We start from the raw sequence: 112022 nt of genomic DNA on the forward strand, positions 1-112022 counted from the left end.
CAATAAAACCCGGAATAGCGCACGCTCGCGCCCCCAAGACGGGTTAGTACCCGGTCAGCAGACGCCGCACCCGGCTCAGGGATTGCGGGCCGGCGGTACTGCGGATCCGCGAGGGATCGGCGGGGCGCCGCCCCCACAACAGCAGCACCCGGGCCGCCGCATCGGTTTCCAGCGTGGCGGGTCCGTCCGGCGCGACGAGCGCGATAGTGACCGACCCCGCCTCGGCAGTCACGGCGATGTCATCGGCGCCGGGAACCCGCAGCCTCGCCTCGATGCGTTCGCCGGGATCGATCAGCTGAGCGCCCTTGGCCAGCAACGGTTTTCCCACGGCGACCACGCTGTGTGTCGTCATCCACGGTTGGGCCAGTTGGGTTTGCGCTGCGGCATCGTCGCCGGTGATGTCCCAGCTGTGGAGGACGAGCTCTTCGCGCATGTGCTCGGCGAACCAGGGAACTTTCATCGTCCGGCCGGTCCAGGCGACATCGGTATCGGCGGGTATGTCGTCGGCGGCGTGTGCGACCTCGTTCAGCGTTGCCATTCGTGCCTGCAGCGCCTCCCACAGCTCGGTGTCGTTCAGTGCGCGCAGCGGTCCCTCGCGTTCCTCGAAGCTGCGCGTCTCGACGGGTGTGCCCTTGAGATGCCCGGTGAGCACCCGGGCGAGTTCCTCGGCGTTGCCGGCTTGATGGACGACGATGTCGCGCACGGTCCACGCCTCACACCAGGTTCCGGCGTCGGGGCGGCGCCGCTGGACAGCGTCGAGAAAGGGTTGCCACTCGGGGAATCGGTCGGCGTCGATTTTTGAATGCACGGTGCGGATCTCCCCTCCGGACGGTTCATCACGGCGCGAGCGTGCGTGTTCCCGGTCCTCAGCCCGGCGCGTCGGCCGGGAACACGCACGCTCGCGCAGAAACAGGGAGGTACGTGGTGGTGCGCTGGCATGCGGGGCGGCCAATGCCCTCGGCGATCGCCACCAGCTCGGACACGGTTTTCGCCGACCCGTATTCCGAGCCGGCCATCCGCGAGATGGTCTCCTCCATCAGCGTGCCGCCCAGGTCGTTGGCGCCGCCGTTGAGCATGACCTGCGTGCGCTCCACACCAAGCTTCACCCAGCTGGTCTGGATATGAGAAATACGTTCGTGCAGCATGATTCGGGCCAGCGCATGCACAGCGCGGTTGTCCCGATGGCTGGGCCCGGGCCGCGCCGCGCCGGCCAGATACAGCGGCGAGCTTTGATGCACGAACGGAAGCGGCACGAATTCGGTGAAACCGCCGGTGCGATCTTGGATGCCGCGCAACACGTTCAGGTGGGCAACCCAGTGTCGCGGATTGTCGACGTGGCCGTACATCATCGTCGACGACGACCGCAGCCCCACCTGGTGGGCGGTCGTCACGATGTCGATCCACTCCGACGTCGGCAGCTTCCCTTTGGTGAGCACCCAGCGCACGTCGTCGTCGAGAATCTCGGCGGCAGTTCCCGGAATGGTGTCCAGGCCGGCCTCCCGCAGACTGATCAGCCACTCCCGGATCGAAAGCCCGCTCTTGGTCACCCCGTTGGCGATCTCCATCGGCGAAAACGCATGCACGTGCATCGACGGCACCCGGGCCTTGACCGCCCGCACCAGGTCGGCGTAGCCGGTGACCGGCAGTTCAGGGTCGATACCGCCCTGCATGCACACTTCGGTCGCGCCCGCGACATGGGCCTCCCACGCCCGGTCGGCGACCTCCGCCGTCGACAGCGAATAGGCATCGGCGTCGCCCTTGCGTTGGGCGAACGCGCAGAACCGGCACCCGGTGTAGCAGATGTTGGTGAAGTTGATGTTGCGGTTCACCACAAACGTCACGTTGTCGCCGACGGCATCACGGCGCAGCGAATCCGCCAGTGCGGCAACAGCGTCCAACGCAGGACCATCGGCGTTCGCCAACGCCAGATACTCGTCGTCGGAGCAGCCGGCGGGGTCGCGTTCGGCAGCGCGCAGCGCGGCCAGTACGTCGGTGTCGATGCGCTCAGGTGCGCGCGCAGCCAGCTCTTCGACATGCGCACGGATTGCATCCCAATCCCCGAACGCGCTGTCGAGGTCACTGCGGGCCTCGGTGCTGCGGCCCTCGCTGTCGATCGCCGCGTTCAAATCCACCCGGCCCGACGATCCCACGTCGTCGGGCTCTTGCCACGGCATACCGGCCGGCTTGAGGTCGCGGGCCAGGCCGGTCTCTGAATCGGCAAGCGCCGCAACGTGATCACGGACACGCGGATCGATCCACGCCGCACCGGCCTGCACATATTTGGGCTGCGCGGTCAGCCGCTCCACCAGGTCATAACCGGCTTCGGCGGTGACGGCTGCGAGCTCGTCCAGAGCGGGCCAGGGCCGCTCCGGGTTGACGTGGTCGGGAGTCAGCGGGGAGACACCGCCCCAGTCGTCGACGCCCGCGGCGAGCAGGGCCAGGCATTCGGCCCGCGACACCAAGTTCGGCGGCGCCTGGATTCGCATTCCCGGTCCGAGTACCAGTCGCGCGACCGCCACGGTGGCCAAAAAGTCGTCGATGCCCGCGTCTGGCGCCAACGCCATTGCGGTGTGTTCCTTGGCCCGGAAGTTCTGCACGATCACTTCTTGGATATGGCCGAACTCCTTGTGCGACTTGCGGATCGCGTGCAGGGTGTCGGCGCGCTCATGCAGCGTCTCGCCAATGCCCACCAGCAGACCTGTGGTGAACGGAATCGACAGCCGGCCGGCGTCGGTCAGCGTGCGCAACCGAACCGCCGGGTCTTTGTCCGGGCTGCCGTAATGGGCCAGCCCGCGGGTTTCGAACAGCCGGCGCGACGTCGTCTCCAGCATCATGCCCATCGACGGCGCCACCGGCTTCAGCCGGGACAGCTCCGACCAGCTCATGACGCCGGGGTTCAAGTGCGGCAGCAGCCCGGTTTCCTCCAATACCCGGATCGCCATCGCCCGCACGTAGGACAGCGTGCTGTCATACCCGCGTTCGTCAAGCCACTGGCGTGCCTCCGGCCAGCGCTGCTCAGGCCGGTCGCCAAGGGTGAATAGTGCTTCTTTGCAACCCAGTTCGCCCCCGCGACGGGCGATGTCGAGTATCTCGTCCGGTTCCAGATACATCCCGGCGCCGTGAGCGCGCAGCTTGCCCGGCACGGTCACGAATGTGCAGTAATGACAGGTGTCGCGGCACAGATGTGTGACCGGGATGAACACCTTGCGCGAGTAGCTGACTGGCAGCCGGCCGTGCGCACCGCGTCGCCCAGCCGATTGCAGGCCCGCGTCGCGTACCCGCGCCGCGCTGCGGCACAGTTCAGTCAGATCTTCACCCCGCGCGGTCATCGCGATGGCCGCCTCGTCGATGTTCAGTGCCACCCCGTCGCGGGCTCGCCGCAATACCCGCCGCAGCGCAGACGTGCTGGGTTTCGGCGGCACTGCGGGGTTGGGCAGCACGGTCGGCTCATCGCCGGAGATCAGCGGCACGGTGGTGTAACTTCCGTCCGGCCGGATTTCATCCGCGCCCAGCAATCCGAAATCCCATACGCGCAACAGTAGCGGCAGCCGGTGGCGCTAAGGCTGGTCCCCTGAGCGACGGGTTCGCTGTCGCCAGAGCACCCAGCCCGGCGGCAGCACACCCAGCACAATCAGCAGCAGCGGGCGCACGAACCTCCCGGTGCAGGTATCCAGGATGCAATCGTCACCGGGGCCGCCCAACGACATCGCCGCGACCGTCAACAACCACATCCACAGCGGCAGCGCCGCGACCTGCGCCGACTGTGTCCATCGCCGCGCCGCCCAGACCAGAGCCGCGTTGACCAGCCCACTGATCAACGCACTGATGGGAAAGGGAATGGAACCGATATAGGCGGGTAGCAGCAGCGCGCCAACAATTGCGGAGAGGATGCCGTCGACGGCCAGCAGCGTCAGGACGACGATCCGAATAGCGGGATCCGTCGCGCCGGTATTCTCAGCCGAACCGGCGCTCGGCTTGGTAGCGATCAGGTGGGAACGCTGTCCAGCTGAGCAACCAGGGAACCGATCACCCACTGGAAGCTGTCGAGCCGGTCCTGCCAGTGCTGCTGGTTGTAGTCCAGGTCGGGATCCATATCAGTTCCTTCCGCGGCGTCCTCGCCGGAAAGCCTACCGCGTGGCCGCGTCGTTCACTGAAAGTCCGGCCAGCAGGTCGGTTTCCCAGCCGCGCTGATCGCGGTCTCCCGCGGCGCCGTCGGCGAGAACATAGTGCTCCTGCCCCAAAATGGGCAGGGCCAGGTTGTTCGACAGCGCGCACGCCCGTCCGGTGGGTCCGACGATGACCTGGGTGGCGTGCGCGGCCAGCGCCGCTCGCTTGGCGGGCAGTGCGGCATGGGCGTCGACGACGGCGTCAATCTGGTCATCGGAGTAGACGAGCGCGTCGAACTCACCGCTATCCGTCGGCACTGCCCATTCGGGTCGCAAATCGTCGGGTTCGAGTCCGCTGAGTCCCGCCGCGATGGCGCTTTTGGCCATGACCGTCCAGTACACCTTCGGAACCGTCCACGGGGTGCCGGCATAGTCCGCGGTTGCTGCCGCCCGCACTGCCGCCGTGGTGACGACATGGACGTTCACGTGGTCAGGGTGCCCGTAGCCGCCGTTGGGGTCGTAGGTCACCACGACGTGTGGGCGTAACTGGCGAATCAGTGCGACCAGCGCGCCGACCGACTCGCGTTCGTCGGCGTCGATGAATCGTTGCCAATGCCGCGGCGCCGTCCCGGCCATGCCCGAGTCACGCCAGCGTCCCGCGCCGCCGAGAAAGATCGGCGCACCGACGCCCAGGGCATGCAGCGCCGCGGTGAGTTCGCCGATGCGGTAGCCACCGAGTTGGTCGGCGTGGTCGACGGCGAGGTGCGCCCAGCGCTCACCAATGACCTCGCCCTCCTCGCCGAGCGTGCACGTGACGACATGGACCTGAGCCCCTCGAGCGGCGTAGTGCGCGATGGTGGCACCGGTGGTGAGGCTTTCGTCGTCGGGGTGCGCATGCACGAACAGCAGCCGCGGCGTCTCCTGCATGAACGCACGATACCCACGGTGCGCTGCATCGTGAATATTTAGTAGACGCTACCGTTGCGCCAGCCGAGGCGGGTCCCCGCTGGGATAGCGGAAATGGTTGGGCCGCATGGACAGCCGCACCAACTGATGCCGCTGAGAAACGCTGGTGACTACTATCAGATGATGATTCAGCAGAGCACCGCAGTCCGCAGCCGACGGCGTGGGCGAGAACTCGAGCACGCGTTGTACGACGCGGCGTTGGCCGAGCTGGCGGCCGTGGGCTACGGCGGGCTGACGATGGAAGGGATCGCCGCGCGGGCCCGGACCGGTAAGGCCGCTCTGTATCGACGCTGGTCCAGCAAGCATGACCTGGTGCAGGCCGCCATGCAGTACGCGTTGCCGCCGCTGGCGGAGCCGCGCCCGGACCGGTCGGCACGCGAGAATCTGCTGGCGGTCTTCACCGCGCACTGCGATGTGCTGGCGGGCAAGACGGCGTTTCCCAGCTTGGCCATCATCGGCCAGCTCATTCACGAACCTGAACTGCGCGCCATCTTCGCCGACGCGGTGGTGGCTCCCCGGCTGCGGATCATCGAATCGATTCTGCGGACCGGCGAACGTAACGGCGACGTTGATTCAGACGCGCTCACGCCGCTGACTGCACGAGTCGGACCGGCGTTGATCAATCAGCATCTGCTGCTCACCGGAGCTCCGCCGAACAAGCGCCAACTCATGCGCATTGTCGACACGGTGATCCCGGTGCGCAGCGAATAGCTCTGCGGCGCAGCGCAAACGCCGGCCCTACCGAGCTGTTTTGACCCACTCCCCCGCGTCGCCGACGATCCCGACCGGCACCGAGCCGGAAAGGCTCACGTTTTGTACGCTGGGTCCGGCTGCGACGATCGTGGTGTCCTGAAGGATCGGCAGCACGGCGGACATGTTCCACAGCCGCGGCTCGACCGCATTGATCACGTCGTTGATGCTCTTGGTGCCGTTGAGCGCGGCGTCGATATTGGACTGGATGCTGCGGTCGCAGACTCCGGTGATGTTCGACGGCGCCTGCACCAGCGCGCCCGGCTCCGGCGCCCGGCTCGATCCCGGCGTCGGTGTCTCCGGAGCCGCCTTGGATGTCGGGGACTCGTCAGCGTTGGACGTCGGCGCCGCCGCGGTCGACACTGCCGTCGCCTCCAGAGCGGGGCAGCCGTACCGCGAGGCCAGCAGCGTCGCCAAATTCCCGCCGGCCTGGCGCCACCCGACGATGGCGTCCACCCGGTTGTCGACCAACGCCTCGCGGTAGAGCGCCACCGGATCCAGCCCCAGGACCGTCGCGGCGATACCGACGTTGCGCAACTGGTCGGCAGCGGTGTTGGCAACGGCCACCGACGTCGGGTCGTTGGCGGCCACCCCGATAACCAATGACAGCTGCTTGCCGTCCTTACTGACCCGGCCGCGGGTGACTTCGGGCGGCCCGGCGCCCAGCGGTGTGGTCGGCGAATCCGCGTCCGGTGGCGGCACGGACGCGGATGTGTCGCTTTCGATCTGGTACCCGGAGCTCTGCAGCAGCCCCAACGCCGCAGCATTGCTCATCGCTGGCGGCGCCGTCGGCACGTAGCCGGGGTCGCTGGGCGAGCGGATCTGCGCCTGATCCAGAGTGACGGTGTTGTCGCTGCCGGCTCCCACCGCGGCCAGCAGATCGACGTCGAGCAGCCCCAGAATCGCCTTGCGCACTTGGGAATCGGCCAGCTTGGGTACGTTGGCGCGCAACGTGAGCTGCATGACGCGCGGTGTCACGATCCGGGCGGTCCGCACATCCGGGATCGCTGAGAGTTGCGCAAAAGCCGCCGAGCCGCCGTGTACCTGAGCCACCTGGGTGTCGCCGTTGCGGATCGAGTCGGCCAATGCCGCGGGCGCACCGGCCCGCCGGAACAGGATCAGGTCCGGTTTGGCCGGTGGCCCCCAATAGCGGTCGTTGCGGGCGAGCAGGATCTCGTCGCGCTGCGGGTCGATGGTTTCCACCCGGAACTGTCCGCCGGTAACCGGTAGCGCGCGCACCAGGCCGGCCGGAAAGCCGCCCGGCACATCTTTGACGATGTGGGCCGGCAGGATGTTGCTGAACAACTCCCGCCACCCCGGATAGGGCTGCGCGAACGTGACGACGGCCTGCTTGCCGCCGTAGATCGACTGCACGCCGGTGATCAGATCGTAGCCGGCCGGATCCACCACACCGGGCTGGCCGACCATCTGCCGCCACAGGTACCAGAAGTCGTCGGCGGCAATCGGCGCGTTATCGGTCCACTGTGCCTCCGGCCGGATCTTGTAGGTGACGGTGAACGGGTCTTCGCTGGTCACCTCGGCTGACACCAGCAGCGTCGGATCCATCTCCCAGCGCGACCCGGTGGGAGTGTTGGGGTCGGGCACCGGACGAAACGCGCTGGGCAGCACCAGTGCGCTGATCGCGGCGTTGACCGCCGACAGATCCGACAGCAGATGCGGGTTGAACCCCGCGCCGATCGAGTCGATACCCATGATGATCTGCGTGACGCGCGGTGGCGGGGGCAGTGCGCTCTTCGACGTCTCGGTGCTCTGCGGCGCCGGCGGCGGGCTGACGGTGCAGCTGGCCACCACCACGACCAGCGCGGCGATCGCCAGGCGGGCGCGGCGGGCTGGTCTCGGCACGCCCAACAGGGTATCGGGGGTTGCTAGCGGCGCCACTATTGCGCCGAGCGTGTAACCACGGCGAGACTTTTCGCCGCTAGGCCCGGGCCTTGGCCCGCGCGCGGCTGCGGGCCCGGGTGGTGGCGTCGAGTTCCACCTTGCGCACCCGCAACACCTCCGGCGTCACCTCGACGCACTCGTCGGTCGCACAGAACTCCATGGCCTGCTCGAGATCGAGTTCGATCGGCTTGGCCAGCGTCTCGATCACGTCGGCAGTCGACGAACGCATATTGGTGAGCTTCTTCTCCCGGGTGACGTTGATGTCGAGGTCCTCGGCGCGCGGGTTGATGCCGACAACCATGCCCTCGTAGGTGTCTTGTCCGGGTTCGACGAAGAACTGCCCGCGATCGGCCAGCTGAATCAACGCGAACGGGGTGATCGCGCCGGACCGGTCGGATACCAGCGAGCCGGTGTGCCGGGACCGGATCTCACCGGCCCACGGCTTGTAGCCCTCGAACACCGCGTTGCCGATGCCGGTGCCACGGGTCTCGGTCAGGAAGTCGGTACGCCACCCGATCAGCCCTCGGCTGGGGACCACGAAATCCATTCGCACCCAACCGGTGGCGTGGTTGGCCATCTCGACCATCCGCCCCTTGCGGGCCGCCATCAACTGGGTGATCGCACCGACATACTCCTCGGGGCAATCGATGGTGAGCGCCTCGAACGGCTCGTGCAGTTTGCCGTCGACGGTTTTGGTCACCACCTGCGGCTTGCCGACGGTCAGCTCGAAACCCTCCCGGCGCATCTGCTCGACCAGCACCGCCAGCGCCAACTCGCCGCGGCCCTGGACTTCCCAGGCATCGGGCCGGCCGATGTCGAGCACCCGGATCGACACATTGCCGACCAACTCGGTGTCCAGCCGCGATTTGACCATCCGCGCGGTCAGTTTGTGTCCGGCCACCTTGCCCGCCAACGGCGAGGTGTTGGTGCCGACGGTCACCGAGATCGCCGGCTCGTCGACGGTAATCCGCGGCAGCGCAACAGGATTCGCGGGGTCGGCAAGGGTGTCGCCGATCATGATCTCCGGGATGCCGGCAACCGCGACGATATCGCCCGCGATGGCCTCCTCGGTCGGTGACCGCTCGACGCCCTCGGTGGCCAGCAGCTCGGTGATCTTCGCGGACGCGACGACGGGCTCACCGTCGACCTCGCGCAGCCACGCCACCTGCTGACCCTTGCGCAACCGGCCGTTGTAGATCCGGATCAGCGCGAGCCGGCCCAGGAACGCCGAGGCGTCCAGGTTGGTGACCAGCGCCTGCAGCGGCGCATCCGGGTTGCCGGTCGGCGGTGGAATGTGTTGCAGCAGAACGTCGAACAACGGGTCGAGGTTGTCGCCGTCGGGCACCTGGCCGTCATCGGGTTGGGCCGTGCTGGCCACCCCGGCGCGCCCGGACGCGTACAGCGTGGGCAGCCCCAGTGCTTCTTCGGCGGCCTTGGCGGCTTCGTCGTCCAGATCGGCTGCGACGTCGAGCAGCAGGTCGTGGCTGGCGTCGACGACCTCGGCGATGCGCGCGTCGGGCCGGTCGGTTTTGTTGACGACGAGGATCACCGGCAGATGCGCGGCCAGCGCCTTGCGCAGCACGAAGCGGGTCTGCGGCAGCGGCCCCTCCGACGCGTCGACCAGCAACAGCACCCCGTCGACCATCGACAGCCCCCGTTCGACCTCGCCGCCGAAGTCGGCATGGCCCGGCGTGTCGATGACGTTGATCACGGTGACGCTGCCGTCGCTGTGATGGCGGTGCACGGCGGTGTTCTTGGCCAGAATCGTGATGCCCTTTTCCCGCTCCAGATCGCCGGTGTCCAGGACTCGCTCGGTGGCCTCACCGCGCTCGTGCAGCGCTCCGGACTGCCGCAGCATCGCGTCGACCAGCGTGGTTTTGCCGTGGTCGACGTGGGCGACGATGGCGACGTTACGGAACTGCACCGGGTGATTCTGGCAGTGTGGAGGCCAGTTCGCGAAACTCGCCCACTGTGACTCAGCAGGACCGCCGCCCACTGTGAAGCTCAGCAAGCTCGCCGATGCCAAGCCGAAGAAGAAGTGTTGCCGCAGCTCGCCGCGGTGTCAACGGTGTCCGGTGGTGATTCAGGCGGTGCGCAAGGCGCATCAGGACGGAACTCGGGGCAAGAAGCTGCAGAAGGTCTACCGGCGCGCCCGTCGGCGCGAGTGAGAACCGCCACACTTCGGCGTTATCGCCCCAGCGATGCGATGCTGAGCCGTTCCAGCTCTTCGAGATGTATCGCGGTCAGCGCTTCCAGCCGACCGGAGCCTTCGGCAGTGAGCTGTAGTCGGATCACCCGGTGATCGTCACTGTCGCGGACGCGCCGGACCAACCCCGCGGCCTCGGCTCGCTGGGTCAGTTCGCCGGCGCTGTGGTGGCGCAGCAGCAGGTAATCCGCGACCTGGCCGATCGTGGGTCCACGCCGGTCGGCGTGTCCGCGGGTCGCCAGCAGTAACTGGTGCTGCATGGGTGTCAGACCGGCGGCCCGGGCCTGCTCGGCGCTCCACCGCTCGAAGCGGCGCAAATCGGTCCGCAGCCGCAACAACCGCGCGTAGACGTCATCGGGCAGACCCATGTCTGCCACGATATGACGATCGCCGGCCTACCAGCCGCGGCGACGGGGCGCCGACCCCACCAGTTGGTTCTTGTCGCCGGTTTCGCGGCTGCGGACCGCGTCGCGGCTGCGGTAGACCACGTAGGGCCGGAACAAATATCCGATGGGCGCGCTGAATGCGTGCACCAACCGGGTGAATGGCCACAAGCAGAACAGCACCATCCCGATGGCTGCGTGCAATTGGTAGTCCAGCGGCGCGCCGACCATATTTTGTCCGCCCGGCCGGAAAATGAAGATGCCGCGGAACCACACGCCGACGGTATTGCGGTAGTGGTACACGTGGGCGTGGCCTTCGATCCCGGTGCCCTGCAAGGTGCAGTACAAGCCGACGACGAGCGCCAGCATCAGCACCACATACATCACTGTGTCGCTGCGGGCGGTGGCCATCCGCACCGGCCCGCGGGTCGCGCGGCGGTAGATGAGCAACCCGATCCCGGCCAGTGTCGAAAGACCGGCGATGAGCCCGAACACGACCGCCTGGACGTGGTAGGTCTCCTCGCCGACTCCCAACCATTTGGTGGCCGTCGGTGGGACGACCAAACCGATGACGTGCCCGGCGAAAACCGTCAGGATGCCGAAATGAAAGATCGGGCTGGCGATCTGCAGCAGCCGCGACTCGTAGAGCTGCGACGAGCGGGACGTCCAGCCGAACTTGTCGTAGCGGTAACGCCACCAGGTGCCGACGATCAGGATCGCCAATGTGACGTACGGCGAGATGTCCCAGAAAATTGCGGCGCGGTCCAACTCAGCCGCCTCCTTCACGTCGCGGTGGCACGGTCAATGTGAATGGTTGCAGTCCAACCGATTCCGCGGGCGGCCCCGCTTCGGCCAGTCGGTGAGCCCGCTGCACTTCCTGGTCGGTCACCGGCGGCAGCGTTTCACACACCGCGGCCACGGCGTGCGCGTAGGGCGACTGCGCGCGGGTCAACGCACCCAGCAGCACGTCGATCGGTATCCGGTGCTCGATCAGCAGCCGGCGGCCCACTTCAGGGTCGACGGTGGCGGCGAACTCGAGCACGACCGGCAAGTGGTCGGGGGCCTCGCTGCGCGGCGGCTCCACCCCCGACTCCCGGTAGGCGCTGGCGAATGCCAGCATTTCGCGGCCGCGGTTGCGGGTGTCTCCGGCGGTCCAGTACGTCAGGTACATCGTCGAGCGGCGGCGCATATCGAAGGTTTCGACGTACTCGGTGGCTGCGGCCAGTGGATCGGTGGCTCGCGACGCCGCGACGGTGCGCCCCAGGAGCTGCGCCGCGGTCCCGTCGACATGGGCCAGCAGTGCCTCAGCGGTGTCGAGGCGCTCGTCGCGCTGTTCATCGGGATAGGCCAGCAGCAGCGAGGCCGCCTGCCAGACCAATCGATCGGCCAGAGCCGGACCCCGTGATCTGGTCAGCAGTTTCATTGCTTCTGCTCTTCCGGGAACATCCCGGACGGCACGTCTCCGCCATCCCAGTCCAACAGATTCATTCGCGGGGCGCGGTTGCCGTTGCCGTCGGACGTCTGCTTTTGCATCGCGTGAAAGGATTCCACCGCCACCGGCACCGGGCCCTCGGTGGGGTTGGCGAACGGACCCGACTCGTACATGCCCGGGCCGCCGTCGCTCGACAGTGAGCACTCCATGTCGGCGGCCGCCGCCGGGATCTCACCGGTGTAGGCAGTCGGGATCACATAACGCTCTTCGTATTTCGCGATGGCCAGCAGCCGGTACATCTCGTAGATCTGTTCCTCGCTCAAGCCGACCGCCGCCGGGATGTGCGGCTGGGTCTCACGCCCGAGATTGATGTCGCGCATGTAGGAGCGCATCGCGGCCAGCCGCTGCAGCACCTCGTCGACGACTTGGGTGTCACCGGCGGTGAACAGCTCGGCCAGGTACTGAATCGGGATGCGCAACGCTTCGATAGCGCCGAACAGGTTGCCGACGTCTTCGCCGTCGTGCCCGTCGCGGCTGACGGCGTCGACCACCGGAGACAGCGGCGGGATGTACCAAACCATCGGCATGGTGCGGTATTCCGGATGCAGCGGCAGCGCCACCTTGTACGTGTTGATCAGCGCGTAGATCGGCGACCGCTGGGCGGCCTCGATCCACTCGTCGGATATGCCTTCGCTGCGCGCAGCGGTGATCACCTCGGGATCGTTGGGGTCCAGCAGGATTCGCCGCTGCGCCTCATAGAGGTCGGTATCCCGCTCCACCGACGCCGCCTCCAGCACCCGGTCAGCGTCGTAGAGCACCAGCCCCAGATAGCGCAGCCGCCCCACGCAGGTCTCTGAGCAGATCGTCGGCAACCCGACTTCGATGCGCGGATAGCAGAACGTGCACTTTTCGGCCTTGCCGGTCTGGTGGTTGAAATACACCTTCTTGTAAGGGCATCCCGACACGCACATCCGCCAGCCACGGCAGCGGTCCTGGTCGACCAGCACAATGCCATCCTCGCTGCGCTTGTACATCGCGCCCGATGGGCAGGATGCCACGCACGACGGGTTGAGGCAGTGCTCGCAGATCCGCGGCAGGTAGAACATGAATGTTTCTTCGAGCTTGAGCTTGATCTCGTCGCTGACCTTCTTTAGCACCGGGTCATCGCGCAGCGTTTCCGTTGAGCCGGCGAGGTTGTCGTCCCAGTTGACTCCCCACTCGATCTTCATCGGCTTGCCGCTGATCTGGCTGCGCGGTTGCGCAACCGGGAACGTGTCGCCCAGCGGTGCCGATGTCAGGTTCTCGTAGTCGTAGGTCCACGGCTCGTAGTAGTCGCCGATGCCGGGCAGTTTCGGGTTGGCAAAAATCCGCAACAGTTTGTGAAGGCGGCCGCCATCGCGCAACCGCAGCCGGCCCTTCTTGTCGCGTATCCAGCCGCCGCGCCAGCGGTCCTGATCCTCATAAGTGCGGGGGTAGCCCACGCCCGGGCGGGTTTCGACGTTGTTGAACCAGACGTATTCGGTGCCGGAGCGGTTCGTCCAGGCCTGCTTGCAGGTCACCGAACAGGTGTGGCAGCCAATGCATTTGTCGAGGTTCATCACCATCGCCATCTGCGCCATTACCTTCACTGGTACTTCACCTCCTGGCTGCGGCGGCGCACCACGGTCACCTCGTCGCGCTGGTTGCCGGTCGGGCCCAGGTAGTTGAACGCGAACGCATGCTGGCCGTACCCGCCGGCCAGATGACTCGCCTTGATCCGCACCCGGGTCAGCGCGTTGTGGTTACCACCACGCTTGCCGGTGGTCTCGGTGCGCGGAACGTCGACGGTGCGTTCCTGCACGTGATAGACGAACACCACGCCGTCAGGCATTCGGTGCGACACGATCGCGCGGCACACGAAGACACCGTTGGCATTGACCGCCTCGACCCAATCATTGTCACGCACACTGATTTTGGCTGCGTCGGCTGGACTCATCCACATGGTGGGGCCACCGCGCGACAGCGACAGCATGTACAGGTTGTCCTGGTAGGTGGAGTGGAATGACCACTTGGAGTGCGGGGTCAGATACCGCACCGTCAGGCCGATTCCATCACCTGTCGGGCCGAGCTCGGGGGCGTCGAACAGCCGCGCCATGTCCAGCGGCGGGCGGTAGACCGGCAAATGCTCCCCCAACTCCTCAATCCAGTCGTGCGCGAGATAGAAGTGCATCCGCCCGGTCAGCGTGTGGAACGGCTTGAGGTGTTCGATGTTGATCGTGAAGGGTGCGTAGCGGCGGCCACCGGTCTCGCTTCCGGACCACTCCGGGCTGGTGATCACCGGGACGGGACGGGCCTGGGTGTCGGCGTAGGTGATACGGCGCTCTTCGCTGCCCTCGGCCAAGTGGGCCAACTGCTGGCCGGTGCGCTTCTCCAGTTCCCGGAAGCCCTCGACGGCGAGCCGGCCGTTGGACGTTCCGGACAGCGCGAGTATCACGTCGACCATCCGATCGGCCTTGGTGATAGCCGGACGGCCTGCTCCCGCACCGGAATTCATCACCCCGAACTTGGCGGCCAGTTGCCTGACCTCCTCGAAGGGATGCACGGTGTAGCCCTTCACCGTCAAGCCGAACTTGTCGACCAGCGGGCCCAGCGTCATCCACTTGTCGTAGATCGCGGTGTAGTCGCGCTCCACCACGGTGAGCTTGCCCATGGTCTTGCCCGGCACTGGCGTCTCACCGGTTTGCAGCCAATCACGTTCGGTGCCATCGGGATAGGCCATCGCGTCCGGGGTGTCATGCTGCAGTGCGGTGAGCACCACGTCACTGCGGGTACCCAGATGCCGCTTGGCCAGCGTGCTGAAGGTGCGAGCGATAGCACCGAAAGCGTCGTAGTCACTGCGGGTTTCCCACGGTGGGTCGACCGCGGCGCTGAATGCGTGCACGTAGGGGTGCATGTCGGTGCTGGATATGTCGGCCTTCTCGTACCACGTGGCCGCCGGCAGCACCACGTCGGAGACCAGCGTTGTCGACGTCATCCGGAAGTCGATCGACATCATCAGGTCGAGCTTGCCCTCGGGGATGTCGTCGCTGGGCGGATCGGCCTGGACGTTGGAGTCGGTACCCAGCAGGTGGCGCAGGAAGTACTCGCCGCCTTTGCCCGACGAACCGATCAGGTTAGCCCGCCACACGGTAAGCACCCGTGGCCAGTTCACCGGATTGTCCGGGTCGGTGACCGAGAGCTTCAGCTTTCGCGCGGCCAGTTGCTCGGCCACGTATTCGCCGGGATCTTGGTCGGCTGCGCGCGCTTCGTCGGCGACGTCGAGGCTGGAGCGGTCGAACTGCGGGTAGAACGGGCTCCAGCCCATCGCCGTCGCCGAGCTCAGCACGTCCATCGTGTGCTTGTCGGCGAACCTGCCCCGGCCCACCGGGCTGGACAGTTTGTCGGCGCCGTAATGGTCGTAGCGCCATTGGTCGGTGTGGGCATACCAGTACGAGGCGCCGGGCACCTGTCGCGGTGGGCGCGACCAGTCGGTGGCCATCGCCATCGTCTGCCAGCCGGTGAGCGGACGCACCTTCTCCTGGCCGACGTAGTGTGCCCATCCGCCGCCGTTGCGGCCCATCGACCCGGTCAGCATCAGCAGCGCCAGCACCGCGCGGTAGATGGCGTCACTGTGGAACCAGTGACAGATGCCGCCGCCCATGATGATCATCGACCGCCCGCCGGATTCCTCTGCGCTGCAGGCGAATTCACGGGCGACCCGAACAGCCTGCGCGGCCGACACTCCGGTGATCGGCTCCTGCCAGGCCGGTGTGTTCTGGATTGTGGCGTCGTCGTAGCCGGTCGGCCATTCGCCGGGCAGCCCGGGCCGTGCCACCGCGTAGTGGGCCAGCATCAGGTCGAAGACCGTGCACACCAGGTGGTTTCCCACCCGTCGCACCGGCACGCCGCGCGCCACCATCTCACCGTGGCCGTCGTTGGTGTCGAAACTGGGCAGTGACACCAGCGCGCTGGTGCGATCACCGTTCAGTGCGTGCGGACGATCCACGCTCAGGGCCGGCACCACGTCACCGAGGTCGAGATTCCACTTGCCGACGCCCTCTTCGCCATAGCGGAAACCCAGCGACCCGTGCGGCACGACGACGGTGTCGGTGACCTCGTCGAGCAAAACCGGTTTGAATGTTGAGTTTTCGCCGTGCTGGCCGATGTCCGCGGCCGTCAGGTTCTTGCCCGGCACCAGCGTGTCACCGCGCTCTTCCAGCTTGATCAGGAACGGCAAGTCGGTGTAGCGGCGCGAATAGTCGATGAAGAACGGAACCTGTTTTTGCACATAGCATTCCGACAGGATCACGTGGCCCATCGCCATCGCCAGCGCCGCGTCGGTACCAGCAGCGCAGGGCATCCACTCGTCGGCGAACTTGGTGTTGTCGGCGTAGTCCGGGCTGACGGTTACCACCTTCTGCCCTCGGTAGCGGGCCTCGGCCATCCAGTGCGCATCCGGGGTGCGGGTGATCGGGACGTTGGAGCCCCACATCATCAGGTAGGCGGCATCCCACCAGTCCCCGGATTCCGGCACGTCGGTCTGGTCGCCGAACACCTGCGGCGACGCCACCGGAAGGTCGGCGTACCAGTCGTAAAACGATGTCATCACGCCACCGAGCAGCTCGACGAACCGCGACCCCGCGGCGAACGACACCATCGACATCGCCGGGATCGGGGAGAACCCGGCGACCCGGTCGGGACCGTATTCCTTGATGGTGTGGACGTGGGCCGCGGCGATCATCTCGGTGGCTTCAGCCCAGCTGACCCGCACCAACCCGCCCTTGCCGCGGGCCTGCTGGTAGCGGCGACGGCGCTCGGGATCGGCCTGGATGTCGGCCCAGGCAAGTACCGGGTCGCCGAGCCGGGCCTTGGCCTCCCGGAACATCTCGACCAGCACAGCGCGCGCGTACGGGTAGCGCACCCGGGTCGGGGAATAGCTGTACCAGGAGAACGAGGCGCCGCGGGGGCAGCCTCGGGGCTCATACTCCGGCCGATCAGGCCCCACCGACGGGTAGTCCGTCTGCTGCGTTTCCCAGGTGATGATGCCGTCTTTGACGTAGATCTTCCACGAGCACGACCCGGTGCAGTTGACCCCGTGCGTCGAACGCACCACCTTGTCGTGGCTCCACCGATCGCGGTAAAACACGTCGGCTTCCCGGCCGCCTCGCCGGGTGACCGTGCGCAGGTCCGCGGAGAAGTCGCCCGGAGTGAAGAAGCGACCGCTGCGCTCCAACAACTCCTCGATCCGACCTCCGACTCGCGGCGTCACAGTCAACGAAGCCCTCCTCATCAGTGCCGTATGCCTGCAGCCTCAGCGCCGCGCATTTGGGATTGGCCAGCGCCCCGACGGCGATCTCGCCGACCCGTTTGACCAGCCCCGACGAGGCCATCACCATCGGCGGCCCACGCGCTGGTCAGCAACCGCTCACAAGCATAAGTGCTCGCGAGCACGCCGAGCACGCCGACAACCGGCGGGCTGTTGATAGGCGATGCTGCGCGGCCAGCCTGGTGCGCACCGTTGTCGACCGAAACCGCCGTATCCACGGGTTACACGAAACCATTCAGGCTGGCAGCAGCATGGCAGGCGAACGTTAATATTCCGTTTACCTTTGTAAAAACCCGATTACGACGCGTTCCTTCGACAGTTCTGTGGCTTTCCTGGCAAACCGCTGTGCGCGTTTCGGGCAGCTCTTTGCCGAGCTGAGCCAGACCCCTTCAGTGCGCGTCGAGCACCCGAATCAGCGCGGGTAACCATTGCCGGTCGGCGGGGACCCAGTCGATGTCGTGCAGTTCGGCTGCGGTCACCCAACGCAGCGCGCGATGGTCGTGCGGATGGGGTTCGCCGCGCAGCAGAGCTACCCGATAGGCCCGCAGCGTCGTCGTGGCGTTCAGGGCGATGTCGGCGCCCAGGCGTTCGCCGACCGCGACGGCGTCGGCCTCAACACCCAATTCTTCGGCCAATTCCCGGGCCAGCGCGTCGGGCTCGGTTTCCCCGTCTGTCACCTTGCCGCCGGGCAATTCCCACCGCCCGGCCAGTTCCGGCGGCCGGCAGCGCTGGGCCACCAGCAGCGCCGCATCCGAGATGACGGCCCCGGCGACCACGATCTGGTTCGGCATCGCGAGTGACGGTATACCGTCGGAAGTATGGCTGTGTTAACCGATGAACAAGTCGACGCCGCGCTGCCCGAACTCAACGGCTGGCAGCGTTCCGACGGTGCCCTGCGGCGGTCGGTCAAGTTTCCGGCGTTTCTCGCCGGTATCGACGCCGTACGCCGGGTCGCCGAGCACGCCGAGTCCAAGGATCACCATCCGGATATCGATATCCGTTGGCGTACAGTGACTTTCGCGTTGGTGACGCATTCCGAGGGCGGGATTACCGAGAACGACATCGCGATGGCCCGCGACATCAACGGAATTCTGGGGAGCTGACAGTTCGCCCGGTCGCGGCGATCCAGGCCAGCGTTGCCAGCGTGGCGACGATGTAGACCAGCCCGGCCCAGGCCAGATACCAGGGCCGGTCGCTTTGCCAGATCGTCGGCTGGGCGAAGCTCAGCAGCCAGGGCACGCCGATGAGGGTCAGCACCAGCCAGCCCCACCCGAGGATTCCTGCGCCGCGTTGGCGGGACAGTGGCCCGTGGATCAGCCAAATCATCAACGGCACCAGCCACACCCAGTGATGGGTCCAGGAAATCGGTGAAAGCAGCAACCCGAACAACTCGACGACCAGCAGCCGACCGAGCCGGTCGTCGTTCAGCGATCGCCAGGCCAGGATGGCCAGCACCGCGGTGACCGCAAGCCCGGCCAACACCAGCGGGCCGTAGCCGGCGTCGTGGCCGACGAGGCGTGAGATGGCCCCGCGCCACGATTGGTTGAATGACGTCGCGACCGGACCGACCCGCCTGGTGTCGCGCAGCAGCACGGTGAAGTAGTAGCGGGTTTGGTCGCCGACGACCAGCCACGACACCGCGACGGTGGCCAAAAACACGACCGCGGAGAACACCGCGGCGCCCCACCGCCGGACTCCGAGGAAGTACAGACCGGTGATCGCCGGGGTCAGCTTCACCCCCGCCGCCACACCCACCAGCAGGCCCGACAGCCACCACCGGGTGGTGTAAACCGCGAACAGGCCGGCCAGCACCAACAGCACATTGACCTGTCCGTAGTCGAAGGTGCTGCGCAACGGTTCGATCCAGATGGCGACGGCGGTCCAGCACATCGCGACACGATGCCCTGCACCGGCTGCCACGCCGAGCAGTCGTTGGCTGATCCGTACCACTCCGTAGAGCGCGGCCATAGTGCCGACCTGCCAGCAGAAGGCCACCAGTCCGAACGGCAGCAGGTGCAGCGGATAGAAGACGACCGCCGCGAATGGTGGGTAGGTGAACGGCAGCGGGAAATCCGGTGTCTGGTCGGCGTAGACGTAGCTGTACAGCGTGCCGGGGTGGTCGATGGCGGCTGCGCCGCCGATGTAGACGTGCAGGTCGACGAAGTTGGCACCGTTGGGCACCAAGTAGGTCCAGGCCAGCCGCGCGGCGACGCTCAAGAACAACAGCGCCGGCGCGGCAGCATTCAACGAGATCGCGCGCCGGCGGATGATCGGTGCCGCCGGGGCGGCCGGGGTCGTGTCTATTCGCCCGACTCTAGCGATGGCGCTATCGATCAGGCAGCGCCGTCTGGCCGGATAACCGCAACCACTCGGGTGCGTAACGATCGAATAAATGCCACACGTGTCACTTGAGTCACTTTGGCATCACGCGAACGATCGGGTCGACCAGTCGTCGAAACCAGGGAGAACCATGACCATTTGGACGTTGTTACGCGCGACCGCCGTCCTCGCCGGCGGGTCAGCGGCGTTGCTGGCCGGCGGTGTCGCCCACGCCGACCCGGCGCTGCCAGTGCCGGCTCCCAACATTGGGGAACAGCTCGTCAACACGGCAAGCCACGCACCACAGATGCTGCAAAGCCTCGCGACGGCTCTCGGGGCCACCCCGCCCGCGCCGTCCACCCCGCCGCCGCTGGCCGGCGCCACGATCAGGGCCCCGCAGCAGCCCGGCGGCGCACCCAATGCGGCGTCGACCGTCCCTGGCGCGAGTTCGCTTCTGCCCGGCGCAACCACGGGCGCCCCGGCGACCGCTCCGACCACGCCAGGGGTATCCACCGGTATCCCGGGGCTTACGCCGGCGGCACCCGCGGCCCCGGCCAACCCTGCGCAGCTGATGCCGACGGCGCAGCTGGATATGCCGCAGGTGCCGTTCCTTCCGGTGCCGCTGCCGCAGCAAGTGTCGCTACCCGGTGACCTGGCGTCGTTGGCTCCGGGTGGCCTGCCGGTTCCGCACGGCGTGCAACCGGGCACGCCCGCGGTCGCCGCTCCGGCGCCCACCGCGCCGAGCAACCCGCTGCTGATACCGCTCTCCGCACTGCCCTGACACGCATGGTTAGCCGGCCAACCCGGGTTGGCCGGCTAACTCACAACCGAGGATCGGGAGAACACCGTGGTACGCACTTCGAATCTGACCATTGGTTTGGCCGCTGCGGCCATCGCCTCAACCACTGCATTCGGGCTCTGCCCGAACGCCGCTGCGGACCCGGCGCCGGCGCCACCGGCGCCGTCTCAGCAGTTGCCCGGCCTGCCGGCACTCGACCAGTTGAGCCCGATCATCCAGCAGGCTGCCGGTGACCCGCAGCAGGCGTCGCAGCTGCTGATGGCTGCCGCGTCGGCATTTTCGCGCAATCCCTCGGTGCCGGCCGAATCGAAAAACGTTGCATCGTCGGTGAATCAGTTCGTGCAGGACCCAACGGCCCACATCCCGGCGGTCGGTGTGGAACCGGGTTTCCAAGCACATCTGCCCACCGGTATCGACCCTGCGCATGCGGCCGGCCCGGGCCCCGTTGCCGCGCCGGCACCGGCGCCGGCTATCGCGCCCGTCGCCGCACCGGTGCCCGCTCCGGCACCGCCCGCCGGCGCATCAGCGCCAGCGGCAGGGGCGCCGGCGGCTGCCGACACGGCGGCACCGGCCGCCGCCCCGGCGTACAACCCCGACGCTCCGCCCACGCAGGACTTCATGTATCCCTCGATCGGCACCAACTGCCTGGCCGACGGCGGCAATGCCATCGCGACCGCGCTGTCGGTCGCGGGGCCGGCCAAGATCCCGACACCGGGCCCCCGGCCCGGCCAGACCGCCTACGTGTTCACCGCGGTTGGCACACCTGGACCCGGCGAGGTGCAGAAGCTGCCGTTGAATGTCACCTGGGTCAACCTGACCACCGGCAAGTCGGGCAGTGCCACGCTCAAGCCGCAAGCAGACATCAACGCTGATGGACCGACGACGTTGACCGCGATCGCCGATACCGGGTCGGGCAGCATCATGTCGACGATCTTCGGACAGGTCACCACCAAGGACAAGCAGTGCCAGTTCATGCCCACCATCGGTTCGACGGTGGTGCCGTAACCCGGCTCAGATCTCGCGCGAGCGGGCGCAGTTGTACGGTTGACGCGGCGTGTCGCTGTACAGACACGCACGTTCGCGCCAGAGTTCAGCCGTCAGTAGGCCATAAACAGGATCGCATCGCGGTCATACTCGAGGCCGGGATGAACGCTGGCAAGGTGCGCCTGAGTCAGTTCGACCAGTTCGTCTTCGTCCTTGCCAACGATGGCCTCTCCGCACGGACACGTCAGATGTGTCTTCACGTTGCCGCCTTTCCCTTCATCCGCTTCTTGTAGGACCGCACCTGGTCGAGCGACCGGGCGTCGACGATGTCGGCAACCGACATGTGAGTACCGGCCTTGCCGTACTCTCCGGCCGCCGCCCGCCAGCCGGTCGGGGTGACGCCGTATTGCTTGCCGAGCAGCGCCAGAAAGATTCGTGCCTTCTGCTCGCCGAAACCGGGTAGGCCCTTGAGCCGCCGCAGCAACTCCGCCCCGTCCGGTTCGCCGGCCGTCCACAACGCGGTGGCGTCACCTTGGTAGCGATCCACGACGAGCTGCGCCAGGGCCTGGATCCGCTTAGCCATCGATCCTGGAAAGCGGTGTATCGCAGGTCTTTCCGAGCACAAGGCGGCGAACTTGTCCGGGTCGTAATCGGCGATCTCGGAGGCGTCGAAACCGCCGATCCGGTCGGCGATCTTCTTCGGGCCCGCGAACGCGGTTTCCATCGGCACTTGCTGGTCGAGCAGCATGCCGACGAGCAGAGCGAACGGGTTGGCCGCCAGCAGCGCGTCGGCGGCCGGGTCTTGGGCAAGCTGCAGGTTGGGCACTTGCACAGTGTAGAAGGAGGGTTCACCAGCACCGCCCCCAACAGGGTGTCGCGCTTGGCGACGAACATGCCGTGAAGGTGCTCGGCCACCCGACGAGGACTGTCGTAGGGCAGCGGCATACTCGGTTGTCGGGAGATGGTTTCGGGAGTGACGACGAAGGAGTGCCGCACGCATGCAGCTACCGAACATCCTCGTCAGTGCCGCGTTGACGGTGGCTACACCTGCTGTCGGCTTGGCGGGGGCCGCGCCGGCTTCCGCGGCACCGGGGTATGGCTCCGACTGCATTCTGCCGTCTGTCTCAGAGTGCCGACTGGTGCCGGATGGCGATGGACCGCACATGGTGCAGGTCTGGTGCCCTGACACGGGCAGCTATATCAGCGTGTTCGCGCCGTGCCCTGGCCGCTACAGCGGGCCCTACAGCTAGGTTCTCTTGATTCGACGTCACGAGCGGTTCAGTGGCCGTGTCGGTGGGTTGTGCGAACGTGTAGAAGACAACGGAGTATGTACCGCTAGGGGCTGGCCTCCAGCGGCGCATCGACCGCCGGGTCTGGGTGCGCTGCGCGTTGGGCATTCGCAGGGTTCAAAGCCGGCCCGGTAGCACCGCGCAAAAGCCTTGTGGTGCAGTAACTATCCGCTCTTGCGACGGAATTCGCGGCGGTTCTCCACCGGACCGTGTGTTCGCGACTGTTTGGCGCCGCTGTCCTTGTGCGCCGCTCCACCGGCTGACTGAGCCTTCTTGCGGTCCAGAGCTTCGCGGAACCTGCGCTTGGTTTCGTCCTCCGAGGTGGAATCCGGTTCGGAGTTGGATGCTGCCATAACGGCAGCCTAGCGCGGCGACGATGCGGGCGGGTACCGCCCGACAAGCAGGCGCAACGAACCTGCGCGGCTACCGCATTCCGGGCGGCATGCCGTACACGTGGACGATCGGGATGGTCAGCACCACGCGCCGATCGGTGACCATCGCCTGGCGGTACTCTTCCCAGTCCGGGTGTTCGCCGGCGATGTTGCGGTACAAGGCGATCAACTCAGCCACGGTGTCGTCGTCGGGGGCGCCCGCCGGGGGCGTCAATTCCGCGGTGCCCTCGGCCACCGCATACGACCAGCCGTCGTCGGAGCTGACCAGAAGCGAAGCCCGCGGGTCACGCCGCAGGTTACGCGTTTTTGCCCGTGGCTCGGTGATCGACACCTGAATGGCGTTGCGGCGGGCGTCGAAGTAGTACTGCACGTTGGACAGCTGTGGACGCCCGTCGCGCTTGATGGTGGCCAGCACGCCGAGGGAGTTGTCGGCGATCACCGCCAGCAACTTGTCGTCGAACACTTGGCGTCCCATGCGGGAAGCTTACTCGGTTACCATCACGAGATGATGGCCGTCCATCCTTGGGATCGCGGACTTTTCGAGGCGCCCGGATGACCACATATGCGGCTTTCCTGCGCGGCGTGAACGTCGGTGGCGTCAACCTGAAAATGGCCGAGGTGGCCACTGCGCTGACCGACGCCGGATTGCACAATGTGCGCACCATCCTGGCCAGCGGCAACGTGCTGTTGGAGTCACCCGCCGGCGCCGACAAGGTTCGTGCGACGGCCGAGCGCGCGCTACGAAAGAGATTCGGGTACGACGCCTGGGTGCTGCTCTACGATCTCGACACCGTGCGCGACATCGTCGAGACTTATCCGTTCGAGCCCGAAGTGGAGGGATACCACTCCTACGTCACCTTCGTCACCGACGCCGCGGTGCTCGACGAACTCAGCGCGCTGGAACCCGGGCCCGACGACAAAGTCGCTCGCGGCGACGGCGTCGTCTATTGGCAGGTGCCCAAGGGCGAAACTCTGGGCAGCACCATCGGCAAGACGATGGGCAAGAAGCGCTACAAACCGTCGACCACCACCCGCAACCTGCGCACCCTGGGCAGAGTATTGCGTTGAGCAGCGGCCGGTAGGGTTTCTCCGATGAGTCCCGACCGAGAAACGGCCACCCTCACCGGGGTTTCCGAGACGGCCCTGCTGACGTTGCGGGCCCGCGCCCGGGAGGCCAGCCGCCCTGACGCGGTCATCGACGACCCGTTGGCGATCAATCTCGTTGACTCGATCGATTTCGACTTCGCGAAGTTCGGCGCGACTCGCCAGGACATGGCGCTGCGGGCGCTGGCGTTCGACATCCAGACCCGTCATTACCTGGCGCGCCACCCGTCGGCGACAGTGGTGGCGTTGGCCGAGGGGTTGCAGACCAGTTTCTGGCGTCTCGACGCCTCTCTGCCTAACGGTCAATTCCATTGGCTGACAGTCGATCTCCCGCCGGTCGTCGATCTTCGCGAACGATTGCTGCCGGAATCACCGCGGGTGTCGGTGTGCGCGCAGTCCGCACTGGATTACAGCTGGACCGAACGCGTCGACCCCTCGCATGGAGTGTTCGTCACCGCCGAGGGCCTGTTGATGTATCTGCAACCGCAGGAGGCGCTCGGACTGATCGCCGAGTGCGCCAAGCGGTTTCCTGGCGGGCAGATGCTTTTCGATTTGCCTCCAGCCTCGCTGGCCCGGTATACCCGTGGCGGGCATCGGATCTCACGCCGCTACAAGTTCCCGCCGATGCCGTTCACCATGTCGGTGGCCGAAGCTGCGGATCTGGTGAACACAGTGCCGGGTGTCCGCGCCGTTCGCGACGTAGCGCTGCCACCGGGCCGCGGCCGGCTGCTCAACTTTCTGCTGGCGGCCACCCACCGGTTCCGCGCGCTGGACTCGCTGCGTCCGACGTTGACGCTGCTGGAATTCGGCTAATCACCGAAGGCGTCGTCGAGATAGCGCAACGCCTCCGCCTTGCCGAGTCCCAGCGCGCGAGCCACGTCGGCGTATGCCCCGGCCGCGTCCGCCATCGCGCGGTCCGACGGGTCGGCCCGGGCGACGAATGTGCCGAAGCGGCCCCGCGTTTCGACGACACCGGCCGCCTCTAACTCCCGGTATGCGCGGGCAACGGTATTGACCGCCATGCCGAGCTCACCCGCCAGTTCCCGGACAGTGGGCAGCCGGGCTCCGGGCGCGAGCGTGCCGGCGCGAATCGCGTCGATGATCTGCGTCCTGAGTTGGTCGAACAGCGGGCGACCCGCTTGGTCCTCGATACACAGCCACGCCCCCAGTTGCACATGCCCAGTATCGCGCAGTCCAGCTACATTAGTAGTGTGCGAGTAACGGTGCTCAGTGGCGCGGGTATCTCCGCCGAGAGCGGCGTGCCGACGTTTCGCGACGACAAGAACGGGTTGTGGGCAAAGTTCGACCCCTATGAGCTGTCCAGCACGCATGGGTGGCTGCAGAACCCCGAACGGGTCTGGGGTTGGTATTTGTGGCGGCACTACCTGGTGAGTCGCGTCGAGCCCAACGACGGCCATCGCGCAGTCGCGGCCTGGCAGGACCACGCCGAGGTCACCGTCGTCACCCAGAACGTCGACGATCTGCATGAGCGCGCCGGTAGCGCCCCGGTGCATCACCTCCATGGCAGCCTGTTCGAATTCCGTTGTGCCGCTTGCGAACATCCGTTTGTCGGTGAACTGCCAGAAATGACCGAACCAGCGCTGGAAGTCGAGCCGCCGATCTGCGCCTGCGGCGGACTGATCCGGCCCGACATCGTCTGGTTCGGGGAACCGCTCCCCGAGAAGACGTGGCAAAGCGCGGTCGAGGCCACCGCGGCGGCAGATGTGCTGGTTGTCGTCGGGACCTCGAGCGTGGTCTACCCGGCTGCCGGCCTGCCCGATTTGGCGTTGGCCCGCGGCGCGATCGTCATCGAGGTAAACCCGGAGCCCACACCGCTATCGGCCAGCGCCACGCTCACCGTCCGGGAAAGCGCCAGCAAGGCTCTCCCGTCACTGCTGCACCAACTGCCCGCCCTGCTCAACTAGCCGGCGGCTGCGGAATCGCGGCAGTCAGGAACGACGTGCGCGGCCCAACGCGAACTCCGAGACCGGTAACGGCACCCACACCGGCATCGTCGACTCCCGTCGAGCGTCCTCGACTTCGAAACCGGCGCCGACGATCGCTCGCTCAGTGTCCCGATGCGTGTGGCAGTTACCCAGCAGCCGCGGCCAGATCGTCGCGTCCGCCAGGCGCTGCAGCCGGCCCCGGAACCCGCCGCTGGCCACATGCTCGAGATACCGCAACTGACCGCCCGGCCGAAGCCGCGAATGCAGTTGGCGGAGCACGTCATCGGGGTCACCCACCGAGCACAGCACCAGCGAGCACACCACCGCGTCAAACGGCTCATCGCTGGCGAAGTCCTCGACAGCGTCGTCAGTTACCCGGACCGGAACGGGGGCCTCCGCTGCGGCGACGCGGGCACGCTCCGACAGCCGCGGCTCCGGCTCCACCGCCACCACCTGGTCCACGGAGTTCGGGTAGAAGGCGAAGTTGGTGCCGACACCGGCTCCGACTTCCAGGACCCGGCCGGATAGCCCGGACAAATTCTCCCGGCGCAGCGCACGGATCTGCTCGGTTTCGTGTGCTGCGATAGTGGGCCAGATCCGAGCGAAGAACGGGTTGTCGACCGTGGATGCCGGTGTCATACGTGCGAACCTTCCGACGATTGATGCAATACCAACCATTCCATCGTCTGTTCGGGCGTGGCGTCCGGCCCGACCAGTCCCGCCACGATATGCCCGAACGACACCGTGCACAGCATCCGGTCGACGAATGCTTCCACATCGCCAAAGGGCAGGTGTGGCTTGGCGATCAGCAGCGCCGCCACCCCGTGTGCGGCGCTCCAAAGCTGCAAGGCAACCGTATTCGGATCACCGGGCGGGTAGCTGCCCTCGTGCATGAGTGCCTGCACTGTGTCGCACAGGTGCTTGAACGCTGAGCTGGCCAAGGCGGCGTCAACGTCGCTGTCCGAGCGCCATTGCCCCATAGTGGCGATCCGGTACAACTCGGGGGTCTGCGTCGCGAACCGCACGTAAGCCAGGCCCTGGGCCCGCAGCACCTTCGCCGTGGACGGTTGACCGACCGCCGCCCGCTGCATCTCCTGGTCAAGCTTCTCTAGATAGCGTGCGCAGACCGCATCCAGCAACGCATCTTTGTCCTCGAAATGCAGATAGATCGACGGCGGCGTCACACCGACGCGCTGGGCTACCGAGCGGATCGACACCTCCTTGGCGTGCCCGACCTCCAGCAGCAGTTCGGTGGCGGCGTCCAGGATCTCGTCGCGGAGCAGGTCGCCCGACCCACGCGGGGCCCGCCGGCGCCGGAAATCACCCATCGGAACGCAAACCACCGTCCATGACCGATCCGGCGGGCTGCCCCACGTCGTTGCGGCGCACGAGCGGTTGAGCCGGCACGACGCTGTCGCGGCGGTGCCGCCCTGGCCGGTGAGCCGCGGCTGCGGGCTTGGCAGTACCGCTCTCACTGATCCCGAACCGTTCGTGCATCCAGGCCAGCGGTTTGGGCGCCCACCAATTCCACCGACCCAGCACGTGCATGAAGGCCGGAACCAGCACCATGCGCACCAGAGTCGCGTCCACCAGCACGGCAAGGGTCAGGCCGACACCGAACATCCGCATGAACGACACCTGCGCCGCGATCAGGGCAGCGAACGATATCGACATCACCAGCGCAGCGGCCGTGATGACCCGGCCGGTGCGGGCCAGTCCGAGCGCCACGCTCTCGTCGTTGGCGGCGCGGGCCGCCGCTGCGGCCGGACGTGCCAGCCGGGCAACCGGGGACTGCAACCAGTACTCGCGGATTCGGGAGACCAAGAACACTTCGTAATCCATCGACAACCCGAACGCAATGCAGAACAGCAACACCGGCATGTTGGCCTCCAGCGTTCCGCTGGGTGTGGTCCCCAGCGCGCCGAGATGTCCGTCCTGGAAGATCCACACCAGCGCGCCGAACGCCGCGGTCAGCGACAACACATTGAGCACCAGTGCTTTGAGTGGCAACACCACGCTGCCGGTAAGCAAAAACAACAACGCAAAGGTGATCGCGGCGATCAGCCCGAGCACCAGCGGCAGCCGGGTCATGATCGCGTTCACGCTGTCGCGGTTGATCTGCGCCAGCCCCGCCATGTCGGTGGCGCGGCCGGCCGGGCCGGGCACGGCTTTCAACCGGTCCAGCTGGGTGGCGGAGACCTGGGAGAACAGCGGCGCGCTGCTGGCGACGGTCAGAAAAGCGCTGCCGTCGGCCATACCGGTGGGCGCGGCCGGCGGCCCCGCCCGGCTGCCCGCGACGAACGTCCCGGTGGGGGCGGTCACCGCAGCGACGTCGGGCACCCGCGACAGGTCGGCGGCGTAGCGCTCGAGGTCGCTTTGGCTCACGCCACGGATGTCGGGCACGACGACGGGCACCGCCGTCGTCGAATTCTCGGTGAAATTGTTGCGCAGCTGGTCGCCAACCTGATGTGGCGATGCCGACTGCGGCAGCACCCGGTCGTCGGGAAACCCCCACTTCACTCCGAGGAACGGGGCCCCGAGCACCAGCAGCAACGCGATGACGGCCGATCCGATCGGCACCGCGCGGCGCATCACAAATTTCGTCGAGCGATACCAGAACAACTGCTCCACAGGTCTGTCCGCGAGGTCTGAGCCGTGCCGTAGCCAGGGCAACAGCACACGCACCAGTCGGCGCACGTCCAGCGAGTCCAGCCGCGGGCCCAGCAGAACGATGGCGGCCGGAGTCACCACCACGGCCGCGACCGCCACGAACGCCACGGTGGCCACGCCGGCGTAGGCGAACGACTTCAAGAAGTACATCGGGAACAGCACCATGACCGCCATCGACAAGGCGACCGTCGTCGCGGAGAACAGCACTGTGCGTCCGGCGGTAGCCATAGTCCGAATCAGCGCCTCTTCTCGAGGTGTGCCCTCGGCCAGTTCCTCGCGGTAGCGGCTGATGATCAACAGCGTGTAGTCGATGGCCAACGCGAGTCCCATTGCGGTGCTCAGGTTGAGCGCGAAGATCGACACGTCGGTGCTGAAGCTGATGAACCGCAACACCGACATGGAGCCCACGATGGCCAGCCCGCCCAGCATCAGCGGCAATGCCGCCGCCAGCAGTCCGCCGAACACCCAAATCAGCACGAAAAAGCTCAACGGGATCGCGATCGACTCCATCAGCAGCAGGTCACGCTCATTCTGATGAGTGATCTGGGCGTACACCATCGCCACCCCGCCGGCTTCGACGCTGACGTCGCCGCGATCGTGGACCACCTCATCCGAGAGCGTCCTGGCGTACTTCTGCGCATTGTTCTCGCCGCCCTTGAGGTTGGCCACGATCAATCCGGACTTACCGTCCTTGCTGACCAGGTCGGCGGCAGCCTGCGGTGAGGTCCAGGCCGAGGTCACGTTGAAGACCATCGGCGACTGCCGCACGTGCTCGACGATGTCGGTGCCCACTTGGCGGGCTTGCTCGCTGGCAGCACCCCCCGGCGCTGTTACCACGATCAGCATCTTCTGATCGCTCTCGCCGAATTTGTCGGTCAGCAGCCGAGTTGCTCGCGCCGACTCCGACGTCGGATCCTGAAAGCCGCCCGCGGACAGACTCTTGGGCACTGGGATGCCGAAGACCACGGCTCCCACCAGGACGAGCAGCGCTACCGCCAGAATCTTGCCCGGGGCGACCAGCGCCAGTCGAGCGATTCTCTGCAGCATGCGCGTCCTTCCGCCGCCATACCAGCGGTAACTTATCAGCGGTAAGTTACGCGCAGTTCAAGGCCGTGGCCTCGATGTCCTAGCAGTTAGGACGTGTGGGTATCCGGGATGGTTCACCGCAACGCCGGCCGTCAAAACATGCGTTCCCGAAGCGTATGGCTTTAGACATCTGACAAATAGCCGGTTCCAACAACCCGGACTCTTTGTCTCACCCTTCGTACCTGCGGCAGAGCGAACCTACCCAGCGGTAAGAATTGCCATCATTTTCCGAATCGTGACTCAACGATTCCTTAATGGTGACCCATACGCTCATGAACATGTGGATCGACGACTCGAGTGCCGACGTCATCAAGGCCGACTTCGAGGCTCTCTACCACGGCGACATGCTGGTAGAGGGCGAGACCTCGGAGCAGTTCGACGACTGGCACCCGCTACCTACCGCGAGCTGACTGTCGCGAACGGCGTGGCCCGCGTGGCCGCCCCGCTGATGAGGTGAGTTTGCCCTCGATGTTGGTCCCGTTTTTGTTCTGATTCCCTGCTGACGGTCCTGAAATCGTCGTCAGGCCGAAATCTTCTCGTCTTCGCCGCTGCGGACCATGTCACCCAGCCGGTCGGTGATCAGTTCTTCGGCCTCGGTGACGATCCGCGACACCAGCTCTTCGACTGACGGAATGTCGTTGATCAGCCCCATCGCGGTGCCCACCGACCAGATGCCGGCCTCCACGTCGCCGTCGTCGAACACCTTGCGGCCGCGCGCTCCGGCCACCAATTCCTGCACATCGGGGAATTGGCCGCCGTTGTCCAGGATTTCGACGACCTCACGCGAGACGGTGTTGGACGCCACCCGCGCGGTGTTGCGCAGCGGACGGAAGATCAACTCGGTGCCCCGCTCGTCGCCGGCGACGATGGCTTCCTTGACGTTCTGATGGATGCACGACTCGACCGTGCACATGAATCGCGAACCCATGTTGATACCGTCGGCGCCCAACGCCAGCGCGGCGACCAGACCGCGCGCGTCGGCAAACCCGCCGGAAGCGATCATCGGGATGTCGATCTTGGCTGCGGCCGCCGGGATCAGCACCAGGCCCGGGATGTCGTCCTCGCCGGGATGGCCGGCGCACTCGAACCCGTCGATGCTGATGCCGTCGACCCCCAGGCTCTGCGCCTTGACCGCGTGGCGTACCGACGTGCACTTGTGCAGCACCTTGATTCCGTTGTCGTGGAACATCGGCAGATGCGGCGCCGGGTTGGAGCCGGCGGTTTCGACGATCTTGATGCCGGCGTCGACGATGACTTGGCGGTATTCGTCGTAGGGCGGCGGGTTGATTGTCGGCAGGATTGTCAGGTTGACCCCGAATGGCTTGTCAGTGAGGTCTCGCGTCTTGGCGATTTCGTTGGCCAAATCGGCCGGGGTGGGCTGGGTCAGCGCGGTCAAGAAACCCAGCGCGCCGGAGTTGGCGACCGCTGCCACCAGCTCGGCACGACCCACCCACTGCATGCCGCCCTGCACAATCGGGTGCTCGACCCCGAACGTCTCGGTGAACTTCGTCGTCAGCATCGGCTTTCTGTTCTCCTACCTGGGCGCCATCCGGATCGCGCCGTCCAGCCGGATGACTTCGCCGTTGAGCATCGGGTTTTCGACGATATGCACGGCCAGCGCCCCGTACTCGTCGGGCTTGCCCAGCCGGCTCGGGTGCGGCACCTGCTGGCCCAGCGACTCCTTGGCCGGCTCGGGCAGACCGGCCAGCAGCGGGGTATCGAACAGCCCCGGCGCGATCGTCACCACCCGGATGCCCTTGCCGGCCAGGTCGCGGGCAATCGGCAGGGTCATGCCGACCACGCCGCCCTTGGATGCCGAGTACGCGGCCTGACCGATCTGGCCGTCGAAGGCCGCGACCGAGGCGGTGTTGATGATGACGCCGCGTTCTTCGCCGATCAGGTCGGTCTTGGCGATCCGCTCAGCACCCAGCCGCAACACGTTGAATGTCCCGATCAAGTTGATGTCGACCACTTTGCGGAACGCCGCCAGCGGGAAGACACCGTCCTTGCCCAGCACCCGGATGGCGTTGCCGGTGCCGGCGCAGTTGACCACGATCCGCAGTGGGCCCAGGGTCTCCGCGAGATCGAGCGCGGAGGTGACGGCGTCTTCGTCGGTGACATCGGCCGGGGCGAACCGGGCCCGGTCGCCGAGCTCGCGAACCACCTCTTCGCCTTTGAGGTCGAGCACCACCACCTGCGCGCCCGCGTCAAGCAGCCGCTGGGTGGTGGCCAGGCCCAGGCCCGACGCACCGCCGGTGACAAGGGCTGCGGCGTCTTTGATCTCCACGCGAACATCCTTTCCGGCCGACCGCGGGGCGCCGACCTACTGGTTGGTTGGGAACTATACCCAGTCGTCGAGGACGGCTTCAGCGTTGCCTCCGGGCTGTACCGGCGGGCGCGGCACGTCCGGAACACTGCGGGAGAACCGTGGCGCCGGCAACGGCTGCAGCCCGCCGTCGGCCTGATAGAAGGTGTTGCGCTCGGTGACGTGCGGCTCGATTTCCACCTCGCCGAAGGCCAGTACCGGCGTCACACAGGCATCGGAATCGGCGAACACCCCGGCCCAGTGATCGCGGTCTTTGGCGGCGAACGCCTCGGTGAGCCGGGCCCGTAGTTCCGGCCAGCGCTTGACGTCGTTTTGCCCCGGCAAGTCCGCGGTGTCCAGCCCGAGACCGGCCAGCAGCGCCGCGTAAAACTGCGGCTCGATGGCGCCTACCGCGACATAGCGGCCGTCGGAGCACTCGTAGGTGTCGTAGTAGGGCGCGCCGCCGTCGAGCATGTTGGTGCCGCGCTCGTCGGACCAGACGCCCGACGCCCGCATCCCCCACATCATCTGCACCAACACCGACGACCCGTCGATCATGGCGGCGTCGACGACTTGGCCCTTGCCCGAGGCCTGCCGCTCCCACAGCGCTGACAGGATGCCGACCAACAAGAACATCGACCCGCCGCCGAAGTCGCCGACCAGGTTCAGCGGCGGCACCGGCCGCTCGCCCGCTCGGCCGATGGCGTGCAGGACGCCGTTGAGCGAGATGTAGTTGATGTCGTGACCGGCTTGCTGGCTCCGGGGACCGGCCTGGCCCCAGCCGGTCATCCGGGCATACACCAGGCGCTCGTTGACCTTCGCGCAGTCCTGCGGGCCCAAGCCGAGCCGCTCGGTGACGCCGGGGCGGTAGCCTTCGATCAGCACGTCGGCCTTGGCGGCCAGCTTCAGCACCAGGTCGCGTCCCTCGTCGGATTTGAGGTCGGCGGTCACCAGCCGTCGGTTGCGCAGCGTGGACTGCGGAGTCCCCGCGCCGGGTGAGCCCGGCCGTTCGATGCGCACCACGTCGGCGCCGAGGTCGCCGAGGATCATCGCGGCATGCGGGCCCGGCCCGATTCCTGCCAGTTCGACCACCCGCAGCCCTGTCAGCGGTCCCGCCATCTACCGACCTCCTTGTCGAGAGCAACCGGCTTGTCGCCACCAAACAACCCGCCCTCGCATCTTCGCAGCCGCGCCGGACTGCCATGCAGCCCGGTCACTTAAGGTGATCCGCATGACCGCCATTGACTCCGGGATCGACGTCCTCACGCCCGTTGAGGGCTTGTCCGTCGCGCTGGCCGACGGTGTGCTGTCGGTGACGATCGATCGGCCGGACAGTCTCAATTCGCTGACGACCCCGGTGTTGGCCGGTATCGCTGAGGCGATGGAGCGCGCGGCTGCCGATCCGCGGGTCAAGCTGGTGCGGCTGGGCGGTGCCGGGCGGGGCTTCAGCTCCGGCGCCGGGATGAGCGCCGACGACGTCACCGGCCGAGGCCCGGCGACTGACATCATCGTGGAAGCCAACCGCGCAGTGCAGGCGATCACTGCGGTGCCGCGACCGGTCGTCGCCGTTGTGCAGGGACCGTGCGCCGGTGTCGGTGTATCACTGGCCTTGGCCTGTGACCTCGTATTGGCTTCGGACGCAGCATTTTTCATGCTCGCGTTCACCAAGGTGGGCTTGATGCCCGACGGCGGCGCGTCGGCGTTGGTCGCCGCCGCGATCGGCCGCGCCCGGGCCATGAGAATGGCGTTGTTGGCCGAACGCCTACCCGCCGCCGATGCACTGGCCAGTGGCCTGATCAGCGCGGTGTATCCCGCGGCCGACTTCGAAGCGGAGGTCGACAAGGTGGTGTCCGGGCTGCTATCCGGCCCGGCAGTGGCCTTCGCCAAGACCAAGGAGGCCATTAACGCAGCCACGCTCACCGAGTTGGAGCCGGCGCTGCACCGCGAGCTGCAGGGCCAGGCGATGTTGCTGAAATCCCACGATTTCATCGAGGGCGCAACGGCTTTCCAGCAGCGCCGCACCCCGAACTTCACCGATCGCTGAGTCGGCGCGGGTGGCCGACGGCTAGAACCCGAACAACGGCGGCAGCGCGAGTATGACGACCAGGCTCCACACGAAGTGGGTCAGTATCGGCGCCAGCACACCGCCGGTCGCGCGGCGCTCCAACGCACACACCGCGCCGAGGATGATCGCCGCGAATCCCAGCATCAGATTCTGGCTGGCCAATGTGGCGACGACGTAGATGACCGTCGAGATGACCACCGGGTGGTGTCGGCCCAAAGCGGTGTACAGCGCCCCGCGGTAGAACAATTCCTCGGCGATAGCACCGAGCAGCGCGATGGCCAAAGTCAGCCGCCACGAGCCCTGGTCGGCGAATTGGAAGACCCGGGAGATCAGATCCGAAACGGCCGGAATCTGTTTGGCGATAACCCCGCCGAGCACGAACACGCCGCCGAGCACCAAGCCGGTGGTGCTGCCGGTGATCACCGGACGCTGGTTGCGGCCGCGCCAGCAGATGCCGCCCAGATGGAGCGGTCCGGAGGCAAGCGCACCGACCAGCCACACCGCGCTCAACGCCAGCGTCAGCCAGTAGAAGCTCGCTTCGCCGGGACGCCGGGTCATGGAGAGTCCCAGCACCACCGCGCCGAGTACCAGCACGATTGCGACCACGATGCGCCGCCTGCGCACCACCGACGGCGGCTCATGGTGCGGCACCGCGACATTGGTGATCGCGCGGCGGATCTCCTGCAGCGCGCTGGTGTGCGGGCGAGTACTGAGGTCGGTCATGCAGGGTGCCCCTTCGGGGTCAGAGTGATCAGGATGTCGAGGCCGGTTCGCAACGCACCGGCGATCGGGCCGGGGACCGCATTCACCAGCCCAAGACCAGACCGCGCTATCGGCGGTGTCACAGCTTTGGCGAGCCGCCGGATGCGCAACGTGTCACCGCCGGCCCACACCGGATCGCTGTCGGCGAGGTGATGCGGGTCGGCCAGCGTGTTGACCGGGCGCGGTCGGCGGTTGGACAACGCTCGGGTGACGGCTTCGTCGACGCCGATCAGTCCGCCGGGCGGATCGGGCACCAGATCCCGCAGGCCGGCGCCAGAGGCGCGCATCGGGTGATCCAGCGATTCGACCAGGTCAGCAGCCAACCCGTCGGGCACGGGCAATGCGATCGCCGTGAGGCGCGACGCCACTGCGGTGTCTACACCGCGCACCGGCAGGCCGGTGTGCCATTTGCCGGAAATGCGTGCATAGGTTTTCAGCAGTTCCCGGTACGACGTGGTGTCGGGGCCGGCGATGTCGTAGGCGCCCGCGGGTACTCGTTCCGGGTCAGCGGCGGCGACGAGGTAATGCAGCACGTCCCGGATGGAGATCGGGTCCACTGGGTTGTCCATCCAGGGCGGTATCGGCATGAGCGGAAACCGGTCGCCGACATAGCGCAGCATCTCGAACGATGTCGAACCGGCGCCCATGATCAGCGCCGCTCCCAGCCACACCACTTCCGGCCCGCCCGCGGTGGTGAGTGCTGCGGCCACCTCGGCTCTGCTGGTCAAGTGCTCGGACAAATTGTCGTCATCGGGTACGAAGCCGCCCAGGTAGACGATGCGCTGCACCCCAGCGTCCTTGGCGGCGGCCGCGACGTTGGCAGCCGCGCTCTGGTCCGCGTCGCGGAAGCCGGGTTGACCGATGGCGTGCACCAGGTAATAGATGACGTCGATTGGGCCGGCGACGGCCAGCGCCGCGCGCGTCGAGGCGGGCTCGGAGGCATCCAGAGCAACCGCTGTGACGTCGTCGACCCAGCCGAACTGGCCCAGGCGCGCCGGGTCGCGGGTCGCGGCGAATACGTGGTGGCCGTCCGCAAGCAGCGCGGTAACCAGGCGCGATCCGATGTAGCCCGTGGCGCCGGTCACAAGAATCCGCACAACCCCCAACCTAGCGATGATGGCGGCGCCGGTGGGGTGGAAACGTGTGCCGAGTAGTCCGCCGGTGGCTGCCGCAATATTTTCGCGCCGCGGCGCCCTGCAGGTGCCGCAAATCCGGTGCAGGCAGTTGTGTAATGCAGTAAATGGCCGCGTCGACTTGATTTGCGCAGGCTGTTGTGTCATCGGATGCAACCGAGTTCCGGTGCGGGACAACGACTTGACCCTCGTCGCAACGGTGCATGCGCGTGGACGAAAACTCGCTCCGGTCGATTAGACGGTGCTGCCCCATTACACACGTGTGCAATTTTTTGGCTGAACTGACAATGCGCCAGTAACGTAATGCCTACATGGATAATGACAGGATGCGCCCCGAGACCTCTGGGCTGCGCGTACCGACGGCCAGCACGTCGGCAGCCCCATCTCTCGCGGCAGTGGCAATCCAATTTCCGCCGCACTTCAACAGTCAGGACGACATATCCTCCGCGGTGACCGGCTTCGGCGGTGCTGAGTTCGCCCGGTTCACCGCCAGCAGCGGGGTCGCGTCGCGCCACCACGCGCTGCCACTGTCGCGCTACGCCGAACTGAGCGGCTTCACCGAGGCCAACGACGCCTTTCTCGAGGTCGCCCTGGATCTCGGTGAGCAGGCGCTGCTGTCGGCGTTCGACGCCGCCAAAGTCAAACCTTCCGAGGTCGATATCGTCTTGTCGACAACGGTGACCGGACTTGCGGTGCCCACCCTCGAGGCGCGATTGGCCACCCGGGTCGGCCTTCGCCCTGACGTCAAACGGCTGCCACTGTTCGGGTTGGGTTGTGTGGCCGGTGCCGCCGGGATCGCCCGGCTCTCCGACTACCTACGCGCCTATCCCGATCAGGTGGCGGCCCTGCTGGCCGTCGAACTCTGCTCGCTGACCATCCAGCGAGATGACCATTCGATGGCCAATCTGGTCGCCTCCAGCCTCTTTGGCGACGCCGCAGGCGTCGTCATCGCCAAAGGGCCCGATCGGCCGGCTGCTGGGCCGCGGGTACTGGCCACCCGCAGCCGCATCTACCCCGACACCGAAGACGTGATGGGCTGGAACATCGGCACCGAGGGGTTCAAGATCGTTTTGTCCGTCGAGGTCGCCACCGTCGCGGAGAAGTACCTGGGTGAAGACGTCCGCCAGTTCCTCAGCGACAACGGGCTGACCACCTCCGACATCTCGACCTGGGTTTGTCACCCCGGCGGTCCGCGGGTGATCGATGCCGTCGAAAACGTCCTGGACCTACCCGCCGACGCCCTCGATCACACCCGGAATTCGTTGCGCACCAACGGTAATCTCTCTTCGGTATCTGTGCTCGACGTGCTTCGGGCCAACATGGCTGATCCGCCGCCGCCGGGATCGCTGGGGCTGATGATTGCCATGGGCCCGGCCTTCTGCTCTGAACTCGTGCTGCTCGGCTGGTAGATCGTGTACTACCTGCTGATCCTGGCGATCGGCATCGAGCGCCTGGTCGAGTTGGTCATCTCCAAGCGCAACGCGCGATGGGCTTTTGCCAACGGCGGTAAAGAGTTCGGCCGCAGGCACTATCCGGTAATGGTCACCGTCCATGCCGCGCTCCTGCTCGGCTGTGTTCTCGAGGTGTGGGCACTGCATCGGCCGTTCCTCGGCTGGCTCGGCTGGCCGATGCTGGCGCTAGTGGCAGCCAGCCAGGTCTTGCGCTGGTGGTGTGTGGCAACGCTGGGCCGTCGCTGGAACACCTTGGTCATCATCGTGCCGCACGCGCCGTTGGTGCGACGAGGGCCCTACCGATGGCTGCATCATCCGAACTATCTGGCTGTGGTCGCCGAGGGCGTAGCGCTGCCGTTGGTGCATTCGGCGTGGCTAACCGCGACCGCATTCACCGCCGCGAATGCTCTGCTGCTGAGTGTGCGAATCCGGGTGGAGAACCAGGCGCTGGGTTACGCATCGTGACGCGCGCCGGCGACGATGCAGAGCGCAGCGATGAGAAGGAGCGGCGCACATGACATACGACGCTGACGTGCTAATTGTCGGCGGCGGTCCGGCGGGTCTCACTACGGCGTTACATGCTCGCAGACAAGGACTTTCGGTGGTGGTGGCTGAGCCACGAGCGGACCCGATAGACAAGGCCTGCGGTGAGGGTTTGATGCCCGGCGGTCTGGCCGAACTCACATCACTTGGCGTAGATCCCGCGGGGCTGCCGTTCCGCGGCATCGCGTATGTGAGCGAACACCGGCGGGCCGAGGCACGCTTTCGCGACCGTCCCGGCCGGGGCGTGCGACGCACCACCCTACATTCGGCGTTAATGGCCCGCGCCAAAGAGCAAGATACCGAATGGATTTCGACCCGGGTCGACAGCGTCGAGCAGGACGCCACGGGCGTGATCGCAGCCGGAGTGCGCGCAAAGTGGTTGGTGGCAGCCGACGGCCTGCATTCAGCCGTGCGCCGCGCCGTCGGGATCACGGCGGTTGCCGGTCGGCCGCGACGGTACGGCGTGCGCCGGCACTACGCGGTGCCAGCATGGTCGGAATTCGTCGAGGTGTACTGGTCGCGGTGGGGCGAGGCGTACGTGACGCCGGTCGAGCCGGATCTGGTCGGTGTCGCGATCCTGTGCAATCGCCAACCGGAGCTGGAGTGGTTCCCCCGGCTGGCAGGCCGACTACGCGGCGCCCAGCCCGGACGAGCCCGCGGCTGTGGTCCGCTGCGCCAGGTGGTCTCCCGACGGGTCGCCGGCCGGGTGTTATTGGTAGGCGACGCAGCCGGTTACGAGGACGCCCTGACCGGTGAAGGCATCAGCCTGGCGGTGAAGCAGGCCGCCGCAGCGGTCAGCGCGATCGTCGACGAGACTCCGTCGTCGTATGAACAGGCGTGGCGGCGCATCACCCGCGACTACCGCCTGCTCACCCGCACACTGATATTGAGCACCGTCCCGCGCCCGGCCCGGCGTGCCATCGTCCCGGCTGCCAAAGCCCTGCCCGGCGTTTTCCGGCGGGCGGTGAACACGCTGGCGCAGTAGCCGTCGCGCGGTCCGTTAACGAGCCTTCCAGACCGGTGGGCGCTTCTGGGCGAATGCCAGCGGCCCTTCTTTGGCGTCTTCGGATTTCAGCAGCGTGCCGAATTCACGGGTGGTTCGGGCCCAGGCCGGTTCCTCCCCGGGTATGACACTGTCGTCGGCGCCATAGGCGATCCGCTTGCTGGCCTGCACCGACAGCGGTGCGTTGACGGTAACCCGCTGAGCCAACGCCAGCGCGGCCTCCAGCACGGTGCCGTTCGGCACAACCTGGTTGATCAGGCCCCACTTGGCGGCCTCGGCCGCAGTGATCGGCTCACCGGTCAGCAGCATCTCGAGGCCGACTTTGCGGGGCAGCTGGTCGACGATCCGGAACACCCCGCCGGCCCCGGCGATCAGACCCACCTTCACCTCGGGCAGCCCGAACTGCGCGCGCTCCTCGGCGACCACCAAGTCGCTGGCCAGCGCCAGCTCGGTGCCACCCCCAAGTGCGGTGCCGTTGACCGCGGCGATCGTGGGCTTGTCGATGAAGTGGTGCACGTAGCCGGCGAATCCCCACTCGGCATGGTCGGGGTGGTACAGGTTCTCCCGGCGCGAGATCGCCTTGAGATCGGCTCCGGCGCAAAACGATTTGTCACCGGCGCCGGTGATGACGACCGCCCGCACCTCTGCATCGTTTTGGGCCTGCTCGAGCGCGTCACCGACAGCAGTACTCACCGCCCCGTTAACGCAGTTGCGGGCCTCAGGCCGGTTGATCGTGATGACTAATACATTGCCGCGGCGCTCGGACAGCGCAGCCGCATCCGTCACAGCAATTCCAGAATAGTGGCGTTAGCCTGTCCGCCGCCCTCGCACATCGTCTGGAGTCCGTAGCGAATTCCGTTGTCCCGCATGTGGTACAGCAGCGTCGTCATCAGCCGCGCCCCGGATCCGCCGAGCGGATGGCCGAGTGCGATCGCCCCGCCCTTGGGATTGAGCTTCTTCTCGTCTGCGCCGATGTCTTTCAGCCAAGCCAACGGCACCGGCGCGAACGCCTCGTTGACCTCGTAAGCACCGATCTCGTCCAGGCTCAGCCCGGAGCGCTTCAGCGCTTTCTGGGTCGCCGGGATCGGCCCGGTCAGCATGATCACCGGGTTGGAGCCGGCCAGCGTCGCGGTGTGCACCTTGGCGATCGGCTTGAGCCCCAACGACTTCGCCTTCTCCGCCGACATGAACAGCAGCGCAGCCGAACCGTCGGAGATCTGGCTGGAGTTACCGGCGTGGATCACGCCGTCCTCTTTGAAGGCCGGCTTGAGCTGGGCCATCTTCTCCATCGGTGTGCCCCGGCGGATGCCTTCGTCTTTGAGAATCGTGTTGCCGTCCTGGTCCTTGATGGCAACGATCTCATCGTCGAACGCCCCGGAATCTTGTGCCGCAGCGGCCTTTTCGTGGGAGTCGAGGGAGAACTGGTCGAGCGTGGTGCGGTCGAATCCCCACTGCTCGGCGATCATCTCGGCGCCGATGCCCTGGTTCGGAACCGCGCCGTCGTAGCGGTCCAGGAAGCCCTGCGGGAACGGCCTGCCACCGCCGGCGAGCGACGAGCCCATCGGCACCCGCGACATCGACTCCACACCGCCGGCCACGACGACGTCGTAGTGACCGGCGACCACACCCGCGGCGGCGAAGTGCACCGACTGCTGGCTGGACCCACACTGACGATCGACGGTGACACCCGGCACGCTCTCGGGCCAGCCGGCCGTCAGCAACGCGGTGCGACCGATGTCGAGGGCCTGCTCACCGGCCTGCATGACACATCCCCAGATCACGTCGTCGACGAGCTCGGGGTCGACGCCGGCCTTGCCGACGAGCCCGTTGAGGACCTGGGCGGACAGGTCGGCGGGATGCACCCCGGACAGACCACCGTTGCGTTTGCCGATCGGTGAGCGCACCGCTTCGACGATGACGGCTTCAGCCATGACGTTCTCCTTTGACTCGTGTGCCTCGATTCTTGACCACGGCGCTAGGCGGGTCGGGAGCGGGGTTGCCAGGTAGCGTCGGCGGCATGGCACGCATCGTCGTCATCGGCGGCCACGGCAAGGTCGCCATGCATCTGGCCCGAATCCTGACCGAGCGCGGCGACGCCGTGACGTCGGTTTTCCGCAATCCCGACCACGCCGAGGAAATTGCCCTTACCGGGGCCACACCCGTCGTCGCCGACATCGAGCAACTCGACACCGACGCCCTGGCCGACCTGGTGGCCGGACATGACGCGGTGGTCTTCTCCGCCGGCGCCGGCGGCGGCAATCCGGCCCGCACCTACGCCGTCGACCGCGACGCCGCCGTCCGGGTCATCGACGCCGCCGCCAAGGCCGGAGTTCGGCGCTTCGTGATGGTCTCGTATTTCGGGGCCGGACCCGACCACGGTGTGCCGCAAGACGATCCGTTCTTTCCCTATGCCGAGGCCAAGGCCGCCGCCGACGCCCATCTGCGCAGCAGTGACCTCGACTGGACCATATTGGGACCCGGTCGGCTCACGCTCGATCCCGCGACCGGGCACATCGCCGTCGGTGCCGCACCGCATGGCCGGGAAGTCACCCGCGAAGACGTCGCGCTGGTGGCGGCGGCCGTGCTGCACGACGACGCGACGATCGGGCGGACCATCGAGTTCAACAACGGCGACGTGCCCATCGTCGAAGCGCTGGCCGCCGACGCGGCGATCGCATGCGCGGCGAAGCCGGGCGCCGGGGGCACCCCCAGCCGCGAAACGGCGAGGGGGACGGGTCGCCGCCATCGCACCTAGTAGTCTCGATTACGCAACTGGTCTGCCGTCGCCGCAAGGTGTCGGCATCGAGCGAGGCATGTTGGCTATGCGTCGCGAGAGGGAACTCGGTGAGAATCCGGGACTGTCCCGCAGCGGTATGCAGGAACGACCGCCGTCTAGAAGCACTGGTCAACGACCGGGAAGCGACGGCCATTAGGAGCACCACATGGTGCATGCCTGCGAGTCCGAAGACCTGCCAGCTGTGCCGGACGCGCCGCGTCCGGCGGTTCACCGCCTCGTGGGATGGGCGTTGGCCGCACCGGTTGCCGTGCCCACCGGGCGCAGTGCACCCGATCGGCTGTGCGTCCGCTGGCGGTGACCACCACGTCGAGTGAAGGACGAACACGTGACCGCTCAGCCGTTTACCGCCACCATCACCGGCTCCCCGCGCATCGGTCCGCGCCGCGAACTCAAACGCGCAACCGAAGGCTACTGGGCCGGCCGGACCAGTCGATCTGAGCTGGAGTCCGTCGCCGCCACCCTGCGCCGCGACACCTGGGCGGAATTGGCGGCGGCCGGGCTGGACTCCGTGCCGGTGAACACGTTCTCCTACTACGACCAGATGCTCGACACCTCGGTACTGCTCGGCGCGCTGCCGGCCAGGGTCGCGAAGGTGGCCGACGAGCTGGACCGTTACTTTGCGGCGGCCCGCGGCAACGACGACGTCGCGCCGCTGGAGATGACCAAGTGGTTCGACACCAACTACCACTACCTGGTTCCCGAGATTGCGCCCGGCACCCGCTTCGAGCTGCATCCCGACAAGGTGCTTGCCGAGCTGAAAGAGGCCCGCGACCAAGGGATTCCCGCCCGACCGGTAGTCATCGGCCCGATCACCTTCCTGCTGCTGAGCAAGCCGGTGGATGGTGCCGGTGCACCGATCGAACGCCTCGACGAACTGATCCCGGTGTACACCGAGTTGCTGTCGCTGCTGGCCGACAATGGCGCGCAGTGGGTGCAGTTGGACGAGCCGGCGCTGGTGACCGATGTCGCCGCCGACGCGGCCGCGCTGGCCGAACGCGTCTACACCGCGTTGGGCTCGGTGGGCAGGCGGCCCGCGATCCATGTCGCCACCTACTTCGGCGATCCCGGCGCCGCGCTGCCTGCACTGGCTCGCACGCCGGTCGAGGCGATCGGCGTGGACCTGGTCCGCGGCGCCAACGCGGAGCTGGCATCGATTCCCGAGCTGGCCGGCAAGACGCTGGTCGCCGGTATCGTCAACGGCCGCAACATCTGGCGCACCGACCTGGAGTCCGCGCTGAGCCGGCTGGCGACGCTGCTGGGGTCGGCGCAGGCAGTTGCGGTGTCGACGTCGTGCTCGACCCTGCATGTCCCCTACTCCCTGGCTTTGGAAGAGGGCGCCACCGATCTGGACGACAACCTGCGCAGCTGGCTGGCGTTCGGCGCCGAGAAGGTGCACGAGGTCGTCACGCTCGCGCGTGCGCTGCGCGAGGGCCGCGACGCGGTGGCCGACGAGATCGCGGCCTCCAATGCCGCAGTGGCGTCGCGCCGTTCGGATCCGCGGCTACACAACGGCCAGATCCGCGCCCGCATCGATTCGATCGTCGCATCGGGTAACCAACGCGGACCCGCGGCCGATCGCCGCAGCAGCCAACAGGAACGGCTCCAGCTGCCGCTGTTGCCGACGACGACGATCGGCTCCTACCCGCAGACCTCGGCGATCCGCAAGGCCCGGGCGGCGTTGCGGACCGGCGAGATCGACCAGAGCGAGTACGTCGCGCGGATGAAGTCCGAGATCGCCGACGTCATTGCCCTGCAGGAGCAACTCGGACTCGACGTGCTGGTGCACGGCGAGCCGGAACGCAACGACATGGTGCAGTACTTCGCCGAACAACTCGACGGATTCTTCGCCACCCAGAACGGCTGGGTGCAGTCCTACGGCAGCCGCTGCGTGCGCCCGCCGATCCTCTACGGTGACGTGGCGCGGCCGCGTCCGATGACCGTCGACTGGATCACCTACGCGCAGTCGCTGACCGAGAAGCCGGTCAAGGGCATGCTGACCGGCCCGGTGACGGTCCTGGCGTGGTCGTTCGTCCGCGACGACCAGCCGCTGGCCGACACCGCCAAACAGGTTGCGCTGGCGATCCGTGACGAGACGGTGGATCTGCAGTCGGCGGGCATCGGGGTCATCCAGGTCGACGAGCCCGCGCTGCGGGAGTTGTTGCCGCTGCGGCGTGTCGATCAGGACGCGTACCTGCAGTGGGCGGTCGGCGCGTTCCGGTTGGCGACGTCCGGCGTCGCCGACTCGACGCAGATCCACACCCATCTGTGCTATTCGGAGTTCGGTGAAGTGATCGGGGCGATCGCCGACCTCGACGCCGATGTGACGTCCATCGAGGCGGCCCGCTCGCACATGGAGGTGCTCGACGACCTCAACGCGGTCGGCTTTGCCAACAGCGTCGGCCCGGGCGTCTACGACATCCACTCGCCGCGGGTGCCGGCCGAGTCGGAGATCGCGACTTCACTGCAAGCAGCACTGAAAGCCGTTCCCGCGGAGCGGCTGTGGGTCAATCCCGACTGCGGACTGAAGACGCGCAGTATCGACGAGGTGAAGGCGTCGCTGCAGCACATGGTGAGCGCGGCGACGAAGGTGCGCGAAGGCTAATCGGGCGCCGCTGCCCGGCTTTCATACACCTGCACCGGGATGTCGTCATCCCACGGCTGGCGGGTCACCATATCGGCGACGCACACGTAGCCGCGCTCGAACTCGCCGGTGGCGGCGTCGACCAGCCGATACCGCTGGGTCTGGCGGTGGATCGGCTGGGCGTCGAGCATCACGATGCGCAGCTCGCCGGGTTCGAAGTGGCAACGCTTGTGCAGCGCGGCAACCAGCTGCTCGTTGCTGAAGTGCCCGTCGCCGAAATTCCAGCCGATGGCGGTGCTGGTGATCCGCTCACCGTCGGTGAGGACGTAGTCGTCCTCGTTCTGGCCGGCCATGGCGCGGTGCGCCAACGTGAACAAGGCCCGGCCGTGGGTGTTGAACGCGCGGAACGCATATCCCATGTACATCGGGATCTGGGCGGCTTCCTTGCTCCCGTAGAACTTCTCCAGTTGAGCGGCGGGCATGCTGGCGATCGCCACAATGCCCTTGCCGATCTTCTCGTCAGCGGAGGGCTTGACGCACCACAGCGTGGTATCCCAGTTACCCGCGTAGTAGCGCATGCCCGGCAGGAAGGACACCTTGCGCGGAAACAGGTTTCCGAGCACCACCGTCCCCGCGACGACGGCGAACAGCAGTATCGGCAACGGCGACGTCAAGTCACCGAGCCCGACGGAGGGGTGGCCGACGAACAGCGCCAGCACGCAAAACATCATGAAGACGTTCCACTCCAACGGCACGCCCATCGGAATCGCCGACAGGATGCCCCAGTGGAAGCACAGCATGACGAACGCGGCGATTGCCGTGAGCCAGCCGCCATGGCTGAAGAACAGCACCAGCGGCACCAGTCCCTCGATCACCGTGGAAAAATGCGCGAGCCAGCGTGACCGCCGGCCCGGGCGCAAATCGTCCGGGAAGTGTTCGAAGAACTTCCGTTTCATCGACCGGGAGCGAAACAGCGGGTTGTTGCTCATCATCGTCGAGATGACGAACGGGAAGTGTTTGTTGAGTTTCGACGTCGCGGCACCCAGCCAGATGACGAGGCACACCAGTTTGGCGCCCAGGATCATGTCCACGCCGTAGCCGGTGAACAGGAAGGCGACGGTGAACGAGGCATACACCTCGCCGCGGGCGGCCAGGAAGATGACTTTGTCGCGCAGGCCGAGCACTGCCAGCACGCCCAGCACCGCCCAGATCTGCCAGGCCGGTAGCACCCCGACCGTCGTCCCCAGCGCCGGGGCGGGGCCGGTGCCGTCGGAGAACAGTGCGATGACCAGCAGCACCAGCAAGGCGCCGTAGAGCAGCGCGTCGAACGGGGTGCGCCCGTCACCTTTGGTCAGCGGTATTCGATCCGGCCACGGCGGTAGCCGGATCGTGCCGGGCCGCAGCCAGTACAGGATCGAGCCCATCGGTGGAAAGAACCGGTTGTTCAGCGGCCCGAACCCGCAGCCCAGGCCGACCACCTCGAACAGCATGGTGTACAGCACGACCTTCTCGAACACGATCGGCTCGGCATACCAGTGCGCGACGTTGGTGAACCCGTCGATGCCCGTGGTGGTCAACGCGATCAGCCAGGCCGCCAGGATGTAGAGGCCGATCTTGACGACGTAGAACAGGTGCAACAGGGCCGGGGTACCGAAGCCAACCTCAGCCCAGTGGCGAGCCATCGGGATGATCTTCTCAGCGCGGGTGCCCTTGCTCCACTCCTCGAAGTCGATTTGGGGGGTGTCCTGTTTGAGAAATCCCATGGCGCCTAAGACTAGAACGTGTTCTAGGCCGATGGGTCCGGTTCTTGACTACTACTGTGCGTAGTAGTAGAACGGAGAGTGAGCAGGTCGACGAACGGTGATCGTGATGGTCGAACAGATCCAGCAGCAACGGGACGGCGCGGTTCGGTACCTGCCTTGCGCCGCACTCGCATTCGCGCTCGGCTTTTCGATACACGGCGTCGACCATCTGCTTCGCGGCATGTCCGCTTCACCCCCGTTCATCATGGCCGCCGGCATGGTGCAGGGGTTGTTCGTCGTGCTGGCAATCGCGATGGTGGCGATGAATCGCCCTCGTGCACCGCTGGCGGCGATCGCCGTCGGATTCGGAAGCGCAGTGGGGTTTACCTATGCGCATTTGTTGCCGACCTTGCTGCCGGGTTATCAGGACAGCTTCGTCTCGGCGCCGCACCTCAACGTAACGTGGTTTTCGTGGTTCAGTGCTCTGGCCGAAATCGGCACGGGCATCGTCTTCGGGATCGTCGGCGTGCGGGAGGTGAACAATGCCAGGGACCCTCTTCTTCGACGGTAAATGCGGAATGTGCACCAGGGCGGTGGATTCGATCCTGAAGCTCAATCGAACCGGAGGCCTGCGGACCGAACCACTGCAGGGCTCGGGTGTCGCTGAGCGGCTGGGCATTCCGCCGTCGCAGCTGCTGGATTCGGCCCGGTGGCAAGGCGAGTCGGGAACGATTTACTCCGGCGCGGAGGCGATGAACGCGGCGGTGTCGACGGGGCTTGGCAGCAGGCTGCCGCTACTGCTCTACCGCCTGCCCGGTATTCGCCACCTCGAAGACGCGATCTACCAGTGGGTCGTTGCGCACCGCTACCGATTTCCCGGCACAACACCGTATTGCGAATCACATCCCGCCAGTTGTTGATGCGCTTAGCGCAGGACGACCAGCAGATCTCCGCCTTCGACTTGGGTGGGGGCCGATACGACGATACGGTCGACGGTTCCGGCCTCGGGTGCCGTGATGGCGGCCTCCATTTTCATGGCTTCGATGGTGGCGATGGTCTGCCCGGACTCGACCCTTGCGCCCGCAGTCACGATTACCGTGACGACCCCGGCGAAGGGCGCGGCAACGTGCTTGGGGTTGCCGCGATCGGCTTTCTCTGCCACCGCCACGTCAGCGGCAATGCTGCGGTCACGCACCAGTACGGGCCGCAGTTGTCCATTGAGGATGCACATCACCGTGCGCATGCCACGCTCGTCGGGGTCCGAGATCGCTTCCAAGCCGATGAGCAACTCGACGCCCTTTTCCAATCGCACCCGGTGTTCGTCACCGTATCGCAGACCGTAGAAGAACTGGTTGGCGCTCAATCGTGACGTGTCGCCGAATTCCTCGCGGTGAGCGAGAAATTCGCGGGTGGGTCCGGGAAACAGCAGCCTGTTCAGGGTTGCCTGGCGCGCGGCGCCCGGCAGCAACAGTCCGGCTGCGTCGTCGGCGGTCAGCTCTTTCTCGTCTGTTTTGGCTCGGCGACCTTCAAGAGCCTTGCTGCGCAACGGTTCCGGCCAGCCGGCTGCGGGCTCACCGAGTTCGCCGCGTAAGAACCCGATCACCGAATCGGGGACATCATGGCGTGCCGGAGTATCGGCAAAATCGTCGGCCGTGACACCGGCGCCCACCAATGCCAACGCCAGGTCGCCGACCACCTTGCTCGACGGCGTGACCTTGACCAGTCTGCCCAATAGCCGATCCGCCGCGGCATAGTTGGCCTCGATCTCCTCGAACCGGTCGCCCAGCCCCAGTGCGATCGCCTGCTGGCGCAGGTTCGATAATTGCCCGCCGGGGATCTCGTGGGTGTAGACACGTCCGGTGGGGGCGGCCAGACCCGATTCAAACGGGCGGTACACCTTGCGCAGGGCCTCCCAGTACGGCTCCAGATCGCAGACGGCCGGCAAGGACAAGCCGGTGTCGTAGTCGGTGTGCGCCGCCGCGGCCACGATCGAACTCAATGCGGGCTGGCTGGTGGTCCCGGCCAAAGGTGCAGCAGCACCGTCGACCGCGTCGGCGCCGGCGTGCCAGGCCGCCACGTAGGTGGCCAGCTGACCGCCTGGGGTGTCGTGCGTGTGCACGTGCACGGGCAGGTCGAAGCGCGACTTCAGCGCGGACACCAGGGTGGCCGCGGCGGGGGCCCGCAGCAGGCCGGCCATGTCCTTGATCGCCAGCACATGCGCGCCCGCCTCGACAATCTGCTCGGCCAGTTTCAGGTAATAGTCCAGCGTGTAAAGGTTCTCGGCCGGATCGCTGAGGTCAGCGGTGTAGGACAACGCGACCTCTGCAACGGCCGATCCGGTCTCGCGGACAGCGTCGATAGCGGGACGCATCGAGTCGACATTGTTCAGCGCGTCGAAGATCCGGAAGATGTCGACACCGGTAGCCGCCGCCTCCTCCACAAACGCCGCCGTCACACGCGCCGGGTAGGGCGTATATCCCACCGTGTTGCGTCCCCGCAGCAACATTTGCAGACAGATGTTGGGCAGGGCTTCACGCAGCGCTGCCAGCCGCTCCCACGGGTCTTCCTTCAAGAACCGCAGCGCGACATCGTAAGTCGCCCCGCCCCAGCACTCGACCGACAACAGCTGCGGCATCGAGCGCGCGATATAGGGCGCTACCTTCAACAGGCCGGTCGTACGGACCCGGGTGGCCAGCAACGACTGGTGCGCGTCACGGAAGGTGGTGTCGGTGACCCCGATGGCGCGCGACTGGCGCAGCCATTCCGCGAATCGTTCCGGTCCGATGTCGTCCAGACGCTGCTTGGATCCCGACGGCGGGGTCACCGAGATATCGGTGTCGGGCAGCTTGTCGTGCGGGTAGACCGCCGACGGCCGCTCGCCGTGCGGCCGGTTGACCGTCACGTCGGCCAGGTAGTTGAGGATCCTGGTGCCGCGGTCGGCCGAAGTGCGCGAAGTCAGCAGCTGTGCTCGTTCGTCGATGAATGATGTGGTGATGTCACCGGCCTGGAAGTCCGGGTCGTCCAGAACGGCTTGCAGGAACGGGATGTTCGTCGAAACTCCGCGGATGCGGAACTCGGCCACCGCCCGGCGCGCGCGGTCAACGGCGGTGTCGAAGTCGCGGCCCCGGCAGGTGAGCTTGATCAGCATCGAGTCGAAGTGCGCGCTGATCTCCGCGCCCAGCGACGTACCGCCATCCAGCCGGATCCCGGCACCGCCCGGAGTGCGATATGTCGTGATGCGGCCGGTGTCCGGACGGAAATTGTTCGCCGGGTCTTCGGTGGTGATCCGGCACTGTAGAGCGGCGCCGTGGGGCGTGATCGAATGCTGTTCTAGCCCAAGCTCTGCCAAAGTCCGCCCAGCGGCGATCTGCAGCTGGGCGGACACCAGGTCGACGTCGGTGATCTCTTCGGTGACGGTGTGCTCCACCTGGATGCGTGGGTTCATCTCGATGAACACATGGCGCCCATTGCGGTCGAGCAGAAATTCCACAGTGCCGGCGCAGCTATAGCCGATCTGCTCGGCGAAATTGACTGCGTCAGCGCAGATCCGGTCGCGCACCGCGGGTTCCAAGTTCGGTGCGGGCGCAAGCTCGACTACTTTTTGATGCCGCCGCTGCAGACTGCAATCCCGCTCATACAGGTGAACGACGTTGCCGTGGTTGTCGGCCAGGATCTGCACTTCGATGTGGCGCGGATGCACCACCGCCTGCTCGAGGAACACAGTGGCGTCGCCGAACGCCGACTCGGCCTCCCTGCTGGCGGCTTGGATTGCCTCCGGCAGCGCGACGGCTTCGAGGACGCGGCGCATCCCGCGGCCGCCGCCGCCGGCGACGGCCTTGACGAACAGCGGAAACTGGATCGTCTCGGCGGCAGCCATCAGTTCGTCCACCGATACCGAGGGTTTCGAGGATGCCAGGACCGGTAGCCCGGCGGTGCGCGCCGCCGCGATCGCACGTGACTTGTTTCCGGTGAGTTCCAGGACCCCGGCGCTCGGCCCGATGAAGGTGATACCGGCTGACGCACAGGCGACCGCTAGTTCCGGATTCTCCGACAGGAAGCCGTAACCGGGATAAATCGCGTCCGCTCCGCACTCCACGGCGGTTGCCACGATCTCGTCGACCGACAAATACGCCCGAACGGGATGGCCGCGCTGCCCGATTTGGTAGGACTCGTCAGCCTTCAACCGGTGCACGGAGTTACGGTCTTCGTACGGATAGACCGCGACGGTCGCCACGCCCAATTCGTAGGCCGCGCGAAACGCGCGGATCGCGATCTCCCCGCGATTGGCGACGAGAACCTTGGCGAACACAGCTTTAGGACAGGCTGCGCTGCGGCAAGCCCGAGTATTGCGACAGCGGCCGGATGAGCGCGTTAGCACCGGCCTGCTCGATGATATGGGCGGTCCAACCGGTGATGCGGCTCATCACGAACAACGGGGTGAAGCTGGGGATGTCGAATCCCATGAGGTAGTAGGCGGGGCCGGTCGGAAAGTCGAGATTGGGCTTGATCCCAGTCGCCTGGAACATCTCGGTTTCCAGAATGGAGTAGATATCCAGCCAGCGCCGGCCGTCGCGCACGGCCGCGACACGGGCCAATGCCTCTTTCATCGTCGGCACCCGCGAGTCCCCGTTTTTGTAGACGCGGTGCCCGAAGCCCATGACTTTGTCTTTGCGCGACAGCTTGCCCTTAATCCACTCCGAAGCCTTTGCAGGATCACCGATCTCAATCATGTCGTGCATCACCGCCTCGTTGGCGCCGCCGTGCAGCGGACCCTTGAGGGCGCCGATCGCCGCAGTGACCGCGCTGTAGATGTCTGACTGGGTGGAAGTCACCACCCGCGCGGCGAACGTTGATGCGTTGAAGCTGTGCTCGGCGTAAAGAATCATCGATTGCTCGAACGCGGACACGACGACCGGTTCGGGAACCTCACCGAAGCACATGTTCAAGAAATTCTCGGCGTAGCCGAGGTGACTGTGGGGTGCGATCGGGTCCAGGCCGCGGCGGCGCCGCATGTCGGCGGCGACGATGGTGGGTAGCACGGCGAACATCCGCAGCGACTTGGCGAAGTTCGCCGATTCGGCGCTGTCATCCTCTTGCGGGTCCTCTGCACCCAAGTAGCTGATCGCCGTGCGCACCACGTCCATCGGGTGGCAGGTGTCGGGCAGCTTGGTCAGCAGCGAGAGCATGGAGCGGTCCAGCCGCCGACTGGCACGCTCACGCTGGTTGAACAACGTCAGCTGAGCATCCGTCGGCAGTTCGCCATGCCACAGCAGGTAGGCCACTTGCTCGAAACTGCAGTGGCTGGCCAGATCCTGGACCGGGTAGCCGCGGTAGGTCAGCGAGTTGGTCTCCGGCACCACCTTGGAGATCGCCGTGGTGTCCACGACGACACCGGCCAGGCCCTTGTGAATCTTCGGCTCGGCGGGGGCAACTGAGGTCATTGATCCGCTCCTTTCACGGCGAAGTTGAAGATGTCGTCGTCGAACTGGTTGTAGTCGGTGTAACGCAGTAAGTCGTAAAGCCTGCTGCGGTGCTGCATGTGGTCCAGCAGGCCGGCTTGCGTTCCCCTGGAGTCGATTTCACGGAGACCAGCTTCAACAGCGAACATCGCCAGCCGCAGCGTCGTGACCGGATAGATCACGACGTTGTAGCCGATGTCGGAAAGCTGCCGCACGCTCAGCAGCTCCGACTTGCCGAACTCCGTCATATTGGCCAGCAGCGGCGTGTCCACCGCGGCGCGAAAGCGTTCGAAGTCCGCGGCGCCGGCCAGCGCCTCGGTGAAGATCAGATCGGCGCCGGCGTCGGCATAGGCGCGAGCACGGTCGATCGCGGCGGCCACACCCTCGATACCCGCGGCGTCGGTGCGGGCGCAGATGACGAAGTTCGGGTCACGCCGTGCCGTCACCGCCGCGCGGATCCGCTTGACCATCTCGGCAGTCGGCACAACAGCTTTGCCGTCGAGGTGGCCGCACCGTTTGGGATTGACCTGATCCTCGAGATGGCACCCGGCCAAACCGGCGTCCTCCAGGACGGTGACGGTGCGCGCTGCGTTCATCGGCTCACCGAAACCGGTGTCGGCGTCGATCAGGGTCGGCAGATCCGTGACCGCCGCGATCTGGGCGCCGCGTGCGGTGACTTCGGTCAACGTGGTCAACCCGATGTCGGGCAACCCGAGATCAGCCGAGAGCACCGCGCCGGAAACATAGACGCCCTCGAAGCCGATCTCGGCGACGAGCTTGGCGACCAGCGGCGAAAACGCACCTGGGAAGCGTTGCAGCTGCCCAGATTTGAGCCCGGCGCGCAGCGCTGCGCGTTTGTCGGCGGCACTCGACGCCGCCCCCAGCAGGCCGGTCATCGAAAGATCCCGGACGGGATAGTCGGCGCCTTGTCCAGCACTTCGGGCAGCACCCGCACGTTCAGCGCGCCCAGCTCACCGCCCTTCAGGTCAGCGACATTCTCCACGGCGTTCAGGAATCGTTGCCGCTCAGCGGCTTCCACCACCCCATCGGCAAGCTTGGCGAACTTGCCCACGTACTGTTCGCGCCCGAACGGCCGCGCGCCCAACGGATGCGCATCGGCGACCGCCAGCTCGTCGCTGATCACCTCGCCACTTTTCAGCGTGACTTCCGCTCGTGCCCCGAAGGCCTTCTCGGCAGGGTCGGTCGAGTGATAGCGGCGTGTCCACTCGGGATCTTCGACAGTGGAGATTTTGCGCCACAACTCGATGGTGTCCGGCCGGTGAGCACGCTCGGGCGCATAGGACTGTTCGTGGTCCCAGCTGCCGTCTTGCAACGCGACCGCGAAGATGTACGGCAGCGAGTGATCAAGGGTTTCCCGCGAGGCGTCCGGGTCGAACTTCTGCGGGTCGCCGGAGCCGGTGCCGATCACGACGTGGGTGTGGTGGCTGGTGTGCAGCACGACCGATGCCACCTGGCTAAGATCACCGATGCGGTCGCGCAGCCGCCGGGCCAGGTCGATCGGCGCCTGGCTCTGATACTCGGCGGAGTGCTCCTTGGTGTAGCTGTCCAGAATCGCCCGCTTGGGTTCGCTGGCGGCCGGCAGCGGCACCTCGTAGACGTGCTCCGGCCCGGACAGCAACCACGCGATGACGCCGTCCTCGCCCTCCCAGATCGGGGCCGGCGACCCCTCACCGCGCATCGCCCGGTCGACCGCCTCGATCGCCACCTTGGCGGCGTGCGCCGGCGCGAATGCCTTCCAGCTGGAGATCGATCCCTTGCGGGATTGGCGGGTCGCCGTGGTCAGGTGCAGCGCCTGCCCGATCGCTTGGTAGATGGTGTCGACGTCGAGCCGCAGCATGGTGCCCAGCCCGGCGGCCACCGACGGGCCCAGGTGCGCGACGTGGTCGATCTTGTGCTCGTGCAGGCAGATTCCGCGGACCAAATCGATCTGGATCTCGTAGGCGGTGGCCAGGCCGCGAATCAGGTCTGCACCGTGCACGCCGAGTTGTTGCGCCACCGCCATTAGCGGCGGGATGTTGTCGCCGGGATGCGAGTATTCGGCGGCCAGAAAGGTGTCGTGGAAATCGAGTTCGCGCACCGCGACACCATTGGCCCAGGCCGCCCACTCCGCCGAATAGCTGCCGTCGACCCCGAACACGGTGGCACCCGGTCGGGCCCGGTGCACAATGGCCTGCTGGCGAGCTGTGGTGACCGGTCGCCGCAGCACCGACGCGGCGCTGACCGCCGCGTTGTCGATCATCCGGTTGATCACCATCGCCGCGGTCTCGGCAGGCACCGGCACCGGATCGGCGGCGATCTTTGCGATTGTGTAGGCGAGGTGCTCGGTACGCGGAAAATCGTCAGCGCTGCGGTGGGTCCGAACTGGGTAGTTCAACATAATTCGCAGCCTACGCACAGATTGCAGCGGGAGAAAGAACCTGTAAATGCGTAATTCTGCGTCCTTATTCTGACTATTTTGCGAAGGTTGCGGATATCGACCGTAGTAGAGTGTCGGCGGTGACGAAGATGTTCTCGGGCGCCCGGTTGCGGCGGTTGCGCGAAGAACGAGGGCTCACGCAAGCGGCGTTGGCCCGCGCCCTGGATTTGTCCACCAGCTATGTCAACCAGCTGGAAAATGACCAGCGACCGATCACCGTGCCGGTGCTGCTCGCGCTCACCGAGCGTTTCGATCTGCCGGCGAACTACTTCTCCTCCGAGTCCGACGCGCGGCTGGTTGCCGACCTGTCGGAGGTCTTCACCGCGACGGCCGCCGAGAACGTCAGCCGCGCCCAGGTCGAGGAACTGGTCTCGCGAATGCCCGAAGTCGGCCGCAGTCTGGTGGCCGTGCACCGCCGTTTGCGCGACGCCACCGATGAAGTGGAGGCCTATCGCTCGCGGGCGATCACCGAGACGTCGCTGCCGCCCGAGCAGCCGATGCCGTTCGAGGAAGTGCGTGATTTCTTCTACGACCGCAACAATTACATCGGTGATCTCGACGTCGCGGCCGAGCAGATGTTTGCCGACAACCAGATGCGCGTCGGTGAGCTGGACATTCAGCTGCCGAAGCTGATGGCCGAAAAGTTTGGCATCACGGTCGTCGTCGATGCTGATCTGCCCGAAACCACCAAGCGCTCCTTCGATCCGACCACCCGGGTGCTTCGGGTCGCCCAGTGGCTGATGCCGGGCCAGCGGGCCTTCCAAATCGCCACCCAGCTGGCACTGGTCAGCCAGTCGGAGCTGATCTCGAGCATCCTGGCCACCGATGACCAGCTCAGCGTCGAGGCGCGCGGCGTCGCCCGGATAGGACTGGCCAATTACTTCGCGGGCGCGCTTCTACTGCCGTATCGCGAATTTCAACGGGCGGCCGACGAACTGCGTTATGACATCGACTTGCTGGGCCGCCGCTTCGAGGTGGGCTTCGAGACCGTCTGCCATCGACTCTCGACGTTGCAGCGCCCGGCATCGCGCGGGGTACCGTTCATCTTCGTGCGCACCGACAAGGCCGGTAACATCTCGAAACGCCAGTCGGCCACCGCTTTTCACTTCAGCCGAGTCGGCGGCAGCTGCCCGCTGTGGGTGGTGCACGACGCGTTTGCCCAGCCGGGCCGGATCGTCACCCAAGTGGCGCAGATGCCCGATGGCCGCTCGTATTTCTGGATCGCCAAGACCACCGCCCCGGAAGGCCGCGGTTATCTCGGCCAGCACACCAGCTTCGCGATCGGTTTGGGCTGCGATCTGGGCCATGCCGACAAGCTGGTCTACTCCACCGGCGTCGCTCTCGACGACCCGGGCACCGCGGTGCCCATCGGGGCAGGCTGCAAGATCTGCAATCGCACCGCATGCGCGCAGCGCGCGTTTCCCTATCTCGGTAGCCACGTCGCGGTCGACGAGAACACCGGCAGCAGCCTGCCGTATTCGCCGACTGTGTGAACCCGACCCGTGTAGCTTGCTGCTGGTGCTGGATGTCGACTATTGCGTCGCAGGTGCCGGATTCGCCGGTTTGACGGCCGCGCTGCGGCTGACACAGGCCGGCCGCACGGTGGCAGTGCTGGAGGCTCGCGACCGGGTCGGCGGACGCACCTACACCGATAATCTTCCGGACGGGTCATGGATCGATCACGGCGGCGCCTGGATCGGCCCCGGGCAAGCCCGAATCTATGCGCTGCTGCACGAGTTCGGCGTCCCGGAATACAAACAGTACGTCGACGGCGAGTCGATGATGATCATCGACGGCAAGCAACATCGCTATGCCGGCACGATCCCTTGGACGGTGAGCCCGTGGGCCACCACCAATCTCGGCGTCGGGTTGCTCAAAGTACGCCAGATGTGCAGATCGATTCCGCTGCAAGCTCCCTGGGAAGCCAGGAAGGCCGCCGAGTGGGATCAGATCAGTCTGGCCGCATGGCTCGACAAGAACCTGTGGTCGGCGCAGGCCCGCGACATGCTGGACATGGCGCTGGCCGGCCCCTACACCTCGGCCGCATCGGAGGTGTCGCTGCTGTGGATGCTGTACCAGATGGCCTCGGGCGGCGGGCCGGACTTTGTCGTCTCCAACAAGAATGGCTCCCAGGATGCCCGACCAGTCGGTGGGATGGGCGCCGTCTACCGCCCAATGGCCGCCGAACTCGGCGATGCGCTGCGCTGCTCGCAGCCGGTACGGCAGATCACGCAGGACGCCGACGGGGTGACCGTCAAATCCGATGACCTGAGCATCCGCGCGCGGCGGGTGATCGTGACCGTTCCGCTGGCCATCGCAAGCCAGATCGTCTACGAGCCGATGCTGCCGATGGAACGATCCTTTCTGCACCAGCGGATGCCCGGCGGCGCAATCGTCAAGATCTCGGTCAGCTACGACGAGCCGTTTTGGCGCGCCGAGGGCCTCACCGGCCAATCCGCCGCGCCGGGCTCGCTGGCCACGTTGACCATCGACGCCTGCACCGATACCGGGACGCCAGGGGTTATGTGCATCATCACCGAGGGCCGTGCCGCGCGTCAGCTGACCCGGCTCGACGAGGCGGCGCGCAAAACGGCGGTCGTGCGTGAGCTCGTCGACCGCTTCGGCCCCAAGGCCGGCTCACCCGTCGGCTACCACGAACAGAACTGGACCCTCGAGCGCTATTCCGGCGGCGGCATGATCAGCCACGCACCTACCGGCGTGTTGACCGAATTCGGTCCCGCGCTGCGCGAGCCCTGCGGCCGCATCCATTGGGCCGGCACCGAGAGCTCCGCCGTCATGTGCGGGTGGGTTGACGGGGCGGTTCGTTCCGGTGAGCGCGCCGCGAGCGAAGTGCTGGCACTCGAGGCGACGGCCGCTACTGCTCCTGCTTGACCGGCGGCCGGTAAAAGATCACCAGCTGGCCGATGGCTCCGCCCAGTCCCAGCAGCACCGCGATCAGCAAGCCGGTCCAGCCGCCGAAATAGTTCCCGAGGAGCAGCCAATCCAGGCTGTAGTGGCCGGGCCCCACGGTGGCCACCGTGACGGCCCCGACCGCCAGCACCATGACGTACTCCCAGCCTTCGTTGATGATGAAGAAGCCGTGCGGCCGGTGTACGGTCCAGGCGGCGACAAACATCAGCGCCACGAAGCCGGCGGCCGGGATGGGGGTGAGCAACCCGGCGGCCAGCCCCAGGCCGGCGGCCATCTCGGTGCTGGCCGCGACCAGCGCCTGGAATCTGCCGGCCTTCATGCCGATGCTCGAGAACCAACGCGCGGTTCCCGGGATGCGGCCGCCGCCGAAGAACTTGTTGTAACCATGGGCGGCCAGCGTGAGCCCCAGCACCAGCCGCAGAATCAGTAAACCGACATCATAGGCAGTCATAGACGCCAACCTAGATCATCGGGTAGGCAGAAGTATCCTGCCACCCGCCAACAACGCAAAGGAGCTCACATCAAGATCGCGATCATTGGCGCCGGCAACGTCGGGCGCGCCCTGGGTACGGCGTGGCGGAACCGCGGCCACGACGTCACATTCGGAGTGCGCGATCCCGACGATCCCAAGTACGAGTCGCTCGGCGCGGTCGCGGCCAACGAATCCGCTGCAGCCGCAGCCGATGTCGTAGTGCTGTGCACGCCATGGCAGGGCACTCAGCTGGCCGTCCAGAGCTGCGGCGACTTGGCCGGCAAGGTCCTCATTGATTGCACCAATCCGCTCAGCCCTGACTTCACCGCGCTCGAGGTCGGCCTGACCAGCTCCGGCGCCGAGCAGGTCGCATTCTGGGCGCCCGGCGCTCGGGTCTGCAAAGCGATGAATCAGATCGGCGCGGCACTGATGGACGGGCCGCAACTTTCCGGTCAACCGGTGATGTTCATTTGCGGCGACGAGGACCAGGCCAAGTCGATGGCCGCCGGGCTGGTCGTCGAGCTGGGCTTTGAGGCCGTGGACGCCGGAGACTTGCGGGTGGCGCGGCTGCTGGAGCCCTACGCGCTGCTGTGGATTCACTTGGCGCTGCGCCGGGGATTCGGCGCGAACTTCGGCTTCGGTCTGTTACGCGGCCAGTCCTGACGATGTCAGGCGAAGCGGTACTGCCCCTCGACGGCGACGGGAATCACCCGCCCGAACTCTTGGGCCACAAGGGGTTCGGCATCAACACCATGCGCCGACACGGCCTCCCGGTGCCGCCGGCGTTCTGCATTACCACCGAGGTGGGCGCCCGGTACCTGGCGGCGCCCGAGTCGACGATGGCCGCGATGTGGGACGACGTGCTCGCGGCGCTGCGCGAGCTGGAGGCCGCAACCTCGCGCACCTTCGGGCGGGGACCGCGTCCGCTGCTGGTCAGCGTGCGTTCCGGTGCGGCTCTGTCGATGCCGGGAATGATGGACACGGTGCTGGATGTGGGCATGTGCGACGCCACCGAAGAGGCGCTCGCCAAGTGGGGTGGAGCGGCGTTCGCCCGCGATACGCGGCTCCGGTTCACCCGCTGGTATCAGCGCATCGTCGCCGATGCGGTGCCCGAAGACCCGTACTCGCAGTTGCGTGCGGCGGTCGAGGCGGTGTTTGCGTCGTGGAACTCACCGCGCGCCGCGGCCTACCGTGCTCACCACGGCTTGGACAACCGGGGCGGCACCGCGGCGGTTGTGCAGGCGATGGTGTTCGGCAACATCGACACTAATTCTGGTGCCGGCGTGATGTTTTCGCGCAACCCGATGACTGGTGCCGACGAGGAGTTCGGTGAGTGGCTGGTCGGCGGCCAAGGCGACGATGTGGTGTCAGGCACCGTCGACGTCCAACCGATCACCGAACTGCGCGAGCAGCAACCGGACATCTACGCCGAGTTGACCGCTGCTGCCGGCACGCTGGAGCGGCTCACTGCCGACGTCCAGGAGATCGAATTCACCGTCGAGAGCGGCCAACTGTGGCTGCTGCAGACCCGGGCCGCGAAGCGATCGGCGCAGGCCGCCGTGCGACTGGCATTGTATTTGCGGGCTGACGGCCTGATCGACGACGCCGAGACCTTACGCCGCGTCACCCCGGCCCACGTCGAGGCACTGCTGCGACCGGCACTGCAGCCCGAAACCCGCTTGGCTGCACCGCTTTTAGCCAGGGGCTTGCCAGCCTGCCCGGGAGTGGCAGCCGGTCGGGCCTATACGGACGTCGACGAGGCGATAGATGCCGCCGAGCGAGGCGAAGACGTCATCCTGGTGCGCAGCCACACCAGCCCCGATGATGTGCACGGCATCCTGGTCGCTCGCGGGGTCGTCACCGAAACCGGCGGGGCCACCAGCCACGCAGCAGTGGTCAGCCGTGAACTCGGTCGGGTCGCCGTGGTCGGCTGTGGCGACGGAATCTCCGAATCGTTGGCGGGCAAATTGATCACCGTCGACGGCACTGAGGGCGAAGTGCGCGACGGCACCCTCGAACTCGCGGCCTGGTCGGAGAACGACACGCCGGAACTGCGCGAGTTGTCCGAGATCGCACGGCGTTTCAGTGCGCTGCATGCCTGGGGCGAGAGCTCACTGATCGCGATGCTGACGGCGCTGCAACGCAGCGACGGTGATCAGACATGATCGAATTGGCTGTGCTGCAAGCGGTTCGCCTGAAAGGCCGGATAGGCCCCGCCGACCTGGCCGCGACATTGAGTGCAGATCCAGCCGATCTCGCCGATACCGTCGAGCGGCTGACCCAATCCGGCCTGCTGATCGCCGGGACGACCGTGCGGATCAGTACCGACGGACGCGCCCGGCTTAGCGAACTGTTGGCCGAGGAGCGTGCCGGTATCGATGCTGCCGCGCTGGCTGCTGCCTACGATGACTTCCGCACGGTCAATGCCGAATTCAAGGCGCTGGTCACCGATTGGCAAGTCAGAGACGGAGAGCCCAATACTCACGACGATGCCGCCTATGACGCGGCGATCGTGGCCCGTCTGGAACGTGTACATCAACAGGTGCTGCCGGTCATTGCCGCGGCCGGCGCGCAGCTACCGCGGCTGAGCCGCTATTCGACCAAACTGCAATCGGCACTGGACAAGGTTCAGGCCGGGGAGAACATCTGGCTTTCTCGACCGCTCATCGACTCCTACCACACCGTGTGGTTCGAGCTGCACGAGGAGCTGATCGTCGCTGCCGGCCTGACCCGCGATGAGGAAGCCAAATCCGGTGAGGCCCAGTGAGTTACAACGCGGCATCCAATCGCTGCAGATAGGCATCGATGTCGTCGAGCGCCGATTCTGCCGCATGGACGCTGATCGCGATGGTGTCGCCGATACCGTGCACGCCGTGGGTGAGACCCATCGCCGGTGACAGCGCCGGATATCCGGCAGTCAACAACACGGGTGCACCTCCCAAGCGCAAGTCAGCAGCTCCACGGTAGACGCTGGACACCACGGTATTGCCGGATACTTCGGTGGGCCGCGCATCGGCGTCGAACTGGGCTACGCCCCAACGCAACAGCGGTGCCGGAACCGCCGCGAATGCTCGGTCGGCGGCGTGCGCCGCCGGGTGCTCGGCACGACGGCGCGCATCGGCCAACTCGGCAATGATCCGCTCTGCTCGAGCCGCGCGGGGCAGTCCCGGGTGCAGCCCGACCGCGACGTTTCGGAAATGGTTATGTGCGTGCCGGGCACCGGGTTTGGCCATCGGCACCTCGGCACCCAACGCGTCGGCTGCCGCGCCCAGATGTTCGGAAAGCGCAGCGGACACCGCGGCCAACACCGCGACGGTGACCGTGGGGCCGGGCAATTGGGAACGGTCGCGCAGCAGTGTTCGTACCGTGCGGGATCCCGTCGGGCGGGCGTTGGTGCTCAGCACCGGCCGAGATCCGACAGGCGGCTCAAAAAGTCCGGCCTGCCTGTCCTGGGTCAGCTTGCGGTGGGCACGGGCCGCCACCAGGGCACGCCACGGCAGGAAAGCCGGCGAGGGCGCGGCGACGTCGGGCACGGCGGCGTCGCGACCGAACAGCCAGCCAGCCAGCGCCGCGGTGCGGGCACCGTCGGCCAGCGCATGCGCGACCTGCAGGACCGCGACGGCGCCCGGGCCGGTGCCGCCCGGGATGTCGTGCACCGGTGTGAAGAGGTGTAGCCGCCAGGGTGTTCGGCGAGCATCCAGCTGGTCGTCGGCGAGCTGCACCACCGCGCCCAGACAGCCGCGCCAGCTGTTGTCGTGCAATTCGTGGCAGAGCGTGTGGGCTGGCTCGACGGCCATCGACACCCATCGCGGGTAGGTGAGCGCGGATCCGTCCTCGACGCGCATCGACAGCGCCGGACAGGCCTGGGCGCGACGGCGCAGTTCGTCGGCGAGGCGCTCGACATCAGCGGGTTGGCCGTCGAATGCGTAGAGCAGAAACTGGTCGTTGGGAATCTTGGCCGACATCCAGTAGAACTGCGCGTCGACTGCCGCCATCCGGGTCGACATGGCCATAACACTAGGGCTGTGTGGTTTATCCACAGTTCGCGCCTTGTCCACAGGCCGGGCTTTTGGTGCTCACGGCGCGTCGTACCCCGCCGATATCCTTTCGAACATGCGTTCTAGCAGTCGGGAAGAGATCGTCGAGATCGTCGATGCGCTCAAGACCGACATGAAGCGCGTCTTGGACCTGTCGTTCGAGGTGTTGACCACCCCTGAGCGCCTGGCGATGCTGGAGTGCTGCGAAACGCTGCGCCGCCAGCTGCCTGCCGTCGAGCACCCGCTGATCAACCAGCTCGCCGAGCAGGCCACCGACACCGAGCTGGGCGGCACGCTCTCGTTTGCGTTGGCAGAGCGGTTGCGGATCACCCGCGCCGACGCCGCCCGGCGCATCGGGGAGGCCGCCGACCTCGGGGCGCGCCGGGCGATGAGCGGCGAGCCGCTCGAGCCGCTGTTGGGCGCCACGGCTGCCGCGCAACGCGCCGGGACCATCGGGCCCGGCCACGTGAGCGTGATCCGCAATTTCTATCACCGGCTGCCCGACGCCGTCGACATCGACACCGCCGCGCACGCCGAAGCCCAACTGGCCCGCGACGGCGGCCAGTTTCGCCCCGACCAACTGGCCAAGCTGGCCGACCGACTCACCGACTGTCTCAACCCCGACGGTGATTTCACCGACAACGATCGCGCCCGGCGGCGCAGCCTGATCCTGGGCAAACAAGACCTCGACGGCATGTCAAAGATCAGCGGGCTGCTGACGCCCGAAGCCCGCGCCACCCTCGACGCCGTGCTGGCCAAGCTGGCCGCCCCGGGCATGTGCAACCCCGAGGATCCCGCCCCCGCCGTCGACGAAAAGCCCTCCGAGCAAGCGCTACAGCATGACAGCCGCTCGCTTGCCCAGCGAAACCATGACGGCCTCAACGCCGCGCTTCGCGCCCTGCTCGCCTCCGGAAAGTTAGGTCAGCACAACGGCCTACCGGCCACCATCATCGTCTCCACCACCCTGGCCGAACTCGAAGCCGGCACCGGCAAAGCCCTGACCGGCGGCGGCACCCTGCTACCCATGACCGATGTGATCCGGCTGGCCTCCCACGCCCATCATTACCTGTCGATTTTCGACAACGGCAAAGCCATCGGGCTCTACCACACCAAGCGGCTGGCCTGCCCCGGGCAGCGAATCGTGCTCTACGCCAAAGACCGCGGCTGTACGTTCCCCAACTGCGATGTGCCCGGCTACCTCACCGAGGTCCATCACGTCACCGACTACGCCCAATGCCGCGAAACCGACATCGACGATCTCACCCTGGGCTGCGGGCCGCACCACAAACTGGTCACCTCCGGCGGCTGGAAAACCCGCAAGCTCAACAATGGCGACACCCAATGGATCCCACCCCCACACCTCGACCACGGCCAACCAAGAACCAACAACTACCACCACCCCGAACGCCTGCTCCGAGCAGACGACGACGAGGTGCCCTAGCCGGAGCCGATGAAGGCCAGCACCAAATCGGCAACGTCCTCGGGCTGTTCGAGCTGTAGGAAATGCCCGGCGTGTTCGACGATCGCCACATCGCTGCCCGCGGGAAGCACCTTTTCCGTCCACTGCGCGAAAGTCGGTGCGAAACAACCGTCGTCGTGGCCGTGCAGGTAGAGGCTTGGCAGTTTCGGTGCCGACGTCCAATGCCGGTGCAATTCGGCATACCGCGCCGGTGGCCGCGTGTTGCGGATCGTCGCCCGGTACGGCCCCAATGCGGCACGCCAGCTCTCCGGTGTCCCGATCGCGGCGTCGACGTGGCGCAGATCCTCCTCGGCGTCATAACCCGGTGACCACCGTCGCCACAGCCGTGGCACTATCCAGGAAGCGGAACGTTCAGGCAGCCAAGGTGTTTGGAAGTACATGATGTACCAACTGCGCAGCAGCTGGGCCGGAAGCTCGCGGACGACCCGCAGCTGCTCGACCACACCCGGCTGGCGGAAGCCCGCCGACGGCGGCACGGACATGATCACCGCCCTGGCGAACGGGCTGTCCGGCATCGCGGCCAAGCCAGTCGCGGCGATCGCGCCCCAGTCGTGGCCGATCACCACGTCGCGGTCGGTGCCGCCGATCGCAGTCCGCACCTGCAGTGCATCATGCATCAGCGCGCCGATGTGATAACTGCCGTCGGCCGGTATCGACGACGGCGCATAGCCACGCATGAAGGGCGCCACCACCCGCCAACCCGAGTCGGCCAAATGCGGAGCGAATTTGCGCCAGCCGTAGGCAGTATCGGGAAAACCGTGAAGGCACAGTGCAATCGGGCCGTCGGGCGGTCCCCAGGTCAGCGCTTTCAGCTCGACCTCAGGGGCGTGCGTGTCGATCCAGCGCGGTCCAGTCATCACCGATCCTTCTCGTGTCGACTGCGGCTCATGCGGCGGTTCCCGCCTGACGAGTATCGCTCACACCCCCGCGGTATGCCGATCAGGTCGCATCAGATGGTGTCCCACCCAGCGATCAGCCAGCGCTCGCCGACTTTGTCCAGGGTGGCGCGGATACCCGTCGCGGCCTCGGACGGCGGCGAGCTGCCGACAGTGACGGTCTGGTCGACGAACACCAAAACCACCGCATGGTTGTCGGTCGCCGATACCGATGCCGCAGCGGGCACACTGGCAGTCGCCGACACTCGTTGTTCTTTCGCGTTGGGGACAAGCGCCTCCCGCGTCACCTGCAGGTAGGTCTCGCGAAAGGGGCCGGTTAGGCGACTCCGCGCGGCGTCCACGTCCTTCTCGACGGTGTCGGGCTGAAACGACAGCAGGGCGACCGCAGATTCCTTTGCGGCCCGGACTGATTGGATGCGAGCGAGGTCGGTATCGCGGGCCGACGAGTCCTGCCATTTCAGCAACGCCCCCGCTACTGCGAGCAGCAATGCCAAACCCGGAAGGACGCCGTAAACCAGTACATGCGCTTTGGTGCTGATCGCGGACTGCCGGCCGCCGGTCTGACCGGATTCCGGTCGGGTCATGATACGAATGCGACGTTGGACAGCTTGGCCTCGTCGCCCTTCTTCTGCACGGTGATCCGCAGCCGCCAGAGCTGTGCCTCGTGCTGGCTGCCGCCCGGAGTCGTCGACCTCACTTCCACCGCCACCAGCACCTGACCCGCGTCGCCGGTCTGCGACTCCAGGCCGGCTTCGGCCACGGTGCCCGCCAATGTCGCCCGGTTTTGCTTGACGAAGTCGAGGAATGGCCGCCACCGCTGCGGGAAGTTGGCGTAGAAGCTGCCCGTCGCTGATCCCAGGATCCGCTGCGTCTCGGCGTCGGCATGCTCGTAGTCGAGCGTGGTGAGGTTGACCGCGCCCCGCCGTGCCGCTTGTACGAACAGGTCGCGGTGTACTTCGGCTTCGTGCGACTCGTAAGCACGGAACCCCAGCCAACCCACCAGCGCCGCCAACACCGCCACCCCGGTCAGCCCGGCGACTAGCGCTGTCCGCTGAACCGCGATCGGACTCGTCATCGGCGGCGCTTGCTCGGCACCTGATTCTTCGTCGGGCTTCTCGTCAGAGGTGGCAGCATCCTCGGCCATGTTTGCTCCTGTACGGCACGTCGGGCCAGGCCATACTGTCCAACCTACGTGCCGGCGTCGAGGCGATCACGTCGAGCAGTGCCGCCGCTCAGGCCTGTGCGACAGCCTTTTCCACGTCGGCAACGACGATTTTGCGCATGCCGAGCATCGCCTTGGTGGCCGCGGCCGCACGCAGGGGGTCGGGATCACCGATCAACTCCGGGAGCCGCCGGGGGACGATCTGCCAACTCAGCCCGTAGCGGTCCTTGAGCCAGCCGCACTGCGACTCTTCTCCGCCATCGGTCAGCCGACCCCAGTAGTAGTCGACCTCCTCCTGGCCGCTGCATTCGACGGTGAACGACACCGCTTCGGTGAACCGAAAATGCGGACCGCCATTGATGGCGATGAAGCGGGTGCCATCCAGCACGAAGATGCCTGTCATCACCGCGCCCGGCTCGCCGGGCCCGGCATCGGTATAGCGGCTGAGCTCCTCGATGTGCGAGTTCGGAAAGATCGAGGTGTAGAACTCGGCGGCCTCCTCGAGGTCGTTGTCGAACCACAGCGACGGCGTGATCGCCGGCATGGTGCCTCCTATCGTCGATTTCCTCCTGTCTGACCCGGGCGACGACCGAAACTCATCGGGCAATCCGGCCTGGGTAACGTCAGCACGGTGAGCAGCACACCGCGCACTGTCAAGTACTCCGGCGTCGACGGCATCACCCTGGTGGCCGACGAGTGGAACCGCGACGCGCCAACCGACCGGCCGACGATTCTGATGCTGCACGGCGGCGGCCAGAATCGGTTTTCCTGGAAGGGCACCGGTCAAGTCCTCGCCGACGAGGGATTTCACGTCGTCGCGATCGATAGCCGCGGGCACGGCGACAGCGACCGGTCTCCCGACGCCGACTACGACGTCGACACCTTGACAGCGGACGTCATGCAGGTCCTCGATGCCATTGGCCGTCCGGTGGCGCTGATCGGCGCGAGCATGGGCGGGTTGACCGGCATCCTGGTCGCGGATCAAGCCGGAGCTGACCGGGTAACGGGGTTGGTGCTGGTCGACGTCGTGCCGCGGTTCGAGAAGAACGGCAGCGCACGCATCCGAGACTTCATGTTCAGCGGTCTCGATGGGTTCGGCTCACTCGAAGAGGCCGCGGACGCCGTTGCCGCGTATCTGCCGCATCGGACCAAGCCGCGCAGTCCGGAGGGCTTGAAGAAGAACCTGCGGCTGCGTGATGGCCGCTGGTACTGGCATTGGGATCCGGCGTTCATGACCAAGCCCGGCGACGATCCGCAATTGCGCACCGAGAAGTTCGAGCACGCCGCCGCATCCTTGACGATTCCGGTGTTGTTGATCCGCGGAAAATTGTCCGATGTGGTCAGTCCGGAAGGGGTGCAGCACTTCCTGGCGACAGTGCCCAGCGCGGAGTTCGTCGAACTGACCGGAGCCGGCCATACCGCAGCCGGCGACGACAACGACGCCTTCAGCGACGTCGTGGTGCAGTTCGCCAAACGCTAGGTGCCGGACTTCTCGTCGTGCCCGCCGAACTGCTTGCGCATCGCCGACAGCGCCTTATCGGCGAACTCGTCGAGGCGGCGGGAAGCGAAGCGGGAATACAGCGCTGAGGTCAGCACCGGCGCGGGAACCCCTTCGTCGATCGCCGCGATGGAGGTCCAACGGCCCTCCCCGGAGTCGGAGACGTGACCAGTGAACTCTTTCAGGTCGGGAGCCTCGTGCAGCGCAATCGCGGTCAAATCCAGCAGCCATGATTCGATCACGCTGCCGCGTCGCCAGAGTTCGGTGACCTCGGGGATGTCGATGTCATATTGGTAGAACTCGGGATTGGTCAGCGGTGCGGTCTCTGCGTCGCCCTCGCCCTTTTTCATCCGAGTACCGATGTCGGCGTTGCGCAGGATGTTCAGCCCTTCGGCCAGCGAGGCCATCATCCCGTACTCGATGCCGTTGTGCACCATCTTGACGAAGTGCCCCGCGCCCGAAGGCCCGCAGTGCAAATAGCCCTTCTCTGACTGAGCGACCTCGCCGTCACGACCCGGCGTGCGCGGTGCCGCTTCCACCCCGGGCGCCACCGCGGCGAAGATCGGCTCGGCGTGAGCGACCGCGTCGGCGTCACCGCCGATCATCAGACAGTAGCCTCGTTCCCGACCCCACACGCCACCGCTCGTGCCGCAGTCCAGCAGGCGTATGCCTTTCTCGGACAAGGCTTTTGCGTGCCGCATGTCGTCGCGGTAATAGGAGTTGCCGCCGTCGATGACGATGTCGCCCTCGGCGAGGGTATTGGCCAGCTCGATGATCACCCCGGTGGTGATGTCGCCGGCCGGCACCATCACCCAGACCACGCGCGGCGCCGCGAGCTTCTCGGCCAGCTCGGACAACGACGACACCCCGGTGGTGTTGTCTTCGCCGGCCATCGCTTTGACCGCATCGGGGTTGTGGTCATAGACCACGCATTCATGTCCGTCTTTGACCAGGCGGCGGACGATATTGGCGCCCATTCGGCCCAGGCCGATCATCCCTAGCTGCATTTTCGTCCGTTCTCCTTACTTCGACGCCTGGTTGGTGGCCGGCATCCACGGTTCTTCCCAACCGTGGTGGCCGCGCAGCAGCGACCGCGCGGCTTCGGGGCCCCACGAGCCGGGCTCGTAGGGGTGAACTTCGCCCGGAGTGTCGAGCAGCGGCTGCACAATCCGCCACGTTTCCTCGATGCTGTCTTCGCGGGCGAACAGCTGGCGGTCGCCGGTCAGCCCGGCATGCAGCAGGCGCTCATAGGGCCGTATCGGTTCGCCCAGGTCCGCCGCGAAGGATGAGTCCAGGTGGACGTCGCGCCACGAGTCGCCGTCCAGCGCCACCAACTGCAGGCGCAATCCCGGATCGGGGTCGACCCGCAACACGATCTGGTTGCGTTCGGCGCGTTCGCGTTTGGGCAGAAACGCCAATGCAGGAACGCGGCGGGTGAACAACCGAACTTCGGTCACCTTCTCCGGCAGCGCCTTACCTGCTCGCAGGAAAATCGGCACGCCGGACCAGCGCCAGTTGTCGATCTCGGTGCGCAGCGCGACGAAGGTCTCGGTCTGCGAGCCGTCGGCCACCCCGTCGATGTCGGTGTAGCCCGCATACTGACCGCGCACGTAATGCGCAGGATCCAGGGCGGGCATCGCGCGGAAAACCTCGTAGCGTTTGTCGTTGAGGTCGTCGGCGCTCGGGCCGACCGGCGGCTCCATCGCCACCAGCGCCAGCACTTGCAGCAGATGGTTTTGCACGACGTCGCGCAGCGTCCCGACCGCGTCGTAGAACTTGCCCCGGTCCTCGACGCCGAAATTCTCGGCCATCGTGATGTGGATTTCGGAGATACTGCGACGGTCCCACAGCTCGGCCAGCGTGGTGTTGGCGAACCGCAAATATTCCAGCTCGACGACCGGTTGTTTGCCTAAGAAGTGGTCTACCCGCAGGATCTGCTCTTCGTCGAGTACCGCGCGCAATTGCGCGTTGAGTTCCTGTGCTGACTTCAAGTCGTGGCCGAACGGCTTTTCCACCGCGACGCGCGATCGCTCCAGCAGCCCGACCTTTCCCAGATTTTCGACGATCGGCGCGAACAGCGACGGCGGCATTTCCAGGTAGTAGAGGCAGGTGCGGTCAGTGCCGATTTGCTCGGCCAGCTCCTTGTACAGCCCCGCGTCGGTGACGTCGCCGTGCAGGTAGGACAACCGGTCGGCCAGCCGGTCGAACACCGCGTCATCCAGTTTCTCGCCGGTCTCGCCGATGGCCTTGCGGGCCCGCTTGACCAACTCGTCTTTTGCGATGTCGTCGCTGGCCACGCCCAAGACCGGACACTGCAGCAACTCGCGGCGTTCCAGACGGTACAGGGCTCGGAAGGTCATCTTGCGGGCCAGATCGCCGGTGATGCCGAAGATCACCAGCAGATCAGAGGGATTTCCACCGCATTCGGCCAATCCGGGACCTCCACCCACAATCGATTAGTCAGCACTGCGTTTTGATACTTGTGTCTTGCCCCCGGCAGCCAACTTCAACCCTAGACATTGCGGATGCGCCCCGACAACCCACGGACCTAGTCGGGAATCACGTCGGCAGTTGCACTTTCGTGGCCTCCTGTCCACAGCGAAGCTCGATAGGTAAAGATGCCTGTCATGATCGCGATCTACGTCCTGGCTGGAGTCGCGGTGCTGGAAGCCGCGGCGCTGGCCGTCTTGGGAGTGCTATATACCCGCAGCCGACGCGAAGTCGACGAACTCCAGCAGCGACTCGACAGCCGTAATTGGCTGCTATCGGGCGGCCGTGAGGCGGTCAAGACGGTGTGGCAAACGGCGAACCTCGTTCGCAAAGAGGGGTTCGGGGCTGCGGTACGCAGCTCGATCGAAGACCTCGCCGATTGGGCGGAGGTGGAGCGCCCCGACCTGGCCCGGATCACTCCGGACGGCCGCGTGGTCATTTTGTTTTCCGATATCGAGGAGTCCACCGCGCTCAACGAGCGGATCGGCGACCGCGCCTGGGTCAAGTTGATCGGTGCCCACGACAAGCTCGTCCGGCGACTGGTCAAGAGCCACTCAGGACACGTGGTGAAGAGTCAGGGCGATGGGTTCATGATCGCGTTCGCGCGTGCCGAAGATGCAGTGCGATGCGGTCTGGATGTCCAACACGAATTGCGCAGGGACGCTAAGCACAACCGGCGCAACGGTATTCGAGTCCGGATCGGCATCCACATGGGTCGCTCGGTGCGTCGCGGCGACGACCTGTTCGGCCGCAACGTCGCGATGGCGGCTCGAGTCGCCGGGCAGGCCGCCGGGGGTGAAATCCTGGTCAGCGACGCAGTACACGACGCCCTGCACGAGTGCGACGACATCGCGTTCGACGACGGCCGTGACGTTGAATTGAAGGGTTTCAGCGGATCCCAGCGGCTCTACGCGGTCAGTCGCTAGCGCTGGTCCGACTCGGCCAGGCGTTGATGCAGGCGGGCCCGGACCTCGTCGGGTGTGTAGGCCTTTCGCCGGCGCTGGTCGCGGGCGACCAGCACTCCCCCGGCCGCGACGCCGACGAGACCGGCCAGCCCAAGCCACTTCCATACGTTGCGCATGGGACAAGTCTGCATAAGCTGCGGGGGTGGATGCGAGCCGCGCGGCGACGAGGCGCTCGGCGCTTTGAGCGGGGAGGAGCCGCGCAATGGGACCGGTGACGTTAGATCGCGCGCTAAACGAGACCCGCACCGGCGACATCTGGCTGTTTCGCGGTAGTTCGAGGCCGGACCGGGCCATCCAAACGTTGTCGAACAGCCCGGTGAACCACGTCGGCATGACGGTGGCGATCGACGATCTCCCGCCGCTGATCTGGCACGCCGAACTCGGCGACAAGCTGACCGACGTCTGGGCCGGCGCCAACCACCGCGGCGTGCAACTCCACGACGCGCGGCAGGCCGTCGAGCGCTGGGTGCAGCACTACCACCAGCGCTGCTGGCTACGTCAGCTGACGCCGTATGCCAACCGCGAGCAGGAGGACCGGATGCTGCGGGTCATCGCCCGGTTGGACGGTACCCCGTTTCCCACCGTCGCACGATTGACCGGTCGCTGGTTTCGCGGCCGGATCCCGACTGCTTATGACTGGGTACGTGGAATCCCCTTGGTGGACAAGAAGGTTCGTGAATCCACCCGACGACGCAAGGCGCAGCGGAGCGAGGTCGGCCTGGAGACCGCCTACTGCGCGGAGACGGTGGCCATCACCTACGAGGAGATGGGGTTGTTGGACACCGAGAAGGATGCCAACTGGTTTGACCCCGGCTCATTTTGGAGCGGTGACACGCTGCCGCTGGCACCGGGATATCGGTTGAGCGACGAAATCGCTGTCGTGGCCGACTAATCCGGGCGCGGTAACCGATGTGGCTACGCAATTTCCAAGCTGGTCTGCACCGGAGTTGCGTTGCGGGTCAGGTCGAGCACCGGGCAGTGCGCATCGACGGCGTCTTGCAGTTGCCGGTAGCGCTCCGGGGTTTCCGGCCCCGTCACCGTCACGACCACTCGCACGGCGCTGAAGCCCGCCCGCACGGCGTCGTCGAACCCGAAGAAGCCCCGCACGTCCAAGTCACCCTCAGCCCGAACGGAGACGTCGTCGACCGCAATGCCGAGCTTCTCGGCCCAGAACCGCCACGTCACGATCTGGCATGACAGCAGCGACGCAAGGTAGTACTCGACGGGATTCGGTGCCGCGCCCTCCCCGCCCAGCGCCGGGGGTTCGTCGACCTCGACGCGGTACTTGCCCAAGGTGACGGTGCTGGCGACCGCATCATGGGGCTGCGCCGAGGCCTCGAACACCACGTGGGCAGCGGCCTCGTCGGCCGCTATCGCGTCACCGGTGGCGGCGATCAGGCCACCGAGATGGTTGGTTGAGGTCGTCACGGCGCACGCTCCTTCAGTCGGCTCGAGACTAATCAGCGTTCGCCTGCCGGCAAGGTTGTTTCTCGGCGCGGTGCCGCTGAACTGGGCGTTCCGGTTCGGTCACGATGAGCCGAACCCGCAGACTCACGTGCCATCTCCACCAGCCAGATGATGGTGCCGATGGCGGGGAAGACGGCGCCCAGGATGCACACCGCTCCCCAGCCGTAGCTGCCGTAGACAATGGCAGAGAGCATGCTGCCCAGCGAGCCGGCGGCGAAGTAGCTGGTCATGTAGGCGGTATTGAGCCGACTGCGGGCCTCCGGGCGCAGCGGATAGAACACGCTTTGGTTGGTGATGTGCGTGCCCTGGATGCCCAGATCCAGCAGTGCCACTCCAAGCGCCAACGCCACCACCTGGGTCTGCCCAATCCACAGCAGCACAAAGCTCAGCGCGGTCAGCACGACGAATGCGCCGGTCTGCGCGCGGGCGTAACCGCGGTCGGCCAATCCGCCGGCGAACTTCGCTGCCAGCGCACCTGCGACGCCGAACAGCGTGAACAGCCCGATCTGACCGTCGGACCAGTGATAGATGCCGCCGGCGAGCAGGAAGCCGACGCTGGTCCAGAACACGCCGAAGCAGGCGTAGGTCAACATGCCGTACCACATGCGCAGCCGCAGGACCGGCTCCTCACGCACGATCTGCACGACCGAGGCCAGCAATCGCCGGTAGCTCATCCGGACCTCGGGTGCCCGCACCGGTAACGAGCGCACCAACACGCAGCTGACCAGCATCAGTGCCGCGGCGACGACGAACACTGCGCGCCAGCCGGCGATGGCGGCGATCAGGCCGGCCACGACGCGGGAAAGCAGGATGCCCAGCAGCAGGCCGGTCATCACGCTGCCGATAACGCGCCCGCGCTCCTCTTCGTAGGCGAGCGATGCGGCGAACGGCACCAGCACCTGCCCGACCACCGAGCCGATGCCCACCAAGATCGCCCCGGCCGCCAGCACCGGCCAACTCGGCGAGACAGCCATGCCCAGCAGACACGCACAGGTCGCAATCAGCATGCCGGTGAGCAGCTTTCGTCGCTCGGTCAGATCGCCCAGCGGCACCAGCAGCGCGAGGCCTATCGCGTAGCCGATTTGGCTGGCCGTGACAATAAGGCCGACGCTGGTGGTCGAGGCGTGAAAGTAGTCGGCGATGGTGCCGACCAACGGCTGAGCGTAATAGCTGTTGGCCACCACCAGGCCAGAAGTGAGCGCCATGACGAACACCAGCCGACGGTCCATCCGCGGCTGGGCTGACTCGGTGTGGCTCATAGCCCCATGGTGCCCACCGGGCTGCCAGATGTAAAACAACTAGGTTTTATCAGATTAAGAACTAGCATCGATATATGGAGCTCAGGCAGCTGCGCCACTTTGTGGCGGTGGCCGAAGCCGGGCAGTTCACCCAGGCGGCGGCCGAGCTGGGCATCTCCCAGTCAGGGCTGAGCGCGTCGATACGCGCGCTCGAGAACGTCCTGCATACGCCGTTGTTCGAACGCAGCACCCGCTCGGTGGTGCTCACGACCGCGGGTCGGGCGTTGTCGGAGCACGCTCAGCACATCCTGCGTGAGGTGCAAGCTGCCGAACAGGCGATCACTGCGGTCCGCGACGCCGGGGCCGGGCAGTTGGCACTCGGTGTGGTGCAAACGTTCACCGCCGTCGACCTGCCCGCGCGCATCGCCGCCCTACACGCGCGGCATCCCGGCGTGGAAATTGTGCTGCGTGAGGCGCCGACGGTCGACTTGCTGGCGGCCGTCGAGGACGGCGAGTTGGACTTGGCTTTTGTCGCGCTTGACGCCACCCCGCTGCCGGAGCGCCTTGTTGCGCTACGGGATTACCCCGAGATGCTGGTGCTGGTGGTCGGGCCGGAGCATCGGTTGGCGGAGCGCGACGCGGTGCGACTGGTCGACGTGGCCGGGCAGCCGTTCGTCGACTTTCAAGCCGGCCTGGGACTGCAAACGGTCGTCGAGGCGCTCTTTCGTACCGCCGGTGTTGAGCGACGGATTGCCTTCCGCACCAGCCAAATGGAGCAGGCGCTGAGTTTGGTCCGCCACGAGCTCGGGATTGCAGTGGTGCCCGAGCCGGTCGCGCGCCGCAGCGGACTGCCCATTGTTCGGCTGCACCGGGTCGGCGGCGACACCCATCCGCCGGCCCGAAGTCTTGCGCTTGTCGGTCGGACACGGGTGCCGACCAACCCTGCCGCCCGTGTCTTCCTCGAACAGCTGTCGTAATCGATTGTCGCTGAGGCTCGTTGATATCGGGCAGCCATGTGGCGGACAACGGGAGCTAATTGATGAAGAACGCTTTAAGCATCACCCGACGTCGATCCAAACAGTCAGTGCGACGGTCAGCACGGCGACAACCGAGAGCAGAACCGTGTCTGTCGTGCGCAGGCGTGGCGCGTCGGATGCGCACATGCGTAATTCGCGGGCGATCAGGAAAAGCGGAAACATCACACTTACGGCAATGAAGAACGATCCAACAACGTAAAGCCAGACGAATCGCACGCCGTGCTTCCTGGCTTCGATCACCATCAAGATGACGGCGCTCAAGGCCAACATCAAAGCGTCGGCGGCGATGTCTCGCGAGGCCGCAGTCACTTGGGTGTCGCGCCAGAAATTGACCAAGAAGTCCGTCGGGCTGTGTACGTACGCGGTCGCCTGACTCCAAGTCGCGATGAGCGCGGCGACTGCAACAGCGCCGTAGACGACGCACAGAACTTTGCGGGAGGTGGGGACCGATGATGCTTGCTCGGCTGTTGTCATGCGCTCAAGCTAGGACGAACTGAACTGCCGATGGTGCAAAACGGCAACTTCACTACCAGCCCGCGGCAGCGCTTCTGAATGGTTCCCCCGCAACCGCCGTTGAGATTGCGTCCAGGGCTGTTGGTTCGCGAATATCACGACCCTGTACGCAATTTCGACGGAGAGCCGGGACATGCGGGCTGTTCAATGGCGCTGGACCGCGAACCTCGATCGGTCCTTCGCGGAACGTCCCTCAGCGTGGAGGCAAGGAATCGAACATGCATTTAAAATCCTTTGGTGGACAGCCATACTGGGTAGGGTCCGGGACGCCCGCGCATCCTGTTCCGTCTGTTGTTGGGAATTGTCCCTGCGGGCATTGTTGGGGTTCTTCTCCGCTCGCGATCGGGGTAGTGAGCAGACCAACCGCTACTATGCCTGCCGCCGCGGCGAGGATCGCCGGGATCTTGGTACCTATGGCAATTGTTTTCCGGGTCATCGCTGCCCCCCTTCGGTGCCGGAACCCGTTGTCCCGGATCCACGGACCATAACCACATATTCGCCGTCAAGATTATGTTTTGACAACGATTTAGGGTCAGCGGTCAGATTGGCCGTCCTCGATATCGCCGTCCGCAGCCACAGCAGGCGGTTTCGGGTTCCACGTGCGCGACGCGACCGCTCGACCTGCGGATGGACCCCGCCCAAGGTCGCTAAAAACATTGCCAGCGGCTCAAAACATTTCAATCGGAAGTCGACGACGTACGTTGGCATCCGAAGCCTGAGCCGGCTTTGGCGCCCCGAGACGGCAGTGATCGTCTCGCCTGCAAGGTGACACCGAGCACCGTGTGTGCCAAATCTGGCCGACTCTTGACGAAGCCACGAAGCGTACGGTAAAACGACCAAACTTGGCGGGGAGTAGGAACTTTCGGTATCCACGCCAGTTCCCAATGAATGCCGTTTCTCGGGTCGTCGAAGAACACCGCGTAATAGCCGGGCCAGTACTGCGGGTACTCCTGCGGCTGGTCGGTGACGGGAATATGACGCTTGACCAAGAAGTCGCGATGAAAGCGGTCAACCTCTTTTCGGTTGCGAGCCCACAGGGCGATGTGGTTGATGCCGACCGCCTGGTCACTGTGCGTCAACTTCTCCCCGGTACGGGCCGGCTGAATACCAATGTAGCTGTGCGGGTTGACATATCGCGTCATGTAATACGTCGACTGGTACTCCATGTTCAGCGACGAAAAGCTGCTGTATCCGAGCCAGCCGAACATGGTGTCGTAGAACGCGATGGACTCGTCGTAGTCCAACACCGCGAATTCAACGTGACTAACGCCGCGCCACCGCATTGCCCCTCCTCAGAAGTTACTCGTACTTCGCACCGGGTGACCCCGGATCTAGTCATAGATGATTGCCAGCCCACGCCGGCGAAGGTCGGTTAAGAGATCGCACATGGATTGAAGCTGGTCGGGTGAATGACCCACCCAGTCGGTGAGCTCACCAATTATTCGGACGGGGTCGCGGGTGCGGAAGGAGCGAGTCGGGTTTCCAGGATGCCGTTTGTCCGTCACGTTCGGGTCGTCTTCCAGTGTCCCGGTTGGTTCCACAACGTATATGCGACAACGGCCGTCGCCGACAGCCAGTTCTGCTCCCCACACTGCCGCGTCTAGCGTTTGGGTCACATAGACGTGGTTTGAGAGGCGCCCGGTCTCGTAGTTCGACTGACGTCGGGGCACCAGAAGATCACCCACCGAGAGGTCGGCTTTGGTCCCGTGCAGCAGTGCACCCGACTCGTGCATTTCAAAGGGTTTCGGCGTGCTCGGCACCGCAATCCTCCGTCCGTGCGCTTCATGGTCCGAAGATTCTGCAGCACGTCAGGGGCCTTGCCGCAAGCCCCCCTCCCTGTCATATGGTGAGAAGGGGAGGACGCAGACCGATCTCGCCGGCAGTCAAACTCCGAACTTGGCGCGTGCCTCTTCGGTGACCGGGGTAAACAGGTTGACGAGGTTTCCATCTGGATCCCGAAACAACAGCGCACGATTGCCCCAGGGCATGGTTGTCGGTGCTGTCACGACCTCGTCGACGCGCCCGCGCAACCGCTCGTACTCGGCGTCCACGTCCTCGACAATGAACTCCAGGATCGCGCTGCGGTTGGCCGCCGGCTCGGCGGATCCTTCGCCAAACAGTGGGACCGTCTTGTCACTGCCGATGGCCAGCGTGCCGATCGGCGTCGAAATCTCGGCGAACAACTCGTTTCCCCATACCGCCGAGACGCCAGTGACCATCTCATAGAAATCGACCAGACGAGTGACGTCGGCGGTGATGATCCGGGTCGAAATGAACTTCATGCAGCCCTCCCTGTGAGTCGTTGCGCGCCGGCGGCGTGCAGTGCCTGACGGACGGCATGTTAAGCATCGCCTCCGACAACCAAGCGGCAGCGATGGTCAGGATCACCGACGACGGTCAGCGTCCGGCTTACGCGTTGAACCGGATCAACGACTACGTGGCGGTCCGTTCGTCGGGCGAAGACGGGAAGCTTTCAAGCCGCCGGGTTTCAGCCACCGCGCGCCGAACTTCTGCATTCTCCCGACTGGCAGCGGCTTGCTTTCGCTCCGCCCGTTCGTCGATCCGTTGTAGTCGCTCGCTCTCACGCTGCGCGGTCGCGCCCTCACGTTCGTCCGCACGCAGTTCTCGGTCGTCCGCTGTCTGCTCGCGATCACTTGCGATTCGGTCCCGCTCATCGGCGATGCGATCTCGTTCGTCAGCGACGCGCTCGCGCCGCATGAGCTCACGCTCACGCCGCGCAAGGGCCTCCTCGCGGTTATCCAACTCAGCGGTGCGCCGATCGAGTTCACCCTGAGTATCGACACGGTCCTCAGCGACCACGACTTACTTTAACGCCGCAGCGATCGTCGTCGCACTAGCGGGCAGCGGCCCCGCCTCTGGAGGTTGTTTGCCAACGAAACGAAACTCCACCAGGTTGCACTTCATTCAGTGTTCCCGGAATCTCCCAGGCTGTTCGAGCGCGGCCGATAGCGCCTTCGTGTCCGGCAGAATGATCTCTTCGACCACCTTTCCCCACGCGACCCGCCCAAAGTAGGCGCCGCGGTAGACGAGCCGACCGTCACGCTCGGTGTGGTAGCGGGTCGCGATGCGGGTCGACCACGGCCCGCCCTCGACGAGCGTTTCCTCAACGATGAAGCGGAGGTTCGGCACACGTCACCGAGGAACTCGACGAGCAGTGTTTCTACGGTCGCGGCTTGGTCCACCATCACCATGTGGTTCGCATCGTCGACAACCTCGATCCGTGCATTCGGTAGCGACTCGCGCAACATGCCTGTGGCCTGCGGGCCGTTGAGCGCCGACTCGTCTCTGCCGATGACAGCCAGTACAGGAATCGCCATGAGTCGATCTAGATCGAAATCGCTTCGAAGTGGCCAAGGCCGAGGCTGAGGGTTCCTGAAAGACATCTTGAAATTCATTGTTCCACAGACGAATTGACGCATAGACGGCATCCAGGGCTGTTGGCGCAGCAGTTTGCGGTTGTGAGGCACCACCATTGTGTCGAGCACTCGCCAGACGTGCCCCTCCTTGAGCGGCAAAACCAGCGACGCGAGGCCCCGGACCATGAAGCTCGGGCTCATTCCGCCCGCGATGCCAACTGGACACAACAGCGCCAAGCGCTCCACCTTTTCGGGGAAGACAGTCGCGTAGTGAGCGGATATCCACGTGCCACGCGAAGCGGCCACAAACGCCGACCGCTGAATATCTAGAGCGCGCAGCGTTTCATCAAGCCAAGTCACGATGTCAGCGATGGTCTTGGTCGGCTTCGCAGCGATGCTCTTGCCGGCTTCGTCGATAGCATCGATCATGGTGACGCTATGGCTAGCAGTAAGAGTGCCAAGGAGCGGCACCCAAGACGTCGAGCTGATCGACGACCCGTGGAGGGCCACAAGCGACGACTTCGACCGATCGCCCGCGTGAAGCACATGGGTGCTGCCAAAAGATGTCTCGACGTCCGATTCCGTGACTTGGACAGAGCTGGCCGAAAGCGCAGCGTCGTACAGCCGGAGATACCCGGCACGCGCGTCCTCAGAACGGAACTTCGAGAGTCTGGCCATTTCTCACCTGCCTACTACGCGTTACTGCTTACTCCTACACGTTGAACCGGAACTCCACGACATCGCCGTCGGCCATCACGTAGTCCTTGCCCTCCATGCGGACCTTGCCGGCGGCCTTGGCCGCGGCCATCGACCCGGCGCCGGTCAAGTCGTCGTAGGACACGATTTCGGCCTTGATGAAACCTTTTTCAAAGTCGGTGTGGATCACCCCGGCGGCCTTCGGCGCGGTGTCGCCCTGGTGAATGACCCAGGCCCGGGCTTCCTTTGGCCCGGCCGTCAGGAAGGTCTGCAGCTTCAGCGTGTGAAAGCCGGCGCGGGCCAACGCATCCAAGCCCCGCTCGTGCTGCCCGATGGACTCCAACAGCTCGGTGGCCGACTCGTCATCGAGCTCGGCCAATTCCGCTTCGATCTTGGCGTCCAGGAAAACCGCGTCGGCGGGCGCGACGAGCTCGCGCAGCGCGGCGACGCGGGCGGCGTCGGTCAACACCGCCTCGTCGGCGTTGAAGACATACAGGAACGGTTTAGTGGTCAACAGGTTCAGCTCTCGCAGCACCACAGTGTCCAGCCCGGCGGCGAACAGGGTCGTTCCGCTGTCGAGCACCTGTTGGGCAGCTACGGCAGCCTCGTGAACGGGTTTGCGGTCCTTGTTGTTACGGGCTTCCTTCTCCAGCCTCGGCACCGCACGCTCGAGCGTTTGCATGTCGGCCAGGATCAACTCGGTCTCGATGACCTCGATGTCGGATTTGGGGTCAACCTGTCCGGCAACGTGAGCCACGTCGTCATCGGAGAACACCCGCACCACTTGGCAAATCGCGTCGCACTCGCGAATGTTGGCCAGGAACTTGTTGCCAAGCCCGGCCCCTTCCGACGCGCCGGCGACTAGGCCGGCGATGTCGACGAAGGTCACCGGCGCCGGCACGATCCGCTCGGAATCGAACATCGCGGCCAGCTTGGCCAACCGTGGATCGGGCAGCGGCACCACGCCCTCATTGGGTTCGATCGTCGCGAACGGGTAGTTGGCAGCCACCACGTCGTTCTTGGTCAACGCGTTGAACAGCGTCGACTTGCCGACATTCGGCAAACCCACAATTCCCAGGCTCAAGCTCACAGGGAGCCAAGTGTAGGGGCGATCGCAAGCGCGGCGGAGCCGGGCGCAGCGGGTCGGCCCAGTTAACCCCGGCGATCGCAACCGCGGCGGAGCCGGGCGCAGCGGGTCGCCCCGCACAAACCAGGGCAGGTCCTTACGGGCCTTTCTGCGCTGAGCCGGTACGGTCGACATGTGTCAGCACAGCGGGCGAGGTCGGCAGTGACGGCAGGTCATCGCTCGATCCACCCCAATTTTCCTGGTGTGCCGTGGTGGGCAGCGATCGTCATCGCAGCGACCGCGACCGCCGTCGGGTTCGCTTTCGACGCCGGCTCGGGCAACAAAGAGTTGACCGACGTTTTCTCCGCGCTCTACGTGCTGGGCTGCGTGGCTGCGGTGTTGGCGGTGCGGCAGTCAGCTGTATTCACCGCAGCCATCCAACCTCCGCTGATCCTGTTCTGCGCGGTTCCCGGCGCCTACTGGCTGTTCCACGGCGCCAGATTCACCGGGCTGAAGGACCTGCTGATCAACTGCGGCTATCCGCTGATCGAGCGCTTCCCGCTGATGCTGTTCACCTCGGCCGGGGTGCTACTGATCGGCATGATCCGCTGGTATCTGGGAATGGCGGTACGAACGACCGCGAACACCGAACCGGAAACCGAGGACACCGGCGGGGGTCTCAGCGCCCTCATCGCGAAGCTCGCCGCGATGATCGGTGGCGACGCAGCCGCACCTGAACACAGCAGGAAACCCGCCAAAGCGCCAGCCCGCGCGCGGCGCACCGACACGGCGGCCCGCCGCACCAAATCAGCCCAAGCCACCGGAGCCCGGACCGCCAAGCGTCCCGCCCCGACCCGGTCGCGGCATATTCGGCCGCCGCTGGAGGAGCCGCTCGACCCCGCGATCGAACGCACCCGGCGCCGACGCCCGGCCCGTAGCCGCGACGTCGACGCACCAGAACCGCCCCGCCGCGGCCGAGTGCCGCGCGATCCCGACTTGCGCGGCCGACCGCCGCGGGAGATCCGGCGCGACCCGCATCTGCGTCGCGGCAGGCCGGCGGCCCGCAGCAGCCGCTTCGACCCCTACGAGTCCACTGAGGGTTACGAACCCGTCAATCCTGTTGAACCGCGTCGCCGCTCCGCACCCAGCGGCGCGACCGCGACGCATCACCCCATTTCACAGGTGCGCTACCGGCGCTCAGCCGGGACCGACGACTCACGCAAACCGCGCAAGTCCAAGGCGGACTCCTGGGAATACGACGTCTGACTGACCCCCACGAGCAGGATCAGGAACGGCTGGGGCGGATCTCTCGCGGTAGCGCGAACACCAGCGTCTCATTGGCAGTCGTCACCGGCTGCACCACGTCGTAGCCGGACTCGGCCAGTCGCTCCAGCACGCCGCGCACCAGCACCTCCGGCACCGACGCTCCGGAGGTCACACCAACCGTGGTGACGTCGTCCAGCCAGCCTGGGTCGATGTCGTCGGCGCAGTCCACCAGGTGCGCGGCCCGCGACCCGGCACCCAGGGCCACCTCGACCAGTCGCACCGAGTTCGACGAATTGGCCGACCCGACCACGATGACCAGCTCACACTCGGGCGCCATTGCCTTGACCGCGACCTGCCGGTTCTGGGTGGCGTAGCAGATGTCGTCGCTGGGCGGATCGGCCAACTTCGGGAAGCGCTCGCGCAGCCGCTGCACGGTCTGCATGGTCTCGTCGACGCTCAACGTGGTTTGGGACAGCCAGATGACTTTGTTCTCATCACGGACCGTGACCTGCTCGACGGCGTCGGGCCCGTCGACCAGCTGCACGTGGTCGGGGGCTTCACCGGCGGTGCCGATGACTTCCTCATGGCCCTGATGACCAATCAGCAGGATGTCGTAGTCGTCGCGGGCGAAACGCTTGGCTTCGTTGTGCACCTTGGCGACCAGCGGGCAGGTGGCGTCGATGACCTGCAGATCCCGCTCGGCGGCCGAGGTGTGGACACTCGGCGCGACGCCGTGCGCGGAGAACACCACGATCGCGCCTTCGGGCACCTCGTCGGTTTCGTCGACGAAGATCGCCCCGGCTTTGGCCAGCGTGTCCACCACATGCCGGTTGTGCACGATCTCGTGGCGGACATAGACCGGCGGACCGTGCTTCTCCAACGCGCGTTCGACCGTCTCAACGGCGCGGTCCACGCCGGCGCAGTATCCGCGAGGCTCGGCCAGCAACACCCGCTTACCGGCCGCGGGGTCGACCACCGTGCTGGACGCACCGGGAATCCCCATGTTGACGGTAGGAGACATGACAACCAGGGTACGGTCCGGCGACCCGGCTACGCCATTTCCCGGCCAGCTTGGAGTTGACCGGCCGGGTAAGGCAGTCTTGGACCCATGGCTACTGCACCGTATGGGGTTCGGCTGCTGGTCGGTGCGGCGACCCTCGCCGTCGAGGAGACGATGAAGCTGCCGAAAACCATCCTGATGTACCCGATGACCCTGGCCAGCCAGGCTGCGCACGTCGTGATGCGATTCCAGCAGAACATGGCCGAACTGGTGATCAAGGGCGACGCCACGCTCGATAGTTTCTTCCCGCCGAAGGACGAACAGCCTGAATGGGCAACCTTCGACGAGGACGTGGACGACGGCGAGCTGGATGCCGGGCCCGAGCCGGTCGACGCCGAACGCCGCGCCGAAGGACGGTTCGCCCTGTACTCGGCGTCGGATGGCGGTGCACCGACCGATCCCCCGACCACGCCCATGCCCACCAAACGTGCCAAGAAGCCGGCCACGTCTACGGTGTCGGCACCGGCCGTGGCCGACGAGCTCGATTACGAAACGCTGACTCTGGCTCAGCTGCGTGCCCGGCTGAACACGCTGGACGTCGACGAGCTCGAGGCGTTGCTGGCCTACGAAGAGGCCACCAGGGCGCGGGCGCCGTTCCAGACGCTGCTGGCTAACAGGATCACCCGCGCGACCGCCAAGTGACCGAAGCCGCGCAGCCGAACTCGGCCGAGAACCCGTTCCCGGTTCGCGCGGTGGCCATCCGGGTGGCGAGCTGGATCGACAAGCTGGGCACCGTGTGGGTGGAGGGCCAACTGACCCAGATCAAGGTGCGCCCAGACGCCAAGACGGTGTTCATGGTGTTGCGCGATCCCGCCGCCGACATGTCGCTGACCGTGACCGCTCCGCGCGATTTGGTGCTGAGCGCACCGGTCAAATTGGCCGAAGGCACCCAGGTGGTGGTGTGCGGCAAGCCCAACTTCTATACCGGGCGTGGCACGTTCTCGTTGCGGCTCAGCGAAATTCGCGCCGTGGGCATCGGCGAGTTGCTGGCCCGCATCGAGCGGCTGCGCCGGCTGCTGGACGCCGAGGGGTTGTTCGACCCGCGGCTCAAACGGCCGATCCCGTTCCTGCCGTGCACAATTGGGCTAATCACCGGCCGGGCCAGCGCCGCGGAGCATGATGTGACGTCGGTGGCCGCTGCGCGCTGGCCCGCGGTGCGCTTCGCGGTCCGAAATACCGCCGTGCAGGGGCCGAATGCCGTCTCGCAGATCGTCGAGGCGTTGTCTGGGCTGGACGCCGACCCAGACGTCGACGTGATCGTGTTGGCCCGCGGCGGCGGCAGTGTCGAGGATCTGCTGCCGTTTTCCGACGAGACGTTGTGCCGCGCGATTGCAGCATGCCGCACACCGGTGGTCAGCGCGGTCGGCCACGAGCCGGACAACCCGCTGTGCGATCTGGTCGCCGACCTGCGCGCGGCCACACCCACCGACGCGGCGAAGAAAATCGTGCCGGACACCGCCGCCGAGCAGCGTCTGGTCGACGATTTGCGCCGGCGCAGTGCGCAGGCGCTGCGCAATTGGGTATCCCGGGAGGAACGGGCGCTGGCCCAGTTGCGTAGTCGTCCGGTGCTGGCCGAGCCGCTGGCCGCGCTGCGGGTGCGTGCCGACGAAATCCATCGTGCGCGGTCCGCGGGTCGCCGGGACATCACCCGGCTGGTCGCCGCCGAGACCGATCGGGTCGGCCATCTGTCCGCCCGGCTGGCCACCCTGGGACCGGCGGCGACGCTGGCCCGCGGCTATGCGGTGGTGCAGACGGTTCCGGCCTCGGGACCGGCGGCGGTGTTGCGCTCGGTCGACGATGCCCCTCCCGGCACCAAGCTGCGGGTACGAGTCGGCGATGGCGCAGTGGGGGCAGTCAGCGAAGGATCTACGGATGGCGAGTGACGAAGCTAAGCCCATTAGTCACCTCGGCTATGAAGAATGCCGCGACGAACTGGTCGAAGTCGTGCGAACTTTGGAGCAGGGCGGCTTGGACCTCGATGCGTCGCTGAGGCTATGGGAAAGAGGCGAACAGCTCGCTAAACGATGCGAAGAACACTTAGCTGGAGCTCGCAAACGCATCGAGGATGCACTGGCTGCCGACAATTCCGAAGCCGCCGACGAGTAGTTGAAACCAAAACCAGTTTCACACGTTCCGCTCGGAATTGGAACACGTTTCAGTTATCCTCGTCGGATGGGTGATGCATCGTTGACGACTGAACTCGGCCGCGTCCTGGTCACCGGCGGCTCCGGCTTCGTGGGCGCCAACCTGGTGACCACACTGCTAGAGCGCGGACACGAGGTGCGCTCCTTCGACCGGGCACCGTCGCCGCTGCCGGAACACCCCAAGCTGGAAGTCGTCGAGGGCGATATCTGCGATCCCGACACTGTCGCCATGGCGGTGGCCGGAATCGACACGATCATCCACACCGCGGCCATCATCGATCTGATGGGCGGCGCATCGGTGACCGATGAGTACCGCAAGCGCAGCTTCGCGGTCAATGTCGGCGGCACCGAGAACCTCGTGCGTGCCGGGCAGGCCGCCGGCGTGAAACGCTTTGTCTACACCGCCTCCAACAGTGTGGTGATGGGCGGCCAGCGCATCGCCAACGGCGACGAAACACTTCCCTACACCGACCGGTTCAACGACCTCTACACCGAAACCAAAGTCGCCGCCGAGAAATACGTCTTGTCCCAGAACGGTGTCGGCGACATGCTCACCTGTTCGATCCGTCCCAGCGGCATCTGGGGCCGCGGGGACCAGACTATGTTCCGCAAGATGTTCGAGAGTGTTGTCGCCGGCCACGTCAAGGTACTCATCGGCAGCAAGAACGCCAAACTGGACAACTCGTACGTACACAACCTGATTCACGGCTTCATCCTGGCCGCAGAGCACTTGGTGCCCGGCGGCACCGCACCGGGCCAGGCATACTTCGTCAACGACGCCGAGCCGATCAATATGTTCGAATTCGCCCGGCCGGTGATTGAAGCCTGCGGGCAGCGCTGGCCCCGGCTGCGGGTGAACGGTCCGCTGGTCCGCTGGGTGATGACGATCTGGCAGCCGCTACACTTCCGGTTTGGGCTTCCCAAGCCACTGCTGGAACCCCTTGCGGTGGAACGACTTTACCTCGACAACTACTTCTCCATCGCCAAGGCAGAGCGCGACTTGGGCTACCGGCCACTGTTCACCACCGAGCAGGCCATGGCCGACTGTCAGTCCTATTACTGTGAATTGTTCGAGCAGATCAAGGCCACCACTACGCCGCGTCCGGCGGCGGTCGTCGCGGCGGCGCCACCCGAATAGCAGCTGCAACTGCGATCACATTTCGCGTCGGCGTGTAGCGTAATGCGCCATGGCGGAGACTGTGCTGGTCACCGGAGCGTTCGGACTGGTCGGCTCGGCGACGGTACGACGGTTGCGTGCCGACGGCCACCGGGTGGTTGCCACCGACCTCGACGTGCCGGCCAACCGCAAGGCAGCGGCCAAGCTGCCGGGCGCCGTCGAGGTGCGCTGGGCCGATCTGACCGATGCCGACACGGTCGACACGTTGCTGCGGGCGGTACGTCCAACGGCCATCATCCATCTGGCGGCGGTCATTCCGCCGCTGTGCTACGCCCGCCCGGCGCTGGCGCACAAGGTCAATGTCGACGCCACCGGCCTAGTCCTCAACTCCGCCAAGGCATTACCGGAGCCGCCGCGATTCATCCTGGCGTCGAGTATCGGCGCCTACGGGTCCCGCAACCCGCATCGCAGTACCGACTTGCTCACCGCGGAGACCCCGCTGCGCCCGTCCGACAATTACGGCGCACACAAGGTGGAATCGGAGCACCTGGTGCGCGACTCCGGGCTGGAGGCAGTTGTCCTCCGACTCGGCGGCGTGCTGACCGCAGAGCCGCAACTCGATGTGGACCTCGACACGTTGTATTTCGCGGCATCGCTGCCCGTTGACGGGCGAGTCCAGACCGTCGACGTGCGCGACGTCGCCCGCGCATTCGCCGCGGCCACCACGGCCCCCGTTGCCGGTAAAACGCTGCTGATCGGCGGCGACAGTTCACACCGGCAGCTGCAGGGTGATATCGCCGCGGCCACGGCAGCCGCGATGGGATTGGTCGGTGGGATACCTGCGGGTCGGGTGGGCGACCCCGACATCGACGACGGCTGGTACCACACCGACTGGATGGACACCACCGAAGCGCAGGAACTGCTTGATTTCCAACGGGTTTCGTGGCCACAGCTGCTGGCCGAGACTGCCGATCGGGTGGGTTGGCGGCGCTACCCGGCCCGGCTGGTCGCCCCGCTGGCGCATTGGTTCCTCAACCGTCGTTCGCCTTACTTTCGCTATCCGGGTCGCTACGCCGACCCGTGGGCCGTGATCGACGCCAAGTGGGGTAATTCCCGACCCGACAGGAGCACCGCATGAGCACGCGCACCGCGGTCGTCGTCGGCGGAGCCTCCGGCATCGGACGAGCTGTCGCCCATGCGCTGGCCGCTGATGACTGCCACGTTACGGTCGCCGACCGCAACACCGACGGCGCCCAGGCAGTGGCCGCCGAACTCCGCGGTTCGCATGACGCCGCGACCGTCGAAGTCACCGACGAAGAGTCAGTCCAAGAGTTATTCGCAGAGTCGGGTCCGCTCGACGTCGTCGTCAACACCGCGGGATTCAGCGGCGTCGGGCTGATCACCGATCTGGCGGTCGAGGAATTCCGATCGGTTGTCGACGTCTGCCTCACGGGCGCCTTCCTGGTGATCAAGCATGCCGCGCCGCAGCTACGCGACGGTGGCGCACTGGTGTCGTTGAGTTCGCTCAATGCCCGCCAGCCGGCGGCGGCGATGAGCGCCTACTGCGCGGCCAAAGCCGGGCTGTCGATGCTGACCCAGGTCGCCGCACTGGAATTGGCGCCGCGCCGGATCCGGGTCAACGCCGTCGCACCCGGTTTCGTGCACACACCGCTGACCGAGCCGGCCACGCTCATTCCCGGGGTGCTCGACGACTATCTGGAAAACACCCCGCTCGGCCGGGCCGGCACGCCCGAGGACGTCGCCGACGCAGTGGTGTTTGCGACCAAGGCCTCGTGGTTGACCGGCGAAGTGCTCGACCTCAACGGCGGCGCGCACCTGAAGCGATACCCCGACGTATACGGGCATGTGATGAGACTGGCGGGTGGGCAATGATTTTCACCGGAAAGCAGGCGATTGTCACCGGCGGCGGCTCGGGAATCGGCGCCGCGCTGTGCCGGGCGCTGGTAACTGCCGGCGCCGACGTCGTGTGCACCGACGTCGACGGCGCCGCCGCGGCGCGGACGGCCGATGCCATCACCGGTCCCGGCACCGCGCGCTCGGCCGTCCTCGACGTCACCGACGCTGGCGCAGTGCAAGCCTTAGTCGACCAGGTCGTGGACCGGACTGGCCGGCTGGATTTGATGTTCAACAACGCCGGGATCGCCTGGGGCGGCGACACCGAACTGCTGACGTTGGACCAGTGGAACGCGATCATCGACGTCAACATCCGCGGCGTCGTGCACGGCGTGGCCGCCGCTTATCCGGTGATGCTGCGGCAGGGGCATGGCCACATCGTCAACACCGCGTCGATGGCCGGACTCGCCGCGGCCGGGCAGATCACCAGCTACGTGATGACCAAGCACGCGGTGGTCGGGCTGTCGCTGGCGCTGCGGTCCGAGGCGGTTTCGCGCGGGGTGGGCGTACTCGCGATCTGCCCGGCCGCCGTCGAGACGCCGATTCTGGACAAGGGTGCGGTCGGTGGCTTTGTCGGCCGCGACTACTACCTTCGCGGCCAGGGCATGAAGACCGCCTACGACCCCGACCGGCTCGCCCGTGACACGCTCAAAGCGATCCAGCGCAACAAGGCGTTATTGGTGGTGCCCAAACGCGCACACGCCTCCTGGCTGTTCGCTCGGCTGGCACCCGGGCTGCTGCAACGATTTTCGGTCGGATTCATCAGCCAGCAGCGCGCGCGACAATCCGCTCGATCGACTGCTGCACGATGAACACCGAATTCACCCGCACCCAGAAGCGGGCGCTGGCGGTGTTCACGCTCATTGCCCTGCTGTTCGCGGCGTACTTCCTGCGCAGCTACTTCGTGCTCATCGTGGTAGCCGCCGTCGGAGCGTATTTGTTCACACCACTTTTCACCTGGTTCGACCGGCGGCTGCCGACCGGACTGGCGGCGACCTGCACGCTGCTGGCGGCGCTGGTCGCCGTCATCGTGCCGATCGGGCTGCTGGTGCTGCTGGCGATCGTGCAGATCTCTCGGATGGTCACCCACGTCGCCGAATGGGTCGAGCGGACCGATCTCAGCCAGCTCGGCGACAAGGGTTTACGTCTGGCGAATGACCTGCTCGCGCGGGTGCCGTTCGTGCACACCACGATTACCGGCGAGTCGCTGCGGAAGACGATGGTGACGGTTGCGCAGAAGGCCGGCGAATGGTTTCTGCACGTATTGCAGGACACCGCCGGAAGCGTCTTCGGCGCCGTCACGTCGGCCATCATCTTTCTGTATGTGTTCGTCGCGATGCTGACGCACCGCGAGAAACTGTTGACGCTGATCCGCCAGCTCAATCCGCTGGGGGAAGAGGTCACCGACCTGTACCTGCGCAAGATGGGCTCGATGGTGCGCGGTACGGTCAGCGGCCAGTTCGTCATCGCGCTGTGCCAGGGTGTAGCCGGAGCTGCGTCGATCTACATCGCCGGATTTCACCATGGCTTCTTCATCTTTGCGATTCTGCTCACCGCGTTGTCCATCATCCCGTTGGGCGGTGGAATTGTCACAATCCCGTTCGGGATCGGGATGATCTTCTTCGGCAACATCTTTGGCGGCGTGTTCGTGGTGCTCTGGCATCTGATCGTGGTCACCAACCTGGACAACTTTTTGCGTCCGGTTCTGGTGCCGCGGGATGCTCGGCTCAATTCCGCGCTGATGCTGCTGTCGGTGTTCGCGGGTATCGCGATGTTCGGGCCGTGGGGCATTGTCATCGGACCGGTGCTGATGATCGTGGTCGTCACCACGATCGAGGTCTATCTCGCGGTGTACAAGGGCGTCGAGCTCGAAAATGGCGAGGACGCCGAGGAATCGGCTAAGCCAGCCGAGCAGTGAGAAACTCGACCACTCGCTTGCGGGCCTCGTAGGCCGGGTGGCCGTCGACCTCACGCACCTCGTCGGTCAGCACCGAGTGCGCCATCTTGGTGAAGCCGTGCTCGTTGCCTGCACCGGAAGGGATTTCGATCACCTCGAACGCGTCGCCGAGCCGCTTCTTGAGCGTCGCGAAGCGGTCGCCGGGTGACATCTTGTCCTCGCTGAAGCGCAGCCCCATCGCGCACAGCCCCTCATTGGCGGCGCGGTCGGCGACCACGTCCAGCTCGATGCGGGAAACACCCGGGTCGCGGCGCTGCGCCGGCGTCAACGGCAACGGCAACGACGGCTGGCTGAGCACCGGTGCCAGCACACTGTCGTCGACGGCGGCGGCCAGAGCGAAACCGCCGGTGAAGCACTGGCCGATCACCCCGACGCCCTTGCCGGGTGTCGACGCGTTGAGGTCGCGGGCCAGCGCACGCAAAAACGAGGCCACCGGCCGCTGCTTATCGGTCGCGAATGCCGCGAATTCCCTTGCCACACAGGCACGCGCCAGCGTCGACACCATGCCCAGGACATCGTCGCGGGGGGCTCCGGGCGTGCCGAACAGTGACGGCATCGCAACCGTGAACCCGTTGTCCACCAGGTGATTCCCCAAGGCCAGCACGCCGGGATGGATGCCGGGTATCTCGGGGATCAGCACCACGCCGGGCCCCTCGCCCTTGCGGTAGACGTCGTGGGTGTAGCCGCCACCGGTGAACGGTGACACCGACCAGCCGGTCAGATCGGCTTCGGGTGCGCTCATAGACGGTCCCTTCTAGCGCGGCAGCGGTGGTTGTGACTGGGTGGCCGCCGCCAGCGTACGGAATTGGTCGACGTTTCCCGCACCCGTGACCGCAATCTGTGCGGCACCGACCGAACTGTCCAGCCGGGTGGTCCACACGTCCTCGGTTGTCCCGTCACCCTGGTAGACGATCCAGCCGGTGCCGCCGACGTCGACGATGCCGGTGGGGTACATGGACGGGTGGATCGAACCGACCAGCTTGTCCTCGTCGGCGTTGCTCTGCGTCAGCCTCAAGTACATGCCGGTCGGGCTGATGTATCCCACCGTGGACGTCACCGCCCGCATCGTCTGACCGGTCGCCGGGTCGATCCGGCCGTCCGGGATGTCGCCGCGACTTCCGGAGTTGGGTTGCCAGCCTTGCGGCAGCCGGGGCAGCCGGACCGGGAATCCCAGCATCTGGGCATCTGCGTGCAGCGCGGCCGCCGCGTCGTAGGACGGCACCTGTCCCCGGTTGTTCGTGCCGGGCGCGAAGGTGCACATTCCGACCAGGCCGGCCAGCACGATGCACGCGACCACCAGCGGGACCAGCGACCAGAAGATGTCCCGGCCGTCCTGCAGCAACCGTGGCTTGGCCGGTTTGGCCGTCGGCTGCGGCTGAGTCGTCACAACACAAGTATCCCAGCTCCAGACCGCCGACCTGCTTCTGGGACAATCGGCGCCATGACTGACCCCGGCGCCCCAGGCCAGCCTTCACGCCGCGAAGCTCCCGATCGCAACCTGGCCATGGAGTTGGTCCGGGTCACCGAGGCCGGCGCGATGGCCGCCGGCCGCTGGGTGGGCCGCGGCGACAAGGAGGGTGGCGACGGCGCGGCCGTCGACGCCATGCGCGAGCTGGTCAACTCGGTGTCGATGCGCGGTGTGGTCGTCATCGGCGAGGGCGAGAAGGACCACGCGCCGATGCTCTACAACGGCGAGGAAGTCGGCAACGGCGACGGCCCGGACTGCGACTTCGCCGTCGACCCCATTGACGGCACCACCTTGATGAGCAAAGGCATGACCAACGCCATCTCGGTGCTGGCGGTGGCCGAACGCGGCGCGATGTTCGACCCGTCGGCGGTGTACTACATGAACAAGATCGCCACGGGTCCCGACGCCGCCCACGTGTTGGACATCACCGCGCCGATCGCCGACAACATCCGTGCGGTCGCCAAGGTCAAGGGCCTGTCGGTGCGGGATATGACGGTGTGCATCCTGGATCGGCCCCGGCACGCGCAGTTGATCGACGACGTGCGCGCCACTGGGGCGCGGATCCGGCTGATCACCGACGGCGACGTCGCCGGCGCGATCTCGGCATGCCGACCCGAATCCGGCACCGACATGCTGGCCGGGATCGGCGGGACCCCGGAGGGCATCATCACCGCCGCGGCGCTCCGGTGCATGGGCGGCGAGATCCAGGCCCAGCTCGCACCGACCGACGACGCCGAACGGCAGAAGGCGATCGACGCCGGCTACGACCTCGACCGAGTGCTGACCACCGAGGACCTGGTGTCGGGCGACAACGTGTTCTTCTGCGCCACCGGCGTCACCGACGGCGATCTACTCAAGGGGGTGCGCTACTACCCCGGCGGCTGCACCACCCAGTCGATCGTGATGCGCTCCAAGTCGGGCACGGTGCGGCTGATCGAGGCCTACCACCGGCTCTCGAAACTCAACGAATACTCCGCGATCGACTTCACCGGCGACTCCACCGCTCAATATCCCCTGCCGTAACCGACAACCTTAGCGAGGATCACCCCCTATGGCCGATAGCGCCGAATACCGCATTGAACACGACACCATGGGCGAGGTCCGGGTGCCGGCAAAAGCGTTGTGGCGTGCCCAGACTCAGCGCGCGGTAGAGAATTTCCCGATCTCCGGACGCGGCCTGGAGCGCACCCAGATCCGGGCGTTGGGTCTACTCAAGGGCGCGTGCGCGCAAGTCAACAAGGACCTCGGGTTGCTGGCGCCGGAGAAGGCCGACGCGATCATCGCCGCCGCCAACGAGATCGCCGACGGCCAGCACGACGACCAATTCCCCATCGACGTGTTCCAGACCGGGTCGGGCACCAGTTCCAACATGAACACCAACGAGGTGATCGCATCGATCGCGGCGGCCAATGGTGTCACGGTGCACCCCAACGACGACGTCAACATGTCCCAGTCGTCCAATGACACCTTCCCGACCGCCACCCACATCGCGGCCACCGAAGCCGCGGTGCGCCACCTGATTCCGGCGCTGCAGGTGCTGCATGACGCGCTGTCCGCCAAGGCCCGCGAATGGCGCACGGTGGTGAAGTCGGGTCGCACCCATTTGATGGATGCGGTGCCGGTGACCCTGGGCCAGGAGTTCTCCGGATATGCCCGCCAGATCGAGGCCGGTATCGAACGCGTGCAGGGGTGCCTGCCGAGGCTGGGTGAGCTGGCGATCGGGGGCACCGCGGTGGGCACCGGCCTCAACGCGCCCGACGGCTTCGGCGTCAAGGTGGTCGAGGTGCTGGTCGACCGCACCGGACTGGCTGAATTGCGTTCGGCGTCCAACTCTTTCGAAGCCCAAGCGGCCCGTGACGGGCTGGTCGAAGCGTCCGGTGCGCTGCGCACCATCGCCGTGTCGCTGACCAAGATTGCCAACGACATTCGCTGGATGGGGTCGGGGCCGCTGACCGGGTTGGGGGAAATTCAGCTGCCCGATTTGCAGCCGGGCAGCTCGATCATGCCCGGTAAAGTGAATCCGGTTCTGCCGGAAGCTGTTACGCAGGTTGCCGCCCAGGTGATCGGCAACGACGCGGCGATCGCCTGGGGCGGGGCCAACGGCGCGTTCGAGCTCAACGTCTACATCCCGATGATGGCGCGCAACATGCTGGAGTCGTTCAAGCTGCTGACCAATGTGTCGCGGCTGTTCGCCGAGCGGTGCATCACCGGGCTGGCGGCCAATGTCGAGCGGCTGCGCGAGTTGGCCGAGTCGTCGCCGTCGATCGTGACGCCGCTGAACTCGGCGATCGGCTACGAGGAGGCCGCCGCGGTGGCCAAAGAAGCGCTCAAGGAGCGCAAGACGATCCGCCAGGCCGTCATCGACCGCGGGCTGATCGGCGACAAGCTTTCCGAAGAAGAGCTCGACCGCCGGCTCGACGTGCTGGCGATGTCCAGGGTGGCCGACGAGTCGCGATGATCAACGACGAGCTTCGGCGGCGCCGGCTGGCGACCATCGAAGAGCACATGGACACCGAGGTGACCAAGGAGTTCGACCGCACCCTGGCAACGTTCAACGGGCACCCGCGCTACGAGATCATGGCCACCGGCCAGGTTTTCGACGGTGACGACGAAGTGATGGGGTACTACCGGACCACACGGACCGCGTTCCCCGACCAACGCCACGACAACGTCCGATACCACGTCGCCGACGACGCGGTCATCACCGAATTCGACCTGCTGGGCACCAATCTCGGCGAGTTTTACGGCCTGCCGCCGACCGGCAAGGCGTTTCGGGTTCCGATTATCGCGGTGTTCTTCTTTGACGGCGATCGAATCACCAACGAGCGCATCTACTTCGACTCGGCCAGTCTGCTCAGCCAAATCGGACGCAGTGAACTGCTGACGCTCGCTGCTGGCGGCGAGTTGCCGGTCCCGGGCAGATAGTCCTCAGCTGCCGTTGTTCGGCCCGCCCGAATTGGCGCCGGGGAGGTCGGTGATCGGGAAGTTGGGCATCGGCGCCGGCGACGGCGTATTGGGCAGCGACGGAATCTCGGCGGCCGGGATGTCGTGCAGATCGTTGGCGGGCGGGCCGTTCTCCCGGCTGCCGTAGACACTGCCCGGCGCGCGCGGTCCCAGCAGCTGACTGACCGTCACCAGGTGGTAGCCGTTGGCCTTGAGCACCGGAATGAACTGGTAGACCAGGTCGACAGTGGATGAGTAGGTGTCGTGGAACAACACCACCGAGCCCGGCTTGATCTGCGTCATCAACACCGCGCGAGTGGCCGCAGTGTCGGAGTCGTTGATCCAGTCATACGGGATGACATCCCAGAGAATGGCGGCCTGACCGAGTTTGGCGGCGTCCTGGTTCACCGCCGCGTTGGTCAGCCCGCCGGGGGGCCGCCACAGCGTCGGCGTCACGCCGGTGGCCGCGCGGATCGCGTCGTTGGCCTTCGACAGCTGGCCCGGGACATCGGCAGGCGGGATCGTCGTCATGTTGGGGTGTTCCCAAGTGTGGCTGCCGATCTCCATACCCGCCTCGGCGATACGTTTGGCGCCGGTCGGGTTGGCCGCGACCTTGTTGCCGATCAGGAAGAACGTGGCCTCGGCGTTGTTCTCCTGCAGGATTCCCAACAGCCGATCGGTAAACGGGCTGGGCCCGTCGTCGAATGTCAGCGCCACACACTTGAGTTGCGTGCAGTCCACGTTATCGGCGTCGGCCCGTTGTACATGGCCCGTACACGCCCCGATCACCAGCACACCGGTGGCCGCGACGACCCCGAGAACCGTACGCCAGTACCGCCAGGCCGGGCTGTCGCAAAGTCTGGGCACGCTGGCAGCCTACCGTCAGCGCGCCGCTGATCATCTCCGCGTCGATTCAGCCGGCATGATCTTTGGACTGCCGTTGAGATAAGCAACGAGGCCCGATGGCCGGTAGGTCGGCATCCGCTTGTATCGCTCAACTGCGGCGGAAGCGGCGTACTCGTGCCGCTCATCAGTGATGCCGAGCTGTCGAACGAACGGCCGGATCAGGCGGTAGAAGCCGTTGAGCGAATTGTGTGGTTGAGCCAATGGGTCCGGCTCTACAGTTGTCAGGGAGCAAAGGATTTCGTCGTTGCCGGACATCAGGGCAGCACCGGAGGCTTGCTGGAACGCCTTGGACTCGAAGGACAAACCCCACTCATGCGCGCGTTCCACCATCCACAAAAGCGGTATATCGCTCAACTCATGTTCCTGGTAGCCGCCGCCCACGTCGCAGTGGACGCCAACGAACCACACCTGCTCAATTCGTTGATCTTGAGGAGCGTCGGGCTGCGGTTTCCATAGCGTGGGCCGAAATGGGCGTCTTTTCTCGTCGATGGCGAGCGCCTGGAAGGCCGCCTGGACAGTTGTGCTCAAGCTCGTGTCGTGAAATTCCCAGCGCCGGTTGAACCAACGTAACCCGTCGATCGGAATGCCCAGGGCACCGACGGTGTCCCAAACACCGATGAAGCGGATCCCGGTTTCGTGCGAGTAGGAGCGTCTGAACAGGGTCGCTTCGACGTTGCGTGGGTGGGTTGTACTGCTTCGACTGCGGTATAGCTCGTACGCCTCGTCCACCCGGTCAATATGCTCGCGGCGCAGGATTCCTGAGTTTCTGACGAAGCCGGCGGTGCTGCGGGCAGTGAAGGCGCCGCGGCTGAAGCCGAAGAAGAACAGCTCATCCCCGGGGTCGAAATTCTGCACCAGGAAGCGATAGGTCTCGCGAACATCGCGCGACAGCCCGAAGCCGAACGCACCTCCGCTGATGCGCTCCCAGCGGTTAGTTCCGACCCCACGGTGGTAGAAGGTTCGTTGCTCGCGCCCATCGCGACCCTTCGGAGAAACTGCCAGCGCGACTTTGCTGACGTTCGTCGGCGTGGGACTGCCGCTGCTCCGCTGATCCGGGGTATTCCACGTGCCATCGCAGCACACGATCAAACGCTTCGGCATCCGCGCTCCTTCGACGGTCCGCGTCCATCGGTCATAGAGAGCAGCGCTCAAACACGCTCGAAATTACGGCAGCGGCCCCTGGCTGATCTCCTCCAGCATCTCGGTGACCAGCGCGGCGATCGGCGACCGTTCGCTGCGCAAAAGCGTGATATGCGCGAACAGCGGATGTCCTTTGAGCTTCTCGATCACGGCTGCGACGCCGTCGTGGCGGCCCACTCGCAGGTTGTCGCGCTGAGCTACGTCATGGGTCAGAACGACTCGCGACCCTGCGCCCAGCCGGGACAGCACCGTCAGCAGCACGTTGCGTTCCAGCGATTGCGCCTCGTCGACGATCACGAACGAGTCGTGCAGCGAGCGGCCCCGGATGTGGGTCAGCGGCAGCACCTCGAGCATGCCCCGGGATAGCACCTCCTCGAGCACCGCTGGGCTGGCCAGACCCTCGAGGGTGTCGAAGACCGCCTGCGCCCACGGGCCCATCTTGTCGCTCTCGCTGCCAGGCAGGTAGCCCAGCTCCTGGCCGCCAACCGCGTAGAGCGGGCGAAAGACCACCACTTTGCGGTGAGTTCGCCGTTCCAGCACCGCTTCCAGACCCGCACACAGCGCCAACGCCGACTTACCGGTGCCGGCTTTGCCGCCCAGCGACACAATGCCCACCGACTCGTCGAGCAGTAGATCCAGTGCCACTCGCTGCTCGGCGGAGCGACCGCGCAGCCCGAACACCTCGCGGTCACCGCGTACCAGTTGGACCTGCTTGTGCACGTTGACTCGCCCGAGCGCATGCGAACTGCCGCCCAGCAAGCGAATCCCGGTGTGGCACGGCAGGTCTCGAGCAGCCGCCAGATCGATTTCACCGTCGGCGAAGAGAGCATCGATGTCCTCGGCCGCGGCTTCGACCTCTGCCATCCCGGTCCATCCGGACGTGACGACGTCCTGAGCGTGATATTCGTCGGCGGCCAAGCCGACGGCACCGGCTTTGACCCGCAGCGGAATGTCCTTGCTCACCAACGTGACCCGCTTGCCTTCGGCGGCAAGGTTGGCCGCACAACTGAGGATCCGCGAGTCATTGCTGTCGGTGCGGAAACCCACCGGCAACACCGCCGGATCGGTGTGGTTGAGCTCGACGTGCACCGTACCGCCTTGCGCGCCAACGGCAATGGGCTGATCAAGCCGTCCGTGCTCGAGTCGAAGGTCGTCGAACAAGCGCAGCGCCTGACGGGCGAACCAACCGAGCTCGTGGTGATGGCGTTTGGCTTCCAGTTCGCTGATCACGACCAGCGGCACCACCACGTGGTGTTCGGCGAACCGGGTACACGCCCACGGGTCGGACAACAGCACCGAAGTGTCCAGCACAAACGTCCGGGGATCAGTCACGGAGCGCTCCTTGCGCGAACCGCGCGGCCCCCGCGCGGATATGTCGGCGGGGCTGCGGCACCAGGACCGGGGGCGGTCGTGGCGATCGCCAGCGCGGCGGAGCCGGGCGCAGCGGGTCGCCACCATGAGGTCTTGCCGATGTCGTGACAAGAGGTGCCGTCGGGACAGCAGAGCACGTCGCTAGCCATCGAATGCGACGCTACTCCGGTCGGCACATACCCGCCGTGCAGGCGCGCCGTGCTTACTAGGCGATGAACTGCTGCAGCTCAGGCTGGTCCGCCAGCCCCCACGCCGCGATGCGGTCGGAAATCACCTGCTGCAGTTGCGAGTCGCCGAAAATCCCGGCGTCGGCCATGCTCTGCACCTTGTCCTGGTAGGCATCGATGTCGCCGCCGACGACGCCGAGCTCGGCTGCGCGAGCGGCGATCGCGGCCAGCGTCTCGTCGCGGGTGTACTCCAGGCAGTGCGCCACGATGTTTGCGAAGAACTCCTCATGGCGCTCTTCGTCTTTGGCGATCCGGGTGATCAGCCCGGCCAGCACGGGCTCTTCGATCTGCGCCGCCAGGTTACGGCAGAACACCGCGTGGGCACGCTCGTGCAGCGCCATGAACACCAGGGTCTCGACCTGACTTAAGCGATCGGCACGGTAGCCCTTCATCACGTGCTCCACCCGGACCTGCTCGTTGGCGGTCGGGTCCACTTCTCGGGTCACCACCAAGTACTCACGCAACGCGATGGCGTGCAGATGCTCCTCGGCGGTCCACCGACCCAGCCACTGGCCCCACATGTCCTCGAGGATGAAGTGCTCGACGAACTCGCGGTGGTAACCCGCGAGGTTGTCCTTGGTGACGAGCAGGATCTCGCAGGCGTCGGTGATCAGCCGCGGCAGCGACGCCTGCGACGGGTCCCAGTCACGTCCACCGAGAAAGGCGAAGTTCTCGCCCTGCTCGAACGGCACGTAGTCGTGCGCGAACCAAATGTCCTCGGTGGTCAGATGGCGGTCCAGGTTTGCCTCGACCACCGGCTCGAGTTCAAGCGTCAGCGCATTAGCTACAGGTCTCTGTGCCATAAAGTAACTGTAACTCAGGTTTACATGTTTCGTGAAATCAACCGGGACGTGTCGTCAGGAGCCGATCAGCTTCGCGTCCTCGAGCCCGTCATAGAGCGGAAATGCCCTGGCCAGCCGGGTCACGCGGTCCCGCAGCGCCGGTAGGTCGGCCGCCTCGCCGTCGGCCAGCGCGGTGCCGATGATGTCGGCGACCTCGCTGAACTCGGCGTCGCCGAAGCCGCGGGTGGCCAGTGCCGGCGTACCGATCCGCAGCCCGGAAGTCACCATCGGCGGTCGGGGGTCGTTCGGCACCGCGTTCCGATTGACGGTGATGCCAACCTGGTGCAGCAGATCCTCGGCCATCTGCCCATCCAGCGGAGAGTTCCGCAGGTCGACGAGCACCAGGTGGACACCGGTGCCGCCACTGACCACCGACACCCCGGCCTTGGCGACGTCAGCCGCCAGCAACCGCTCGGCGAGAATGCGCGCCCCAGTCAGCGTGCGTTGCTGGCGCTCGGCGAACTCCGGTGAGCCGGCGATCTTGAGGGCCACCGCCTTGGCCGCGATCACGTGCATCAGCGGCCCGCCCTGCTGCCCGGGGAACACCGCGGAGTTGACCGCTTTGGCATATTCCTGTTTACCGACGATCAGCCCCGACCGCGGCCCGCCCAGTGTCTTGTGCACGGTGGTGGACACCAGCTGGGCATGCGGCACCGGTGACGGGTGCAGGCCGGCAGCGACCAGGCCGGCGAAGTGGGCCATGTCCACCCACAGCGTGGCGTCGACCTCGTCGGCGATCGAGCGGAACGCCGCGAAATCGAGGATTCGTGGATAGGCCGACCAGCCGGCGATGATCACCTTCGGACGGAACTCGCGAGCCTTGGCCCGTACGGCGTCCATGTCGATCACATGCGTCGCGGGGTCGACACCGTAGAAGCCGACGTCGTAGAGCTTGCCGGAGAAGTTCAGCCGCATGCCGTGAGTCAAATGGCCACCGTTGGCCAGATCCAGGCCCAGCAGCCGCTCCCCCGGTGTCATCAACGCGTGCAGCACCGCGGCGTTGGCCTGGGCGCCCGAATGCGGCTGCACATTGGCGAATTCGGCATCGAACAGCGATTTGGCGCGATCACGGGCGATGTTCTCCACCGCGTCGACGTGTTCACATCCACCGTAGTAGCGCCGGCCGGGCAATCCCTCGGCATATTTGTTGGTTAGCACGCTGCCCTGGGCCTGCAGCACCGAGCGCGGGACGAAGTTCTCCGAGGCGATCATCTCCAACGTGTCACGCTGACGGCCGAGCTCTTTGCCCAGCAGGTCGGCGACATCGGGGTCGACCTCGGTGAGCGGGGCAGACATAACGGACGTAGCGGTGTCGGGTGCAGCAGTCACGTCGGCCAGTCTGGCATGTAGGGCCTATACGGTCAGCCCCGGATAGAGCGGGTTGGCGGCCAGCAGTTCGGCCGCGGCGGCGTGCACCCGGTCGGCGGTGCCGTCGGCCAAGGTGTATTTGGCTTTCGATGTGCCCTGCGGTGCGGTGTTAGCCAGCACGTCGACCACGAGTTCGGCCACCCGGTCGAAATCGTCGGCGCCGAACCCGCGGGTGGTCAGCGCCGGGGTGCCAAATCGGATACCGCTGGTGTACCAGGCGCCGTTGGGATCGGCGGGGATGGAATTGCGGTTGGTGACGACCCCGGAATCCAGTAGCGCGGATTCGGCCTGCCGCCCGGTCAGCCCGAACGACGTGACGTCCAGCAGCAAGATGTGGTTGTCAGTGCCACCGGTGACCAGCCGCGCGTCCCGTTTGAGGAACCCGTCGGCCAGCGCCTGCGCATTGTCGGCGACCTGCTGGGCATAGGACTGGAACTCGGGCCGGCGAGCCTCGGCCAGAGCGACCGCCTTGGCGGCCATGACGTGTGCCAGCGGCCCGCCCAGCACCATCGGGCAGCCTTTGTCGATGGCGTCGGCGTACTCCGGCTGGGCCAGGATCAACCCGCCGCGCGGTCCACGCAGCGACTTGTGCGTGGTGGTGGTGGTGACGTGGGCGTGCGGAACCGGATCCTCGTCGCCGGTGAACACCTTGCCGGCCACCAGCCCGGCGAAGTGCGCCATGTCCACCATCAGGGTGGCGCCCACCTCGTCGGCGATCTGGCGCAACGTGGCGAAGTTGATCCGCCGCGGATAGGCCGAGTATCCGGCGACTAGGACCAGCGGCTTGAATTCCCGCGCCGCCGCGGCGACCGCGTCGTAATCCAGCAGCCCGGTTTCGGGGTCGGTGCCATAGCTGCGCTGGTGGAACATCTTGCCGGAGATGTTGGGCCGAAACCCGTGGGTCAGGTGCCCGCCGGCATCCAGCGACATGCCCAGCAGCCGCTGGTTGCCGAGCTTGTGCCGCAGCGCTTCCCAGTCCTGCTCGGACAGGTCGTTGACGTGTTTGGCGCCGGCCTCGGCCAGCGACGGGGACTCGACCCGCGCGGCCAGGATGGCCCAGTAGGCAACGAGATTGGCGTCGATACCCGAATGCGGCTGCACGTAGGCGTAGGGCGCATCGAACAGCTCGCGGGCATGCTCGGCGGCGACGGTCTCGACGGTGTCCACGTTCTGGCAGCCGGCGTAGAAGCGGTGACCGATGGTGCCCTCGGCGTATTTGTCCGACAACCAACTACCCATCGTGAGCAGCACCGCCGGTGACGCGTAGTTTTCGCTGGCGATCAGCTTGAGCGAATCACGTTGGTCGGCAAGCTCTTTGCGTGTTGCAGCGGCGATGCGGGGTTCGACGGCGTCGACGACCTGCAGCGCTGCCCGGTAAGCGGCGCTGACGGTGTCCGCGTATTCGGCGTCCATAGGCTCAGCCTAAGCGCAGGGCCGACGGGATCAGCGGCTCGTCGAGCAGCCTGCCGAATCGTTCGATGAGACTGACACCGGCCGGCCGGTCATCTAGCCAGCCGCGCAGCAAGCGATATCCCTCGACGTAGGTGCTGGTGTAGGCGCGCCACAACGGCGAGGACAGGAAGCGCAGCATCTGCCGGGCGCGGGTGTCGTTGACCAGCAGCCAGCGCCGCAGGAAGTCGGTCACCTCGTCGACGTCGCAGTGTTCGTCGTGCAGCATCAATGCCGCGTCCTGGCGGACACCGGCCAGCGCCGCCGAGGCCTCCGACACCGCCTCGGCCCGGTCGCCGTCGAAACGCAGCCCCAGGTCGGCGTAGATCTCGGTGGCCCAGCTGCCCCAGCCGGCACCGACCGCGACGTGCAGGGCCAGATCGGCCAGGCCTTCGGCGATCAGGCACTGGGGGGTGTTGACCAAAAAGATGGTCTGCTCGGCCTGGCCCAGCCGGTTGACCAGCCCGGCTTCTTTGCGGCAGTGCTCGGTGTGGTGCCCCGGGTAGGACTCGTGGGCGACCAGCCGCGGCAGGTTGGACATCAGTTGTTTGAGGTCGGCGTTGACGGCCACCGTCGAGCGGTAGTCGCCCAGGTAGTAGTTGAAGCCCGACCACGGCTTGTCGGTGACCACCTGATAGTCGACGGTTTCGGTGTCGGGCAGCGGATACTCGCTGCGCACCCGGTCGCGCAGTGCGCTGGAGAACGCGTCGATGCACTCGGCCAGCCGCTGCGGCGGGATCTCTTCGGCGCTGCGATGGGCGGCCATCCGGTCGGCCAGCGGGCCGCTGCCGCCCAGCACCTCGTCGAGCCGAGCGTGGGCCTGCCGGTAGCTGTCGGGGTCTCCCTTGTCGATGTCGACGTCGAAGTAGTCGCGCACCTCCTGCACGAAGCCGACATCCGCTCCGGCGAATTTCCGCCCGGCACAGGCCAGCGCACGCAGGTGAGCGCCGAGGTAGTCGGCGCGGGCCTGGTCAAATCCGTTGCGGCGCGGAATGTCTGGCAGAAGTGCGCTCAGCCGTTCGGCTTGCCGGACGAGGTCGGCCGGGTCCGGCGCCGGTTCGTTGGCCACCTCCCGGCGCAGCGTGGGATCGCCGGTGAACGCGTCGACGTAGCCGGTCTCGACCCGGTCGAAGCGCAAACCCAGCAGCAAGTACTCACGGATCAGCGTGGCGGGCTCCATACCGGTTAACGCTATCCGCGTCGCCCCTGCAAGACTGACGCTATGCCGCGGCTGAGCGAGCCGAGCCCCTATGTGGAGTTCGACCGACGTCAGTGGCGTGCGTTGCGCATGTCCACGCCGTTGCCGCTGACCGAAGAAGAAGTGGTCGCGCTGCGTGGTCTGGGCGAGCAGGTTGACCTGCTGGAAGTCGAAGAGGTCTACCTACCGCTGGCCCGGCTGTTGCACCTGCAGGTCGCCGCCCGTCAACGGCTGTTCGCCGCGACCGCCGAATTCCTCGGCGAGCCGCAGCAAAACCCGGACCGACCGGTGCCCTTCATCATCGGGGTGGCCGGCAGCGTGGCGGTCGGCAAGTCGACCACCGCCCGTTTGCTACAGGCGCTGTTGGCCCGGTGGGACCACCACCCGCGGGTCGACCTGGTCACCACCGACGGCTTCCTCTATCCCAACGCCGAGCTGGAGCGGCGGAACCTCATGCACCGCAAGGGTTTCCCGGAAAGCTACGACAGGCGTGCGCTGATGCGTTTCGTCACCTCGGTGAAGTCCGGTTCGGAGTACGCCTGCGCGCCGGTCTATTCACACCTGCACTACGACATCGTGCGCGGCGCCAAACACGTGGTGCGCCACCCCGACATCCTGATCCTCGAGGGCCTCAACGTGCTGCAGACCGGGCCGACGTTGATGGTGTCGGACCTGTTCGACTTCTCGCTGTATGTCGACGCACGGATCGAGGACATCGAGCAGTGGTACGTGTCGCGGTTCTTGGCGATGCGCTCCACGGCCTTCGCCAACCCGGCCTCGCACTTCCACCACTACGCCGGGTTGAACGACCCGCAGGCCGTCGTCGCCGCCCGCGACATCTGGCGCTCCATCAACCGGCCCAACCTGGTCGAAAACATCCTGCCCACCCGGCCACGGGCCACCCTGGTGCTGCGCAAAGACGCCGACCACTCCATCAACCGGCTGCGTCTGCGCAAGCTGTAACCCCTTGAGCGCCGAACGTCGACTTGTCGGGCGAAAATCCCGGATTTTCCACCACAACTCGACGCTCGGCGCGGGGTCAGACATGAGCCGGTGCAGGGCCGCGCACCGTAAACCTCGAACGGCGGCGCCCCGCACCGACACCGGAGGGAGTCACGCCGACAGTCGGCGTACTCCGAGGTATTGCAGGTAGCCGAAGAACGCGGTGTACACCCCGCTGGCCAACGTTGCGGCAACACCGGTTGCAGTCAACGGCAGCCAGTCGGCCGCCACGACAGCAACCGTCGCCACGGTGAACACGATGTTGGCGATCGCGACGCCAATGCCGGCCCGGCGCAGGTTTGGCAATGCGGCCACGCTGAACACCACGAGCCCGTAGAGCACGAAGAATGCGCCCAGCGCGTACTCCTGCACGGAGCTCAGTCCGGTCAGCGACGAGATCGGGTCGGCGGCAACAGCGACGGCCAGGCCCGCCAACCCGGTCAAGGTGGCGTCGGCGCGCATGGCGAACCGCAACAGCGAGTCGGTCGAGTCGGCCAAGGGGCGGGTAGGTAATCCGGTAACGGCGGTCATGTCAAAACTCCTTGGGGTGGTGGGTCGAACACCTCTGAGCGTGCCGTTCGGCGACTGCCAGATCGACGCGAGACACTGCCAAGTGATGCCATGCGCAGGTCAACCGGCTTTCGACGGGCGACCGCCCTAGCTCGAAACAGGCACCCGCCCGCGCAAGTCGGCGGCGATCAGCCGGGCTGCTGCGTTTTGCCAGTTGTGCAGCGACCGCTGCGGCACGTCGGTGACCAACCACTGCCAGGCTTGCCGGGCCGTCGGATCCAGTCCGGCGGCCGTGGCGTTCTGCGCGTAGGCGCGCACGCCGACGACATACGGGAAATACAGCGCGTTGTAGTAGCGCCACTGCTCGGTGGTGCCGAAGTCGCCGCCATCACGCGGCTTGAGCTGCGCGATGCGATCGGCAAGCAGCGCCTTGAGCTCGATGGCGCGCTCCAGCGGCTGGTCGGGGGCGCCGCGGGCAGTCAATCGCTCGTCGATGAGCGGCAACGTGGTCAGCGGGCTGGCGACCAACTTGGACAGGTCGCCGTAGTGCCCCAGCGCGCGGCGGGTGAGCCGGGCGAAGCTGTCGTCGTCGACACCGTCGAGCGGGTGACCCGAGCGCAGCGGCAGCGCAGATTCGGTGCGCCGCAGCGTGGCCCGATCGGCACGCAGCGCCGGTGACCGCCAGAACGCCATCCAGTCCAACGCGCCGGCCCACGGGTCGGCCAGCACCTGGACCACGATCGCAATCGCCACGCTGGTGAACAGCAGCACGGTCAGCGCCGTCTGCGCGACGGTCTCCTGCCGCGTCACCGCGATGCCGACCAGCGCTTGGCCGCCGAACAGCAGCGCCACCACCACGCTGCCGGCAAACGAGCGCAGCATGTCGGCCCGTAGCGCCTGTCCCTCGTCGAAGGCGTCCCACAGCGCCACCGCCACACCGAGCGCCAGCACGTCGCAGCCCGTCGACGCAAGGGCCAGCCAGCTGGGCAACAAGCCGAGCGGAATGATCAGGATGGCGTTGCTCAGCGCGAAGAACAGCGTCGCGACGACGACCAGCCCGGCGACCGGGACCGGTTGCGCGGGCCGGACCAACGCCTTGGCCATTGCGCCGAGGGTGGATAGCGAGATCACCGCGAACATCAGCCAGTGACCGGTCCGCAGCGGCCCGTCGACGCTGCCGGCCATCGTCGCGCCGACCAGCACGGCGGCCGCGACCCCGCCGACCAGGAGCAGCTCGCGGGCGCGGCTGGACCAGCGGTCGCACGGTCGCGCCAATTCCAGCAGCACCGCGAACCAGGCCACGCCCGGCACCGCGACGAGATAGATCTCGACACGGCTGAGCAGTTCGCTGTGCGCGACGAGCCGGACGGCATCCAGTGCCACCACCGCCGCGAAACCGCACAGCCCGATCGCCGCCAGCACCAGCACCGGCTTACGTGGGTCACGGGCCAGCAGATACAGACCCAGCCACCAGCTCAGCGTGAACACCACCGCCGACAGCGCAGCCATGGATCAAGTGTGGCACGCCGAACCCGGTCGGCGATGGGCCCGTCCGCAATTAGGCGAGGGTGCGTAAACCCGGTGATTTTCCGCATTTGAACCTGGGACACATTGCTCGCGCGCAAGGGGGGGCAGGCAGTTACGTTCCGTAGCGGCGGTGGCGCTGGCTGTAGTCGCGCAGCGCGCGCAGAAAGTCGACTCGACGGAACGCTGGCCAGTGCGCCTCGGTGAACCACATCTCCGAGTAGGCGCTCTGCCAGAGCAGGAAGCCCGACAGCCGCTGCTCCCCCGATGTCCGGATGACCAGATCGGGGTCGGGCTGCCCGGAGGTGTACAGGTTTTCCGAGATCGCGTCGACGGTGACCGCCTCGACGAGTTCCTCGGCACTGGCTCCGTTGGCGAGTTCCTTGTTCAACAGGCCACGCACCGCGTCGGCGATCTCCTGGCGGCCGCCATAACCGACCGCCACGTTGACATGAAAGCCGCCGTTCTTCTCGCGGGTGGACTCGACGGCCTCGCGCAGCCGCCGCGCGGGCTCTTCGCCGACCAGCTCCAAATCTCCGACCGTGCGCACACTCCAGTGGTTCACCGGCGCACAGAGCTCCTCGACCACGTCGGTGATGATCTCGATGAGCGCGGCCAGTTCGTCGGGATCGCGTTGCAGGTTTTCGGTGGACAGCAGATAGACGGTGGCCATTTCGATGCCGGCTTCTTGGCACCAGCGCAACATCTCGGCGATCTTGATCGCGCCCATCCGGTAGCCGAAGCTGACGTCGTCGTAGCCCGCGCTGCGCGCCCAGCGCCGGTTCCCGTCACACAGCACCGCGATGTGGCGGGGCAGCGCGGACCGGGAAGCAGCCAGGCCCTGCCGCAGCCGCAATTCATAGATGCGATACAGCGGTTCCTTGAGCCGTGGCGGGATGATGTCCACGAAGAACCAGATTACTGTGAGGGGCAATGGTTACCGGCAATCCCGCAGAGTCCCGGAAGGGCACATCGAGCCAGACCGACGCCGCTTCGCGATCTGATCAGTCTGGACCGATGGCTGCTGTCCAGGAAGTGGCCGACGACATTGTCGAGGGGGCCACCCAAGTCCTGATCAAGCCCCGGATGCGCGGCTGGATCCACTTCCACTCCGCCTGGTTGGCGCTCATCTGCGGCGCAGCGCTGGTATCGGTGTCATGGGCGGCCGAATCGCGCCGCGCCGGCCACGCGACCCTGATCTACGCCGCGGCCACGGTGGCGATGTTCGCCGTCAGCGCCACCTATCACCGGGTCCAGTGGAAATCGGTGATAGCCCGCAAGCGAATGAAGCGGCTGGACCACTCGATGATTTTCGTGTTCATCGCCGGCAGCTACACGCCGTTCGCACGGCTGGCTATGCCGCATGACACCGGCCTGCTGGTGCTGTGGATCGTGTGGGGCGGTGCAGTGGCGGGGATCTTGTTGAAGATGTGCTGGCCTACGGCGCCACGCTGGGTCGGTGTACCGCTTTACCTGTTGCTGGGGTGGGTGGCGGTGTGGTTCGCCCCGACGATCGTGCACACCGCCGGGGTTGCCGCGATGGTGTTGCTGGCGGTCGGCGGCGTGCTATACAGCGTCGGCGGTGTGCTGTATGGACTGCGCTGGCCCGACCCGTGGCCGGCCACGTTCGGCTACCACGAGTTCTTCCACGGCCTGACTGCGCTGGCCGCGATCTGCCACTACATCGCCATGTGGTTTGCGGTGTTTTACGTCGGCCACCCGCTATAACTGCGTGACGTTCTCCGGCGACCAGTAGGCCTTCATCGCGGCCACCTTGCCGTCGTCGCCGAACACCATCACGTCGATCGGCTCGATCACCATCCGGCTGTCGCCGTACGTCACTGTCAGCCTGAAATGGAAGGCCGCCTCGTTACCGGCGACCCGCAGCGTCACCAGCTCGCAGTCCCGTTCACCGGACTCCAGAGCCGCGTAGAAGCCGCGGATGGCCTGCCGACCGATGTGTACCTCGCCGCCGACCGGATCCTCGACAGTGGCGTCGTCGGCGTAGAGCTCGACGATGTCGTCGGCGCTGCCCTTGGCGACCAGGCTGATGTAGCGGTTGACGGTGTCGGCGATGGTTTGGGCACTCCGCATGTCAGGCACGCTACCGCGCGGGCGATTGCCCGCCTCTCCCCCTCGCCGCTTCGCGGCTGGGCGGTACCCCCGCCTCGGGCCGTTTTCACGGCCCGCATCGTCACCGGGCGAGTGCGGCAGCCAAGTCCGCGGTAGTGGTGACCGGCATGTCGCACACCCGCCCACGGCACACGTAGGCGGCGTCGGCGCCGGCGACCCGATCGCGTCCGGCCAGTAGTTCCGAGGAGTCGACCGCCCCGCCAACCACGATGGCCCCGCCCGGCGCGAGGCTGCGCGCATCCGCCAGCAACGACGATCCCGGCGTGTCAGTGGCCACCGCGATCTGCAGCGGCCCACGGACCGCGGCTTCGGCGACCGCCAGCCAATGGCCGGCTGAACGCGGCGCCCCGGCCAGTAACGGTGAATGCGCCAACAGCGCATCGGCCGCCGCCTCTCGGTAGCGATCCGCGTGATCAGCGCCCACCAGGTGCGCGGCGGTCAGCAGCGCCTCGGCGATCGTCGAGGCACCGGACGGCGTCGCCCCGTCAACCGGATCGGCGGGCCGGTACATCAGTTGCTCGGCGTCGTCGGCGGTGTCGAACCAGCGGCCCGGGCGGTCCGGGTCGGCGAAGCGCGCCAACGCGATATCGAGCAGCTCGGTGGCAGTAGCCAGCCAGGCGTTCTCGGCGGTCAGCTGGTAGAGCGCCAACAACCCGGTGGCCAGCATCGCGTGGTCTTCCAGGATGGCCGCGGTGTCGCCGACTTCTCCGCCCAGACTGGCGCGACGCAGCCGACCGTCGACCATGTGCAGGTCCACCAGTGCCGCCGCGCAGCGTCGCGCAGCAGACAGCAATTCCGAATCATTCAGGGCCACACTGGCTTCCGCTAACGCGGTGATTGCCAACCCGTTCCAGGCGGTGACGATTTTGTCGTCGCGGTCGGGCTGCGCCCGGGTTAACCGCGCGGCCAGCAGTACGGTGCGGACCCGATCGAAGCGATCCACGTCGTCGGGGTCGCTGCGCAACTGCAGCACCAACGTGCCCTCCTCAAACGTTCCGGTGTCCGTGACGCCGAATAGTGAAGCGGCCCAATCACCGTCGTCGTCGCCCAACACTTCACGCAATTGGACCGGCGTCCACACGTAAGTCGAGCCTTCCCGACCCGCGGCGTCGGCGTCCAGCGACGAGGTGAACATGTCGCCGGCACCCAGGTCGTCGATGATGAACCGTGCGGTCTGACCGGCGACGCGGCGCGCCAACGGGTCTCCGGTGCGACGGGCCAGGTGCGCATAAGCTCGCAGCAGCAGCGCGTTGTCATAGAGCATTTTCTCGAAATGCGGTACTACCCAAGCATCGTCGACGCTGTAACGGGCGAATCCGCCGGCCAGCTGGTCATAGATTCCGCCACGGGCCATCGCGGTGGCCGCGCGCTCCACGACGCCGAGCGCCTCAGCCGAGCCGGTGCGCTCGTGGTCCCGCAGCAGCGCCTCCAGCAGGGCCGACGGCGGGAACTTCGGCGCCCGACCGAATCCGCCACGCACTGGGTCCTCCTCGCTCAGCACGGCGGCTACGGCCTGATCGCAGAGCGATGGTTTGACGTCCGGCCCTCCTCCCGGCATCCCAGCGGCCATCGATCGCAGCTCGCCGGCGATGTGGTCGGACGCCTGCTCGACTTCGTCACGGCGTGTCCGCCAGGTGTTGACGACAGCGGAAAGTAGTTCCAGGAACGCTGGTTTCGGATAGTAGGTGCCGCAGAAGAATGGCCGGCCGTCCGGCGTGAGGAAGCATGTCATCGGCCAGCCACCGTGCCCGGTGAGCGCGACGGTGGCATTCATGTAGACGGCGTCGATGTCGGGCCGTTCCTCGCGGTCCACCTTCACGCACACGAATCCCGCGTTCATGACCGCGGCAACCTCGTCGTCCTCGAAGGACTCGTGGGCCATGACATGGCACCAGTGGCAGGCGGCGTAGCCGACCGACAGCAGGATCGGCACGTCGCGTTCGGCGGCCTCGGCCAGCGCCTGCGGCGTCCACTGCTGCCAGTGCACCGGGTTGTCGGCATGCTGGCGCAGATATGGGCTGGCGGCCCCGGCGAGGGCGTTGCTATTCGTCGGGTTCACGCCGCGATCCGTTGCGATCCGCCGGCTGATCGACGCCGACTGTGCCTTCGTCGGCGGCCTGGTCCGGCTCCGGGTGCTGGGGGTCGAAAGACTCGGGGACCTTCTTCAGCTGCCGGTTCATCGAGCGCACCAGCAGAAAGGTCCCGATCAGCAGCAGCACGATCACGAGCAGACCGAACGGGCTGGCCTTGCCGAAATCCGGTCCGGTGTTACGGGGAGCGTCGTCAGCCAAGAACGTCACCACATCGAAAAGCTCTATCACTGGTCGGTCTCGATTCCTGCGAACAGATCGGTCTCGGGAAGGCGCACCGGCACCCGCGAGCGGGCCAACTCGAATTCTTCGGTCGGCCAGAGCCGCTGCTGCCATTCGATCGGCGCGGCGAAGAAATCGCCTTGGGGATCGATCTGGGTGGCGTGGGCGCGCAGGGCGTCGTCACGCTGGCTGAAATACGCCGAGCACTCAACTCGGGTCGTCACCCGGTCGGCGAAGATGTCGTGCTTGGGGTCCCAGTGCGCCAGCCATTTTCCGAACGGGCCCTGCTGGTCGTGGTTGGCGAACTCGTCCTGCAGCAACTGCATCCGCTCGCGCAGGAAGCCGTGGTTGTAATAAAGCTTGGGCACCGTCCACACGTCGCCGGCCGCCGGGAAGCGGCGGTAATCGCCGGCTGCTTCGAACGCCGCCAGCGAAACCTGGTGACAGCGGATGTGGTCGGGGTGCGGGTAGCCGCCGTTTTCGTCGTAGGTCGTCATGACATGCGGCCGAAACTCGCGCACCACCCGCACCAGCGCCTCGGTGCACGCCTCCAGCGGTGCCAGCGCGAAGCAATCCTGCGGTAGTGGGGGCGGTGGGTCGCCCTTGGGCAGGCCGGAGTCGATGAAGCCGAGCCAGGTGTGCTCGACACCGAGAATTTCGGCGGCCTTGGCCATCTCGTCGCGGCGGATGTCGGCGATACGTCCGTGCACTTCCGGCAGGTCCATGGCGGGGTTGAGGATGTCGCCGCGCTCGCCGCCGGTCAACGTCACCACCAGCACGCGATGCCCCTCGTCGGCGTAGCGGGCAAGGGTGGCGGCGCCCTTACTGGACTCGTCGTCCGGGTGGGCGTGCACCGCCATCAACCGCAGTTCGCTCACGTGCTCCCTGTCCGTGCGTTGTTGGGCCGATACCCTAATAGTTCCATCCTGGCGGTCCGGGCCCGAAACCGACTGAAGAGATGCGCACAACAATGAGCCAACCTCCGCTGGTGCCTCCGGAGAGCCGCTACGGGCGTGCCTCGCTATCGGCCGCTTCGCGGCGTCGCGTCGTGATCGCGCTGGGGCTGCTGGTGGTGGCCGCGGGCATCATCGTCGCGGTCGTCGCCTACCAGCGGCTGGGCACCGGTGACGTGAAGGGCACGCTGGCCGGCTACCGGCTGGTCGACGACGAGACGGTGTCGGTGACGATCAGCGTGACGCGGTCGGATCCGTCGCGTCCGGTCGACTGCATCGTGCGGGTCCGCGCCAAAGACGGCAGCGAGACGGGCCGGCGCGAAGTCCTGATCCCGCCGTCGCAGGAGGCGACGGTGCAGGTGACGACGATCGTGAAGTCCAGCAAGCCGCCCGTGATGGGCGACGTCTACGGGTGCGGCACCAACGTGCCCGACTACCTGCGCAGTTCCTGATCGCACGGCCACCCGGACGGATGCCGAACTGCGAAAATGTGTCCGGCGGGAGGCTGCGCGGTGCTACCATGTTTTGGTGCACGGTTCCTGCTGGAACCGTGTATTGCTGCATTAGTGGGTATACGCAGCTATCAAGCCGTAGTACACGCGGGGGAACCGCAGGTGCGCAGGCACGCGATTATCGCGCAACCGACACCACAAGGAGCACGACGAGATGACGGACACCCAGGTGACCTGGTTGACCCAAGAGTCACACGACCGACTCAAGGCCGAACTCGACCAGTTGATCGCAAACCGTCCGGTCATCGCCGCGGAAATCAACGACCGCCGCGAGGAGGGCGACCTGCGGGAAAACGGTGGCTATCACGCAGCGCGCGAGGAACAGGGCCAACAGGAGGCCCGGATCCGGCAGCTGCAGGATCTGCTGAACAACGCCAAGGTCGGCGAAGCCCCCACGCAGTCGGGTGTCGCGCTGCCCGGTTCGGTGGTGACGGTCTACTACGGCGACGACAAGTCGGAGACGGAGACGTTTCTGATCGCCACCCGGGGTGAGGGCGTCAACGACGGCGACCTGGAGGTGTACTCGCCGAACTCACCGCTGGGCGGCGCGCTGATCGACGCCAAGGAAGGCGAGAGCCGCAGCTACACCGTGCCCAACGGCAACACGGTCAAAGTGACGCTGGTCAGCGCCAAGCCGTATCACTCCTAGGCACCGCACCGGTGGGGGGATAAGGCCCGCTCAAGCCTCTGATGGCGCGGATCGCCGAAGATCTACTTCTGTTGCTGCTCGACAATGCGTCGGCGCAGCCTGGGCTGGATCGAGCTTGCCGCGAACGCGTGCTGACCGCGGCGACGCTGCTGGATTTGGCGCATGCCTGCCGTATTCGTCCGGCAGTCGACAGCGAGCCGGTCGAAGCGGGACGACTGGTCGTGTTGAGCGGACCCGATCCTGCTGATCCGGTGCTGGCGCCCGCATTGCAGCTGCTGGGGCGTCGGCCGATGAGTCCGGCCGCCGCGATCACCAAGCTGCGTCGCGTTACCCCCGGTGCATTACTGACACAGCTCGAATACCTCGGTCAGATCCGCCAGGTTCGGCTGCAGGGCAATGGATTCAAGCGCTCCTACGCGTGGCCGTTGACCGACCGGACCCGGGTGTCACAGGCCCGTGCAGCGCTGATCGGCGCACTGTTCGACGACGACAACCCGGACCCGGCGACGGCGACGATCATCTCGCTGCTGCACACGGTCGACGGCCTGGGTGCGGTGTTCAGCCTCAACGACCGTGGTTGGGAATGGGTGCGCAGCCGAGCCGGTGACATCGCCAGCGGCGGGTGGGTCGGCGAGTCGGAGCCCGAACTCGCCGAGGTCAATCTGGCGGTGACGACGGCGGCGATCCGCCACGCATTGCAGTAGCGTCTGGCCCGGTTGCAGGCGCAGCTACTCGGCCAGCGCCTGCTCAAGGTCGGCCAGCAGGTCGGCGACGTC

Annotated in this window: 113 protein-coding genes, 1 pseudogene and 1 riboswitch (1 of these 115 running past the window's edge); of the genes and pseudogenes, 45 read left to right on the plus strand and 69 right to left on the minus strand. The window is 66.2% G+C overall.

Annotated elements, in window-relative coordinates; all coding sequences use genetic code 11:
• Positions 1–43: 43 nt before the first annotated feature.
• The 4 genes from AC5Y5W_RS02640 to mshB form a co-directional block, all read right to left on the minus strand.
• Complete coding sequence (locus AC5Y5W_RS02640; protein WP_500010757.1) at positions 44–808, minus strand: maleylpyruvate isomerase N-terminal domain-containing protein; 765 nt, start codon at positions 806–808, stop codon at positions 44–46.
• 58 nt (positions 809–866) lie between these two features.
• The gene (locus tag AC5Y5W_RS02645) at positions 867–3470 is read right to left on the minus strand and encodes a bifunctional FO biosynthesis protein CofGH (protein ID WP_500010770.1); all 2604 of its coding nucleotides are present in this window, start codon (positions 3468–3470) and stop codon (positions 867–869) included.
• A gap of 87 nt (positions 3471–3557) precedes the next feature.
• Entirely contained in the window at positions 3558–4034 is a 477-nt protein-coding gene (locus tag AC5Y5W_RS02650; RefSeq protein ID WP_500010756.1) for a hypothetical protein, read from the minus strand.
• Positions 4035–4127: 93 nt separating this feature from the next.
• The gene (gene mshB, locus AC5Y5W_RS02655; RefSeq protein ID WP_500010755.1) at positions 4128–5033 is read right to left on the minus strand and encodes an N-acetyl-1-D-myo-inositol-2-amino-2-deoxy-alpha-D-glucopyranoside deacetylase; all 906 of its coding nucleotides are present in this window, start codon (positions 5031–5033) and stop codon (positions 4128–4130) included.
• 159 nt (positions 5034–5192) lie between these two features.
• On the opposite strand from mshB, the gene AC5Y5W_RS02660 reads away from it, so the two are divergent.
• Positions 5193–5783, plus strand: coding sequence for a TetR/AcrR family transcriptional regulator (locus AC5Y5W_RS02660; RefSeq protein ID WP_500010754.1), 591 nt, complete (start codon positions 5193–5195; stop codon positions 5781–5783).
• Between the two features lie 27 nt (positions 5784–5810).
• Here the strand turns inward: AC5Y5W_RS02660 and AC5Y5W_RS02665 are convergent, their stop codons facing one another.
• Together AC5Y5W_RS02665 and typA are read right to left on the minus strand one after the other, a co-directional pair.
• Complete coding sequence (locus tag AC5Y5W_RS02665) at positions 5811–7691, minus strand: ABC transporter family substrate-binding protein (protein WP_500010769.1); 1881 nt, start codon at positions 7689–7691, stop codon at positions 5811–5813.
• 70 nt (positions 7692–7761) lie between these two features.
• Positions 7762–9648, minus strand: coding sequence for a translational GTPase TypA (gene typA, locus AC5Y5W_RS02670; protein ID WP_500010753.1), 1887 nt, complete (start codon positions 9646–9648; stop codon positions 7762–7764).
• A gap of 73 nt (positions 9649–9721) precedes the next feature.
• Here typA and AC5Y5W_RS02675 point away from each other — a divergent pair, with 73 nt between their 5' ends.
• Complete coding sequence (locus AC5Y5W_RS02675) at positions 9722–9892, plus strand: hypothetical protein (RefSeq protein ID WP_499886519.1); 171 nt, start codon at positions 9722–9724, stop codon at positions 9890–9892.
• A 19-nt stretch (positions 9893–9911) separates the two neighbouring features.
• On the opposite strand, the gene AC5Y5W_RS02680 is transcribed toward AC5Y5W_RS02675, so the two are convergent.
• The 6 genes from AC5Y5W_RS02680 to AC5Y5W_RS02705 all read right to left on the minus strand — a co-directional run bounded on the left by AC5Y5W_RS02680 (position 9912) and on the right by AC5Y5W_RS02705 (position 17880).
• Positions 9912–10298 (minus strand): MarR family winged helix-turn-helix transcriptional regulator, encoded by a 387-nt coding sequence (locus AC5Y5W_RS02680; RefSeq protein ID WP_500010752.1) that lies wholly within the window; start codon positions 10296–10298, stop codon positions 9912–9914.
• A gap of 27 nt (positions 10299–10325) precedes the next feature.
• A complete protein-coding gene (narI, locus tag AC5Y5W_RS02685) occupies positions 10326–11081 on the minus strand; it encodes a respiratory nitrate reductase subunit gamma (protein WP_500010768.1) in 756 nt (251 codons plus the stop codon).
• A gap of 1 nt (position 11082) precedes the next feature.
• Positions 11083–11736 carry a nitrate reductase molybdenum cofactor assembly chaperone gene (narJ, locus tag AC5Y5W_RS02690; protein ID WP_500010751.1) on the minus strand — a complete coding sequence of 218 codons (654 nt, stop codon included), beginning with the start codon at positions 11734–11736 and terminating at the stop codon, positions 11083–11085.
• Complete coding sequence (narH, locus tag AC5Y5W_RS02695; RefSeq protein WP_500010750.1) at positions 11733–13373, minus strand: nitrate reductase subunit beta; 1641 nt, start codon at positions 13371–13373, stop codon at positions 11733–11735. The genes narJ and narH overlap by 4 nt, the downstream gene beginning before the upstream one ends.
• Complete coding sequence (locus AC5Y5W_RS02700; RefSeq protein ID WP_500010749.1) at positions 13370–17038, minus strand: nitrate reductase subunit alpha; 3669 nt, start codon at positions 17036–17038, stop codon at positions 13370–13372. The genes narH and AC5Y5W_RS02700 overlap by 4 nt, the downstream gene beginning before the upstream one ends.
• 440 nt (positions 17039–17478) lie before the next feature.
• Positions 17479–17880: a (deoxy)nucleoside triphosphate pyrophosphohydrolase gene (locus tag AC5Y5W_RS02705; RefSeq protein ID WP_500010748.1), complete on the minus strand. Its 402-nt coding sequence runs from the start codon at positions 17878–17880 to the stop codon at positions 17479–17481.
• A 27-nt stretch (positions 17881–17907) separates the two neighbouring features.
• Here AC5Y5W_RS02705 and AC5Y5W_RS02710 point away from each other — a divergent pair, with 27 nt between their 5' ends.
• The gene (locus AC5Y5W_RS02710) at positions 17908–18192 is read left to right on the plus strand and encodes a 4a-hydroxytetrahydrobiopterin dehydratase (RefSeq protein WP_500010747.1); all 285 of its coding nucleotides are present in this window, start codon (positions 17908–17910) and stop codon (positions 18190–18192) included.
• On the opposite strand, the gene AC5Y5W_RS02715 is transcribed toward AC5Y5W_RS02710, so the two are convergent.
• Positions 18170–19426 (minus strand): mannosyltransferase, encoded by a 1257-nt coding sequence (locus AC5Y5W_RS02715; RefSeq protein WP_500010767.1) that lies wholly within the window; start codon positions 19424–19426, stop codon positions 18170–18172. The genes AC5Y5W_RS02710 and AC5Y5W_RS02715 overlap by 23 nt on opposite strands.
• Before the next feature lie 133 nt (positions 19427–19559).
• Between AC5Y5W_RS02715 and AC5Y5W_RS02720 the strand changes: the two genes are divergently transcribed.
• Both AC5Y5W_RS02720 and AC5Y5W_RS02725 read left to right on the plus strand, forming a co-directional pair.
• On the plus strand, positions 19560–20189 hold the full coding sequence (locus AC5Y5W_RS02720) for a hypothetical protein (protein ID WP_500010746.1): 630 nt from the start codon (positions 19560–19562) through the stop codon (positions 20187–20189).
• A 66-nt stretch (positions 20190–20255) separates the two neighbouring features.
• Complete coding sequence (locus AC5Y5W_RS02725) at positions 20256–21212, plus strand: Rv1157c family protein (RefSeq protein WP_500010745.1); 957 nt, start codon at positions 20256–20258, stop codon at positions 21210–21212.
• Positions 21213–21304: 92 nt separating this feature from the next.
• Here AC5Y5W_RS02725 and AC5Y5W_RS02730 read toward each other — a convergent pair whose 3' ends face one another.
• Together AC5Y5W_RS02730 and AC5Y5W_RS02735 are read right to left on the minus strand one after the other, a co-directional pair.
• Positions 21305–21451: a hypothetical protein gene (locus tag AC5Y5W_RS02730; RefSeq protein ID WP_007169078.1), complete on the minus strand. Its 147-nt coding sequence runs from the start codon at positions 21449–21451 to the stop codon at positions 21305–21307.
• On the minus strand, positions 21448–22017 hold the full coding sequence (locus tag AC5Y5W_RS02735) for an HhH-GPD-type base excision DNA repair protein (RefSeq protein ID WP_500010744.1): 570 nt from the start codon (positions 22015–22017) through the stop codon (positions 21448–21450). The genes AC5Y5W_RS02730 and AC5Y5W_RS02735 overlap by 4 nt, the downstream gene beginning before the upstream one ends.
• 172 nt (positions 22018–22189) lie before the next feature.
• Between AC5Y5W_RS02735 and AC5Y5W_RS02740 the strand changes: the two genes are divergently transcribed.
• A complete protein-coding gene (locus AC5Y5W_RS02740) occupies positions 22190–22441 on the plus strand; it encodes a hypothetical protein (RefSeq protein ID WP_500010743.1) in 252 nt (83 codons plus the stop codon).
• A 203-nt stretch (positions 22442–22644) separates the two neighbouring features.
• On the opposite strand, the gene AC5Y5W_RS02745 is transcribed toward AC5Y5W_RS02740, so the two are convergent.
• Both AC5Y5W_RS02745 and AC5Y5W_RS02750 read right to left on the minus strand, forming a co-directional pair.
• Positions 22645–22833 carry a DUF5302 domain-containing protein gene (locus AC5Y5W_RS02745; RefSeq protein WP_500010742.1) on the minus strand — a complete coding sequence of 63 codons (189 nt, stop codon included), beginning with the start codon at positions 22831–22833 and terminating at the stop codon, positions 22645–22647.
• A gap of 70 nt (positions 22834–22903) precedes the next feature.
• On the minus strand, positions 22904–23347 hold the full coding sequence (locus AC5Y5W_RS02750; protein WP_500010741.1) for a PPOX class F420-dependent oxidoreductase: 444 nt from the start codon (positions 23345–23347) through the stop codon (positions 22904–22906).
• 77 nt (positions 23348–23424) lie between these two features.
• Here AC5Y5W_RS02750 and AC5Y5W_RS02755 point away from each other — a divergent pair, with 77 nt between their 5' ends.
• Together AC5Y5W_RS02755 and AC5Y5W_RS02760 are read left to right on the plus strand one after the other, a co-directional pair.
• Positions 23425–23940: a DUF1697 domain-containing protein gene (locus AC5Y5W_RS02755; RefSeq protein ID WP_500010740.1), complete on the plus strand. Its 516-nt coding sequence runs from the start codon at positions 23425–23427 to the stop codon at positions 23938–23940.
• A 24-nt stretch (positions 23941–23964) separates the two neighbouring features.
• A complete protein-coding gene (locus AC5Y5W_RS02760) occupies positions 23965–24789 on the plus strand; it encodes a class I SAM-dependent methyltransferase (protein ID WP_500010739.1) in 825 nt (274 codons plus the stop codon).
• On the opposite strand, the gene AC5Y5W_RS02765 is transcribed toward AC5Y5W_RS02760, so the two are convergent.
• Positions 24786–25151: an Rv1152 family transcriptional regulator gene (locus tag AC5Y5W_RS02765; RefSeq protein ID WP_500010738.1), complete on the minus strand. Its 366-nt coding sequence runs from the start codon at positions 25149–25151 to the stop codon at positions 24786–24788. The genes AC5Y5W_RS02760 and AC5Y5W_RS02765 overlap by 4 nt on opposite strands.
• 36 nt (positions 25152–25187) lie before the next feature.
• On the opposite strand from AC5Y5W_RS02765, the gene AC5Y5W_RS02770 reads away from it, so the two are divergent.
• The gene (locus AC5Y5W_RS02770) at positions 25188–25901 is read left to right on the plus strand and encodes an NAD-dependent deacylase (protein WP_500010737.1); all 714 of its coding nucleotides are present in this window, start codon (positions 25188–25190) and stop codon (positions 25899–25901) included.
• 24 nt (positions 25902–25925) lie between these two features.
• Here AC5Y5W_RS02770 and AC5Y5W_RS02775 read toward each other — a convergent pair whose 3' ends face one another.
• Genes AC5Y5W_RS02775 through AC5Y5W_RS02785 form a run of 3 tightly spaced genes read right to left on the minus strand, consistent with a single transcriptional unit; the run spans position 25926 to position 29639 of the window.
• Complete coding sequence (locus AC5Y5W_RS02775) at positions 25926–26561, minus strand: class I SAM-dependent methyltransferase (RefSeq protein WP_500010736.1); 636 nt, start codon at positions 26559–26561, stop codon at positions 25926–25928.
• Complete coding sequence (locus tag AC5Y5W_RS02780; protein ID WP_500010735.1) at positions 26558–27250, minus strand: TetR/AcrR family transcriptional regulator; 693 nt, start codon at positions 27248–27250, stop codon at positions 26558–26560. The genes AC5Y5W_RS02775 and AC5Y5W_RS02780 overlap by 4 nt, the downstream gene beginning before the upstream one ends.
• Positions 27243–29639 (minus strand): MMPL family transporter, encoded by a 2397-nt coding sequence (locus tag AC5Y5W_RS02785; protein WP_500010734.1) that lies wholly within the window; start codon positions 29637–29639, stop codon positions 27243–27245. The genes AC5Y5W_RS02780 and AC5Y5W_RS02785 overlap by 8 nt, the downstream gene beginning before the upstream one ends.
• Before the next feature lie 317 nt (positions 29640–29956).
• Between AC5Y5W_RS02785 and AC5Y5W_RS02790 the strand changes: the two genes are divergently transcribed.
• Positions 29957–30088, plus strand: a complete 132-nt coding sequence (locus AC5Y5W_RS02790; protein WP_499886552.1) for a hypothetical protein — start codon at positions 29957–29959, stop codon at positions 30086–30088.
• 110 nt (positions 30089–30198) lie between these two features.
• Here the strand turns inward: AC5Y5W_RS02790 and AC5Y5W_RS02795 are convergent, their stop codons facing one another.
• Genes AC5Y5W_RS02795 through AC5Y5W_RS02805 form a run of 3 tightly spaced genes read right to left on the minus strand, consistent with a single transcriptional unit; the run spans position 30199 to position 33102 of the window.
• Positions 30199–31197: an NAD(P)H-dependent flavin oxidoreductase gene (locus tag AC5Y5W_RS02795; protein WP_500010733.1), complete on the minus strand. Its 999-nt coding sequence runs from the start codon at positions 31195–31197 to the stop codon at positions 30199–30201.
• Between the two features lie 15 nt (positions 31198–31212).
• On the minus strand, positions 31213–31965 hold the full coding sequence (locus tag AC5Y5W_RS02800) for a 3-hydroxyacyl-CoA dehydrogenase (protein WP_500010732.1): 753 nt from the start codon (positions 31963–31965) through the stop codon (positions 31213–31215).
• 54 nt (positions 31966–32019) lie between these two features.
• Positions 32020–33102, minus strand: coding sequence for a CaiB/BaiF CoA transferase family protein (locus tag AC5Y5W_RS02805; RefSeq protein ID WP_500010731.1), 1083 nt, complete (start codon positions 33100–33102; stop codon positions 32020–32022).
• Positions 33103–33214: 112 nt separating this feature from the next.
• Here AC5Y5W_RS02805 and AC5Y5W_RS02810 point away from each other — a divergent pair, with 112 nt between their 5' ends.
• Entirely contained in the window at positions 33215–34027 is an 813-nt protein-coding gene (locus AC5Y5W_RS02810; RefSeq protein WP_500010730.1) for an enoyl-CoA hydratase, read from the plus strand.
• 21 nt (positions 34028–34048) lie between these two features.
• Here the strand turns inward: AC5Y5W_RS02810 and AC5Y5W_RS02815 are convergent, their stop codons facing one another.
• Together AC5Y5W_RS02815 and AC5Y5W_RS02820 are read right to left on the minus strand one after the other, a co-directional pair.
• Positions 34049–34771 (minus strand): CPBP family intramembrane glutamic endopeptidase, encoded by a 723-nt coding sequence (locus AC5Y5W_RS02815; protein WP_500010729.1) that lies wholly within the window; start codon positions 34769–34771, stop codon positions 34049–34051.
• A complete protein-coding gene (locus tag AC5Y5W_RS02820; protein WP_500010728.1) occupies positions 34768–35907 on the minus strand; it encodes an NAD(P)H-binding protein in 1140 nt (379 codons plus the stop codon). Before AC5Y5W_RS02820 ends, AC5Y5W_RS02815 begins: the two co-directional genes overlap by 4 nt.
• A 362-nt stretch (positions 35908–36269) precedes the next feature.
• Between AC5Y5W_RS02820 and AC5Y5W_RS02825 the strand changes: the two genes are divergently transcribed.
• Genes AC5Y5W_RS02825 through AC5Y5W_RS02835 form a run of 3 tightly spaced genes read left to right on the plus strand, consistent with a single transcriptional unit; the run spans position 36270 to position 38922 of the window.
• Positions 36270–37352, plus strand: a complete 1083-nt coding sequence (locus AC5Y5W_RS02825) for a type III polyketide synthase (protein WP_500010727.1) — start codon at positions 36270–36272, stop codon at positions 37350–37352.
• Positions 37353–37355: 3 nt separating this feature from the next.
• Positions 37356–37859 (plus strand): isoprenylcysteine carboxyl methyltransferase family protein, encoded by a 504-nt coding sequence (locus AC5Y5W_RS02830; RefSeq protein WP_500010726.1) that lies wholly within the window; start codon positions 37356–37358, stop codon positions 37857–37859.
• Positions 37860–37908: 49 nt separating this feature from the next.
• Positions 37909–38922 carry an NAD(P)/FAD-dependent oxidoreductase gene (locus AC5Y5W_RS02835; RefSeq protein WP_500010725.1) on the plus strand — a complete coding sequence of 338 codons (1014 nt, stop codon included), beginning with the start codon at positions 37909–37911 and terminating at the stop codon, positions 38920–38922.
• Between the two features lie 15 nt (positions 38923–38937).
• Here AC5Y5W_RS02835 and AC5Y5W_RS02840 read toward each other — a convergent pair whose 3' ends face one another.
• Positions 38938–39726, minus strand: coding sequence for an enoyl-CoA hydratase-related protein (locus AC5Y5W_RS02840; protein WP_500010724.1), 789 nt, complete (start codon positions 39724–39726; stop codon positions 38938–38940).
• Entirely contained in the window at positions 39723–40871 is a 1149-nt protein-coding gene (locus AC5Y5W_RS02845; protein ID WP_500010723.1) for a thiolase family protein, read from the minus strand. Before AC5Y5W_RS02845 ends, AC5Y5W_RS02840 begins: the two co-directional genes overlap by 4 nt.
• Before the next feature lie 86 nt (positions 40872–40957).
• Here AC5Y5W_RS02845 and AC5Y5W_RS02850 point away from each other — a divergent pair.
• Both AC5Y5W_RS02850 and metE read left to right on the plus strand, forming a co-directional pair.
• A pseudogene (locus tag AC5Y5W_RS02850) lies at positions 40958–41599 on the plus strand (SDR family oxidoreductase); the annotation flags it as partial.
• Positions 41600–41713: 114 nt separating this feature from the next.
• Positions 41714–41931, plus strand: a riboswitch (cobalamin riboswitch).
• Positions 41932–42062: 131 nt separating this feature from the next.
• Entirely contained in the window at positions 42063–44339 is a 2277-nt protein-coding gene (gene metE / locus AC5Y5W_RS02855; protein ID WP_500010722.1) for a 5-methyltetrahydropteroyltriglutamate--homocysteine S-methyltransferase, read from the plus strand.
• Here the strand turns inward: metE and AC5Y5W_RS02860 are convergent.
• Positions 44336–46081 carry a DUF3556 domain-containing protein gene (locus AC5Y5W_RS02860; protein WP_500010721.1) on the minus strand — a complete coding sequence of 582 codons (1746 nt, stop codon included), beginning with the start codon at positions 46079–46081 and terminating at the stop codon, positions 44336–44338. The two genes, metE and AC5Y5W_RS02860, sit on opposite strands and share 4 nt — an antisense overlap.
• Before the next feature lie 97 nt (positions 46082–46178).
• Here AC5Y5W_RS02860 and AC5Y5W_RS02865 point away from each other — a divergent pair, with 97 nt between their 5' ends.
• Both AC5Y5W_RS02865 and AC5Y5W_RS02870 read left to right on the plus strand, forming a co-directional pair.
• Positions 46179–46631 carry a hypothetical protein gene (locus AC5Y5W_RS02865; protein ID WP_500010720.1) on the plus strand — a complete coding sequence of 151 codons (453 nt, stop codon included), beginning with the start codon at positions 46179–46181 and terminating at the stop codon, positions 46629–46631.
• A gap of 22 nt (positions 46632–46653) precedes the next feature.
• Positions 46654–46980: a thiol-disulfide oxidoreductase DCC family protein gene (locus tag AC5Y5W_RS02870; protein ID WP_500022050.1), complete on the plus strand. Its 327-nt coding sequence runs from the start codon at positions 46654–46656 to the stop codon at positions 46978–46980.
• A 5-nt stretch (positions 46981–46985) separates the two neighbouring features.
• Here the strand turns inward: AC5Y5W_RS02870 and AC5Y5W_RS02875 are convergent, their stop codons facing one another.
• The 4 genes from AC5Y5W_RS02875 to prpD are packed head-to-tail and all read right to left on the minus strand — an operon-like array spanning position 46986 to position 53917.
• On the minus strand, positions 46986–50369 hold the full coding sequence (locus tag AC5Y5W_RS02875) for a pyruvate carboxylase (RefSeq protein ID WP_500010718.1): 3384 nt from the start codon (positions 50367–50369) through the stop codon (positions 46986–46988).
• A gap of 4 nt (positions 50370–50373) precedes the next feature.
• Positions 50374–51501, minus strand: coding sequence for a bifunctional 2-methylcitrate synthase/citrate synthase (locus AC5Y5W_RS02880; RefSeq protein ID WP_500010717.1), 1128 nt, complete (start codon positions 51499–51501; stop codon positions 50374–50376).
• On the minus strand, positions 51498–52415 hold the full coding sequence (gene prpB, locus AC5Y5W_RS02885; protein WP_500010716.1) for a methylisocitrate lyase: 918 nt from the start codon (positions 52413–52415) through the stop codon (positions 51498–51500). Before prpB ends, AC5Y5W_RS02880 begins: the two co-directional genes overlap by 4 nt.
• Positions 52412–53917, minus strand: a complete 1506-nt coding sequence (prpD, locus tag AC5Y5W_RS02890) for a 2-methylcitrate dehydratase PrpD (RefSeq protein ID WP_500010715.1) — start codon at positions 53915–53917, stop codon at positions 52412–52414. Before prpD ends, prpB begins: the two co-directional genes overlap by 4 nt.
• Positions 53918–54012: 95 nt before the next feature.
• Here prpD and AC5Y5W_RS02895 point away from each other — a divergent pair, with 95 nt between their 5' ends.
• Together AC5Y5W_RS02895 and AC5Y5W_RS02900 are read left to right on the plus strand one after the other, a co-directional pair.
• A complete protein-coding gene (locus AC5Y5W_RS02895; RefSeq protein ID WP_500010766.1) occupies positions 54013–55449 on the plus strand; it encodes a short-chain fatty acyl-CoA regulator family protein in 1437 nt (478 codons plus the stop codon).
• Positions 55450–55474: 25 nt separating this feature from the next.
• Positions 55475–56848, plus strand: coding sequence for a flavin monoamine oxidase family protein (locus AC5Y5W_RS02900; RefSeq protein WP_500010714.1), 1374 nt, complete (start codon positions 55475–55477; stop codon positions 56846–56848).
• Here AC5Y5W_RS02900 and AC5Y5W_RS02905 read toward each other — a convergent pair.
• The gene (locus AC5Y5W_RS02905) at positions 56832–57338 is read right to left on the minus strand and encodes a DoxX family protein (protein ID WP_500010713.1); all 507 of its coding nucleotides are present in this window, start codon (positions 57336–57338) and stop codon (positions 56832–56834) included. The genes AC5Y5W_RS02900 and AC5Y5W_RS02905 overlap by 17 nt on opposite strands.
• 84 nt (positions 57339–57422) lie before the next feature.
• Between AC5Y5W_RS02905 and AC5Y5W_RS02910 the strand changes: the two genes are divergently transcribed.
• Genes AC5Y5W_RS02910 through AC5Y5W_RS02920 form a run of 3 tightly spaced genes read left to right on the plus strand, consistent with a single transcriptional unit; the run spans position 57423 to position 60126 of the window.
• Positions 57423–58022, plus strand: a complete 600-nt coding sequence (locus AC5Y5W_RS02910; protein ID WP_500022138.1) for an NADPH-dependent F420 reductase — start codon at positions 57423–57425, stop codon at positions 58020–58022.
• 2 nt (positions 58023–58024) lie between these two features.
• A complete protein-coding gene (locus AC5Y5W_RS02915; protein ID WP_500010712.1) occupies positions 58025–59524 on the plus strand; it encodes a pyruvate, phosphate dikinase in 1500 nt (499 codons plus the stop codon).
• Positions 59521–60126 (plus strand): MarR family transcriptional regulator, encoded by a 606-nt coding sequence (locus AC5Y5W_RS02920; RefSeq protein ID WP_500010711.1) that lies wholly within the window; start codon positions 59521–59523, stop codon positions 60124–60126. Before AC5Y5W_RS02915 ends, AC5Y5W_RS02920 begins: the two co-directional genes overlap by 4 nt.
• Before the next feature lies 1 nt (position 60127).
• On the opposite strand, the gene AC5Y5W_RS02925 is transcribed toward AC5Y5W_RS02920, so the two are convergent.
• The gene (locus AC5Y5W_RS02925; RefSeq protein ID WP_500010710.1) at positions 60128–61366 is read right to left on the minus strand and encodes a WS/DGAT domain-containing protein; all 1239 of its coding nucleotides are present in this window, start codon (positions 61364–61366) and stop codon (positions 60128–60130) included.
• A 106-nt stretch (positions 61367–61472) separates the two neighbouring features.
• Here AC5Y5W_RS02925 and AC5Y5W_RS02930 point away from each other — a divergent pair, with 106 nt between their 5' ends.
• On the plus strand, positions 61473–62837 hold the full coding sequence (locus AC5Y5W_RS02930) for an HNH endonuclease signature motif containing protein (protein WP_500010709.1): 1365 nt from the start codon (positions 61473–61475) through the stop codon (positions 62835–62837).
• On the opposite strand, the gene AC5Y5W_RS02935 is transcribed toward AC5Y5W_RS02930, so the two are convergent.
• From AC5Y5W_RS02935 to AC5Y5W_RS02950, 4 genes are all read right to left on the minus strand, one after another.
• Entirely contained in the window at positions 62834–63733 is a 900-nt protein-coding gene (locus AC5Y5W_RS02935) for an alpha/beta fold hydrolase (RefSeq protein ID WP_500010708.1), read from the minus strand. The two genes, AC5Y5W_RS02930 and AC5Y5W_RS02935, sit on opposite strands and share 4 nt — an antisense overlap.
• Before the next feature lie 92 nt (positions 63734–63825).
• Complete coding sequence (locus AC5Y5W_RS02940) at positions 63826–64356, minus strand: hypothetical protein (protein WP_500010707.1); 531 nt, start codon at positions 64354–64356, stop codon at positions 63826–63828.
• Positions 64353–64916 carry an Rv1363c family protein gene (locus AC5Y5W_RS02945; protein WP_500010706.1) on the minus strand — a complete coding sequence of 188 codons (564 nt, stop codon included), beginning with the start codon at positions 64914–64916 and terminating at the stop codon, positions 64353–64355. Before AC5Y5W_RS02945 ends, AC5Y5W_RS02940 begins: the two co-directional genes overlap by 4 nt.
• A gap of 88 nt (positions 64917–65004) precedes the next feature.
• On the minus strand, positions 65005–65478 hold the full coding sequence (locus AC5Y5W_RS02950; RefSeq protein WP_500022051.1) for a VOC family protein: 474 nt from the start codon (positions 65476–65478) through the stop codon (positions 65005–65007).
• 87 nt (positions 65479–65565) lie between these two features.
• Here AC5Y5W_RS02950 and AC5Y5W_RS02955 point away from each other — a divergent pair, with 87 nt between their 5' ends.
• The gene (locus tag AC5Y5W_RS02955; RefSeq protein WP_499886606.1) at positions 65566–66414 is read left to right on the plus strand and encodes an alpha/beta fold hydrolase; all 849 of its coding nucleotides are present in this window, start codon (positions 65566–65568) and stop codon (positions 66412–66414) included.
• On the opposite strand, the gene gnd is transcribed toward AC5Y5W_RS02955, so the two are convergent.
• Together gnd and AC5Y5W_RS02965 are read right to left on the minus strand one after the other, a co-directional pair.
• The gene (gene gnd / locus AC5Y5W_RS02960; protein WP_499886608.1) at positions 66411–67439 is read right to left on the minus strand and encodes a phosphogluconate dehydrogenase (NAD(+)-dependent, decarboxylating); all 1029 of its coding nucleotides are present in this window, start codon (positions 67437–67439) and stop codon (positions 66411–66413) included. The genes AC5Y5W_RS02955 and gnd overlap by 4 nt on opposite strands.
• A 15-nt stretch (positions 67440–67454) precedes the next feature.
• Complete coding sequence (locus AC5Y5W_RS02965) at positions 67455–68864, minus strand: glucose-6-phosphate dehydrogenase (RefSeq protein ID WP_499887235.1); 1410 nt, start codon at positions 68862–68864, stop codon at positions 67455–67457.
• Between the two features lie 195 nt (positions 68865–69059).
• Here AC5Y5W_RS02965 and AC5Y5W_RS02970 point away from each other — a divergent pair, with 195 nt between their 5' ends.
• Positions 69060–69848, plus strand: coding sequence for an adenylate/guanylate cyclase domain-containing protein (locus AC5Y5W_RS02970; RefSeq protein WP_500022052.1), 789 nt, complete (start codon positions 69060–69062; stop codon positions 69846–69848).
• Here AC5Y5W_RS02970 and AC5Y5W_RS02975 read toward each other — a convergent pair.
• A complete protein-coding gene (locus AC5Y5W_RS02975) occupies positions 69845–70003 on the minus strand; it encodes a hypothetical protein (protein WP_156657709.1) in 159 nt (52 codons plus the stop codon). The two genes, AC5Y5W_RS02970 and AC5Y5W_RS02975, sit on opposite strands and share 4 nt — an antisense overlap.
• Positions 70004–70089: 86 nt before the next feature.
• On the opposite strand from AC5Y5W_RS02975, the gene AC5Y5W_RS02980 reads away from it, so the two are divergent.
• Positions 70090–70779 (plus strand): guanylate cyclase, encoded by a 690-nt coding sequence (locus AC5Y5W_RS02980; protein WP_500010700.1) that lies wholly within the window; start codon positions 70090–70092, stop codon positions 70777–70779.
• Between the two features lie 23 nt (positions 70780–70802).
• On the opposite strand, the gene AC5Y5W_RS02985 is transcribed toward AC5Y5W_RS02980, so the two are convergent.
• Together AC5Y5W_RS02985 and AC5Y5W_RS02990 are read right to left on the minus strand one after the other, a co-directional pair.
• A complete protein-coding gene (locus tag AC5Y5W_RS02985; protein WP_500010699.1) occupies positions 70803–71315 on the minus strand; it encodes an OsmC family protein in 513 nt (170 codons plus the stop codon).
• Between the two features lie 32 nt (positions 71316–71347).
• Positions 71348–72613, minus strand: a complete 1266-nt coding sequence (locus tag AC5Y5W_RS02990; protein ID WP_500010698.1) for an MFS transporter — start codon at positions 72611–72613, stop codon at positions 71348–71350.
• A gap of 74 nt (positions 72614–72687) precedes the next feature.
• Between AC5Y5W_RS02990 and AC5Y5W_RS02995 the strand changes: the two genes are divergently transcribed.
• Positions 72688–73569 (plus strand): LysR family transcriptional regulator, encoded by an 882-nt coding sequence (locus AC5Y5W_RS02995; protein ID WP_500010697.1) that lies wholly within the window; start codon positions 72688–72690, stop codon positions 73567–73569.
• Between the two features lie 81 nt (positions 73570–73650).
• Here the strand turns inward: AC5Y5W_RS02995 and AC5Y5W_RS03000 are convergent, their stop codons facing one another.
• The 7 genes from AC5Y5W_RS03000 to ychF form a co-directional block, all read right to left on the minus strand.
• The gene (locus AC5Y5W_RS03000) at positions 73651–74103 is read right to left on the minus strand and encodes a DUF2834 domain-containing protein (RefSeq protein ID WP_500010696.1); all 453 of its coding nucleotides are present in this window, start codon (positions 74101–74103) and stop codon (positions 73651–73653) included.
• 716 nt (positions 74104–74819) lie between these two features.
• Positions 74820–75425 (minus strand): VOC family protein, encoded by a 606-nt coding sequence (locus tag AC5Y5W_RS03005; RefSeq protein WP_500010695.1) that lies wholly within the window; start codon positions 75423–75425, stop codon positions 74820–74822.
• Between the two features lie 48 nt (positions 75426–75473).
• Complete coding sequence (gene arr / locus AC5Y5W_RS03010; protein ID WP_500010764.1) at positions 75474–75875, minus strand: NAD(+)--rifampin ADP-ribosyltransferase; 402 nt, start codon at positions 75873–75875, stop codon at positions 75474–75476.
• A gap of 150 nt (positions 75876–76025) precedes the next feature.
• Positions 76026–76424 (minus strand): VOC family protein, encoded by a 399-nt coding sequence (locus AC5Y5W_RS03015; protein WP_500010694.1) that lies wholly within the window; start codon positions 76422–76424, stop codon positions 76026–76028.
• A gap of 151 nt (positions 76425–76575) precedes the next feature.
• On the minus strand, positions 76576–76962 hold the full coding sequence (locus tag AC5Y5W_RS03020; protein WP_500022053.1) for a hypothetical protein: 387 nt from the start codon (positions 76960–76962) through the stop codon (positions 76576–76578).
• 101 nt (positions 76963–77063) lie between these two features.
• A complete protein-coding gene (locus AC5Y5W_RS03025; RefSeq protein WP_500010692.1) occupies positions 77064–78197 on the minus strand; it encodes an alpha/beta fold hydrolase in 1134 nt (377 codons plus the stop codon).
• Between the two features lie 34 nt (positions 78198–78231).
• On the minus strand, positions 78232–79305 hold the full coding sequence (ychF, locus tag AC5Y5W_RS03030; RefSeq protein WP_500010691.1) for a redox-regulated ATPase YchF: 1074 nt from the start codon (positions 79303–79305) through the stop codon (positions 78232–78234).
• Between the two features lie 171 nt (positions 79306–79476).
• Here ychF and AC5Y5W_RS03035 point away from each other — a divergent pair, with 171 nt between their 5' ends.
• A complete protein-coding gene (locus AC5Y5W_RS03035; protein ID WP_500010690.1) occupies positions 79477–80547 on the plus strand; it encodes a DUF6542 domain-containing protein in 1071 nt (356 codons plus the stop codon).
• Positions 80548–80566: 19 nt separating this feature from the next.
• Here the strand turns inward: AC5Y5W_RS03035 and AC5Y5W_RS03040 are convergent, their stop codons facing one another.
• A complete protein-coding gene (locus AC5Y5W_RS03040) occupies positions 80567–81568 on the minus strand; it encodes a 4-hydroxy-3-methylbut-2-enyl diphosphate reductase (protein ID WP_500010689.1) in 1002 nt (333 codons plus the stop codon).
• A gap of 87 nt (positions 81569–81655) precedes the next feature.
• Here AC5Y5W_RS03040 and AC5Y5W_RS03045 point away from each other — a divergent pair, with 87 nt between their 5' ends.
• The 8 genes from AC5Y5W_RS03045 (at position 81656) to AC5Y5W_RS03080 (ending at position 88700) form a co-directional block, all read left to right on the plus strand.
• Entirely contained in the window at positions 81656–82249 is a 594-nt protein-coding gene (locus AC5Y5W_RS03045; RefSeq protein ID WP_500010688.1) for a lipid droplet-associated protein, read from the plus strand.
• Complete coding sequence (gene xseA, locus AC5Y5W_RS03050) at positions 82246–83490, plus strand: exodeoxyribonuclease VII large subunit (protein ID WP_500010687.1); 1245 nt, start codon at positions 82246–82248, stop codon at positions 83488–83490. The genes AC5Y5W_RS03045 and xseA overlap by 4 nt, the downstream gene beginning before the upstream one ends.
• Entirely contained in the window at positions 83480–83713 is a 234-nt protein-coding gene (locus tag AC5Y5W_RS03055; RefSeq protein WP_500010686.1) for an exodeoxyribonuclease VII small subunit, read from the plus strand. The genes xseA and AC5Y5W_RS03055 overlap by 11 nt, the downstream gene beginning before the upstream one ends.
• A gap of 66 nt (positions 83714–83779) precedes the next feature.
• The gene (locus tag AC5Y5W_RS03060) at positions 83780–84889 is read left to right on the plus strand and encodes a 3-beta-hydroxysteroid dehydrogenase (protein ID WP_500010685.1); all 1110 of its coding nucleotides are present in this window, start codon (positions 83780–83782) and stop codon (positions 84887–84889) included.
• Between the two features lie 49 nt (positions 84890–84938).
• Complete coding sequence (locus AC5Y5W_RS03065) at positions 84939–86006, plus strand: NAD-dependent epimerase/dehydratase family protein (RefSeq protein ID WP_500010684.1); 1068 nt, start codon at positions 84939–84941, stop codon at positions 86004–86006.
• Entirely contained in the window at positions 86003–86761 is a 759-nt protein-coding gene (locus AC5Y5W_RS03070) for an SDR family NAD(P)-dependent oxidoreductase (protein WP_500010683.1), read from the plus strand. The genes AC5Y5W_RS03065 and AC5Y5W_RS03070 overlap by 4 nt, the downstream gene beginning before the upstream one ends.
• Positions 86758–87594: an SDR family NAD(P)-dependent oxidoreductase gene (locus AC5Y5W_RS03075; RefSeq protein ID WP_500010682.1), complete on the plus strand. Its 837-nt coding sequence runs from the start codon at positions 86758–86760 to the stop codon at positions 87592–87594. Before AC5Y5W_RS03070 ends, AC5Y5W_RS03075 begins: the two co-directional genes overlap by 4 nt.
• A complete protein-coding gene (locus AC5Y5W_RS03080) occupies positions 87591–88700 on the plus strand; it encodes an AI-2E family transporter (protein ID WP_500010681.1) in 1110 nt (369 codons plus the stop codon). The genes AC5Y5W_RS03075 and AC5Y5W_RS03080 overlap by 4 nt, the downstream gene beginning before the upstream one ends.
• Here the strand turns inward: AC5Y5W_RS03080 and AC5Y5W_RS03085 are convergent.
• Both AC5Y5W_RS03085 and AC5Y5W_RS03090 read right to left on the minus strand, forming a co-directional pair.
• On the minus strand, positions 88681–89481 hold the full coding sequence (locus tag AC5Y5W_RS03085) for a dienelactone hydrolase family protein (RefSeq protein WP_500010680.1): 801 nt from the start codon (positions 89479–89481) through the stop codon (positions 88681–88683). The two genes, AC5Y5W_RS03080 and AC5Y5W_RS03085, sit on opposite strands and share 20 nt — an antisense overlap.
• 12 nt (positions 89482–89493) lie before the next feature.
• Positions 89494–90126: a DUF4245 domain-containing protein gene (locus AC5Y5W_RS03090; RefSeq protein WP_500010679.1), complete on the minus strand. Its 633-nt coding sequence runs from the start codon at positions 90124–90126 to the stop codon at positions 89494–89496.
• 54 nt (positions 90127–90180) lie between these two features.
• Between AC5Y5W_RS03090 and glpX the strand changes: the two genes are divergently transcribed.
• Genes glpX through AC5Y5W_RS03105 form a run of 3 tightly spaced genes read left to right on the plus strand, consistent with a single transcriptional unit; the run spans position 90181 to position 93132 of the window.
• Positions 90181–91230: a class II fructose-bisphosphatase gene (glpX, locus tag AC5Y5W_RS03095; protein WP_499886658.1), complete on the plus strand. Its 1050-nt coding sequence runs from the start codon at positions 90181–90183 to the stop codon at positions 91228–91230.
• A 28-nt stretch (positions 91231–91258) separates the two neighbouring features.
• A complete protein-coding gene (locus AC5Y5W_RS03100; RefSeq protein WP_500010678.1) occupies positions 91259–92665 on the plus strand; it encodes a class II fumarate hydratase in 1407 nt (468 codons plus the stop codon).
• Complete coding sequence (locus AC5Y5W_RS03105) at positions 92662–93132, plus strand: ester cyclase (RefSeq protein ID WP_500010677.1); 471 nt, start codon at positions 92662–92664, stop codon at positions 93130–93132. The genes AC5Y5W_RS03100 and AC5Y5W_RS03105 overlap by 4 nt, the downstream gene beginning before the upstream one ends.
• A gap of 3 nt (positions 93133–93135) precedes the next feature.
• Here AC5Y5W_RS03105 and AC5Y5W_RS03110 read toward each other — a convergent pair whose 3' ends face one another.
• The 7 genes from AC5Y5W_RS03110 to AC5Y5W_RS03140 form a co-directional block, all read right to left on the minus strand.
• Positions 93136–94017 carry a polysaccharide deacetylase family protein gene (locus tag AC5Y5W_RS03110; protein ID WP_500010676.1) on the minus strand — a complete coding sequence of 294 codons (882 nt, stop codon included), beginning with the start codon at positions 94015–94017 and terminating at the stop codon, positions 93136–93138.
• Between the two features lie 30 nt (positions 94018–94047).
• Positions 94048–95157 (minus strand): T6SS phospholipase effector Tle1-like catalytic domain-containing protein, encoded by a 1110-nt coding sequence (locus AC5Y5W_RS03115; protein WP_500010675.1) that lies wholly within the window; start codon positions 95155–95157, stop codon positions 94048–94050.
• Between the two features lie 63 nt (positions 95158–95220).
• Positions 95221–96528 (minus strand): RNA 5'-3' helicase PhoH2, encoded by a 1308-nt coding sequence (gene phoH2 / locus AC5Y5W_RS03120; protein WP_500010674.1) that lies wholly within the window; start codon positions 96526–96528, stop codon positions 95221–95223.
• Positions 96529–96772: 244 nt separating this feature from the next.
• Complete coding sequence (locus AC5Y5W_RS03125; RefSeq protein ID WP_500010673.1) at positions 96773–97597, minus strand: acyl-ACP desaturase; 825 nt, start codon at positions 97595–97597, stop codon at positions 96773–96775.
• A 54-nt stretch (positions 97598–97651) separates the two neighbouring features.
• Complete coding sequence (glyA, locus tag AC5Y5W_RS03130) at positions 97652–98932, minus strand: serine hydroxymethyltransferase (RefSeq protein ID WP_500010763.1); 1281 nt, start codon at positions 98930–98932, stop codon at positions 97652–97654.
• 57 nt (positions 98933–98989) lie between these two features.
• Positions 98990–100417, minus strand: a complete 1428-nt coding sequence (locus tag AC5Y5W_RS03135; RefSeq protein ID WP_500010672.1) for a glycine hydroxymethyltransferase — start codon at positions 100415–100417, stop codon at positions 98990–98992.
• A 4-nt stretch (positions 100418–100421) separates the two neighbouring features.
• Complete coding sequence (locus AC5Y5W_RS03140) at positions 100422–101633, minus strand: DUF885 domain-containing protein (RefSeq protein WP_500010671.1); 1212 nt, start codon at positions 101631–101633, stop codon at positions 100422–100424.
• A 42-nt stretch (positions 101634–101675) separates the two neighbouring features.
• On the opposite strand from AC5Y5W_RS03140, the gene coaA reads away from it, so the two are divergent.
• Entirely contained in the window at positions 101676–102614 is a 939-nt protein-coding gene (gene coaA / locus AC5Y5W_RS03145; RefSeq protein WP_499886672.1) for a type I pantothenate kinase, read from the plus strand.
• Positions 102615–102764: 150 nt separating this feature from the next.
• Here coaA and AC5Y5W_RS03150 read toward each other — a convergent pair whose 3' ends face one another.
• The 3 genes from AC5Y5W_RS03150 to AC5Y5W_RS03160 all read right to left on the minus strand — a co-directional run bounded on the left by AC5Y5W_RS03150 (position 102765) and on the right by AC5Y5W_RS03160 (position 105594).
• Positions 102765–103184 carry a hypothetical protein gene (locus AC5Y5W_RS03150; RefSeq protein WP_499886674.1) on the minus strand — a complete coding sequence of 140 codons (420 nt, stop codon included), beginning with the start codon at positions 103182–103184 and terminating at the stop codon, positions 102765–102767.
• Positions 103185–103310: 126 nt separating this feature from the next.
• On the minus strand, positions 103311–104672 hold the full coding sequence (locus AC5Y5W_RS03155; protein WP_500010670.1) for a hypothetical protein: 1362 nt from the start codon (positions 104670–104672) through the stop codon (positions 103311–103313).
• A gap of 130 nt (positions 104673–104802) precedes the next feature.
• The gene (locus AC5Y5W_RS03160) at positions 104803–105594 is read right to left on the minus strand and encodes a (2Z,6E)-farnesyl diphosphate synthase (protein WP_500010669.1); all 792 of its coding nucleotides are present in this window, start codon (positions 105592–105594) and stop codon (positions 104803–104805) included.
• A gap of 110 nt (positions 105595–105704) precedes the next feature.
• On the opposite strand from AC5Y5W_RS03160, the gene trhA reads away from it, so the two are divergent.
• Positions 105705–106415 (plus strand): PAQR family membrane homeostasis protein TrhA, encoded by a 711-nt coding sequence (gene trhA, locus AC5Y5W_RS03165; protein ID WP_500010668.1) that lies wholly within the window; start codon positions 105705–105707, stop codon positions 106413–106415.
• Here the strand turns inward: trhA and AC5Y5W_RS03170 are convergent.
• The 4 genes from AC5Y5W_RS03170 to mca form a co-directional block, all read right to left on the minus strand.
• Complete coding sequence (locus tag AC5Y5W_RS03170) at positions 106410–106781, minus strand: nuclear transport factor 2 family protein (protein WP_500010667.1); 372 nt, start codon at positions 106779–106781, stop codon at positions 106410–106412. The two genes, trhA and AC5Y5W_RS03170, sit on opposite strands and share 6 nt — an antisense overlap.
• Positions 106782–106881: 100 nt before the next feature.
• Complete coding sequence (locus AC5Y5W_RS03175) at positions 106882–108879, minus strand: thioredoxin domain-containing protein (protein ID WP_500010666.1); 1998 nt, start codon at positions 108877–108879, stop codon at positions 106882–106884.
• Positions 108863–109123 (minus strand): hypothetical protein, encoded by a 261-nt coding sequence (locus AC5Y5W_RS03180; RefSeq protein ID WP_500010762.1) that lies wholly within the window; start codon positions 109121–109123, stop codon positions 108863–108865. Before AC5Y5W_RS03180 ends, AC5Y5W_RS03175 begins: the two co-directional genes overlap by 17 nt.
• Before the next feature lie 14 nt (positions 109124–109137).
• Positions 109138–110010, minus strand: a complete 873-nt coding sequence (gene mca, locus AC5Y5W_RS03185) for a mycothiol conjugate amidase Mca (RefSeq protein ID WP_499886682.1) — start codon at positions 110008–110010, stop codon at positions 109138–109140.
• A 92-nt stretch (positions 110011–110102) separates the two neighbouring features.
• On the opposite strand from mca, the gene AC5Y5W_RS03190 reads away from it, so the two are divergent.
• The 3 genes from AC5Y5W_RS03190 (at position 110103) to AC5Y5W_RS03200 (ending at position 111950) form a co-directional block, all read left to right on the plus strand.
• Entirely contained in the window at positions 110103–110537 is a 435-nt protein-coding gene (locus AC5Y5W_RS03190) for a DUF4307 domain-containing protein (protein ID WP_500010665.1), read from the plus strand.
• Positions 110538–110751: 214 nt separating this feature from the next.
• Positions 110752–111246 (plus strand): transcription elongation factor GreA, encoded by a 495-nt coding sequence (gene greA / locus AC5Y5W_RS03195; RefSeq protein ID WP_499886684.1) that lies wholly within the window; start codon positions 110752–110754, stop codon positions 111244–111246.
• Positions 111247–111287: 41 nt separating this feature from the next.
• Positions 111288–111950, plus strand: coding sequence for a GOLPH3/VPS74 family protein (locus AC5Y5W_RS03200; protein ID WP_500010664.1), 663 nt, complete (start codon positions 111288–111290; stop codon positions 111948–111950).
• Between the two features lie 24 nt (positions 111951–111974).
• On the opposite strand, the gene AC5Y5W_RS03205 is transcribed toward AC5Y5W_RS03200, so the two are convergent.
• On the minus strand, positions 111975–112022 hold the final stretch of the coding sequence (locus tag AC5Y5W_RS03205; protein ID WP_500010663.1) for a cystathionine gamma-synthase. Its footprint extends 1107 nt past the window's final position; the window shows 48 of its 1155 coding nt (coding positions 1108–1155); its start codon lies beyond the right edge, outside the window — the gene reads right to left on this strand; its stop codon occupies positions 111975–111977.

The organism is Mycobacterium sp. NGS51 (assembly GCF_059812525.1).

Excerpts from the sequence above, each read along its gene's own strand:
- mshB (WP_500010755.1), bottom strand. The coding sequence starts at position 5,033 with ATGCAGGAGACGCCGCGGCTGCTGTTCGTGCATGCGCACCCCGACGAC.
- AC5Y5W_RS02660 (WP_500010754.1), top strand. The coding sequence starts at position 5,193 with ATGATGATTCAGCAGAGCACCGCAGTCCGCAGCCGACGGCGTGGGCGA.
- AC5Y5W_RS02680 (WP_500010752.1), bottom strand. The coding sequence starts at position 10,298 with ATGGGTCTGCCCGATGACGTCTACGCGCGGTTGTTGCGGCTGCGGACC.
- narJ (WP_500010751.1), bottom strand. The coding sequence starts at position 11,736 with ATGAAACTGCTGACCAGATCACGGGGTCCGGCTCTGGCCGATCGATTG.
- AC5Y5W_RS02705 (WP_500010748.1), bottom strand. The coding sequence starts at position 17,880 with ATGCCGAACCAGATCGTGGTCGCCGGGGCCGTCATCTCGGATGCGGCG.
- AC5Y5W_RS02710 (WP_500010747.1), top strand. The coding sequence starts at position 17,908 with ATGGCTGTGTTAACCGATGAACAAGTCGACGCCGCGCTGCCCGAACTC.
- AC5Y5W_RS02720 (WP_500010746.1), top strand. The coding sequence starts at position 19,560 with ATGACCATTTGGACGTTGTTACGCGCGACCGCCGTCCTCGCCGGCGGG.
- AC5Y5W_RS02740 (WP_500010743.1), top strand. The coding sequence starts at position 22,190 with ATGCAGCTACCGAACATCCTCGTCAGTGCCGCGTTGACGGTGGCTACA.
- AC5Y5W_RS02745 (WP_500010742.1), bottom strand. The coding sequence starts at position 22,833 with ATGGCAGCATCCAACTCCGAACCGGATTCCACCTCGGAGGACGAAACC.
- AC5Y5W_RS02750 (WP_500010741.1), bottom strand. The coding sequence starts at position 23,347 with ATGGGACGCCAAGTGTTCGACGACAAGTTGCTGGCGGTGATCGCCGAC.
- AC5Y5W_RS02755 (WP_500010740.1), top strand. The coding sequence starts at position 23,425 with ATGACCACATATGCGGCTTTCCTGCGCGGCGTGAACGTCGGTGGCGTC.
- AC5Y5W_RS02760 (WP_500010739.1), top strand. The coding sequence starts at position 23,965 with ATGAGTCCCGACCGAGAAACGGCCACCCTCACCGGGGTTTCCGAGACG.
- AC5Y5W_RS02775 (WP_500010736.1), bottom strand. The coding sequence starts at position 26,561 with ATGACACCGGCATCCACGGTCGACAACCCGTTCTTCGCTCGGATCTGG.
- AC5Y5W_RS02780 (WP_500010735.1), bottom strand. The coding sequence starts at position 27,250 with ATGGGTGATTTCCGGCGCCGGCGGGCCCCGCGTGGGTCGGGCGACCTG.
- AC5Y5W_RS02785 (WP_500010734.1), bottom strand. The coding sequence starts at position 29,639 with ATGCTGCAGAGAATCGCTCGACTGGCGCTGGTCGCCCCGGGCAAGATT.
- AC5Y5W_RS02790 (WP_499886552.1), top strand. The coding sequence starts at position 29,957 with ATGTGGATCGACGACTCGAGTGCCGACGTCATCAAGGCCGACTTCGAG.
- AC5Y5W_RS02795 (WP_500010733.1), bottom strand. The coding sequence starts at position 31,197 with ATGCTGACGACGAAGTTCACCGAGACGTTCGGGGTCGAGCACCCGATT.
- AC5Y5W_RS02805 (WP_500010731.1), bottom strand. The coding sequence starts at position 33,102 with ATGGCGGGACCGCTGACAGGGCTGCGGGTGGTCGAACTGGCAGGAATC.
- AC5Y5W_RS02810 (WP_500010730.1), top strand. The coding sequence starts at position 33,215 with ATGACCGCCATTGACTCCGGGATCGACGTCCTCACGCCCGTTGAGGGC.
- AC5Y5W_RS02815 (WP_500010729.1), bottom strand. The coding sequence starts at position 34,771 with ATGACCGACCTCAGTACTCGCCCGCACACCAGCGCGCTGCAGGAGATC.
- AC5Y5W_RS02825 (WP_500010727.1), top strand. The coding sequence starts at position 36,270 with ATGCGCCCCGAGACCTCTGGGCTGCGCGTACCGACGGCCAGCACGTCG.
- AC5Y5W_RS02835 (WP_500010725.1), top strand. The coding sequence starts at position 37,909 with ATGACATACGACGCTGACGTGCTAATTGTCGGCGGCGGTCCGGCGGGT.
- AC5Y5W_RS02845 (WP_500010723.1), bottom strand. The coding sequence starts at position 40,871 with ATGGCTGAAGCCGTCATCGTCGAAGCGGTGCGCTCACCGATCGGCAAA.
- AC5Y5W_RS02860 (WP_500010721.1), bottom strand. The coding sequence starts at position 46,081 with ATGGGATTTCTCAAACAGGACACCCCCCAAATCGACTTCGAGGAGTGG.
- AC5Y5W_RS02880 (WP_500010717.1), bottom strand. The coding sequence starts at position 51,501 with ATGACCTCAGTTGCCCCCGCCGAGCCGAAGATTCACAAGGGCCTGGCC.
- prpB (WP_500010716.1), bottom strand. The coding sequence starts at position 52,415 with ATGACCGGCCTGCTGGGGGCGGCGTCGAGTGCCGCCGACAAACGCGCA.
- prpD (WP_500010715.1), bottom strand. The coding sequence starts at position 53,917 with ATGTTGAACTACCCAGTTCGGACCCACCGCAGCGCTGACGATTTTCCG.
- AC5Y5W_RS02905 (WP_500010713.1), bottom strand. The coding sequence starts at position 57,338 with ATGACTGCCTATGATGTCGGTTTACTGATTCTGCGGCTGGTGCTGGGG.
- AC5Y5W_RS02915 (WP_500010712.1), top strand. The coding sequence starts at position 58,025 with ATGTCAGGCGAAGCGGTACTGCCCCTCGACGGCGACGGGAATCACCCG.
- AC5Y5W_RS02920 (WP_500010711.1), top strand. The coding sequence starts at position 59,521 with ATGATCGAATTGGCTGTGCTGCAAGCGGTTCGCCTGAAAGGCCGGATA.
- AC5Y5W_RS02925 (WP_500010710.1), bottom strand. The coding sequence starts at position 61,366 with ATGTCGACCCGGATGGCGGCAGTCGACGCGCAGTTCTACTGGATGTCG.
- AC5Y5W_RS02930 (WP_500010709.1), top strand. The coding sequence starts at position 61,473 with ATGCGTTCTAGCAGTCGGGAAGAGATCGTCGAGATCGTCGATGCGCTC.
- AC5Y5W_RS02935 (WP_500010708.1), bottom strand. The coding sequence starts at position 63,733 with ATGACTGGACCGCGCTGGATCGACACGCACGCCCCTGAGGTCGAGCTG.
- AC5Y5W_RS02940 (WP_500010707.1), bottom strand. The coding sequence starts at position 64,356 with ATGACCCGACCGGAATCCGGTCAGACCGGCGGCCGGCAGTCCGCGATC.
- AC5Y5W_RS02945 (WP_500010706.1), bottom strand. The coding sequence starts at position 64,916 with ATGGCCGAGGATGCTGCCACCTCTGACGAGAAGCCCGACGAAGAATCA.
- AC5Y5W_RS02950 (WP_500022051.1), bottom strand. The coding sequence starts at position 65,478 with ATGCCGGCGATCACGCCGTCGCTGTGGTTCGACAACGACCTCGAGGAG.
- gnd (WP_499886608.1), bottom strand. The coding sequence starts at position 67,439 with ATGCAGCTAGGGATGATCGGCCTGGGCCGAATGGGCGCCAATATCGTC.
- AC5Y5W_RS02970 (WP_500022052.1), top strand. The coding sequence starts at position 69,060 with ATGATCGCGATCTACGTCCTGGCTGGAGTCGCGGTGCTGGAAGCCGCG.
- AC5Y5W_RS02975 (WP_156657709.1), bottom strand. The coding sequence starts at position 70,003 with ATGCGCAACGTATGGAAGTGGCTTGGGCTGGCCGGTCTCGTCGGCGTC.
- AC5Y5W_RS02980 (WP_500010700.1), top strand. The coding sequence starts at position 70,090 with ATGGGACCGGTGACGTTAGATCGCGCGCTAAACGAGACCCGCACCGGC.
- AC5Y5W_RS02990 (WP_500010698.1), bottom strand. The coding sequence starts at position 72,613 with ATGAGCCACACCGAGTCAGCCCAGCCGCGGATGGACCGTCGGCTGGTG.
- AC5Y5W_RS02995 (WP_500010697.1), top strand. The coding sequence starts at position 72,688 with ATGGAGCTCAGGCAGCTGCGCCACTTTGTGGCGGTGGCCGAAGCCGGG.
- AC5Y5W_RS03000 (WP_500010696.1), bottom strand. The coding sequence starts at position 74,103 with ATGACAACAGCCGAGCAAGCATCATCGGTCCCCACCTCCCGCAAAGTT.
- AC5Y5W_RS03005 (WP_500010695.1), bottom strand. The coding sequence starts at position 75,425 with ATGCGGTGGCGCGGCGTTAGTCACGTTGAATTCGCGGTGTTGGACTAC.
- arr (WP_500010764.1), bottom strand. The coding sequence starts at position 75,875 with ATGCACGAGTCGGGTGCACTGCTGCACGGGACCAAAGCCGACCTCTCG.
- AC5Y5W_RS03015 (WP_500010694.1), bottom strand. The coding sequence starts at position 76,424 with ATGAAGTTCATTTCGACCCGGATCATCACCGCCGACGTCACTCGTCTG.
- AC5Y5W_RS03025 (WP_500010692.1), bottom strand. The coding sequence starts at position 78,197 with ATGGCCAGACTCTCGAAGTTCCGTTCTGAGGACGCGCGTGCCGGGTAT.
- AC5Y5W_RS03040 (WP_500010689.1), bottom strand. The coding sequence starts at position 81,568 with ATGTCTCCTACCGTCAACATGGGGATTCCCGGTGCGTCCAGCACGGTG.
- AC5Y5W_RS03045 (WP_500010688.1), top strand. The coding sequence starts at position 81,656 with ATGGCTACTGCACCGTATGGGGTTCGGCTGCTGGTCGGTGCGGCGACC.
- AC5Y5W_RS03055 (WP_500010686.1), top strand. The coding sequence starts at position 83,480 with ATGGCGAGTGACGAAGCTAAGCCCATTAGTCACCTCGGCTATGAAGAA.
- AC5Y5W_RS03060 (WP_500010685.1), top strand. The coding sequence starts at position 83,780 with ATGGGTGATGCATCGTTGACGACTGAACTCGGCCGCGTCCTGGTCACC.
- AC5Y5W_RS03065 (WP_500010684.1), top strand. The coding sequence starts at position 84,939 with ATGGCGGAGACTGTGCTGGTCACCGGAGCGTTCGGACTGGTCGGCTCG.
- AC5Y5W_RS03070 (WP_500010683.1), top strand. The coding sequence starts at position 86,003 with ATGAGCACGCGCACCGCGGTCGTCGTCGGCGGAGCCTCCGGCATCGGA.
- AC5Y5W_RS03075 (WP_500010682.1), top strand. The coding sequence starts at position 86,758 with ATGATTTTCACCGGAAAGCAGGCGATTGTCACCGGCGGCGGCTCGGGA.
- AC5Y5W_RS03080 (WP_500010681.1), top strand. The coding sequence starts at position 87,591 with ATGAACACCGAATTCACCCGCACCCAGAAGCGGGCGCTGGCGGTGTTC.
- AC5Y5W_RS03085 (WP_500010680.1), bottom strand. The coding sequence starts at position 89,481 with ATGAGCGCACCCGAAGCCGATCTGACCGGCTGGTCGGTGTCACCGTTC.
- glpX (WP_499886658.1), top strand. The coding sequence starts at position 90,181 with ATGACTGACCCCGGCGCCCCAGGCCAGCCTTCACGCCGCGAAGCTCCC.
- AC5Y5W_RS03100 (WP_500010678.1), top strand. The coding sequence starts at position 91,259 with ATGGCCGATAGCGCCGAATACCGCATTGAACACGACACCATGGGCGAG.
- AC5Y5W_RS03105 (WP_500010677.1), top strand. The coding sequence starts at position 92,662 with ATGATCAACGACGAGCTTCGGCGGCGCCGGCTGGCGACCATCGAAGAG.
- AC5Y5W_RS03115 (WP_500010675.1), bottom strand. The coding sequence starts at position 95,157 with ATGCCGAAGCGTTTGATCGTGTGCTGCGATGGCACGTGGAATACCCCG.
- AC5Y5W_RS03125 (WP_500010673.1), bottom strand. The coding sequence starts at position 97,597 with ATGGCACAGAGACCTGTAGCTAATGCGCTGACGCTTGAACTCGAGCCG.
- glyA (WP_500010763.1), bottom strand. The coding sequence starts at position 98,932 with ATGTCTGCCCCGCTCACCGAGGTCGACCCCGATGTCGCCGACCTGCTG.
- AC5Y5W_RS03135 (WP_500010672.1), bottom strand. The coding sequence starts at position 100,417 with ATGGACGCCGAATACGCGGACACCGTCAGCGCCGCTTACCGGGCAGCG.
- AC5Y5W_RS03140 (WP_500010671.1), bottom strand. The coding sequence starts at position 101,633 with ATGGAGCCCGCCACGCTGATCCGTGAGTACTTGCTGCTGGGTTTGCGC.
- coaA (WP_499886672.1), top strand. The coding sequence starts at position 101,676 with ATGCCGCGGCTGAGCGAGCCGAGCCCCTATGTGGAGTTCGACCGACGT.
- AC5Y5W_RS03150 (WP_499886674.1), bottom strand. The coding sequence starts at position 103,184 with ATGACCGCCGTTACCGGATTACCTACCCGCCCCTTGGCCGACTCGACC.
- AC5Y5W_RS03155 (WP_500010670.1), bottom strand. The coding sequence starts at position 104,672 with ATGGCTGCGCTGTCGGCGGTGGTGTTCACGCTGAGCTGGTGGCTGGGT.
- trhA (WP_500010668.1), top strand. The coding sequence starts at position 105,705 with ATGGCTGCTGTCCAGGAAGTGGCCGACGACATTGTCGAGGGGGCCACC.
- AC5Y5W_RS03170 (WP_500010667.1), bottom strand. The coding sequence starts at position 106,781 with ATGCGGAGTGCCCAAACCATCGCCGACACCGTCAACCGCTACATCAGC.
- AC5Y5W_RS03190 (WP_500010665.1), top strand. The coding sequence starts at position 110,103 with ATGAGCCAACCTCCGCTGGTGCCTCCGGAGAGCCGCTACGGGCGTGCC.
- greA (WP_499886684.1), top strand. The coding sequence starts at position 110,752 with ATGACGGACACCCAGGTGACCTGGTTGACCCAAGAGTCACACGACCGA.
- AC5Y5W_RS03200 (WP_500010664.1), top strand. The coding sequence starts at position 111,288 with ATGGCGCGGATCGCCGAAGATCTACTTCTGTTGCTGCTCGACAATGCG.